Origin of the sequence: Deinococcus murrayi DSM 11303, from assembly GCF_000482805.1 — a bacterium.
GTDB lineage: Bacteria > Deinococcota > Deinococci > Deinococcales > Deinococcaceae > Deinococcus > Deinococcus murrayi.
Genome location: NZ_AXWT01000009.1, coordinates 1 through 109,567 on the forward strand (window position 1 = coordinate 1; position 109,567 = coordinate 109,567).

Annotated in this window: 107 protein-coding genes and 1 tRNA gene (1 of these 108 cut by a window edge); 37 read left to right on the forward strand and 71 right to left on the reverse strand. The window is 69.7% G+C overall.

Features of this window, described 5'->3' with window-relative positions; all coding sequences use genetic code 11:
- Positions 1–728 precede the first annotated feature (728 nt).
- Positions 729–1,787: an IS4 family transposase gene (locus H565_RS0101320; protein ID WP_027459448.1), complete on the reverse strand. Its 1,059-nt coding sequence runs from the start codon at positions 1,785–1,787 to the stop codon at positions 729–731.
- Between the two features lie 167 nt (positions 1,788–1,954).
- Between H565_RS0101320 and H565_RS0101325 the strand changes: the two genes are divergently transcribed.
- From H565_RS0101325 to pfkA, 4 genes are read left to right on the forward strand one after another with little or no spacing between them, the layout of a single operon-like run.
- Positions 1,955–2,395, forward strand: a complete 441-nt coding sequence (locus H565_RS0101325) for a hypothetical protein (protein ID WP_027459449.1) — start codon at positions 1,955–1,957, stop codon at positions 2,393–2,395.
- A gap of 45 nt (positions 2,396–2,440) precedes the next feature.
- Positions 2,441–2,668: a hypothetical protein gene (locus H565_RS13935; protein ID WP_034402275.1), complete on the forward strand. Its 228-nt coding sequence runs from the start codon at positions 2,441–2,443 to the stop codon at positions 2,666–2,668.
- Entirely contained in the window at positions 2,665–3,507 is an 843-nt protein-coding gene (rsmI, locus tag H565_RS0101335; RefSeq protein ID WP_027459450.1) for a 16S rRNA (cytidine(1402)-2'-O)-methyltransferase, read from the forward strand. Before H565_RS13935 ends, rsmI begins: the two co-directional genes overlap by 4 nt.
- Before the next feature lie 24 nt (positions 3,508–3,531).
- Positions 3,532–4,572 carry a 6-phosphofructokinase gene (gene pfkA, locus H565_RS0101340; protein ID WP_034402279.1) on the forward strand — a complete coding sequence of 347 codons (1,041 nt, stop codon included), beginning with the start codon at positions 3,532–3,534 and terminating at the stop codon, positions 4,570–4,572.
- Positions 4,573–4,668: 96 nt separating this feature from the next.
- On the opposite strand, the gene ftsZ is transcribed toward pfkA, so the two are convergent.
- The 15 genes from ftsZ to H565_RS0101415 form a co-directional block, all read right to left on the reverse strand.
- Positions 4,669–5,766 (reverse strand): cell division protein FtsZ, encoded by a 1,098-nt coding sequence (gene ftsZ / locus H565_RS0101345; RefSeq protein ID WP_027459452.1) that lies wholly within the window; start codon positions 5,764–5,766, stop codon positions 4,669–4,671.
- Positions 5,767–5,880: 114 nt separating this feature from the next.
- Positions 5,881–7,248, reverse strand: coding sequence for a cell division protein FtsA (ftsA, locus tag H565_RS0101350; RefSeq protein ID WP_027459453.1), 1,368 nt, complete (start codon positions 7,246–7,248; stop codon positions 5,881–5,883).
- The gene (locus H565_RS0101355) at positions 7,248–7,985 is read right to left on the reverse strand and encodes a cell division protein FtsQ/DivIB (RefSeq protein WP_027459454.1); all 738 of its coding nucleotides are present in this window, start codon (positions 7,983–7,985) and stop codon (positions 7,248–7,250) included. Before H565_RS0101355 ends, ftsA begins: the two co-directional genes overlap by 1 nt.
- A gap of 101 nt (positions 7,986–8,086) precedes the next feature.
- Positions 8,087–8,974 carry a UDP-N-acetylmuramate dehydrogenase gene (locus H565_RS0101360; RefSeq protein ID WP_027459455.1) on the reverse strand — a complete coding sequence of 296 codons (888 nt, stop codon included), beginning with the start codon at positions 8,972–8,974 and terminating at the stop codon, positions 8,087–8,089.
- Positions 8,962–10,374: a UDP-N-acetylmuramate--L-alanine ligase gene (gene murC, locus H565_RS0101365; protein WP_027459456.1), complete on the reverse strand. Its 1,413-nt coding sequence runs from the start codon at positions 10,372–10,374 to the stop codon at positions 8,962–8,964. The genes H565_RS0101360 and murC overlap by 13 nt, the downstream gene beginning before the upstream one ends.
- Positions 10,375–10,410: 36 nt before the next feature.
- The gene (gene murG / locus H565_RS0101370; protein ID WP_027459457.1) at positions 10,411–11,499 is read right to left on the reverse strand and encodes an undecaprenyldiphospho-muramoylpentapeptide beta-N-acetylglucosaminyltransferase; all 1,089 of its coding nucleotides are present in this window, start codon (positions 11,497–11,499) and stop codon (positions 10,411–10,413) included.
- A gap of 120 nt (positions 11,500–11,619) precedes the next feature.
- Positions 11,620–12,363 carry an AIM24 family protein gene (locus H565_RS0101375; RefSeq protein WP_027459458.1) on the reverse strand — a complete coding sequence of 248 codons (744 nt, stop codon included), beginning with the start codon at positions 12,361–12,363 and terminating at the stop codon, positions 11,620–11,622.
- A gap of 55 nt (positions 12,364–12,418) precedes the next feature.
- Positions 12,419–13,591 carry a pyridoxal phosphate-dependent aminotransferase gene (locus H565_RS0101380; RefSeq protein WP_027459459.1) on the reverse strand — a complete coding sequence of 391 codons (1,173 nt, stop codon included), beginning with the start codon at positions 13,589–13,591 and terminating at the stop codon, positions 12,419–12,421.
- A gap of 120 nt (positions 13,592–13,711) precedes the next feature.
- Positions 13,712–14,296 carry a response regulator transcription factor gene (locus H565_RS0101385; protein WP_027459460.1) on the reverse strand — a complete coding sequence of 195 codons (585 nt, stop codon included), beginning with the start codon at positions 14,294–14,296 and terminating at the stop codon, positions 13,712–13,714.
- Positions 14,293–15,285 (reverse strand): sensor histidine kinase, encoded by a 993-nt coding sequence (locus tag H565_RS0101390; RefSeq protein WP_027459461.1) that lies wholly within the window; start codon positions 15,283–15,285, stop codon positions 14,293–14,295. The genes H565_RS0101385 and H565_RS0101390 overlap by 4 nt, the downstream gene beginning before the upstream one ends.
- Positions 15,286–15,450: 165 nt before the next feature.
- Positions 15,451–16,407: an MBL fold metallo-hydrolase gene (locus H565_RS0101395; RefSeq protein WP_027459462.1), complete on the reverse strand. Its 957-nt coding sequence runs from the start codon at positions 16,405–16,407 to the stop codon at positions 15,451–15,453.
- 157 nt (positions 16,408–16,564) lie between these two features.
- Positions 16,565–18,460 (reverse strand): hypothetical protein, encoded by a 1,896-nt coding sequence (locus H565_RS0101400; RefSeq protein ID WP_027459463.1) that lies wholly within the window; start codon positions 18,458–18,460, stop codon positions 16,565–16,567.
- 200 nt (positions 18,461–18,660) lie between these two features.
- Complete coding sequence (gene lepA, locus H565_RS0101405; protein ID WP_027459464.1) at positions 18,661–20,466, reverse strand: translation elongation factor 4; 1,806 nt, start codon at positions 20,464–20,466, stop codon at positions 18,661–18,663.
- Between the two features lie 69 nt (positions 20,467–20,535).
- Positions 20,536–20,748 carry a hypothetical protein gene (locus H565_RS0101410; protein ID WP_027459465.1) on the reverse strand — a complete coding sequence of 71 codons (213 nt, stop codon included), beginning with the start codon at positions 20,746–20,748 and terminating at the stop codon, positions 20,536–20,538.
- A gap of 185 nt (positions 20,749–20,933) precedes the next feature.
- Entirely contained in the window at positions 20,934–21,575 is a 642-nt protein-coding gene (locus H565_RS0101415) for a ribonuclease HII (RefSeq protein WP_034408008.1), read from the reverse strand.
- Positions 21,576–21,654: 79 nt separating this feature from the next.
- On the opposite strand from H565_RS0101415, the gene H565_RS0101420 reads away from it, so the two are divergent.
- Positions 21,655–22,848 (forward strand): class I SAM-dependent methyltransferase, encoded by a 1,194-nt coding sequence (locus tag H565_RS0101420; protein ID WP_027459467.1) that lies wholly within the window; start codon positions 21,655–21,657, stop codon positions 22,846–22,848.
- On the opposite strand, the gene H565_RS0101425 is transcribed toward H565_RS0101420, so the two are convergent.
- From H565_RS0101425 to H565_RS0101435, 3 genes are all read right to left on the reverse strand, one after another.
- Positions 22,845–23,711, reverse strand: coding sequence for a DciA family protein (locus H565_RS0101425; protein ID WP_027459468.1), 867 nt, complete (start codon positions 23,709–23,711; stop codon positions 22,845–22,847). The genes H565_RS0101420 and H565_RS0101425 overlap by 4 nt on opposite strands.
- 99 nt (positions 23,712–23,810) lie before the next feature.
- Entirely contained in the window at positions 23,811–24,887 is a 1,077-nt protein-coding gene (gene recF, locus H565_RS0101430; protein ID WP_027459469.1) for a DNA replication/repair protein RecF, read from the reverse strand.
- 204 nt (positions 24,888–25,091) lie between these two features.
- Positions 25,092–26,087, reverse strand: coding sequence for a polyprenyl synthetase family protein (locus H565_RS0101435; RefSeq protein ID WP_027459470.1), 996 nt, complete (start codon positions 26,085–26,087; stop codon positions 25,092–25,094).
- 174 nt (positions 26,088–26,261) lie between these two features.
- On the opposite strand from H565_RS0101435, the gene H565_RS13940 reads away from it, so the two are divergent.
- Both H565_RS13940 and mqnB read left to right on the forward strand, forming a co-directional pair.
- Positions 26,262–26,999, forward strand: a complete 738-nt coding sequence (locus H565_RS13940; protein ID WP_034402311.1) for a TVP38/TMEM64 family protein — start codon at positions 26,262–26,264, stop codon at positions 26,997–26,999.
- A 54-nt stretch (positions 27,000–27,053) separates the two neighbouring features.
- Complete coding sequence (mqnB, locus tag H565_RS0101445; RefSeq protein WP_027459471.1) at positions 27,054–27,695, forward strand: futalosine hydrolase; 642 nt, start codon at positions 27,054–27,056, stop codon at positions 27,693–27,695.
- On the opposite strand, the gene H565_RS0101450 is transcribed toward mqnB, so the two are convergent.
- Entirely contained in the window at positions 27,685–28,110 is a 426-nt protein-coding gene (locus tag H565_RS0101450) for a hypothetical protein (RefSeq protein ID WP_027459472.1), read from the reverse strand. The genes mqnB and H565_RS0101450 overlap by 11 nt on opposite strands.
- Positions 28,111–28,294: 184 nt before the next feature.
- Between H565_RS0101450 and tdh the strand changes: the two genes are divergently transcribed.
- From tdh to H565_RS0101475, 5 genes are all read left to right on the forward strand, one after another.
- Positions 28,295–29,332, forward strand: a complete 1,038-nt coding sequence (gene tdh, locus H565_RS0101455) for an L-threonine 3-dehydrogenase (protein ID WP_027459473.1) — start codon at positions 28,295–28,297, stop codon at positions 29,330–29,332.
- Positions 29,333–29,413: 81 nt separating this feature from the next.
- The gene (dnaJ, locus tag H565_RS0101460) at positions 29,414–30,532 is read left to right on the forward strand and encodes a molecular chaperone DnaJ (protein ID WP_027459474.1); all 1,119 of its coding nucleotides are present in this window, start codon (positions 29,414–29,416) and stop codon (positions 30,530–30,532) included.
- 187 nt (positions 30,533–30,719) lie between these two features.
- Entirely contained in the window at positions 30,720–31,718 is a 999-nt protein-coding gene (locus H565_RS0101465; RefSeq protein ID WP_027459475.1) for a ribose-phosphate diphosphokinase, read from the forward strand.
- A 60-nt stretch (positions 31,719–31,778) separates the two neighbouring features.
- Positions 31,779–32,645: a VOC family protein gene (locus tag H565_RS0101470; protein WP_027459476.1), complete on the forward strand. Its 867-nt coding sequence runs from the start codon at positions 31,779–31,781 to the stop codon at positions 32,643–32,645.
- Between the two features lie 11 nt (positions 32,646–32,656).
- Positions 32,657–32,977 carry a non-heme iron oxygenase ferredoxin subunit gene (locus H565_RS0101475; protein WP_027459477.1) on the forward strand — a complete coding sequence of 107 codons (321 nt, stop codon included), beginning with the start codon at positions 32,657–32,659 and terminating at the stop codon, positions 32,975–32,977.
- A 6-nt stretch (positions 32,978–32,983) separates the two neighbouring features.
- Here the strand turns inward: H565_RS0101475 and H565_RS16520 are convergent, their stop codons facing one another.
- A complete protein-coding gene (locus H565_RS16520) occupies positions 32,984–33,154 on the reverse strand; it encodes a hypothetical protein (protein WP_169726642.1) in 171 nt (56 codons plus the stop codon).
- 29 nt (positions 33,155–33,183) lie between these two features.
- Complete coding sequence (locus H565_RS0101485) at positions 33,184–34,413, reverse strand: S8 family serine peptidase (RefSeq protein WP_027459478.1); 1,230 nt, start codon at positions 34,411–34,413, stop codon at positions 33,184–33,186.
- A gap of 58 nt (positions 34,414–34,471) precedes the next feature.
- On the opposite strand from H565_RS0101485, the gene H565_RS0101490 reads away from it, so the two are divergent.
- Both H565_RS0101490 and H565_RS0101495 read left to right on the forward strand, forming a co-directional pair.
- Positions 34,472–35,236, forward strand: a complete 765-nt coding sequence (locus H565_RS0101490) for an SDR family NAD(P)-dependent oxidoreductase (protein ID WP_027459479.1) — start codon at positions 34,472–34,474, stop codon at positions 35,234–35,236.
- A 70-nt stretch (positions 35,237–35,306) separates the two neighbouring features.
- Positions 35,307–36,419, forward strand: a complete 1,113-nt coding sequence (locus tag H565_RS0101495; protein ID WP_027459480.1) for an App1 family protein phosphatidate phosphatase — start codon at positions 35,307–35,309, stop codon at positions 36,417–36,419.
- Between the two features lie 70 nt (positions 36,420–36,489).
- Here H565_RS0101495 and rnr read toward each other — a convergent pair whose 3' ends face one another.
- The gene (gene rnr / locus H565_RS13945; RefSeq protein ID WP_245576143.1) at positions 36,490–40,278 is read right to left on the reverse strand and encodes a ribonuclease R; all 3,789 of its coding nucleotides are present in this window, start codon (positions 40,276–40,278) and stop codon (positions 36,490–36,492) included.
- Between the two features lie 216 nt (positions 40,279–40,494).
- Entirely contained in the window at positions 40,495–41,322 is an 828-nt protein-coding gene (locus tag H565_RS13950) for an exodeoxyribonuclease III (protein WP_051363356.1), read from the reverse strand.
- 54 nt (positions 41,323–41,376) lie between these two features.
- On the opposite strand from H565_RS13950, the gene H565_RS0101510 reads away from it, so the two are divergent.
- The gene (locus H565_RS0101510) at positions 41,377–41,685 is read left to right on the forward strand and encodes a hypothetical protein (RefSeq protein ID WP_027459481.1); all 309 of its coding nucleotides are present in this window, start codon (positions 41,377–41,379) and stop codon (positions 41,683–41,685) included.
- A 334-nt stretch (positions 41,686–42,019) separates the two neighbouring features.
- Positions 42,020–42,244: a hypothetical protein gene (locus H565_RS0101515; RefSeq protein ID WP_027459482.1), complete on the forward strand. Its 225-nt coding sequence runs from the start codon at positions 42,020–42,022 to the stop codon at positions 42,242–42,244.
- 135 nt (positions 42,245–42,379) lie between these two features.
- Here H565_RS0101515 and accC read toward each other — a convergent pair whose 3' ends face one another.
- From accC to efp, 3 genes are all read right to left on the reverse strand, one after another.
- A complete protein-coding gene (gene accC / locus H565_RS0101520) occupies positions 42,380–43,720 on the reverse strand; it encodes an acetyl-CoA carboxylase biotin carboxylase subunit (RefSeq protein WP_027459483.1) in 1,341 nt (446 codons plus the stop codon).
- Between the two features lie 182 nt (positions 43,721–43,902).
- Positions 43,903–44,430 carry an acetyl-CoA carboxylase biotin carboxyl carrier protein gene (gene accB / locus H565_RS0101525; protein ID WP_027459484.1) on the reverse strand — a complete coding sequence of 176 codons (528 nt, stop codon included), beginning with the start codon at positions 44,428–44,430 and terminating at the stop codon, positions 43,903–43,905.
- A 111-nt stretch (positions 44,431–44,541) separates the two neighbouring features.
- Positions 44,542–45,099 carry an elongation factor P gene (gene efp, locus H565_RS0101530; RefSeq protein ID WP_027459485.1) on the reverse strand — a complete coding sequence of 186 codons (558 nt, stop codon included), beginning with the start codon at positions 45,097–45,099 and terminating at the stop codon, positions 44,542–44,544.
- A 311-nt stretch (positions 45,100–45,410) separates the two neighbouring features.
- On the opposite strand from efp, the gene H565_RS0101535 reads away from it, so the two are divergent.
- Positions 45,411–46,115: a 50S ribosomal protein L25/general stress protein Ctc gene (locus tag H565_RS0101535; RefSeq protein ID WP_027459486.1), complete on the forward strand. Its 705-nt coding sequence runs from the start codon at positions 45,411–45,413 to the stop codon at positions 46,113–46,115.
- A gap of 50 nt (positions 46,116–46,165) precedes the next feature.
- Here H565_RS0101535 and H565_RS0101540 read toward each other — a convergent pair whose 3' ends face one another.
- On the reverse strand, positions 46,166–47,170 hold the full coding sequence (locus tag H565_RS0101540; RefSeq protein WP_034408011.1) for an aminopeptidase: 1,005 nt from the start codon (positions 47,168–47,170) through the stop codon (positions 46,166–46,168).
- A 49-nt stretch (positions 47,171–47,219) separates the two neighbouring features.
- Here H565_RS0101540 and H565_RS0101545 point away from each other — a divergent pair, with 49 nt between their 5' ends.
- A complete protein-coding gene (locus H565_RS0101545; protein WP_027459488.1) occupies positions 47,220–47,636 on the forward strand; it encodes a pyridoxamine 5'-phosphate oxidase family protein in 417 nt (138 codons plus the stop codon).
- 206 nt (positions 47,637–47,842) lie between these two features.
- Here H565_RS0101545 and sufD read toward each other — a convergent pair whose 3' ends face one another.
- The 4 genes from sufD to sufC form a co-directional block, all read right to left on the reverse strand.
- A complete protein-coding gene (gene sufD, locus H565_RS0101550) occupies positions 47,843–49,198 on the reverse strand; it encodes a Fe-S cluster assembly protein SufD (RefSeq protein WP_027459489.1) in 1,356 nt (451 codons plus the stop codon).
- Between the two features lie 23 nt (positions 49,199–49,221).
- On the reverse strand, positions 49,222–49,581 hold the full coding sequence (locus H565_RS0101555; protein WP_027459490.1) for a VOC family protein: 360 nt from the start codon (positions 49,579–49,581) through the stop codon (positions 49,222–49,224).
- 82 nt (positions 49,582–49,663) lie between these two features.
- Positions 49,664–51,067 carry a Fe-S cluster assembly protein SufB gene (gene sufB / locus H565_RS0101560; RefSeq protein ID WP_027459491.1) on the reverse strand — a complete coding sequence of 468 codons (1,404 nt, stop codon included), beginning with the start codon at positions 51,065–51,067 and terminating at the stop codon, positions 49,664–49,666.
- A gap of 44 nt (positions 51,068–51,111) precedes the next feature.
- Positions 51,112–51,882 (reverse strand): Fe-S cluster assembly ATPase SufC, encoded by a 771-nt coding sequence (gene sufC, locus H565_RS0101565; protein ID WP_027459492.1) that lies wholly within the window; start codon positions 51,880–51,882, stop codon positions 51,112–51,114.
- 196 nt (positions 51,883–52,078) lie between these two features.
- Between sufC and H565_RS13955 the strand changes: the two genes are divergently transcribed.
- The 4 genes from H565_RS13955 (at position 52,079) to H565_RS0101585 (ending at position 56,111) form a co-directional block, all read left to right on the forward strand.
- Positions 52,079–52,762, forward strand: coding sequence for a MotA/TolQ/ExbB proton channel family protein (locus H565_RS13955; RefSeq protein WP_034408013.1), 684 nt, complete (start codon positions 52,079–52,081; stop codon positions 52,760–52,762).
- A 139-nt stretch (positions 52,763–52,901) separates the two neighbouring features.
- Positions 52,902–53,312: an ExbD/TolR family protein gene (locus H565_RS0101575; RefSeq protein WP_027459493.1), complete on the forward strand. Its 411-nt coding sequence runs from the start codon at positions 52,902–52,904 to the stop codon at positions 53,310–53,312.
- 4 nt (positions 53,313–53,316) lie between these two features.
- Positions 53,317–55,365 carry a hypothetical protein gene (locus H565_RS0101580; protein WP_027459494.1) on the forward strand — a complete coding sequence of 683 codons (2,049 nt, stop codon included), beginning with the start codon at positions 53,317–53,319 and terminating at the stop codon, positions 55,363–55,365.
- 53 nt (positions 55,366–55,418) lie between these two features.
- On the forward strand, positions 55,419–56,111 hold the full coding sequence (locus H565_RS0101585; protein WP_027459495.1) for a hypothetical protein: 693 nt from the start codon (positions 55,419–55,421) through the stop codon (positions 56,109–56,111).
- Between the two features lie 88 nt (positions 56,112–56,199).
- Here the strand turns inward: H565_RS0101585 and H565_RS0101590 are convergent, their stop codons facing one another.
- A complete protein-coding gene (locus H565_RS0101590) occupies positions 56,200–58,110 on the reverse strand; it encodes an acetate--CoA ligase (RefSeq protein ID WP_027459496.1) in 1,911 nt (636 codons plus the stop codon).
- A 97-nt stretch (positions 58,111–58,207) separates the two neighbouring features.
- Between H565_RS0101590 and H565_RS0101595 the strand changes: the two genes are divergently transcribed.
- Positions 58,208–59,005: a type III pantothenate kinase gene (locus H565_RS0101595; protein ID WP_027459497.1), complete on the forward strand. Its 798-nt coding sequence runs from the start codon at positions 58,208–58,210 to the stop codon at positions 59,003–59,005.
- Between the two features lie 46 nt (positions 59,006–59,051).
- Positions 59,052–59,969, forward strand: a complete 918-nt coding sequence (locus H565_RS0101600) for a TroA family protein (RefSeq protein WP_027459498.1) — start codon at positions 59,052–59,054, stop codon at positions 59,967–59,969.
- A gap of 86 nt (positions 59,970–60,055) precedes the next feature.
- Here the strand turns inward: H565_RS0101600 and H565_RS0101605 are convergent, their stop codons facing one another.
- From H565_RS0101605 to H565_RS15590, 4 genes are all read right to left on the reverse strand, one after another.
- Entirely contained in the window at positions 60,056–61,057 is a 1,002-nt protein-coding gene (locus tag H565_RS0101605; protein ID WP_027459499.1) for an inorganic phosphate transporter, read from the reverse strand.
- A 20-nt stretch (positions 61,058–61,077) separates the two neighbouring features.
- Entirely contained in the window at positions 61,078–61,716 is a 639-nt protein-coding gene (locus H565_RS0101610) for a DUF47 domain-containing protein (RefSeq protein ID WP_027459500.1), read from the reverse strand.
- Positions 61,717–61,826: 110 nt separating this feature from the next.
- Positions 61,827–64,877, reverse strand: coding sequence for an alpha-amylase family glycosyl hydrolase (locus H565_RS0101615; protein WP_027459501.1), 3,051 nt, complete (start codon positions 64,875–64,877; stop codon positions 61,827–61,829).
- Between the two features lie 35 nt (positions 64,878–64,912).
- A complete protein-coding gene (locus tag H565_RS15590; RefSeq protein WP_051363357.1) occupies positions 64,913–66,001 on the reverse strand; it encodes a GGDEF domain-containing protein in 1,089 nt (362 codons plus the stop codon).
- A gap of 151 nt (positions 66,002–66,152) precedes the next feature.
- Here H565_RS15590 and H565_RS0101625 point away from each other — a divergent pair.
- Positions 66,153–66,229, forward strand: a tRNA-Ile gene (locus H565_RS0101625).
- Positions 66,230–66,334: 105 nt separating this feature from the next.
- Here H565_RS0101625 and lipA read toward each other — a convergent pair.
- Positions 66,335–67,336 (reverse strand): lipoyl synthase, encoded by a 1,002-nt coding sequence (gene lipA / locus H565_RS0101630; RefSeq protein WP_027459502.1) that lies wholly within the window; start codon positions 67,334–67,336, stop codon positions 66,335–66,337.
- Between the two features lie 3 nt (positions 67,337–67,339).
- Positions 67,340–68,053 carry a lipoyl(octanoyl) transferase LipB gene (gene lipB / locus H565_RS0101635; RefSeq protein WP_027459503.1) on the reverse strand — a complete coding sequence of 238 codons (714 nt, stop codon included), beginning with the start codon at positions 68,051–68,053 and terminating at the stop codon, positions 67,340–67,342.
- Positions 68,054–68,221: 168 nt separating this feature from the next.
- Here lipB and H565_RS0101640 point away from each other — a divergent pair, with 168 nt between their 5' ends.
- A complete protein-coding gene (locus H565_RS0101640) occupies positions 68,222–68,746 on the forward strand; it encodes a GNAT family N-acetyltransferase (RefSeq protein WP_027459504.1) in 525 nt (174 codons plus the stop codon).
- On the opposite strand, the gene H565_RS0101645 is transcribed toward H565_RS0101640, so the two are convergent.
- Positions 68,747–69,553 (reverse strand): hypothetical protein, encoded by an 807-nt coding sequence (locus H565_RS0101645; RefSeq protein ID WP_027459505.1) that lies wholly within the window; start codon positions 69,551–69,553, stop codon positions 68,747–68,749.
- A 218-nt stretch (positions 69,554–69,771) separates the two neighbouring features.
- Here H565_RS0101645 and rplS point away from each other — a divergent pair, with 218 nt between their 5' ends.
- Complete coding sequence (rplS, locus tag H565_RS0101650) at positions 69,772–70,248, forward strand: 50S ribosomal protein L19 (protein ID WP_027459506.1); 477 nt, start codon at positions 69,772–69,774, stop codon at positions 70,246–70,248.
- 90 nt (positions 70,249–70,338) lie between these two features.
- Positions 70,339–71,166: an HAD hydrolase family protein gene (locus tag H565_RS0101655; protein WP_027459507.1), complete on the forward strand. Its 828-nt coding sequence runs from the start codon at positions 70,339–70,341 to the stop codon at positions 71,164–71,166.
- Here the strand turns inward: H565_RS0101655 and H565_RS13965 are convergent.
- The 14 genes from H565_RS13965 to murF all read right to left on the reverse strand — a co-directional run bounded on the left by H565_RS13965 (position 71,087) and on the right by murF (position 85,785).
- Entirely contained in the window at positions 71,087–72,556 is a 1,470-nt protein-coding gene (locus tag H565_RS13965) for an ATP-binding cassette domain-containing protein (RefSeq protein ID WP_084542855.1), read from the reverse strand. The two genes, H565_RS0101655 and H565_RS13965, sit on opposite strands and share 80 nt — an antisense overlap.
- Positions 72,557–72,633: 77 nt before the next feature.
- Positions 72,634–73,026: a 30S ribosomal protein S9 gene (rpsI, locus tag H565_RS0101665; RefSeq protein WP_027459508.1), complete on the reverse strand. Its 393-nt coding sequence runs from the start codon at positions 73,024–73,026 to the stop codon at positions 72,634–72,636.
- A complete protein-coding gene (rplM, locus tag H565_RS0101670; RefSeq protein WP_027459509.1) occupies positions 73,026–73,451 on the reverse strand; it encodes a 50S ribosomal protein L13 in 426 nt (141 codons plus the stop codon). The genes rpsI and rplM overlap by 1 nt, the downstream gene beginning before the upstream one ends.
- A gap of 162 nt (positions 73,452–73,613) precedes the next feature.
- Complete coding sequence (gene aroQ / locus H565_RS0101675; protein ID WP_027459510.1) at positions 73,614–74,048, reverse strand: type II 3-dehydroquinate dehydratase; 435 nt, start codon at positions 74,046–74,048, stop codon at positions 73,614–73,616.
- Between the two features lie 146 nt (positions 74,049–74,194).
- Positions 74,195–75,262, reverse strand: coding sequence for a 3-dehydroquinate synthase (gene aroB, locus H565_RS0101680; RefSeq protein WP_027459511.1), 1,068 nt, complete (start codon positions 75,260–75,262; stop codon positions 74,195–74,197).
- Between the two features lies 1 nt (position 75,263).
- Complete coding sequence (locus H565_RS0101685; protein WP_152550624.1) at positions 75,264–75,962, reverse strand: shikimate kinase; 699 nt, start codon at positions 75,960–75,962, stop codon at positions 75,264–75,266.
- On the reverse strand, positions 75,946–77,094 hold the full coding sequence (gene aroC / locus H565_RS0101690) for a chorismate synthase (protein WP_027459513.1): 1,149 nt from the start codon (positions 77,092–77,094) through the stop codon (positions 75,946–75,948). Before aroC ends, H565_RS0101685 begins: the two co-directional genes overlap by 17 nt.
- 145 nt (positions 77,095–77,239) lie before the next feature.
- Entirely contained in the window at positions 77,240–79,417 is a 2,178-nt protein-coding gene (locus tag H565_RS0101695) for a type II secretion system protein GspD (protein ID WP_027459514.1), read from the reverse strand.
- Positions 79,414–80,919: a hypothetical protein gene (locus H565_RS16205; RefSeq protein WP_027459515.1), complete on the reverse strand. Its 1,506-nt coding sequence runs from the start codon at positions 80,917–80,919 to the stop codon at positions 79,414–79,416. The genes H565_RS0101695 and H565_RS16205 overlap by 4 nt, the downstream gene beginning before the upstream one ends.
- Entirely contained in the window at positions 80,916–81,569 is a 654-nt protein-coding gene (locus tag H565_RS0101705) for a type IV pilus inner membrane component PilO (RefSeq protein ID WP_051363358.1), read from the reverse strand. The genes H565_RS16205 and H565_RS0101705 overlap by 4 nt, the downstream gene beginning before the upstream one ends.
- Positions 81,562–82,284: a fimbrial assembly protein gene (locus H565_RS0101710; protein ID WP_027459517.1), complete on the reverse strand. Its 723-nt coding sequence runs from the start codon at positions 82,282–82,284 to the stop codon at positions 81,562–81,564. The genes H565_RS0101705 and H565_RS0101710 overlap by 8 nt, the downstream gene beginning before the upstream one ends.
- Positions 82,277–83,452 carry a type IV pilus assembly protein PilM gene (gene pilM, locus H565_RS0101715; RefSeq protein WP_027459518.1) on the reverse strand — a complete coding sequence of 392 codons (1,176 nt, stop codon included), beginning with the start codon at positions 83,450–83,452 and terminating at the stop codon, positions 82,277–82,279. The genes H565_RS0101710 and pilM overlap by 8 nt, the downstream gene beginning before the upstream one ends.
- 239 nt (positions 83,453–83,691) lie before the next feature.
- Positions 83,692–84,441 (reverse strand): hypothetical protein, encoded by a 750-nt coding sequence (locus H565_RS0101720; protein WP_027459519.1) that lies wholly within the window; start codon positions 84,439–84,441, stop codon positions 83,692–83,694.
- Between the two features lie 39 nt (positions 84,442–84,480).
- Positions 84,481–85,785 carry a UDP-N-acetylmuramoyl-tripeptide--D-alanyl-D-alanine ligase gene (murF, locus tag H565_RS0101725; RefSeq protein ID WP_027459520.1) on the reverse strand — a complete coding sequence of 435 codons (1,305 nt, stop codon included), beginning with the start codon at positions 85,783–85,785 and terminating at the stop codon, positions 84,481–84,483.
- 30 nt (positions 85,786–85,815) lie between these two features.
- Between murF and H565_RS0101730 the strand changes: the two genes are divergently transcribed.
- Positions 85,816–86,817, forward strand: a complete 1,002-nt coding sequence (locus H565_RS0101730) for an acetamidase/formamidase family protein (protein ID WP_027459521.1) — start codon at positions 85,816–85,818, stop codon at positions 86,815–86,817.
- Between the two features lies 1 nt (position 86,818).
- On the opposite strand, the gene H565_RS16525 is transcribed toward H565_RS0101730, so the two are convergent.
- The 3 genes from H565_RS16525 to H565_RS0101745 all read right to left on the reverse strand — a co-directional run bounded on the left by H565_RS16525 (position 86,819) and on the right by H565_RS0101745 (position 89,029).
- Entirely contained in the window at positions 86,819–86,992 is a 174-nt protein-coding gene (locus H565_RS16525) for a glycine zipper domain-containing protein (RefSeq protein ID WP_169726643.1), read from the reverse strand.
- Between the two features lie 95 nt (positions 86,993–87,087).
- Entirely contained in the window at positions 87,088–88,659 is a 1,572-nt protein-coding gene (locus H565_RS0101740; RefSeq protein WP_034408025.1) for a DAK2 domain-containing protein, read from the reverse strand.
- Between the two features lie 37 nt (positions 88,660–88,696).
- The gene (locus H565_RS0101745; RefSeq protein ID WP_027459523.1) at positions 88,697–89,029 is read right to left on the reverse strand and encodes an Asp23/Gls24 family envelope stress response protein; all 333 of its coding nucleotides are present in this window, start codon (positions 89,027–89,029) and stop codon (positions 88,697–88,699) included.
- Positions 89,030–89,086: 57 nt separating this feature from the next.
- Between H565_RS0101745 and H565_RS0101750 the strand changes: the two genes are divergently transcribed.
- Positions 89,087–90,430: a M17 family metallopeptidase gene (locus H565_RS0101750; RefSeq protein WP_027459524.1), complete on the forward strand. Its 1,344-nt coding sequence runs from the start codon at positions 89,087–89,089 to the stop codon at positions 90,428–90,430.
- A 35-nt stretch (positions 90,431–90,465) separates the two neighbouring features.
- On the opposite strand, the gene H565_RS0101755 is transcribed toward H565_RS0101750, so the two are convergent.
- Positions 90,466–91,383, reverse strand: a complete 918-nt coding sequence (locus H565_RS0101755; protein ID WP_027459525.1) for a DUF4032 domain-containing protein — start codon at positions 91,381–91,383, stop codon at positions 90,466–90,468.
- A 210-nt stretch (positions 91,384–91,593) separates the two neighbouring features.
- Between H565_RS0101755 and H565_RS0101760 the strand changes: the two genes are divergently transcribed.
- The 3 genes from H565_RS0101760 to H565_RS13970 are packed head-to-tail and all read left to right on the forward strand — an operon-like array spanning position 91,594 to position 93,472.
- Positions 91,594–92,190 (forward strand): sulfite oxidase-like oxidoreductase, encoded by a 597-nt coding sequence (locus tag H565_RS0101760; RefSeq protein ID WP_027459526.1) that lies wholly within the window; start codon positions 91,594–91,596, stop codon positions 92,188–92,190.
- The gene (locus tag H565_RS0101765) at positions 92,183–92,761 is read left to right on the forward strand and encodes a mismatch-specific DNA-glycosylase (protein WP_157468844.1); all 579 of its coding nucleotides are present in this window, start codon (positions 92,183–92,185) and stop codon (positions 92,759–92,761) included. Before H565_RS0101760 ends, H565_RS0101765 begins: the two co-directional genes overlap by 8 nt.
- 3 nt (positions 92,762–92,764) lie before the next feature.
- Positions 92,765–93,472, forward strand: coding sequence for a hypothetical protein (locus H565_RS13970; protein WP_051363359.1), 708 nt, complete (start codon positions 92,765–92,767; stop codon positions 93,470–93,472).
- A gap of 94 nt (positions 93,473–93,566) precedes the next feature.
- Here the strand turns inward: H565_RS13970 and H565_RS0101775 are convergent, their stop codons facing one another.
- The 3 genes from H565_RS0101775 to cysS all read right to left on the reverse strand — a co-directional run bounded on the left by H565_RS0101775 (position 93,567) and on the right by cysS (position 97,611).
- Complete coding sequence (locus tag H565_RS0101775; protein ID WP_027459528.1) at positions 93,567–95,081, reverse strand: glycine--tRNA ligase; 1,515 nt, start codon at positions 95,079–95,081, stop codon at positions 93,567–93,569.
- Positions 95,082–95,447: 366 nt separating this feature from the next.
- Positions 95,448–96,032 carry a YcjF family protein gene (locus tag H565_RS0101780; protein WP_027459529.1) on the reverse strand — a complete coding sequence of 195 codons (585 nt, stop codon included), beginning with the start codon at positions 96,030–96,032 and terminating at the stop codon, positions 95,448–95,450.
- 118 nt (positions 96,033–96,150) lie between these two features.
- Complete coding sequence (cysS, locus tag H565_RS0101785; RefSeq protein WP_027459530.1) at positions 96,151–97,611, reverse strand: cysteine--tRNA ligase; 1,461 nt, start codon at positions 97,609–97,611, stop codon at positions 96,151–96,153.
- Positions 97,612–97,844: 233 nt separating this feature from the next.
- Here cysS and H565_RS0101790 point away from each other — a divergent pair, with 233 nt between their 5' ends.
- Positions 97,845–98,960 carry an AI-2E family transporter gene (locus H565_RS0101790; RefSeq protein ID WP_027459531.1) on the forward strand — a complete coding sequence of 372 codons (1,116 nt, stop codon included), beginning with the start codon at positions 97,845–97,847 and terminating at the stop codon, positions 98,958–98,960.
- A gap of 105 nt (positions 98,961–99,065) precedes the next feature.
- On the opposite strand, the gene H565_RS0101795 is transcribed toward H565_RS0101790, so the two are convergent.
- The gene (locus H565_RS0101795) at positions 99,066–99,428 is read right to left on the reverse strand and encodes a VOC family protein (protein ID WP_027459532.1); all 363 of its coding nucleotides are present in this window, start codon (positions 99,426–99,428) and stop codon (positions 99,066–99,068) included.
- A gap of 31 nt (positions 99,429–99,459) precedes the next feature.
- Here H565_RS0101795 and H565_RS15595 point away from each other — a divergent pair, with 31 nt between their 5' ends.
- The 3 genes from H565_RS15595 (at position 99,460) to H565_RS0101810 (ending at position 102,049) form a co-directional block, all read left to right on the forward strand.
- A complete protein-coding gene (locus H565_RS15595; RefSeq protein WP_157468845.1) occupies positions 99,460–100,083 on the forward strand; it encodes an acetoacetate decarboxylase family protein in 624 nt (207 codons plus the stop codon).
- 119 nt (positions 100,084–100,202) lie between these two features.
- Positions 100,203–101,231, forward strand: coding sequence for an aldo/keto reductase (locus H565_RS0101805; RefSeq protein ID WP_027459533.1), 1,029 nt, complete (start codon positions 100,203–100,205; stop codon positions 101,229–101,231).
- A gap of 71 nt (positions 101,232–101,302) precedes the next feature.
- On the forward strand, positions 101,303–102,049 hold the full coding sequence (locus tag H565_RS0101810) for a chlorite dismutase family protein (RefSeq protein WP_027459534.1): 747 nt from the start codon (positions 101,303–101,305) through the stop codon (positions 102,047–102,049).
- Between the two features lie 52 nt (positions 102,050–102,101).
- Here the strand turns inward: H565_RS0101810 and H565_RS0101815 are convergent, their stop codons facing one another.
- From H565_RS0101815 to H565_RS0101855, 9 genes are all read right to left on the reverse strand, one after another.
- Positions 102,102–102,944 carry a hypothetical protein gene (locus H565_RS0101815; protein WP_027459535.1) on the reverse strand — a complete coding sequence of 281 codons (843 nt, stop codon included), beginning with the start codon at positions 102,942–102,944 and terminating at the stop codon, positions 102,102–102,104.
- Entirely contained in the window at positions 102,941–103,591 is a 651-nt protein-coding gene (locus H565_RS0101820; RefSeq protein WP_027459536.1) for a response regulator, read from the reverse strand. Before H565_RS0101820 ends, H565_RS0101815 begins: the two co-directional genes overlap by 4 nt.
- The gene (locus H565_RS0101825) at positions 103,588–104,637 is read right to left on the reverse strand and encodes a DUF4097 family beta strand repeat-containing protein (RefSeq protein ID WP_027459537.1); all 1,050 of its coding nucleotides are present in this window, start codon (positions 104,635–104,637) and stop codon (positions 103,588–103,590) included. The genes H565_RS0101820 and H565_RS0101825 overlap by 4 nt, the downstream gene beginning before the upstream one ends.
- Positions 104,634–106,331, reverse strand: a complete 1,698-nt coding sequence (locus H565_RS0101830; protein WP_027459538.1) for a sensor histidine kinase — start codon at positions 106,329–106,331, stop codon at positions 104,634–104,636. Before H565_RS0101830 ends, H565_RS0101825 begins: the two co-directional genes overlap by 4 nt.
- Positions 106,332–106,392: 61 nt before the next feature.
- Complete coding sequence (locus tag H565_RS0101835) at positions 106,393–107,841, reverse strand: M1 family metallopeptidase (RefSeq protein ID WP_034408031.1); 1,449 nt, start codon at positions 107,839–107,841, stop codon at positions 106,393–106,395.
- 101 nt (positions 107,842–107,942) lie between these two features.
- Positions 107,943–108,419, reverse strand: coding sequence for an NUDIX hydrolase (locus H565_RS0101840; RefSeq protein ID WP_027459540.1), 477 nt, complete (start codon positions 108,417–108,419; stop codon positions 107,943–107,945).
- A 53-nt stretch (positions 108,420–108,472) separates the two neighbouring features.
- Positions 108,473–108,880: an acyl-CoA thioesterase gene (locus H565_RS0101845; protein WP_027459541.1), complete on the reverse strand. Its 408-nt coding sequence runs from the start codon at positions 108,878–108,880 to the stop codon at positions 108,473–108,475.
- Entirely contained in the window at positions 108,877–109,164 is a 288-nt protein-coding gene (locus H565_RS0101850; RefSeq protein WP_027459542.1) for a ribosome-binding factor A, read from the reverse strand. Before H565_RS0101850 ends, H565_RS0101845 begins: the two co-directional genes overlap by 4 nt.
- A gap of 55 nt (positions 109,165–109,219) precedes the next feature.
- On the reverse strand, positions 109,220–109,567 hold the 3' end of the coding sequence (locus H565_RS0101855; RefSeq protein WP_027459543.1) for a phosphodiester glycosidase family protein. 984 nt of this gene lie beyond the right edge of the window; only the last 348 of its 1,332 coding nucleotides appear in the window; its start codon lies off the right edge, out of view — the gene reads right to left on this strand; it ends in the stop codon at positions 109,220–109,222.

The window sequence follows — 109,567 nt, forward strand, 5'->3', positions numbered from 1 at the left end:
TTCTCAAGTCTCCATCTGACTTTTGACCCCTAGAGAGTAATGATGTATACTTATTACGGAAAAACACGTTTTAAGTCTAAGAGACTGCACCAAATACGTGAGAGCAACCGCTACGTTGAGGAATGAAGACCAGTACACATACCTGAGCTTCTCCATCAGTAAAATATCCTAGAAACATTGTAAATTCGCCTAGTCATTATAAGGAGCTTATATGTCTTCAATAGGTATCCTAGCTACATATCTAATAGTTCAATTCTTATTGACTCTAATACATGAAATCGGACATGCTCTACCTATGATTTGGAGTAACTCCGGTAAAGCAAATATAAAGCTGGGATTACCGAAAAGTGGCAAACTATTTACATTAAATTTGGGTAGACTTACGCTAGAGGTTTATAGAACTTTTTTTTATTATGGTAGTTGTGATTACACAGGAACCCTGAAAATAAATCATCAATTCTGGATTACAGCGGGTGGGCCTTTGGCCTCACTAATAGTGTTCATAATGGGCGTAACGCTTTTATTAAAGTCTACAAATAGTTTTACATGGAATTTAGCGCAAGTAATAATGATACTAAGTTTAGTGCAACTAGTGTCGACATTATGGCCTATGCGTTACCCGTCATGGTGGCCAGGTTATGCAGGCTGGGAGAGCGATGGCGCACGGTTACTTAAACTTTGGCCGTTATTGCGAAGGCAATCACAAGAGTAATGTTTACAATGGCTCTCTAGGGGTCAAAAGTAGCGAGGAGGACGGGAAATGCCCGCTGAGCGCCACGTTGGGGCTTGCTGAGCAAGGCACGCAGGGCGTCGAGGCCACGCCTGAAGAGGCTTTTGGGCGGATAGCCGTGCCTGAGGCAGCGTGACGGGTCACGCTGCTGCTCGAATTCCCCCACCAGGCAACACCAGATGAAGGCCAGCGCGACCACGGCCAAGAGCGTGGAGACCCGAGCGGGATTGGTGAGGTGAGTGCTTTCGAGAAAGAAGCCCCTGGATTTCAGGGCTTGATGCATGTTCTCTGCGGTCCAGCGCAGGGCATAGCGCTTCAGAGCTTTTTCGGCGTGGCCCTGGTAGGCCAGAAAGAGGGTTTGGCCGAAGGCGTTCTGGCAGGCCAGAACGCGCAGGGTCACGCCGTAAACACGGACGGGCTTGTACCAGACCCGCAGTTCACCCGGCTGCAACTTCTTGAATCTGACCCAGATTGGGGATCCCTCGACCACGCTGTCCGCCTTCAGACGAATAACTGGCGAGATACTTAGGCGGCGCAGCGCGACGAACCAGTCCGCTCCGATGAACTCTCGGTCGGCGGTCAGGAACAACCGCTTGCCCTGGAGCAGGGGAAGCAGACGTTCGACCAAGGCAATGCGGGTCGCCATATTGCTGTTGCCCCCATGGGGCAACAGCGTCCAGACCAGCGGAAAACTGAAGGTCTGCCACCGCGCACTGAGCAGGAGGATGTTGAGGTCCTGCTGGCCGAGCTTCCAATTGGTCCGGTCGAGGACGAGCAGCAGGTGCTGCTCGTCTCGTAGGTGGGCTATGACGAAGCGGGCAACCAGCAGGTCGGGGAGTTTGAACTGCATGAAGCGCTTCAGGCGTTGATACACCGTGTCGTCCGAGCCGGGGAGGTCAACGATCTGGACGAGTTGGTACAGGACGACGCTGCGCGCCTGAATTACGGCCAGGATCAGAGCACTCAGGACGGTCAGCCGACGGGGATCGAGCGGGAAGTGCTGAGCGAGCAGGGCAGTGAGGCTAGACTGAGTAGGTCGGCTCCGGGTGTCTTTCATCGCAGAAAACACCGTACTGGAGCCGACGTCTCATGCCTTGACCTGACTTTTGACCCCTAGAGAGGGCCGGTAGCGTGTGGAGAAAAGAGGAAGGGGGAGACGTGCCGGGACGCTTCCCTCCTTCCTCGACAAGCCACAAGCCATACGCCACCCGCTATCCTCACCCCATGAACTACGCCGCGACCCTCGCCGTGTTGGTCGTGTTGGCGTTTTCCTTTCCGCTCATGGTGCGGCTGGGCACCGCCATCGGCCTTTCGGAGGCGTACAGCGCGGCCACGCTGGGCGCGCTCGTCACGCTGGCTCTGGCGACCTACCTCGTGCGCTGGCAGGTGGGGCGGCACCGGGTCACGCTGGAGCGCCTGGCCTCGGCGCGGGCGCAGGTGCTCGCCGACCCGGACAATCCCCGCGCCTACTTCGTGGGCGGCGAGCACCTGGGAGTGATTCTGCTCCGGTTGGGCCGCCGCCGAGAAGCCGCCGAGGTCATTGACCGGTATGCCCGGTTGGGGGGTGCCCGCGAGAGCGAAATCGTGGCGCTGCGCGAGGCCTTGTCAAGCGCCGAGCGCCGCCAGCGCCGCGCTCAGGGCCGCGAGGGGGGCCGGGAAGCGTGAGCCGTCCTGCCCTGCTCAGGGAAGACAAGCTCTAGAGTAAAAGCCATGAGGGCGTACAAGGGCATCGTGGAGGGCGGCGTTGTGGTGCTGGTCGGGGCGCGGTTGCCGGAAGGCACGGTCGTGACGGTCACGGTGGGCGAGGCCGAGCTGCTGCGTGCCCGCATCACCAGTGCGCTCACCCGCCGCCGGGTGCGGGTGCGCCTCAAGCCGCTGCCGGGCCTCGCCGCCGAGTCCGCCCTGCCAGGAGCTGCCCAGGGCGGGGGCGAGGATTGACCCCTGCGGACGCCGCTGCCCCCCGCCTGTGGCTGGTGCCCACCCCGGTCGGCAACCTCGGCGACCTCACCTTCCGAGCGGCCGAAGTGCTGCGCGGGGCGGATGCCGTGGCCTGCGAGGACACCCGCCGCACCGGGGCGCTGCTGACCCACCTGGGCATCAGCCGCCCCCTCGTGCGGCTCGACGCCCACACCATGCACCGCGCCCCCGCCGTGCTGGCCGCGCACCCCCGCCTCGCCTACGTCAGTGACGCAGGCACTCCCGGCATCAGCGACCCCGGCGCGGAACTCGTCCGGGCAGCGCTGGACGCCGGGATTGCGGTCGAGGTGCTGCCCGGCCCGACCGCCTTTGTCCCGGCCCTCGTCCTCTCTGGCCTGCCCACCGCCCGCTTCACCTTCGAGGGCTTTTTGCCCAGGGCGGGTCGCGAGCGCGCCGAGCGGCTCTCTGCCATCGCCGCCCGCCCGGAAACGACCGTGCTGTACGAGAGTCCGCACCGCCTGGCGGCGACCCTCGCCGACCTCGCCGCCGCCTGCGGCCCAGAGCGGGCAGCCAGCGTGACCCGCGAACTCTCCAAACGCTTTGAGGAAACGGCGCGGGGCACCCTCGGCGACCTCGCCGCGCACTTTGCCCAGGGGGTGCGGGGCGAACTCGTCGTGGTGGTGGCCGGACGCCCCCCCGGCAGCGTCCTGCCCGGCGAGGCTGCCCCTGACCCCGAAGCCCAGGCACGCGCCTGGGCCGCCGAGGGCCGCTCGGCCCGCGAAATCCGGTCGTTGCTGATGGCGGCAGGTTTGCGTAAAAATGACGCTTATGCGCTGGCCCTGCGGGTCACGTCGCCTTGAATCCCTTCGCCCCTGAGGTCTGTCATGTCTGAAGCGCCCCCTGTTTCCGTGTTTCCCTCCGACCTGCCGCACGCCGAGCCGCATGGCAATCCGGCGGGGGTTCGACGCGTCGCCGTCCTGACGAGCGGTGGTGACGCCCCCGGCATGAACGCCGCTATCCGCGCCGTCGTTCGCACGGCCACCCACCACGGCATCGAGGTGGTGGGGGTGCGCCGGGGCTTTTCCGGCCTGCACCGCGGCGACCTGCGCCTCATCGGCCCCCGCGACGTGGCGAACACCATCCAGCGCGGCGGCACGGTGCTGCTCACCGCCCGCAGCAAGACCTGGCGGACTCCGGAGGGCCGGGCGTTGGGGGCCGAGCACCTGCGCGAGTGGGGGGTCGATGGCCTGATTGTGATTGGTGGGGACGGGTCCTTTCGGGGAGGGCACCTCCTGCAAGAAGAGCACGGTATCCCAGTCGTTGGCGTACCCGGCACCATCGACAATGACCTCTACGGCACCGACCACACGATTGGATACTTCACGGCGGTCGAGACGGCCCTGGACGCCGTGGACAAGCTGCGCGATACCGGAGCCTCGCACGAACGCATCTTTGTGATTGAGGTGATGGGCCGCCACGCCGGACACATCGCCCTGGAGGTGGCGGTCGCGGGCGGGGCCGAAGAGGTCTTTATCCCCGAAGACCCCAAGCCCGCCAGCGGTGTCGTCCAGACGGTCAAGGAAAGCGTGGCCAAGGGCAAGGCCAGCTCCATCATCATCGTCGCGGAAGGGTATCCGGGCGGGGCGCAGGGAGTGGCCGACGCGATTGAGGCCGGAACCGGGCTGGAAACCCGCGTGAGCATCCTGGGCCACATCCAGCGCGGCGGCTCGCCCGTCAGCAGTGACCGGGTGCTCGCCAGCCGCCTGGGAGAAGCTGCCGTCTACGCCCTGATGGACGGTGCCTCCGGGGTGATGGTGGGCCGCATGAACGGCGAGATTGCCCACACGCCCCTGCGCGAAACCTGGGAGCGCCGCAAGGACGTCAGCCGCGACCTCTACCGCTGTGCGAAGACCCTGAGCGTGTAGCGGCCTGGCCGACTGCCGCAAGTCCCAACCCAAAGCAACTAGAGAGAAAGGGGGGCGACGCCATCGGCGCGTCGCCCCCCTTTCCGGCGTGCTCTCTCAGTCGCGTCCGACGTTGCGCAAGAACGCGGGGATGTCGTAGTCCTTGGGGTCGTAAGCGCTTCCGCCCTGACCGCGCACCGGGCGCACCAGGGTTTCTAGGCTGGAGCTGCGGCTTCCTGGCTTGCCCATGCCGATGCCGCCGGAGAGGGTCGTGGGGAAGGTGCCTTCTCCAAAGCCCGTCGCAATCACGGTGACGCGCACCTCGTCGCCCGCTGCCTCGTCGGGGGTGATGCCGAAGAGGATGTCGGGGTCTTCGAAGCCGGTCGCCTCGCGGATTTTTTCTACGATTTCGTTGGCGTCGGTCATGGAAAGGTCGTAGCCGCCCGTCACGTTGATGAGGATGCGGCGGGCACCCTCGATGCCGCGCTCCAAGAGCGGCGAGTGAATCGCGCTCATGGCCGCTTCCTCGGCGACCTTTTCGCCGCGGCCCGCGCCGATGCCCATCAGGACCGTGCCAGAGTTGGAGAGCATGTTGCGCACGTCCGCGAAATCGAGGTTGATCATGCCCTCGACGTTGATGACGTCGCTGATGCCCTTGACCCCGTAGTACAGCACCCGGTCGGCGATGAGAAAGGCCTCGCGGAAGCTGACCTTCTTGTCCACCGCCGTCAGGAGCTTCTCGTTGTTCACGACAATCATGCCGTCGACGCGCTCGGTGAGTTTGGCAATGCCTTCCTCGGCCACCCGCGCCCGCTTGGGTCCTTCGAACTTAAAGGGCCGGGTCACGATGGCGACCGTGAGAATCCCCATCTCGCGCGCGATTTCGGCCACCACCGGGGCCGAGCCGGTGCCGGTGCCGCCGCCCATCCCGGCGGTAATAAACAGCATGTCGGTGCCGTCGAGGTATTCCTTGATGCGCTCGCGGTCTTCCAGGGCCGCCTTTTCTCCGACTTCGGGGTCAGCGCCGGCCCCCAGGCCGCGGGTCAGGCGGTCGCCGAGCTGAATCCGCACCTCGGCGTGGCTTTTGGCCAGCACCTGCGCGTCGGTGTTGCCCGCCACGAACTCTACGCCCTCAAGTCCCGATTCAATCATGCGGTTGACGGCGTTATTGCCCGCCCCGCCCAAGCCAATCACGCGTATTCTGGCCGCTTGCATGGTGTCTCCTTCGGAAAGGGGCGCTGTTCCTTCCCCTCTCTGCTCTGTTCCGGGTAGCTTACCGTACCTGGCAGGTTGGCACGGCACAGGTGAGGCGCTTCCCCGGTGGGGGCGCTACATCCAGTCCTTGAAAAAGCTGCGCACTTTGGTCAGCAGGTTGCCGCCTTCCTTGCCCTTGTCCTTTTTGGGGGCGGGCTGGCTGGGGGCGGGGGTTGCCACGGTGACGGTGCCCGGTTCCTTGTCCTTTTTGGCGTCCGCGCTCGCTTTGGCCGGGGGCTGCGGCGGCGCGGGGGACGGTGCCGGTTCTTCCGGGCGCAACACCGACACCGGCACCTTGCCGTCTTGCCCGATGCCGTACAGCACCAGCCCGACGCTCCCCGCGTGCGCGGGACTGCTCACGATGTCCGTCAGGCCGCCGATGCCGCGCGGCTTGCCCACCCGCACGGGCAGCCGGAAGCGGTCGCGGGCAAGTTCGGGAATCCCGCGCAGGGCGCTGGCCCCGCCCGTCAGCACGACCCCTTGCGCGACGAGTTCGACCGGGCCAAGCGCTTGGTCAATCTCGTCACGGACCAGGCCAAAAATCTCGCTGAGGCGCGGCTTGATGATGTGCGACAGCTCAAAGGCGCTGATGGCGTGGGTGGAGCCGTTCGCGGTGGTGATTTCGAGGGTGAGGTCGGGGTCAGCGAGGTCGGGCAGGGCGGCCCCATAGCGGCGCTTGACGTTTTCGGCTTCCTCGTGCGGGAGCTTGAGAATCTGCGCGAGGTCAGCGGTCACGTGGTCCCCGCCGATGGGAATGCACGCCGAGTGCGCGAGGTTGCCGCGCTTAAAGACCCCCACATCGGTGGTGCCGCCCCCCATATCGATGACGACGACCGTCTGCGCTTGCTCCGCCGCCTCCAGGGTAGCGAGGCCCGACGCGAGGGCTTGCAACACGAAGCCTTCTACCTTCAGGCCCGCTTCCTGCACGCAGCGGCGCAGGTTCATCAGCGGCCCGGCGGTTCCGGCGACGATGTGAACGTCGACCTCCAGCCGCACCCCATGCATGCCCACCGGGTTTTTGATGCCCTCTTGCCCGTCTACGACGTATTCCTGCGGCAGGGTATGAATGACTTCGAGGTTGGGGTCGAGGGGCACGGCGCGGGCGTTTTCGATGGCGCGGTCGACGTCGGCCTGCGAAATCTGCTGGTGGCGGCGAATCGCCGCGAGGCCGTGGCTGGTGATGGCCTTGACGTGGTTTCCGGCCAGCGAGACAAAGACCGATGCCACCCGCACCCCGCTGACGCGTTCGGCAGCCTGCACCGACTGACGAATCGCCCCGGTCACCCGCTCCAGATTGACGACGGCGCCGCGCTTCATGCCCTCGCTGGGCACGCTGCCTTCGCCGATGATGTCGACGGAACCGTCATCGCCCACTTCACCGATAACGGTGGTGATTTTGGTGGTGCCGATGTCCAGCCCCACGATAATCGGGTTGTCCTTCATTACTGGACGCTCACCCCCCAGGGGTAGATGTAGATTTTTTGGTCAGGAAACTGCACGATGGCCTCAGCATACTTCAGCAGCGTGGCGAGGTCCCCGCTCCAGACCGTCGTGGTCGTTGTTGCCACCGTAAAGCCGCTGGGCGTATAGGCGACCGACTGCACATTGTACCGCCGCAGGGCGCGCGTCAGGGCGAGGGCCTCGGCGCGGCGGTCTGGCCCCCACCCGCTGAGCAGCGGCAGGCCAACCACGTTGCGAGCACCCGGCAAGACGGTGCCGTCTTCGGCGAGGGCCACGACGTCCCCGCTGGGCCGTTTCCAGCGCACAAAGGGCACCCGCTCGCGCACCTGCACGGTCACCGTGTCCGGAAAGCGCCGGGTCACCGTGGCCGCCTCAATCCAGGGACTGCGCGCTAACCCTGCGGCCCGCCAGCGCCCGTAGTACAGCCACCCGAACCCCGGCGTCAGCCCCGCGAGCTGCCGCACCTGCGCTTCGGAAAGCCGCTCGTGGCCCGTCACCGTCACCGTGCGGATGGGCAAGAGAAACCAGCTCGCCGCCAGTCCACCCAGCAGCACCAGCCCCCCCAGACTCCACCACAGCGGGCGCAGGTTGCGGGGGGGACGGGGAGGCGGCGGGGCGTTCGGTTCCGGCTCGTCCCCGGCGGGTTCGGGCGGCTCGGCGGCGACGGGTTCGGGCGGGGGGACCCGGCGGTTCCTGGGCCGGGGGTCGGGGTCGGTCATGGGGGTGATTGTAGCGGCCAGTGGTCCGCTTTCAGCTTTTGGCCATCAGCTATCCGCTTTCAGCAGGAGTCGCTCAATGCTGGCGGCTGGAAGCTGGCCGCTCACCCCAGCCCTTCGGGCCACAGCTCGTATTCCAGCTCCAGGGGCACGCCCACCCGCTCGCGGATGAGGCGCAAGAGGGCGAGCACGTCGGCGGCGGTCGCGCCCCCCAGGTTGACGATGAAGTTGGCGTGCTCCGGGGCAATCATGGCCTGACCGATGCGGGTGCCCTTCAGGCCCGCCTCGTCGATGAGTTGGCCCGCACCCTTGCCGCCGCCGGGGTTTTTGAAGGCGCAGCCGGGTGTCTTCATCTTGGGCTGTCCCTTGCGGGCTTGGTCAGCAAAGTCCATTCGCGCCAGGACCTCCTCTGGGGTGGAGGGACGCAGCCGCAGGCGCACGCGGGTCACGATGTGGCCACGGGGAATGCCGCTGTTGCGGTAGCCCCAGGCGAGGTCATCAGGGGTGACGTGGCGAGTGCCCCCCGGCGTCACGATTTCCAGGCTATGCAGGCCGTCGAAGGTCTCGCCGTAGCGGGTGCCCGCGTTCATCCACACCGCGCCGCCCACCTGCGCGGGGATACCCACCGTGCCTTCAAGGTTGCTCAGGCCCAGCTTCTGGAGCTTGCGAATCAATCCGGGGAGGGGCACCCCGCCGCCCACCCAGCCCGTCACGACCTGCCCCGGTGTGCTGAGCTGGGGGTCGGGGGCGAGGTCCGCTTGCGCGAGCGGCCCGGTGAGGCGGATGACCCGTTCGGGCACGCCCTCATCCGCGACGACGAGGTTGCTGCCCCCGCCCAGGATGCGGTAGGGGGCCTCCATCGCTTCGGCGAGCTGGGCATGGTCGGAAACGAACCAGACCTCCGCCTCGCCGCCCACGCCCAGGGTGGTGTAGCGGGCGAGGGGCTGGCGCTCGACCCTGGCCCCGGTGCGGCTGGGCTTCAGGATGGGCATGCCGGTTCTCCCGCCGCCAGCTCCCGCGAGAGCTTCCAGACGTCCCCGGCCCCCATCGTCACGATGAGGTCCCCCGCGCCCGCCGTCTCGCGCAGGTAACGCACGACCTCGGCGCGGTCGGGGAGGTAGCGCACGCCCGCGTGCCCGCCCTCGCGCATCCGGTCGCTGACGAGGGTGGCATGAATGCCGGGAATGGGCGGTTCGGAAGCCGCCGCAATGTCGAGGATGAGCACCTCGTCGGCGGGCATCAAGGCGTCGGCCAGCCGGGGCCAGGACTGCTGGGTGCGCAGGTAGCGGTGCGGCTGAAAGACCACCCGCACCCGCCGCCCGGTCTGCCGCGCCGCTTGCACCGCCGCTGCCACCTTGGTGGGGTTGTGCGCGTAGTCGTCGACGACGAGCGCCCCATTCAGTTCGCCCACCCGCTGCCAGCGCCGCCCTGGCCCCCGAAAGGCGGCGAGCGCGGCGGCAGCGGCCCGGAAGTCTCCACCGTAGAGGTCGGTCACCGCGAGGGCCGCGAGCGCGTTCAGCACGTTGTGGGTGCCCGGTAGCCCCACGCGGGCTTCTCCCAGCACCTCCCCCCGGCGGGCCACTGTAAAGAAGGTGCCCTCGGTATCGGGGCGCAGGTCCAGGGCGCGGTAGTCGGCTCCCTCTGCTTGACCGTAGCTCAGGCGCTCGGTGGCCCCGCCGCACAGCTCCGCCAGCCCCGGCCAGTCGGCGCAGTACAGCACCCGCTCCGACTGCCCCACGAACCGGGCAAAGGCGGCATGCTGCTCTTCGACCGTTTCCCAGTAGGTCGCCAGGTTGCCGCCCACGTGGTCATCTTCGGCGTTGGTGAACACCGCCGTCTGGCAGCTCAGGGCCGCGAAGCCCCGGTCAGACTCATCCACCTCCGCGACGAAAGGCCCCGTGCCCAGCCGGGCATTGGAGCCGAACTCCGGCACCATGCCGCCCACAAAGGCCGAGGGGTCCAGCCCCGCGCCCGCCAGCGCCACCGCAACCATAGCGGTCGTGGTGGTCTTGCCGTGGGTGCCGATGACGCCCACCGAGGGCGAGGCCGCGAGCAGTTCGCCCAGCAGCGCCATGCGGGGCCGCACTTCCACCCCGGTGGCGCGGGCGGCCAGCAGTTCGGGATGGTCCTTGGGCACCGCCTCGGATGCCACCAGCACGTCAACCCCCGCCACATGGGCGGCGTCGTGCCCGCAAGCGACCGGGATGCCGTCGCGGACCAGCCCCTCGGTCAACTCGGACGCCTGCTCGTCGCAGCCGCTGACCCGCACCCCCTTGGCCGCGAGCAGCCGCGCAAAGGCACTCACGCCGATGCCGCCGATACCCATCAGGTGGTAGTGGAGCGGACGGGAGGAAGAAGCGGGAGAGGGGATGGGGGAAGGGGGGTCAGTCATGGTGAAAGGGGAGGAAAGCGGGCACGCGGGCAGCCGTTAGCGGACGTGCCGCAGCACCAGGTCTGCTAGCCGCGCGGCGGCTCCGGCGGGCGAGCGCCCCAGGGCCGCTTCCCGCATCGCCGCCCGCGTGCCGGGCTGCGCACACTCTAGCACCGCCCCGCCGAGCTGCCCTTCGAGGTGCGCCTGCTCGACCAGCCGCCCCGCGCCCGCCGCTTCTACGCTGCGGGCGTTGTGGACCTGGTGGTTTTCTGCCGATTCGGGCAGCGGCACCATCACCAGCGGCACCCCGTGAAAGGCGGCCTCCGCCAGCGTGCCCGTGCCCGCCCGCGTGACCCCGAAGTCGGCGACCGACCAAGCCGCGACCGCGTCCACATAGGGAATGGGCTGGTACCAGGGCAGGTCCGCCACGCGGGGAGCCACCTCCTCCAGCCAGCGCGGGCCGGTGGAGTGCAGCACCTGCACGGGTTGGCCGTCCGGGGTGTGGCCCTCCGGCCCGAACGCCGCCCGCAGCACGTCCGGCACGCCGTTGTTCAGCGCCAGCGACCCCTGCGAGCCGCCCATCACGAGCACGGTGAGCGCCCCCTCCCGCAGCCCCAGCCGCGCGAGCGCCTCGGCGCGGGGCAGGCGTTCCTCGCGGACGGGCATCCCGACTTGGGTGGCCTTGTCGGGGCGGAGGCCCACGACCTGCGGGTACGCCGTGCCCACCGCCCGCGCCCGGCCCGCCGCGAGGCGCTGGGTCAGGCCCAGGCGGGCATTCTGCTCGTGCAAGACGGTGGGGACCCCCAGGCTCTGCGCGGCGAGCACGCCCGGCAGGCTGGCAAACCCCCCGTACCCGACCACCGCCCCCGGCTGCGCCCCGCGCAAAAAAGCCCGCGCCTGCGCCACCCCGCGGGCGGCCCGCCAGAGTTCGCGGGGGTCGGGGCGGCCCTGCCCGCTGCGGGCGAGCTTGCCCGCCTCCACCCCATAAAAGTCCAGGCCCGCGTCGGCGGCAAAGCGTTCCTCCATGCCGCCGCGCTGCCCCAGCAGCAGCGCTCGGTAGCCCCGGCTCAGCAGCTCCCGCGCCGTCGCCACCGCTGGGTAGATGTGCCCCCCGGTGCCGCCCGTCGCCATCACAATCAAGGTCATCCGGGGGAGTGTAGCGGGTGGGCGTGTGGCCCGTCGCCCGCGGCCTGTGGAGAAAAACAGGGAGACGCGAGGGACGTCTCCCGCCTTCTTCCACACGCCACGCGCTACACGCCACAAGCCTCAGTCAAACAGGTCCCCCAGGCTCTTCGCCCCGCCGCCTTCGCCGCCTAGCCCACCGTCAAACTCCTCGTAGGGCTGCACGACCACGAAGCCATCGCCCTGAAAGACCATCTGGTACGTTTCGCCGCCGCCGCGCCCGAACATGGAGCGCAGGTCGGTCGCCATGCGCAGCTGCGGCTGGAGGTTGCCGCTCCAGGCGACCGTCGCGTTGGGGTCGGTGAAAATCGGCTCTTGCGGGGTGACGCGCAGGGTGAGCGGCTTGCCGTGGCTGAGGATGGCGACCAGGCCGTGCCCCTGCACCCGCACGCTAAAGAGGCCGCCCGCCGCCATGCCCGCCGCCCGGCGCTGCATGGTGATGTCGTACTGCACGCTGTCCTCAAAGGCGAGCAGGTCATTGCCGTTCACGTTCAGGCTCTCGCCCGCCAGCCGCAGAATCTGAATCTCCTTGCCCTGGTCGGCGAGGTAGGCCACCCCCCGGCCCTCTATCTTGGCCAGCGGACTCATCTCCTGGCTGACCGCCCGCTTGAGCGCCTTCATCAGGCCACCCTCCAGGGTGCCCTCGCGCTTGAAGCTCAGGTTGCCCTTGTAGGCGACCATCGCGCCGAGCTTGCTCCAGACGCGGCCACTCACCCGCACCTCCAGCATCTTGCTGGATTCCAGCTCGAAGACCTCGCCGGGCCGGTCGCGCTCAGCGGTGTGGGCCAAGAAGTCGCGCAGACTGTAAGTGCCATCAGGATTGGTCATACGCCCAGGGTACGGGGCGAGGGTCGGGAGGGTTCCGGGCAGAAGCGCTCCGCCTTCAGGCCCTCGCCCTCAGGACCGCTTCGATGCGGCGCAGCGCTTCGCGCAGGGTGCCTGGCCCCACCGCGTAGCTCAGGCGCACCCGGCCCGGTGCCCCGAAGTCGGTGCCGGGCACGACCGCGACCCCGCCCCGCTCCAGCAGCAGGCGGCTCGCCTCCAGCTCGTCGGGGTGCAGGCGGGTGATGTCGGGCAGGACGTAAAAAGCGCCTTGCGGGGTGGGGGTCGTGAGGCCGAGCGCGTTCAGCCCCGCGACCAAGACGTCGCGCCGCTCGCGGTAGGCGGCCCGCGCTTCCGCCACGAAGCGGGCCGTCGCCGCGTGCTCGGTCAGGGCGGCGAGGGCGGCGTGTTGGGAGACGGTGCAGGCTCCGGTCGTGCTTTGCGATTGCAGGGCATTCATCGCCGCTATCCACTCGCGTGGCCCCCCCGCGTAGCCGATGCGCCAGCCTGTCATCGCGTAGGCCTTGCTCGCGCCGTTGACGGTGAGGGTGCGTTCCGGGGCAAAGCGGGCGGGACTGACATGCTCGGCCTCGTAGACCAAGTGCTCGTAAATCTCGTCCGAGAGCAGCCACAGCCCCCGCCGCCGAGCCAGGTCGGCGACCGCTTCTAGCACCGGGGCCGGGTACACCGCTCCCGTCGGGTTGCCGGGGCTGTTCAGCACCACCAGGCGCGTTCGCGGCGTGACCCGCGCCGCGAGGTCCTCCGGGTCGAGGACAAAGCCCGCCTCCGCCCGCGTGGGCACCGCAACGGGTACCGCCCCCATCAGCGCCACCATCTCCGGGTAGCTCACCCAGGAGGGGGCGGGGATAAGCACCTCGTCGCCGGGGTCCAGCAGCGCGAAGAGGGCGTTGAAGAGGGCTTGCTTGCCGCCGCTCGTGACCGTCACGGCGTCCGGCGGGTACTCCAGCCCGTTTTCGCGGGCAAACTTGGCGCTCACGGCCTCGCGCAGTTCCGGCAGGCCACTGACGGGCGTATAGCGGGTGTGCCCGGCCTCAATCGCGGCGATGCCCGCGGCCCTCACATGCGGCGGCGTCTCGAAATCCGGCTCCCCTACGCTAAGGCTCAGCACGTCCGCCCCCGCCCGGCGCAGCTCCAGCGCCCGTGAGGTGACCGCGACCGTCGCCGAGGGCTTCAGGCCGCGTGCCCGCGCCGAGAGGGAAAAGGCAGTGCCCATGCCCCAGGCTAGGGGCCGCAGCGGAGCCGGGAGCGTGGGCGGGCTAGAGGAGGATTGAGTTGGTCACCTGTCCCCTCTCCCGCCAGGGGAGAGGGGACAGGGCACTCCGTTCACCGTGGTTTACTGCAACAGGCCGATGCTGCGCGCCCGGCTGACCGCCTCGGTGCGGTCCCCGGCTTCGAGTTTCACGTACAGGCGGGCGAGGTGGTCCTTGACGGTGTCGGGGCTGACGCCGAGGTTCTTGGCGATTTCCTTGTTGGAATAGCCCTGGGCGAGGAGGGGCAGTACCTCCGACTCGCGGGGGGTGAGGCGGGGCACCTCAACCTGCGGCAGGCGGTCTATGTCGGGGTTGGCGACGATATCGCGCAGTTGCCGGGCGAGCGACTCTGGGTCTGTCTCCTTGCTGACGTAGCCGCGTGCTCCCGCAGCCCGCGCCGCCTGCACGATGGCGGGTTCGGCAAAGGTGGTAATGAGGATGCTCACGACGCTGGGGTGGGTCTGGCGCAGCCGCTCGCAGACCTCAATCCCGGTCAGGCCGGGCATCTTGACGTCGAGGAGGGCCGCGTCGGGTTCTAGGGTCCGGCAGGCGCCCAGGGCTTGCAGGCCGTCGGCGGCTTCTGCCACCACATCGAACCCTTGGTGCAGTAGCGCGTATTTCAGGCCCATGCGAAAGAGGGGGTGGTCGTCGGCAATCACGATTCTCAAGGGGTCACCTCCGGTAACAGCAGGCAGAACGTGGTGGGCAGGGGCGAGGTGTCGTCACGGCGGTACTCCAGCGCTCCGCCGTGCGCCTCCGCGACCCGGCGGGCGATAAAGAGTCCTAGGCCCGTCATTCCGGCGGCGTACTGCTGCCCGGCGATGGTGGTGGGCTGCGCGTTGAAGGGCTGGGCGAGTTCGGAGAGGGGCGCGCACAGGCCGGGGCCGTCGTCGCGGACTTCCAGCCCCTGCGGGGTCACGCGCAGCTCTACCCCCGTGCGGGCGTACCGCAGCGCGTTGGCCGCGAGGTTGGTGACCGCCCGCTCCAGCACGGCAGCGTCGGCGCGGGCGTGGCCCCTGCCGCTGGCCGTGAGGGTCAGGCCCCGCGCCCCCGCCTGGGGCGAGAGCCGCCGGGCCACCTCCGCGAGCAGGGCACCAAGGTCAGTGGGGCCGGGTGAGAGCTGCACCTCTTCGCGCTCGAAGCGGTGGGCGTCGGCCATCTGGGCAACCAGGGCGAGCAGCCGGGCGTTTTCGCGTTCCAGTTCGCCCGCGACCTCGCGGCGCTGCTCGGCGCTCAGGGCACCCTGGTCCAGCAACCGGGCGAGGTGTCCGGTGGCAATCAGCGGCGTCCGCAGGTCGTGCACCAGCGTCGCCATAAAGGCCCCCCGCCGCTCCTGCTCGGTGGCAAGCCGCCCCAGCAGTCCGGTAAAGGCCCGCCGCAAGGCCCGGATTTCTGCCGGGTCATCCGGGTGGGGCTGCGCGAAGCTGCCCGCGCCGACCTCGCCTTCGAGCCGCCGCAGCGGGCGCAGCAGCACCCCGCTGAGCAGGTACCCCACCCCCCCGCACAGCGCCGCAACCAGCGTGAGCCACAGCGCCAGCGCCGGGGCCGCGTTCGCGCCCGCTGCCCCGACGCTCAGCACCAGATTGGGCAGGAACGCGAGCAGAAAAATCACCAGGGTGAACTGTGCCCGCAGGGTGCCCGCCTGCCCCCACCCCACCCGGCGAGGGGCGACCCTTCCGGTGACCCCAAGGCCCCCTGGCCGGGTGACCTGCGCGTCTCCTGTGCTCACGGTCCAGAGTGTAAAAATCCCCCTCTGACAGAATCCCCACACCGGTCCTGCGCCCGTCAAGGCCCGCCCAGTGGAGGGAAGGAGAAAGAGACATTAGCGGCGGCGAGTGAGCAGCAGCGCCAGCGCCCCCAGCGCGAGGGTCGCCAGCACCCGTTGCCTGAGGGGGTCGGAGCCAGTCGGGGAGGCACCGACGGGCACTGGATGCTTCACGTACCAGCCCCGGCGAGGGCGTCCCAGTTCGTCGAAGTTGCGGGCCAGCCGCGTGAGGTCAGCGTCCATCTCCGGTCCCGACATGGGGTGGCCGTGCCCGGTGACCACCAGATGGGGGTGCAGCGCCGCGAGCTGCCGCACCGAATCCCGCGCCGCGTCCCAGTTGGGGGTGTAGTAGGCGGGCGGGCGGTGAATCAGGGTGGGGCGCAGTGTGAACGCGCCTGCTGCCGACTCCTGCCGGGTGGTCACAAACGCGTCTCCGGCAATCAGGGTGCGGTCTTCTTCTCGCCACAGCGAGACGTGCCCGGAGGTATGCCCCGGCGTGTGCAGCCAGCGCCACTGCGGAAGGTGCGGCACCTGGCCCTCTGGCGGCAATGGGCGCAGGGAGGGTCGGAAGTCGAAGGGGCCAGGCACAAACGCGGGCGAAAGCAAGCTGGTCGTGCCCCCCACCGTGGGGTCAGGAAAGGGGTAAGGAGCTTGTCCGGTGAGGTGCGGCAACTCCAGGGGGTGCGCGTAGACCGGGACGGACCAAGTGTTCAGCAGGTCGCGCAGCGCGCCTACGTGGTCGAGGTGTCCGTGCGTCAGCACGATGGCGACCGGTGGGCGGCCCGCATGGAACTCGCCCGCCGCGCGGCGAATCAGCCCTGCCGTGCCCGGCATCCCGGCGTCCAGCAGCACCCAGTCCTCACCGGGCAGACCCAGCAGGAAGACGTTGACCAGGGGCAGCCGCACCCGCACCACATCCGGGCGCAGGACCTGCGTGCCCCCAAAAGTCGAAATGGGCGGCGCAGGCGGGCGAATGCGGTTGAGGGCGGCGGAAGGCTCGTGGGAAGGGGGCATGGTCAAGGCTCCTTTCGGAAGGGGGCGGCGCGGACCTGTCCAGTCTCGCTTCCCGTCTCAGCTCATGGCCACGTGGTAAGGCTTAACCAACGCGGCCCAGGAGAGGGCCGGGCATCTTCCCAACAGGGGGGTGCCCGGCCCTCAGAAACGGAACGTCTCAGTTGCCGGTTGGCCCGACGTACTCGCCCCGCTCGTTAAAGTTCACGCCGCTGCCGGTGACCTTCAGGGTGACCTGGGCTTCCGGCGTGCTGCCCGCCCCCGTTCCCAGCGGGTGCACCTCGTAGCGAACCTCCTGCTCGACGCCCGCTCGCCCACCGGGGCGGCTGAGGTAGCTCCAGGTGCAGTCGGCGGTGAGCCGAACCGTCTTGCGCCCAATCTGACGCTCGCCCCGGAAGACCCGCACCTCGTAGCCTTCGCCGCTGCCGGTGCCGCCGAAGCGGAAGGGGGCACTCACCCGCTCGCCGTCGTCGAGGCTGAGGGTCAGGGGCTGGTCACAGGTGGCCCCAGCGGCTGCTCCCGACACCACCATCAGAGGGAGGCTCGCCACCCGCTGACCCGCCTCGTCGACCACCGTGTACTCGCGCTGGCCCGCCGCCGGGCCGGGCACGTCCACCGTCCAGCTGCCGTCGTCTCCCGCCTGGAAGGTGCCCACGCTCACACCGTCCTCGTAGAGCTGATAGGTCGCGCCGGGCTGGGCACCGCTGCCCCGCAGCTCGAAGCCCCTGGCGGGCACCTCGGCCCCGGAGGCGGGTTCCTCGATGGTGAGGTTGCCCGCGGCGGCAGCCCCGCTCGCATCGCCATTCGCGCCGAAGCTGTCGCTGCCCGCGTTGGCCTGGTCCGCCGCTACCACATTGAGGGGCAGGGTGGCGACTTCCTCGCCCGCCGCGTCCTCGACCGTGTAGGTTTGCTCGCCCAGGGGTGCGGCCTCATCCACCACGTCCACATTCCACAGGCCGTTTTCGCCCACCTCGATGGTGCCGACCTCGGTGCCCCCGCGCAGCACCCGGTAGGTTTCTCCCGCCGGACCGCTGCCGCGCATGTTAAAGCCCGTGACCGGCACGTCGGCCCCCTGGGGCGGCTGGGTGACCGCGAACTCGCCCTGGGACACGTCCCCGGCCCCCACCACCACCACCGGCAGCTCGCCGACCTGCTCGCCCGCCGCGTTCTGGAAGGTATAGAGCAGCTCGCCCGGCACGGCGGCCCCGTCGGCGACCTCGGCTTGCCAGGTGCCGTCCTCGCCCGCCGTAAAGGTGCCCAGGTCCTCGCCCCCGCGCCGAATGGTGTACGCCTCGCCGGGCGTGCCGGTGCCGCGAATGGTAAAGCCGCTCGCGGGCACTTCACCGCCGCGGGCGGGTTCGGTGACGGTAAAACCAGTGGCTGCTGTGCCCGTCTCGGTGGTCCCAGTCACGGCGGGGGTGGCCTGGCGGTTTTGGCCCAGCAGCCAGCAGCCCCCCAGCGCGAGCAGGGGAATGAGCAGCACCCACCAGGGAAAGCCCCGGCGGCGGGCGGTCGTCGCGACCGTCTGGGTGGTCGTGACGGGGGCGGGGGGTGGCGGCGGCGCGACGGGCCGGGCAGCGACGGGTTCACCAACCTCCTCGACCACCGTGGGCACCGCGCTCACCACGGCGGCGGTCGTTCCGCTGGCGGCGGCCACGTGGCCCAGGCGACCCAGCAGGAGCGGCAGCGTGAGGGTAAAGAGGGGCCGCAGGGATTCCGCGCTGAGGCCAGTGGCTGCCGCCGCCCGCTCCGCCGGACCCGCCGGGTTCAGGCCCGGCACGGCGGACGCCAGCAGGTCCCCGGCTCGGCGGTAGTTCTCGGCCTCACCGGGGTCGGTCAGGGCCGCGTCCAGCGTGGCGGGCGCGGGAATGGCCCCAGCCGCCTCTCGTAGCACATTGGCGTGCGTGCCCTGCGCGGCCCGTAACGCCTCTGCTTGCAGCGGCAGCCCCGCCTCCAGCGCCCGCCGGGTTTGGTCGGGGGTTAGCGCGGCGGCAGCGGCGAGGCGAGAGAGGCCGGGTTCGGCAAGAAACCAGGAGTGGGGGGTGGGGTCGGTCATCGGTGGGGGTCTCCTCTCAGGGATGGGGGGACTCATGAAGGCTGCCGTCCGTCATCTGGCTCGTCCGCCTTTGCCCCTTTCTTCTCCAGACCTTAAATGACCCCGCCCCCCTTTTTGGGTTCCTCTGGACAAAAGATGAAGGGGCGCTCTCATGCCACCCTTGCGCCCCAGCATTTCCTTTGGATTTCTTGGCGATGCCTTTATTCTTCGGTGCTCAGGACCGCCAAGAAAGCCTCTTGCGGTACCTCCACCGTGCCGATTTGCTTCATGCGGGCGCGGCCCTTTTTCTGTTTTTCCAGCAGCTTTTTCTTACGGCTAATATCGCCGCCGTAACACTTGGCGAGCACATCCTTGCGGTAGGCCTTGACGGTGGCACGGGCGATAATCTTGCCGCCGATGGTGGCCTGCACGGGCACTGGGAACATCTGCCGGGGAATCACTTCGGCCATCTTGTCTACGATTTTGCGGCCCAGCGAATAGGCCTTGTCCTCATGCACGATGACGGCGAGGGCGTCTACGACTTCGCCATTGACCAGGATGTCGACCTTGCGCAGCTCCCCCTCGCGGTAGCCGATTTGCTCGTAATCCATCGAGGCGTAGCCCCGCGAGATGGACTTCAGGCGGTCATGGAAGTCATAGAGAATCTCGGCAAAGGGCACCTCGTAAATCAGTTCGACCCGCTTGCCGACGTAGTTCATGGTGACCATCTGGCCCCGGCGCTCTTGCAGGAGCTGCATCACTGGCCCCACGTAGTCTTCGGGCAGCATGACCGAGAGCTTGATGTACGGCTCCTCGACAAGCTCGATGCGGTCGCGGGTGGGAAACTCGGCGGGGTTTTGGGTTTCGAACACCTCGCCGTTGGTCAGGGTGACCCGGTACACCACGGCGGGGGCCGTTGCAATCAGGTCGAGGTCAAACTCGCGCTCCAGCCGTTCTTGCACGATTTCGGCGTGCAAGAGGCCCAGGAAGCCGCAGCGAAAGCCGAAGCCCAGCGCCTCCGAGGTCTCCGGCTCAAAGGTAAAGGCCGCGTCGTTGAGCTTGAGCTTTTCCAGGGCGTCGCGCAGCTTGCGATAGTCCTCGGTGGAGGTGGGGTACAGGCCCGAAAACACCACCGGCTGCGCGGGCTTGAAGCCGGGGAAAGGTTCGGGGGTGGGGCGGCCCTTTTCGGTCAGGGTGTCGCCCACCTGCGCGTCGTGGATGTCCTTGATGCCCGCCGCGACCCAGCCCACCGTGCCCGCCGGAAGCGAGTCGCCCACGACCAGGCCCGGCGAAAAGGTGCCCAACTTGTCCACCTCGAAGGTCTTGCCCGTCGAGAAGAGCATGATGGCCTGCTTGGGGGTGAGGGTCCCCTCCAGGACCCGCACGAACAGGATGACGCCCTGATAGGCATCGTAAAAGGAGTCGAAAATCAGCGCCTTGAGCGGGGCCTGCGGGTCGCCGGAGGGCGGCGGGACGCGCTCCACGACCGCTTCCAGAATCTCGCCAATCCCCAGGCCCGCCTTGCCCGACGCAAAGATGGCTTCCTCGGCGGGAATGCCGATGACCTCTTCCAGCTCCTGCGCGGCCCCCTCCGGGTCGGCGGCGGGGAGGTCAATCTTGTTGACGACCGGGATGATTTCGAGGTTGTTGTCAATGGCGAGGTACGCGTTGACGATGGTCTGCGCTTCTACCCCCTGCGAAGCGTCCACGAGCAAGAGCACGCCCTCGCAGGCGGCGAGTGAGCGGCTGACCTCGTAGTTAAAGTCCACGTGTCCCGGCGTATCAATCAGGTTGAAGATGTACTCTTCGCCGTTCTCGCGGCGGTAGGTCAGGCGAATGGGCGTGGATTTGATGGTGATGCCGCGCTCGCGCTCCAGCTCCAGCGTGTCGAGGGTCTGGTCGCGCTTGTCGCGCTCGCTCATCGCGCCGAGCCGCTCGAGGATGCGGTCGGCCAACGTGGACTTGCCGTGGTCCACGTGGGCGATGATGGAAAAGTTGCGGATGTTGGCGGTCGGCCCTTCGGTCACGGGGAGCAGTGTACGGCACCGCCCCCACCAACTTTGTTCGGCGGGGCGTGCCGCAAGTTCGCTAGCAGCCTACGATTCGCGCCGGGCCTGGGCCGCCGCCCGGTTGGCCAGGATGAAAAAGGTCGGTGCCCACAGGCCCACAAAGATGCCGAAGCGCTCGCCGTGGGCGCGTTCCTCGGCACTCTTGCTCTGGCCGCCCTGCGAGGACCAGATGACGATCGACCCCAGGATAGAAGCGGCTCCGGCCAACGTGAGGAGTTGGGCAAGGTTGCGGTTTGACATCACAGTCCTCCCTGGCGGGGAAAATCCGTCGCGCCCCCGCCCCGGCCCCGGCCCCTGCGGCTCGCCCGCGGCCCGCTGCCGCCCGGCGATGCGCCGCGCCCGCGGCTCCCTGTCACTGTGCCCCGCCGCGCCGCTCGACTCTGCATGCTGGGCGACAACTCGGCCTGCTTCCCGCGTCCGCCCGCTCAGGGCAGCAGCCTGCCTTCCCTGTCTTCCCGCAGCAGCCGGGCAATCGGCGCGTACCCCCGCCGGTGCACCGCGCTGACCCCCAGCCGCTCCAGCGCGGCGCGGTGGCCCGGAGCGCCGTAGCCCTTGTGGGCCGCAAAGCCGTAGCCGGGGTGCGCGGCGTCGAGGTCCGCCATCACCCGGTCGCGCTCGGTCTTGGCGAGGAGGCTGGCGGCGGCGACCGAATAGCTCAGGGCGTCGGCTTTGGGGGGAGCCAGCAGCGGCAGGGGCGTGCGCAGGCGCAGGTAATCGGTCAGCAGGGCCTGCGGGGCCGGGTCCAGCCGCGCGAGTGCCCGCGCCGCTGCCGCGTGGGTGGCCCCCAGGATGTTCAGCCGCTCGATTTCCTCCGGCCAGGCGTGCTCGACCGCCCAGGCCACGGCCACCCGCCGGACCTCCGCCGCCAGCGCCTCCCGCCCCGCCGCCGTGAGCTGCTTGGAATCCCGAAACGGATACTCCTGCGCCGAGCCGGGCAGGATAACCGCCGCCACCGTCACTGGCCCCGCCCAGGCTCCCCGCCCCGCCTCATCCACCCCGGCCACCCGGAAATACCCGCGCCGCCAGTGCTCGCGCTCGAAGGACCAGTCGGGGGTGACGGGGGGCATGGGGGGCAAGCTATCAGCCGTCAGCCGTCAGCGGCCAGTTTCCAGCAGCGTTTGACCGAGGGCTGATAGCCTCATCCCCGTGACGCGCAAGCCCAGGCCCAAAGTTCGCCTCTCTCGTCCGGCTCGGCCCCCCGCCGAGGTGCCTGCCCAGGCCGAGGCCGGGGGCTATTTCGAGGTGCGCCCGGCGGTCTTGCCGCCCCGCTTGGAGGGGCTGCGTGCCCTGACCAAGCCCGGCGTGCGCGGCTTTCCAGGGGTAGACGACGCGCAGGCGCTCCTCGCGCAGGTGATGCGCAAAGACCGGGTGCGGGGGGACGTGCTCGACCTCGCGGCAGGGGGCGGGCTGCTGGGGTCGCTGCCCGGCGTGACCCTGCGGGCGGTGGAGGGGTCGGCCCCGGCGCTGGCGGCCTTGCGGGAAGCTGGACTGGACGCCCAAGCCGCCGCGCCCGGCGACGACCTGCGGGAGCGCTGGCCAGAGCGCCCGCGCACCGTGGGCCTGGTGCTTGCTGGAGACCGGGGCAACGCCTACGCCCTCGCGCAGGTGGCCTGGGCGCACGCCTGCACGCCCCCCGGCGGAACCCTCTATCTCGCCGGAGACCGTGACAAGGGCTACGACCGCTATGTCCGTGCCGCCGCCCAAGCCTTTGGCAGCGGCGAGACGGTCGCTCGCGACGGCGGGATGCGGGTAGCCCGGCTGGTGCGCCGCCCCGGTCCGACCCCGCCCCTCCCCGACCCGGAGGGGTACGCGCTGGGAGAGCTGCGGGTCGTGGGGTTGCCGGGGGTGTTCAGCGCCGCGAAGCTCGACCGGGCCACGGCCCTGCTCTTGGGCGTCCTGGAAGAGGTGGACCTCACCGGGCGGCGGGTGCTCGACCTGGGCTGCGGCACCGGGGTGCTGGGGGCGTGGGCGGCGCGGCGCGGCGCGGCGGTCACCCTGGCCGACGCCGACCTCCAGAGCGTGCGCAGCGCGCAGGCGACCCTTGCCGCAAACGGGCTGCCCGGCGAAGTCCTGCACAGCGACGTGGACGCGGGGCTGGGCGAGCGCACCTTTGACGCCGTGCTCACCAACCCGCCCTTTCACGTGGGACGCGGGGTCGTGCTCGACGTGGCCCGCGAGTTCATCGCGGCAGCGGGGCGGCGGCTGACGCCCGGCGGCACCCTCCTGCTCGTCGCCAACGAGCCGCTGCCCTATGAGGCGGCGCTGCGCACCCTCGGCCCGGTGCGCGAGCTGCGCCGCGAGGGGGGCTTCAAGGTCCTGGCGGTGACGCGGGGGGGCTAGGCGGGGCCGCGCCCGGCGTCCAGCACCGCCCGCACCCGTTCGGGCAGCAGGGCGCGGTCCGAGCGCGTGAGGGGGCGGCGGGGAGCGCGGCGCGTCAGGGCGACCCACAGCTCGGCCTGCTCGGTCAAAAACTCGCGGTATCCGGCCTCGCCGCCCCCGCGCACGCACTCCAGCGCGAGCAGCTCCAGTGTTTCGCCGAGCGCCGCGAGCGCGAGAAAACGGGCCGCGTCCGCGCCGCTGTGGCCCAAGCGGTCGGGCAGCGCGGCGAGGCGCTCTGGGTGACGTGTGAGCGAGCGGGCCGCCCGCTTGACGTTGGGGTCTTCCAGGGTCAGCGTGCAGGCCCGGCAGGGTTGCTCGCGGCTGGCTTCGCCGCACACCGGGCAGGGCCGCCAGCCCTGTTCCTCGCGCCAACGCCGCGCCCGCGTCACGGCCTCCGCCGCCCGCAGCGCCGCCCCGTGCAGCTCCCCCCCCACGTCCCGCACGAGCGCCCGCGCCCGCTCGCGGTCGGGCGCGGGCAGGGGCGCTGGGCGCGGCGCGTCGGGGGGCGGAGGCACTCGGCCCACGCCAAAGCGGATTTCCGTGACCTGCTCTTCGCCCAGCACCTCGTTCAGCCGCCGCAGGAAGTGGTGCCGCTGGAGGGTGAGGTGGTGCGCCGTTGCCGAGTCGCGGACTTCCACAAAGAGGGTGCCGCCCTGCTGCGACCGGGGCCGGGTCAGCCGGGCGATTTCTGGCCCAACGGCCTGCGGCCACAGCAGCAGCGCCCGCGCCCGCTGCACGCCCTTGGCCAGGCGGGCGCTGCCCAGCGTGGCCCCCATCAAGTCGGAGAGGCCCCGCGGACCACCGAGGCGGCGGGGGTTACTCATGGGTGTCTCCGGCACTGACAGTGGGAAGTGGGGAGGGGTCAGTGGTGTGGGGCCTCTTGGCTTTTGCCACTGCCCACAGCCTCCTTCCCACTGCCCGCCTCACGCCGTCACCTCCAGCGCTCCCGTCCCCACCGTGACCCCCTCGGCGGTGAAGCGCCCCGCGTGTGCCCGCAGGCTCAGGGCCGCGCCGGGGACGCGCTCGGTGCCGGTGACGATGGCTTGCGGCACGCTGGCGGCCAGCTCCAGTAAAAACGAGCGGCGGCCAGGGTCGAGTTCGGCGGAGAAGTCATCGATCAGGAGCACGGGCTTTTCGCCGAAGCGCTCGGCAAGCAGCTCCAGCTCGGCGCGGCGCAGGGCCAGCGCCACCGTGCGGCCCTCGCCCCGGCTGGCGTACTCGCTCGCGGGAAAGTCGCCCAGCCGCAGCACGAGGTCGTCGCGGTGCGGCCCGGTGACGGTGGCCCCCCGCGCGAGTTCCTCGGCCCGCTTGCCGCGCAGGTCAGCCCCGTAGGTTTCGGGGGCGGTCGATTCCTGCAGGCTGAGGCTCAGGGCCTTGCGGCTGCCAAGCGCGGCATTCGCCTCCGCCGCGAGTTCGGCCAGGCGGGTCAGCGCTCGGCGGCGAAAGAGCATGATGTCAGTGCCCAGCCCGACGAGCGCCTCGTCCCAGACGTGCATGGCCCAGTCTTCGCCCGCCCGCAGGGCCGCGTTGCGCTGCGAGACGGTGCGCTCGTAGCGGGCGAGCTGCTGGCGATAGCGGGCGCTGAGGCGCGAGAGCAGCGCGTCGAGATAGGCCCGCCGCCCCGCCGGAGGCCCGAACACCAGCTCGCTGTCTTCGGGGCGAATCCAGACCGCGCTGCCGCGGGGCAAGTCGCCCGTCCTCACCCGCACCCCATCGACCTTCAGAACCCGCCGCCCGCGCCCCAGCCCGACCTCCTGAAGGCTGAGGCTGCCGCCCTGCTGCACATCGGCCCGCACGTAGGCCTCGCGCTCGCCCGCACAAACGAGCTGCTCTAGGCGGGTGACGTCCGTCAGCCCGGTCAGGGCGAGATAGGCCGCCTCCAGGAGGTTGGTCTTGCCCGCCCCGTTCTCTCCGAATACGCCCGTGACCCCCGCCGGAAACCTCAGGGTGTCCGGCGCGAGGTTCCGGTAGTTCAGGGTGGAGAGCGCCGTGAGCTGCACTCCCCCAGTCTAGCGGGGAGGGGCCAGGGGGGCGGTGCCGCAGGCCGCAGTTGGTCGCAAAAGGGCCAGCTCCCCGCTGAGGTGCTGCGCGAGCGGCTGGAGGGCGCGTAGCCCGTGGTTTGTCGCTTGTGGAGGGCAGGGGCGGACGCTGGCGCTTTTCGCTCTACAAGCCACACGCCACCAGCCACAAGCCCCCTATGCCCCCTACGCCTCCCGCGTCGCCAGCCCCCGCAGCGTGCCGACCAGCTCGCGGGCGGCGGAGGGGTCGGGGGCCTGCGCGAGGGCCTCTTGCAGCAGGCTGAGGCCCTCATGCGCCTCAGCGTCGGCGCGGGCTTGGGCGTGCTCTACGCTGCCACTCTGCAGGAGCCAACGGTGAATCTGGGCGATGGCGGCGGGGTCCTTGTCGGGGCGGGGGAGGGCCATTTGCGCCAGAAAGAGTGCTCGCTGGTCAGCTGGGGCGGTCGCCAGCCAGTGCAGCACGATGAGGGTGCGCTTGCCCTCCAGCAGGTCGCCGCCTATCTCCTTGCCGTAGTGGGCCGCGTCGCCCCGCAGGTTGAGCACGTCATCCCGAATCTGAAAGGCCGCGCCGAGCCGGAGTCCGGCGGCGGTGAAGCGCTCGTCGGGGGTCTGTCCGGCGGCGAGCGCCCCCAGCCGCAGGGGGACGACCACGGTGTAGTGGGCGGTTTTGAGGCGCACCATCTCCAGATAGTCGGCTTCGGAAAGCGCCCATTCGCAGCGCTCGACCCAGCACAGGTCGAGGTGCTGGCCCTCGGCGGTGCGGTGCACCATCGCCAGGAACTCTTCCGGAGCGCCCCGCACGCCGCTGCGGTGCACGGCGGCCCACATGTAAGCGTGCAGGGCGTCGCCCGCGTTGAGGGCCAGTGGCACCCCGTGCAAACGGTGCAGGGCAGGTCGGCCCCGGCGCTCTTCAGAGTCGTCCTCGATGTCGTCATGAATGAGCACCCAGTTCTGAAACAGTTCCAGGGCCGCCGCGAGCCACTGCGCTCCCTCCCAGGCCGGAGTGCCGCTTCGCACCCCGTGCGCCCGCGCGGCGGCCAGCAGCAGCGCCGAGCGCAGGCCCTTGCCGCCGCGCTGCGGGTAGTCGCGCAGCAGCTCATAGAACTGGGCCAGCTCCGGGCGGGTCGCCCCTGGCGGCGAGGGCAGCAGCGACAGCACGCGGGTCAGCAGGTCAGGGTGCATCGGGAGGCAGCATAGCGGGACAGAAGTGAGGTCTCGCCTCCTATGAACTCCGATTGAGCAGAGCGAGGAGGAGAAAGGAGGGTTCCGGGCGTGGAGTGACCAAACCGGGGCTTTTCCGGTTTGGTCACGAAACAGACAGAACCCCTCCCCACCCGTCCCCTCTACACTGCCGCCATGACCTCCGCTTCTCCCTCGCCCCGCCGAGCGGCCTGGGCGCTGCGCTGGGGGCTGCCCGCCCTCCTCGTGCTGGGGTTGGCGGCGCTGGGGCTGACGCCGGAGGCACGGGCCTTTGTGGGCGAGGGCTGGGCGGCCCTGACCTCCCGCGACCCGGCGGTCACCCGCGCCTTTGTGCAGGAACTGGGCTGGGCCGGGCCGCTCGCGCTGCTCGCGGGGTTCGTCCTCCAAGCGGCGGTGCCCGTGCTGCCCGCCCTGGTCATGACGGCGGTGACGGCCCGCGCTTATGGTCCGGTCGAGGGCTTCGTGCTCGTTTACCTGGGCACCCTGCTGGGAGCCGCCGCCGGGTACGGCCTGGGCCGGGCGCTCGGTGACCCGCTGGTGCGGGCCTTGGCGGGCGAGCGGGCGCGGGCGGCGGCCCACACCTTTGCGGAGCGCTACGGCCTGCAAGGGGTGCTGCTGGTGCGCCTGATGCCCGTGCTCTCCGCCGACGTGCTCAACCTCGTCGCGGGGGCGGCGGGGATGGGCTTCCGGCCCTTTATGGTCGCTACCGCTGCCGGAGCCTTGCCTGTCACCGCGCTGGTGGTGTGGCTCAGCGGCTCGGCGGGGCGGCTGGCCTGGGGGCTGGGGCTGCTCTCGGCGCTGGTGGGGCTGGGCGTGCTGGGGCGCTGGTGGCTGGGGTGGCGGGCGCGGCAGCGGCGCGGGCGAGGGAAGAGCGCCGAGCACCCCGGCAGCTGAGAAGAAGGGGAGCAGGCTCGCCCGCGCTACCGTGGGGGGCATGGGGGTGTGGCCATGCGCGTCTTGATTGTTGTGGCGACCGCCGCCGAAGCGGCCCCACTCGCGGACCTTCCTGCCGACGTGGTCGTCAGTGGGGTCGGCCCGGTCGCGGCGGCGCTGGCGACGGCGTCGGCGCTGGGGCGGAGCGGGTACGACCTCGCCGTCAGCGCGGGGGTGGGCGGGGCCTATCCGGGCAGCGGCCTCACGCCCGGCGACCTCGCGGTCTCGTCCCGCATCGTGCAGGCCGACCTCGGCGCGTGGGACGGCCCCACCTTTCTGGGCCTCGGTGCGCTGGGGCTGTCGGTGCTGCCCGCGGGGGCACACGCCGGGGCCTTTGAGGTCTGGAAGGGGGCGCGGGCACTCGCCGCCCGGCTGGGGGCGGGGTACGGGCCAGCCCTCACCCTGAGCACGGTGACAGGCAGCCGGGAAGGGGCGCAGGCCCTCGTCGCCCGCTACCCCGGCGCGCTCACCGAGGGGATGGAGGGGGCGGGGGTGGCCCACGCTGCCCTCCTCGCCGGTGTTCCCGCGCTGGAGCTGCGCGGCGTGAGCAACCCCGTCGGCCCCCGCGACCGGGCCGCGTGGCGTTTGCCCGCCGCCCTTGCGGCAGTCCGCCGGGGGCTAGAGGGGCTGCTGACAGGTCCTGGAGTTAGCTGCTGAGCGGGGCTGCCCCCGCCGCCGTGCCGGGAAACTGGATGGCCACGCTCACCACGGTTCCCGGCGGGGTCTGGGGGTCAATGTTCAGCCACTGGCTCGCCAAGACTGGGGGGGAAGGTTGCGGGTCGATGGCCCGCAGCAGCACCCGCCCCTGCGAGGGCACGAACACGCACCAGCCGTCCGCCGCTTCGCGAAAGGCGCGCACCGGGAGGATGCTTTGCAGGGTCACGTCGTCGGGGGTGGCCCAGTATTCGGCCAGCACGAGGGCGTGCTCGCGCCCGTAGTCGTCGGGGTTGAGGTCGAGTTGAATCTCGACCGTGTCGGGCCGCTCCGGCACGAGGTTCGTCCAGCCCGGCACGACATTGCGGCCACTCTGGGTGCTGCGAAACTGCTGCGGGGGGGTCAGGGGCTGGCTCATACGGGCAGGCTAGCGCGGCGGAGCACCCCGCTGCACCCAGGACCGAGCAGTATCCTGCGGGGGTTGTTTGGCGGCTTCGTCTCCCGTCTTTCCTTTCTCTCCGAGTCTTTCCGAGCGTTTCTCCGAGGACCCCCCTGCCATGACTGCTTCCGCCCCAGCGCCAACGCCCACCCTCCCCACCACCATGAAGGCCCTCAGCAAGCAGGAAGCCCGCGAGGGGCTGTGGATGGTGGAGGCCCCGGTGCCCACCCCCGGCCCCAACGACCTGCTGATTCGCATCAAGCAAAGTTCCATCTGTGGCACGGACGTCCACATCTACAAGTGGGACGAGTGGGCGCAGCGCACGATTCCCGTGCCCATGATTGTGGGTCACGAGTATGTGGGTGTGGTGGTCGCCATGGGGTCCGAGGTGCGCGGCTTCGCCATCGGCGACCGGGTCAGCGGCGAGGGACACGTCACCTGCGGGCACTGCCGCAACTGCCGCGCCGGGCGGCGGCACCTTTGCCGCAACACGCTGGGGGTGGGCGTCAACCGCCCCGGCTCCTTTGCCGAGTACCTCGTGCTGCCCGCTTTCAACGCCTTCAAGCTGCCGGACGACATTCCCGACGAGATGGCCGCCATCTTTGACCCCTTCGGCAACGCGGTCCACACCGCGCTCTCCTTTGACCTTGTGGGTGAGGACGTGCTGATTACGGGGGCGGGGCCTATCGGCGTGATGGCCGCCGCCGTCGCTCGGCACGTAGGGGCGCGGAATGTCGTCGTGACCGACGTCAATGACTACCGCCTGGACCTCGCCCGCCGCATGGGGGCTACCCGCGCCGTGAATGTCGCCAAAGAAGACCTCTGGGCGGTCGCCCAAGCCGAACTCGGCATGACGGAGGGCTTTGACGTCGGCCTGGAAATGAGCGGCTCTGGGGCGGCCCTGGCCCAGATGGTGGGGGTCATGAACCACGGCGGCAAGGTCGCCATCCTGGGGATTCCGGCGGGCCGGGTCGACATCGACTGGAACGCCGTCATCTTCAAGATGCTGACCCTGAAGGGCATCTATGGCCGCGAGATGTTCGAGACGTGGTACAAGATGACCGCCCTTATCCAGTCGGGCCTCGACCTCACGCCCATCCTGACCCACCGCTTTCCCATTGACGACTTTCAGCGGGGCTTTGATGCCATGCTGAGCGGACAAAGTGGCAAGGTCCTCCTCGACTGGGAAGCGGGGCGGTAGGCCGGGCACGCCTACTTTTCTTGAGTGGGGTCGTGTTAACCTGGCGTCGGAGGTCGGGTGCAGGCCCGGCAAAACGACATCATGGACTATTACGAGTTGCTGGGCGTGTCGCGGGACGCGAGCGCCGACGAAATCAAGAGCCGTTACCGCAAGCTGGCCCTGAAGTTCCACCCCGACCGCAACAAGGAACCGGGTGCCGCCGAGCAGTTCGCCAAGATTAACGAGGCCTATGCGGTTCTCTCGGACCCGGAGAAACGGGCGCACTACGACCGCTTCGGCTCGGCTCCGGGGGCGGGGATGCCCGGCGGGGACCCCTTTGGCGGGATGGGCTTTGACCCGATGGACATCTTCGAGCAGCTCTTTGGCGGCCTGAGCGGGGCGCGGGGGGGCCGCCGGGGTCCAGCCCGTGGCGATGACATCGAGGTCGAGGCGCGCGTCACCCTGGAGCAGGCCCGCGCGGGCGAAGAGATTGAGGTCGAGGTGGACCGTCTGACGGTCTGTGAGCACTGCCAGGGCCGCCGCAGCGAACCCGGCGGGCAGCCGCCCAAAACCTGCGCGACCTGCGGCGGCGTGGGCGCGGTGCGGGCGCAGGCGCGAACCATCTTCGGGGTGGTGGAAACCCAGCAGCCCTGCCCGACCTGCCGGGGCGAGGGTCAGACGATTGTGGACCCCTGCACGGTCTGCAAGGGGCGCGGCCACACACTGAAGACCGAGCAGGTGTCCGTCAAGCTCCCCCCCGGCATCGACGAGGGCTACCGCATTCGGGTGGCCGGGCGCGGGCACCACGGACCGGGCGGGAACGGCGACCTGTACGTGCATATCGAAATGCAGCCCCACCCGGAGCTGCGGCGCGAGCAGGAGCACCTGATTTACACGGCACCCATCGGCTTTGCCAAGGCCGTGCTGGGCGGCGAAATCACCGTGCCCACCCTCGACGGCCCGCAGACGGTGGAGGTCAAGCCGGGCACCGGACACGGCGAGTTGCACCGCCTGCGCGGGCGGGGAATGCCCCGGCTCCAGGGGTCGGGTGTGGGCGACCTGATTGTCGAGTATCAGCTCACCGTGCCTAAGCCCTCGCAGCTCAGCCCGGAAGCGAAAGAAGCCCTGCACGCCTATGCTCGCGCGGTCGGCGACGAGGTGAGCGAGCACAAAGAAGGCTTGCTCGGCAAGGTGGGCAAGCTGTTCGGGCGCGGCGACTGAAGGCGTTGCTGAGAAGCGGGGGAGCAGAACAGGGGAGGTGTTCCCGCCAGGGGAACGGTGCCTGCTCCTGCCCGCCCCCTGCGCGAAGGTATCAGGGGCGGGTATGCTGCTGTGCGGCCCGCGCCCCGCGGCGACACATCCTAGCCCCTTGCACCCCCCCCGCTGCCGTCCCCGGAGGTCCCCCACTGTGACTGTCTCTCAAAGTCCTCTCGCCAAGCGCCTCACCCAAAGCCGCCGCCAGCCGCTGCTGGTTTTTTCTGGCCAAAGCAACCGCCCCCTGGCCCAAGCGATTTGCGACAACCTGGGGGTGCCCCTGGGCAAAAGCAAAACTGAGAAGTTCACCAATGACAATCTGATTGTGCATTACGAGCAGTCTCTGCGCGAGGGCGACGTGTTTATCGTGCAGAGCTTTTCGACCCCGGTCAGCGACGCCATCATGGAGCTGATGCTGATGATTGACGCCGCCAAGAGCGCCTCGGCGGGCCGGGTCACGGCGGTCATTCCGTACTACTCGTACTCGCGCAGCGACAAAAAAGACAGCCCGCGCATCTCCATCGCGGGCCGCCTGATGGCCGACCTGCTGCAAGCGGCGGGGGCTGACCGGGTGCTCACCATGACCCTGCACGCCCCGCAGGTGCACGGCTTTTTCAAGATTCCGGTGGACCACCTCTCGGCGGACGTCGTCCTCAGCGAGCACTTCAAAAAGTGCGTGTCGAATGCCCACGAGGGGGTGGTGCTGGCCCCCGACGCGGGCAGCATCAAGCGGGCTTCGCAAATCGCCCGCCGCCTGGATTCGGGCCTCGCCATGATTGACAAAGAGCGCCTCTCAGACACCGAGGTGAGGCCCCGCGCCCTCATCGGGGACGTGGAAGGCAAGACCGTCTTTATCGTGGACGACGAGATTAGCACCGCCGGAAGCCTCGTCGAGACGGTGAACGTGGCCCGCAGCATGGGGGCCAAGGACGTCTATGTCGCCGTCACCCACGGCGTGTACACCGGTCCGGCCATCCAGCGCATTGCCGCCCTCGACGTCACCCAGGTCGCGAGCACGAACACGGTGCTTGTTCCCGAAGAGAAGATTCGCGCCGCCAACGGCAAGCTCGCCGTCCTCGACGTGGCTCCCCTCTTTGCGAACGCCATCGCCAACATCCACACGGGCGAGAGCGTCAGCACGCTGTTCTCCTGACAAACGAGCCTCAAAAAGCCAAGCGGTTGAAAAAATAAAGCATCAGGGCTAGACTTGGGCATGACCCACCCTGCTGCTCTGGACTTTTCCGCCTGGCCCCAGTTGGGCGCGGTGACCCTGTTGGTCCGCGACCTGCCGCGCCTGACCGCCTTTTACGCGGAAGTGCTGGGGCTGGCGGTGCTGCGCCAGAACAGAGAAGAAGCCGCACTGGGTGTGGGCGAGGCCGAATGGCTGCGGCTGCGAAGCCGCCCCGACCTGCCTGCGCCGGAGCCGCGGCGACCAGGACTCTTTCACGCGGCCTTGTTGCTGCCGGACCGCGCCGCGTTGGGAAGCTGGGTGCGGCACGCGTCGGCGCTGGGGGTCCGGTTGGGGGCGGGCGACCACCTGGTCAGCGAAGCCCTCTACCTGACGGACCCGGAGGGCAACGGGGTGGAGGTCTACCGCGACCGCCCCCGCGAGGAGTGGAGCTGGGCGGGCGGACAGGTCCGCATGGACACCCTGCCGCTGGACCTGCCCGGCTTGCTCGCGGTGGGCGAGGCCGCCGGGCCGTTTCGTGGGGCCGCGCCCGGCACCCGGCTGGGCCACGTGCATCTGCGGGTGGGGGACGCGGCGCGGGCTGCCCGTTTCTACGCGCAGGCGCTGGACCTGCACCCGGTTGCCGAGTGGCGCGGGGCCGCGTTTCTCTCGTGGGGGGGGTATCACCATCACTTCGGCCTCAACGAGTGGGAGACCCGTGGGGCGGGCCGTCCGCTGGCCCCCGCTACCGGACTGGGTGAGGTCGAGATCCTCGTTCCTGACCTCGCCCCCGCGCGGGCGCGGCTCGCGGCGTTGGGTGTTCCCGCTGCGGAAGAAGCCGGGGCGCTCGCCTTCGCCGACCCCTGGGGCCTGCGCCTGATCCTCCGTGCCTCTCCCGCTGCGGGCGGCTAGACTCCGGGGCGATGAGCGAGGGAACAGAACGGGTGCGGGTGGGCCGAGAAGCCGAGTTGCCGGAGGGCAGCCAGACCGAGGTGACGGTGGGCGGCCAGAGCGTGGTGGTCGTCCGCTACGAGGGCGAGTTTTACGCCCTACGCAACAACTGCACCCACAAGGATTTTCCCCTGCTCGGCGGCGAGGTGAGTGATGGGCGCATCACCTGCACCAAGCATGGGGCCAAGTTTGAGCTGGCGACGGGGAAGGCAAAAGCGCTGCCCGCCGTCAAGCCCGTGAGGATTTACCGCACGGTGCGCGAGGCGGGCGAAGTGTTCGTTGAGGCGCTGTGAAGGGAGCTAGCGCCCGCCCCTGGTAAGCCGCCACAGGGTGTAGGCGTTGTTCAAAAACAGCAGGCCACACAGCAGCGCGAAGATGGTCTCGCCGCGCTGAAAGAAGCGAATCCCCAGGATGCCCCAGCCGCACATCAGCGCGACGACCAGCCAGATGCGCCAAGCGGGAGCATTCACAGGGTCCTCCAGGTCAGCATGGCCCTAGCCTAGCGCACCCCGCCGGGGCGAAGCGTCCCACTTGGCGCGGGGGCGGGGGCCAGGACAGACCGGACCGCCGCTTCCGCGTTCAGCAGTCCCGCACCGCAACTGCGCTGCGGGTCGGGGTCGCAGCGCCCACCCGGAAAGGGGGTGGCCGTGCGGAGCAGCAGGTCACGCACCTGCGCGGGCGTCAAGGTGGGCTTGAGGCCAAACAGCAGGCTCGCGACTCCCGCCACGTGCGGGGCGGCGAGGCTGGTGCCGTCCGGGGTGCGCTCGCCGCCCGGCCCACTCACGCTGCTCGCCAGGATGCCTCGCCCCCGCTCGCCTCCAGGCGCGGCCAGGGCCACGCTGCGCCCCCAGTTGGCATAGCCAGGGCGCTGGCCTCCCTCCGACACGCTCGTCACGGTCAGGACGTTCCGGCACCCCGCGGGCGAGTACCCACTCGCGTCGGCCCCGTCGTTGGCGGCCCCCGCGACGACCAGTGCCCCCCGCGCCGTCACCGCGTCCACGGCGGCCTGAATGCGGGCGTCGCAGCCGCTCAGCGGGATGAAGTCCGCGTACAGGCTGAGGTTGAGCACCCGCGCCGGGTTGGGGTTGGTGGGCACCCCCGCGACCGCCAGACCCGCCGCCCAGCGCAGCCCGTCGGCGAGGTCTTGCGGGTCGATAAGGCCGTCTTGACCGGCCACCCGCACCTGCACGATGCGGGCGCGGGGGTTGATGCCGGCCATGCCGCGCCCGTCGTGTGCCGCTCCAATCAGGTTGCCGATCACCTCGGCGTGATAGGCATACTCACCCACCCCACTGCCGTCGGGGTCGCGCCCGTCCCTGTCCCCGGCCCGCGCCGGGTCCGACACGAAGTCGTAGCCCTTGAGCAGCCGCCCGGCGAGTTCGGGCGTGCTGACAAAGCCGGTGTCGAGCACGGCCACCGTGACCGGAGCGCCCCGGCCCGTGCCCGCCAGCTGTGCCCACGCCCCCGGCATCCCCACCGCCGTCAGGTTCCACTGCCGCGGGAAGAGAGGGTCAGGGGGGCGGTAGGTGGCCGGGGTGGGGGAGGGGCGGGGGGGTGGCGCGGGCACGGCGTCGAGCGGCAGCAGCGGCGCGGGGGGCTGCGGGCGCGGCGGCTCCGGCTGAAGTTCGGGCAGGGCGGGCAGCGCAGGCAGCGGCACGAGGCGCGGCGCGGCGAGGGCCGAAGCCCCCAGCAGGCCAGCGCAGAGGAGAAGGGCGCGGGTCCGGTTCATCCCGGCAGTCTGGCGGCTGAGGCTGACGGGCGGCTGAGGACCGCCTACCATGCGGGGCATGACCCCCCAGACTGTCCTCCTGACCGGGGCTTCCAGCGGCATCGGCCTCGCTACCGCCGAAGCGCTCGCGGCGCGGGGCCACCGCCTCGTTCTCGCCGCCCGCCGCGCCGAGAGCCTCGCGGCCCTGGCCCGCCGCCTCGACCCCTCCGGCTCGCGGGTGCTCGCCGTGCCCACCGACGTGACCGTGGACACCGAGCGCCGGGCGCTGCTGGCGGCGGCGGAAGCGCAGTTCGGCCCGGTAGACGTGCTCATCAACAACGCGGGCGTGACGGTCGAGCGCGGCTGGTGGTGGGACGACCCCGACCCCCTGCGGGTGCTGCGGGTCAACCTCGAAGCTCCTATCGAACTCACCCGGTTGGTGCTGCCCGCCATGCGGGCGCGGGGCCGGGGCCACATCGTCAACATCGGCTCGGTGGCGGGGCGGGCGGCCACCAACGGCATGTATTCGGCGAGCAAGTTCGGCCTGCGCGGGTTTTCGCTGGGGCTGCGGCGCGAGCTGCGGGGCAGCGGCGTTACGGTCAGCCTGATTGCCCCCGGCTTTGTCCGCAGCGAGATGACGGCCTCGGCCCGCCTCCCCATGCCCGGCCCGGAGATTGTGGCGCGGGCTGTGGCGGACGTGCTGGAGCACCCCCGGCGCGAGGTCATTGTGCCGCGCGTGTACGCGCTCCTTGCCGCCCTCGACCACTTTTTCCCTGCGCTGGGAGACCGGATATCGGGGCTGCTCATTCGGCGGCGCTATGACCACCGGGAGGGGGAGCAGTAGTCCACCCCAAGCTTCCCTTCAGGCCCCGGCGGGCCAAGCGGGGCGGCCACCCCCGTACACTGACCCCGACATGAGTGTCGCCAAGACAGCCAAGACAGCCTTCAAAAGGGCGCTGCCGCTGCTGGAGCGCGGCCTGCTGGCCCTTGACCACGCGGTGAGCGGATACGTGCAGCCCCGGCGGGCGCGGGGCAATCTCATCTTGCAGCCCTATGTGGGGTGGGGCACCCCGCAAACGGTGGAACTGCAAGGGCGGGTGCTGCTGCCCCGCACCCTGGCCCCGGCCCGCAAGGGGGACCCCCGCTGGCGCAACTTCCGCAACGTGCTGCGGCGGCTGCTCTCGCGGGAGGTGGGTGGGGTACCCGTGACGGGCACCCTGGGCGGGGCCGTCGCGAGCGACGTGAGCGGCAGCGACGGTTACTTCACTCTGGTCTTTGCCCCCCCGCCCGGCGCAGAGCCGTTCGCCCCCGGTTGGCACGAGGCGGAGCTGCAGATTGAAGGCCGCGAGGGCCGCACTCGCGCCCGCGTGCAAGTCGTCTCGGAGGCCCGCTTCGGCATCATCAGCGACCTTGACGACACCGTGATTCAGTCGGACGTGACCAGCCTGCCGCGCATGCTGATGACCGCCCTGACCGGAAACGCTCGCACCCGCCTCCCCTTTCCCGGCGTGGGGGCGCTCTACCGGGCGCTCACCCGCGAGGGCGAGGCCCGCAACCCCATCTTTTACGTCTCCAGCAGCCCCTGGAACTTCTTCGACCTGCTGTGGCAGTTCCTCGACTACCGCCGCATACCGCTGGGGCCGATGTTCCTGCGCAACTGGGGCTTCGACCTGCTGGCCGGGCATGGGGGCTACAAGCATGGAGTCATCGAGCGTCTCTTTGAGCGGTATCCCGACCTGAAGTTCGTGCTTATCGGGGACAGCGGTGAGAAAGACCCCGAAATCTATGCCGAGGTCGTGCACCGTCACCCTGACCGGGTGCTCGCCGTATACATCCGCGACGTGACGGAAGCCAGCCGCGATGAGGGTGTCCTGAAGCTGCGCGAGGAGGTTCGCAAGGCCGGAGTGGACCTCGTGCTTGCTGCCGACAGCCTCAACGCCGCCAGCCACGCGATGAGCATGGGTCTGATTACACCGGGCGAGTTCCGCAGCGTGCTGACGAGCGTGGCGCGGACGTACGAGACGTAAGGGAGGGCAGCCGCCAGCCAAGACAGCGGACCGGGGGAAAACCTCCGGTCCGCTGGCCTATCGCCTGGGCCTAGCTCTGGGTGCCGCTTCCGCCCCGGCGGCCCCGGCGGCGGCGGCGGCGGTGGCCGTCTCCGCCCCCCCCGCCCGCTCCCGCGTCGCCCTGCGGGGCCTGAGGCTGGCCAGCGCGGGCGGCCCCGCTGCGGGCGCTGCTGGAGCGACCGTTGAGGTCGCGGACGGCCCCACGGTCGCTCGCGCCACGGGTGTACGCGCCGCGGCCCCCGCTGCGGTCGCCGGGGCGTCCGTCGGCCCCGAAGCGGCGGCCTCCGTCGCCGTGGCCCCCCTCGTCGGGCGGGAGGTTTTCCACGGTCCAGTCTCCGAAGTACATCCGCTGCACGGTGATGTTTACCGGGCGCAGGTGCTCATTGCGCGGGCGCTCCAGAGTGATGACCCGGCGGCCCCCGCGTCCGCCGCTTTGCCCGCCCTGATGGCCCCCGGCAGAGCGCCCGCCGCCGCTGCCGCCACTCGCCCCCCGGCCCTCGCGCCCGCCCTGCGGGCCTCCCCGCGTGGGGCGGGGGGCCGGAGCGGCGGGCTGGGGGTCGTCCAGGGTGAACTTGCGCGGCGCGGAGGTGCTCACCGTTTGCAGCTTCTCGCGTTTCTCGGCCTCGCGGTCCTCGCGGCGGCGAGCGCGTGGGCGAATGGGGTTGCCTTCCATATCGGTCTCCTGGGTGAAATCGATTTGCCGGGCCAGGGGGTTGACCTGGCTGATGGTCACGGTGATGGGGTCGCCGAGGCGGAAAATGCGCCCGTTCGAGCGGCCCCGCAGCATCTGTGCGTCTTCAAGGTAGATGTAGTAGTCGTCGTCGAGGTGCGAGATGTGCAGCTTGCCCTCCACGCCGTTTTCCAGGGCGACAAAGAGGCCACTGGCGACCACCCCCGACACGTGGCCGGGGAAGCTCTCGCCGAGGTGCTCCTGCGCCCACTTGGCCTGGTAGTACTTCGTCAGGTCGCGCTCGGCTTCCGCTGCCGCCCGCTCGCGCTCGGAGGTGTGCTCGCCCATCCCCGGCAGCCGGGCACGCAGTTCGTTTGCCGCCCGGCTGTTCGCCCGCAGCTCGCCCGTCAGCATCCCCTTGAGGACCCGGTGCACGAGCAGGTCCGGGTAACGGCGAATGGGCGAGGTGAAGTGCAGGTACTCGTCAAAGGCGAGGCCAAAGTGCCCCAAGTTCTCGCCCGCGTACTTGGCCTGCTGCATCGAGCGCAGCAGCAGCGTGTTGACCACGCTCTCGCGTCCGGTGCCGCGCACGCCCTTGAGGACCGCCTGGTACGCCTGTGGGGTGGGTTCCCCACCGGGGAAAGACAGGCCCAGCCGCGCCAGCGCGTTCGTCGCCTCCTGGAACTTCTGGAGGGTGGGTTCCTCGTGGATGCGAAAGAGGGCCGGAATCTCGCGTTGCAGCAGCTCGTGGGCCACCACCTTGTTGGCGAGGAGCATCAGGTCCTCGATCATCCCCCGCGCCGTTTCCTCGCGGATGGGAATCAGCTCCATGCGTCCGCCCGGCCCCACATCCACCTTGACCTCGCGCAGCTTGAAGTCCAGCGAGCCTTCGCGCAGGCGCTTTTGGCGCAGCTTGCTCGTCATCTTGAGCAGCAGGTGGAGGTCACCTTCGAGGTGCCGGGCGTGTTCGGGCAGGGTGGCGGTCGCCTCCGAGTAGGCCTGCACCTCGTCGTAGGTGAGCCGCGCTTTGGAATTGATGACCGAGGGCGCGAGCTGCACCCTCAGGATGTCGCCCTCCGCCGAGAGTTCGACGAGCGCCGTCAGGGTGAGGCGGTCTTCAAAGGGCACCAGGCTGCACACCCCGTTGGAGAGGTGTTCGGGCAGCATGGGCAGCACCCGGCCCGGCAGATACACACTGGTGGCGCGGGCGTAGGCTTCTTTGTCCAGCGGGCTGCCCTCGGTCACGTAGTGGCTGACGTCCGCGATATGGATGCCGACCACAAAGGTGCCCTCCGGCGTGGGCTGGATGTGAATGGCGTCGTCGAAGTCCTTGGCGTCGCGTCCATCGACCGTAAAGATGTTGAACTCGCGCAGGTCGAGCCGTCCCACAAGTGCTTCGGGCGGAATCTGGGTGGGGATGGCATTCGCCTGCTCCAGCACGTCCGCCGGGAACTCGCCGCGCAGCCCGTACTTGACGATGACGGCCTCAGTTTCGGTGGCGGGGTCGTCTTGCTCGCCGAGCACGCGGGTGACTTGCCCAAAGACCTCGTCTTCTCCGGTCTGTTCGGGCCAGTACAGCTCGGCCACGACCCTTGCGCCGCTGTGCAACTCCTCAATCCCCTGCGGCAGCAGCAGGATGCGGTGCCGGGCGCGGTGGTCGTCGGGCTTGAGGATGGGGTGGCCCTTGCTGAACTCCAGCGTGCCCACGAGCTGCTTATAGGCCCGCTGCACGATGCGGACCACCGATGCCCGCGGGTTGCCGTCCCCGCGCTGGCCCCGGCGGGGGCCGCCCCCGCGCCCGCCGTCGCCCCGGCCCTCCATCCGCACGAACACGATGTCGCCGTTCCAAGCCTCCAGGGTGTGTTCAGGGGCAACATAGAAGTCCTCGCCGCCGCTGTCCGGCACCACGAAGCCGAAGCCCGCCGCCGACGCCTGAAAGCGGCCCCGCACGAGGTTCATCGCTTCGGGGAGGCCGTAGGTCCGCTTGCGGGTGCGAATCACGGTGCCGCTGCGGGTCAGGTCGTCCAGCAGCGCTTCGAGGTCGCGCCAGCCCCCCAAGCGGTCGAGCATCTGGCGGGTAAAGGTGCGTTCCAGGTCGCGCACGTGGATGGGCCGCCCCACCTTGCGCAGTTGCGCCACCACCAGGCTGCGGGCAGGGTCATCGGGCGCTTCGGCGGTCGCCTCGGCGCGGCCCTCGTCCTCCTCCCCGTCTGGGGTCCCGTGCGGGAGGTCCACGAGGGGTTCAGGCGTATCGGCTTGCCCGTCGCCCGCCAGGGTCAGCACCGGGGCGGGCGCTTCCCCCGCGGGTTGGGGGGTCGCCGCCGCCTCCACCGCCACGGATTCCACGCCGCCCAGCACCGCATTCAGCGGAGTCTCGGCGGGGTCGGGTTCGGGGGTCGCCGCCGCCCCGGCTCTCGCCCGGCGTCCGCGCCGAGGCTTGGGCACCTCCAGCAACACGGGGTCGGTCGGCTCGCTCGCCACGGTTGGCCGCACGTTTGGCGAGGGGGCGGCAGAGCCGAGGTCGTCGGGGGTGCTCGCCTTGCGGCGGCTGCGGCGCGGCTTCGCGGGGGTTGCCGCGGGTTCGGTGGATTCAGCGGTGGGTTCGGGGGCTGGTGCCGCCGCTGGCACTGCCGTTTTCTTCGCGCTCCGCGTGCGGCTCTGGCGAGCGGGCTTGGCGGGGGCCGGGTCTTCCGGCTCGGTCGGGGTCGGCGCAGCGGTCAGCGCTTCTGGCTCGGTTTCAGCCGCGGGGGCCGGGGCCGCCGCCCGCTTGCCCCGGCGGGGCTTGGGGGCGGCGGCTACGTCGGGAGTCGGCGCTGCCAGCGCCGCGGGAGCTGCGGAGTCTGGCGCAGTGGCCGTTTCTCCAGCCGCTTCTCCGGCCTGTTGAGCTGCTTTTGTCCGCGCCGAGCGGCCCCGGCGGGGTTGGGGGGGCGGCGGGGTCTCCGTGTCCTCCGCCGCAGGGGGGTCTTGAGGGGCTGCCTGTTCCGGGGACGCTGCTGCGGCCACCTTGGCCGAGCGTCCGCGCCGGGGGCGGGCCGGGGATGGGGGCTGCGCCGCCGCAGGGGTGGGCAGCTCGGCGGCATTGGTCTGTTCTTCGGAGGCGGTGCGCTGCGGCTCGCCGGGCACCACGCGCTCCTTGTTTGCTCTGGGCATTCCTCACCTATCAGGACGCGCCCGTGGGACTCTATATGGAGGTCGGTCGCCGGGCAGGGCCGCGTGCAGCGGGGCAGGCGGCAGCCCGAAAGCGGCACTCTCGCCCAGGGGCAGGGGGTCTCACGCTTGTCGCGGGTCGCGCCCGGCTCTCCCACCTGCCGCAGCAGTGCCCGGAGGCGGGGGGCAGGGGCGCAGTCCTATGACCCGGCAGCGCACTCAGTCTATCACGCGGGAGCAGCGGGGCGGCGGCGCTTGCCCGTTACGTTGGGTATCCCGCTCGACCCAGCCCGTCAGGGGGGCGTGGTCGCTGAGGCGGGCGGCGCGGTCGGCGGCCACCCCCCGAACCTCAGTCCCCGCGGCGAGGAGGTAATCGATGCGCCAGCCCACGTCGTTGGCGTAGGCTTGACCCCGGTTGCTCCACCAGGTGTACTCGGCCCGCTCGCCCAGGGCAGCGCGGTGCGTGTCGGTCAGGCCCGCGGCGAGGTGGGCGGTCATCCAGGCGCGTTCGTGGGGCAAAAAGCCGCTGTTGCCGCGATTTCCCCGCCAGTTTTTGAGGTCGAGTTCGCGGTGCGCCACGTTGTAATCGCCGCCGATAATGACCGGAAGGCCCTGCGCGAGCGTCTGCACCGTCCAGGTGTGGTAGTCGGCCAGCACCCGGTCCTTGAAGCTCTGCCGCTGGGGGCCAGAGCTGCCGCTGGGCAGGTACACGCTGGCAAATCGCACCCCGCCCACCACCGCGCTGAGAACCCGGCCCTCGGCGTCCATCTCCGGGTGACCCATGCCGGGGCGTACGTCTTCCAGCGGAAACTTGCTCAGGATGGCCACCCCGCTGTAGCCGGGCTTCCGCGCCGGAAACCACGCGCTGGCGTACCCCAGGGCTGCGAACAGCTCCGGCATGGGGTCAGCGCGGACCTCTTGCAGCAGCAGCACGTCGGGGGCCTCGCGGGTGAGCCACCCCTCCAGGCCCTTTCTCAGGGCGCTGCGTATCCCATTGACGTTGAGGGTAGTCACCTTGAGGGGGGCGGGCAGCGGGGCGGGGCGCATCGGCGCGGAGGATAACGGATGACGGAGCCTACGGTCGGGTACCCTGGGGGCAGTATGGTCGAGATCAAGTTCCGCAACGAGCAGGATGGCCGCGAGTTCGAGCTGACCCACCCCCGCGCCGCCCGCGTGCTGGAAGACGTGCGGGCCTGGGCCGAGAAGAATGAGTTCGCGCATGTCACCTTCTGGCGCGACGCCGCCGACGAAGAGCGGCTGTGGGTGCAGCTTGGTGACGACCGCCTGAATTACTGGATTCCGGTCAGCACCTTCACCGAGGGCCGTCATGAGGCGGTCGAGATGCAACTCGACTACGCCCGCGGTGCTCAGCGCCGCAGCGCCGCTGGATACGAGCGCTTCGATAAGTGAGGCCAGCTGGCGCTGATTCCTGAGCGTTTGCCAAGCAACGCGAGGGGAAAAGCAACACGGGCTGGCCCTTCACGACCCTCCCAAAGGGACGACCAGCGGAACGCCCCATGCCGTAGAACCGTTCCTCGCCCTAGACCTCGTTCTGCTGCGTGAAGGGGCCAGCGACCGCCCGGCCCCTGCGCAGAGTATTTAAGCCCTCCTGTTGAAGGCTCCACGGAACGTTTAAAACGTGGTGCCTTCTACGTTTTGGGAGGAAAGGCCGGGCGAGAGTTGGGCCGTGCTTCGGGGCAGGGTTCCCCGCTCCGAGAGTCTTACTCGAAAGGCAGGTCCCACGATGAAACTGTCCAACCTGATGTACGTGCTCGGCTTTGTTTCGATGGCGATGTCCGCTGGCTCCTTTACTGCTGGCAAAGCAGAGGGCGGTGCGGGCGATAAAGAAGGCGAAGAAAAGCAGCGGAGCGGCCTTTTCGTGGGCTTCTGGCCCCCCACGTTCTTCATCCTCGGCAAAATCATCGAGGACCGCGAGAACCGCAACAAGAACATCCTCACCGGCGAGTGAGCTGGCTTGTTTAACAGATAGACCACAGCGTTTCAAACGAGTACTGTTTTGGCCCTCTCCCCTCGTAGGAGAGGGCCTTGCGCAGCAAAGAGTGAGGGGCGCAGATTCAATCCGCGCCCTCTGGACCGTCTTTTTCTAACGCAGTTCCATGCGCGTTTTTAAGAAGTTGGTCATCACCGCGCCGCGCTTGTAAAACGGATTGTCCATAATCTTGATGTAAAGCGGAATGGTGGTCTTGGGGCCGTGAATCACGGTCTCTTCGAGTGCCCGCTTCATGCGGCTGATGGCCTGCTCGCGAGTGTCATGGTGGACAATCAGCTTGCCAATCAGCGAGTCGTAGTGGGGCGGAATCACGTAGCCTGCGTAGGCGTGACTGTCGACCCGCACGCCGGGGCCGCCCGCAAAGTGCACGTCGTCGATTTTGCCCGCTGCCGGACGAAAATCCTTGTCGGGGTCTTCGGCGTTGATGCGGCACTCGATGGCGTGGCCGCGCAGCTGCACGTCCTCCTGCCGAAGGGGCAGGCCCTCGCCCGCCGCGATTTGCAGTTGGAGGCGCACGAAGTCGAGGCCTGAAATCATCTCTGAGACGCAGTGCTCGACCTGGATGCGAGTGTTCATCTCCATGAAGTAGTAGTTGCCGTCCCGGTCGACGATGAACTCCAGCGTGCCCGCCCCTGCGTAGTTCACGTGCCGGGCGAGGCGCACTCCCGCGTCCAGAATCTCCTGCCGCAGCGATTGGGGCAGGGTCGAGGGCGCTTCCTCAATCAGTTTCTGGTTGCGGCGCTGAATAGAACAGTCGCGCTCGCCGATGTGGATGACGTGGCCCTGGCCGTCGCCCATGACCTGCACCTCGACGTGCCGGAACTCCTCCAAGAACTTCTCCATGATGATGGCGGGGTCGCCGAAGTACAGCCGCGCTTCCTCCTGCGCTTGTCCAAAGGCCGAGCGCAGCTCTTCTTGGGTCCGCACGACTTTCTGTCCGCGCCCGCCGCCCCCCGCACTGGCCTTGAGCAGCACCGGGTAGCCAATCTGCTTGGCGGCCAGGAGCGCGGCGTCGACGTCCTCCAGCACGCCCGTTCCCGGCACGACGGGCACCCGGCTTTGCGCGGCGATGTCGCGCCCGCCCGCTTTGCTGCCGAGCGCCCGCATGGATTCCGGCGTCGGACCGATAAACACCAACCCGTGCTCGCGGCACATCTCCGCAAAGTCGGGGTTTTCAGCCATAAAGCCGTAACCGGGGTGAATCGCCTCGGCCCCGGTCATCAGCGCCGCCGAGAGGATATTGGGAATGTTGAGGTACGAGGCGTTGCTGGCGGGCGGCCCCACACACACCGACTCGTCGGCCAGCAGCACGGGCAGGCTCTTCTCGTCGGCGGTAGAATACACCACCACCGTCTTAATGCCCATCTCCCGCGCCGTGCGAATGACGCGTAGGGCGATTTCGCCGCGATTGGCGATTAGGATTTTTTTGAACACAGCTCTCGGCCCTCAGCTTTCATACGTCCTCCGCTAGAAAGGTAGACCTGTAACCCTTGCAGCCGAGCGGAGTGAGAAGGAGAACAAAGGGTTCTGGGCATGGCGTGAACAAAGCAGCGCTTTTGCGATGTGGTCACGAAACAGCCGGAACTCCTTTCAGCCTTTAGCCCTCAGCGGACGGCTCACTCGATGATGAACAGCGTCTGTCCGTACTCCACCGGCTCGGCGTTTTTCACCAGAATCTCGCGCACCACGCCGCCCGTCTCGGCCTCAATCTCGTTCATCAGCTTCATCGCTTCGATAATGCACAGCACCTGTCCGGGCTGCACCGTGTCGCCCACCTTGACGTAAGGGGGCGCGTCGGGGCTGCTCGCCGCGTAGAAGGTGCCCACGATGGGAGCCTTGACGGGGGTTCCGGCAGAAGCGGGCTTGGCCGGGGGGGCCGCCGCTGCGGGCGGCTCGGCAGGAGTGCTCTCAGGAGTGACGGGGGCCGGAGCCGGAGCTTCTGCGGGCGCGGGGGCTGCGCTGCTCGCGGCGGGCGGCGGGAAGCTGGGCGCGGGGAGAGTGGGAGCCGGGGCCGGGGCCGCCATGCCCGCCACCTGCGGGCCACGCTTGAGGTCAAGGGCGAAGCTGCCGGTCGTCAGGCTGAACTCGCGCACATCCGCTGCCTTGAGGGCGTCGAGAATCTTTTTCAGGTCATCTGGGTTCATGGCTCCTCCGGAAAGGGCAAGAAGGCGTATGGGGGGTGAACTGAACCGAGTCTAACGGCCAAAGGAAACGCCGCCCCCAGACCAGGGAGGCGGCGTTCCGGAAAGGGGGCATCAGGCGCGGCTGAGGTATTGGCCCGTGCGGGTGTCGACCTTCACGTCGGTGCCCTGCTCGACAAAGAGGGGCACCTGCACGACCGCGCCCGTCTCCAGGGTGGCGGGCTTGGTGCCGCCAGAGACGGTGTCGCCGCGCACGCCGGGGTCAGTTTGGACGATTTTGAGAATGACCTGGTTGGGCAGCGTGATGCTCAGGGGCTTTTCGCCGTACATCGCCACCTCAACCTCGGTGTTTTCCTTCATGAACTTGGCGGCGTCGCCAACGAGCGAGGGAGGCAGGTGCACCTGGTCATAGGTGTCTAAGTCCATGAACACGAAGTCCGAGCCGTCCTTGTACAGGAACTGCATCTTCTTGCCCTCGACGTAGATGTCCTGGAGCTTTTCACCGCTGTTAAAGGTGCGGTCCACGATGGAGCCGGTTTCCATATTGCGGAACTTGGTGACCACCTTGGCCCCGCCGCGTCCCATCTTGAGGTGGGAGTATTCCAGGCATTCCCACAGCCCGCCGTCCATCTCCACTTTGGTGCCATTGCGCAGTTCCGTCACGCTAATCATAGGTCTGTTCTCCTCGTTTCCGGCCCTGCCGGGAGGGCGCGGGCCGTGCTGGGGTCTTGTGCCGCTTGGTGCCGCTTGGATTGGGCCGGGGCGCTCCTCTTCGGTCTGCCAGGGGCCGCTCGGCAACAGGCCAGATTCTAGCAGAGCGGTGGGGGGCAGGGCCGAGCGCTCCGGAGCCCCCCGTTTCCGCCCCCCTTCCGGTTTGCTACACTGCCAGGGTTGCATGGCCCCCGCCCCCACCCTGGGCACCTTGAGCCGGGACGCGGAGCGGGTGAGGCGGCCACTGCGGACCCCCGGAGGAAACACCCATCATGGAACTGAGAGCCATTCCCCGCACCAGCCAGCAGAAGCTGGCCCCTGGCATGATTCCCGCCGTCGCCTACAACAAGGAGAAGAACGTCTCCTTTGCCATCGAGCGCCGGGCCTTTGACCGCGCCTTCCGGCAGCAGGGCACCACGGGCCTCTTTGACATCGTTCTGGAAGGCGGCGAGACCTTCCCGGCCCTGGTCAAGGCCGTTCAGATGGACAAGCGCCGCCGTGAGGCCATTCACGCCGACTTCTACCTGGTGACCTACGGCGAGCCGGTGCAGGTCAGCGTGCCCGTGCACACCACGGGCCGCAGCCAGGGCGAGGTCATGGGCGGTCTGGTCGACATCGTGGTGCATAGCCTCGACGTTATCGCCCCTGGCCCGCGCCGCATTCCGCAAGAAATCACTGTGGACGTCACCGCCCTGAACATCGGTGACCACGTGACCGCCGGGCAGATTCGCCTCCCCGAAGGCGTCAAGCTCGCTGTGGACGAAGACCTCGTGGTCATCAGCGTGCTGCCGCCCCGCCTCACCGCCGAGGAGCTGGAAGCCGAGACCCAGGCTGCTCAAGTCGCCGGGCTGGTCGCCGCGGGCGAACTCTCCGAGGAGGCTGCCGCCGCCGTGCTGGAGGGCGACGCCAGCATTGAAGAGGTCAAGGCCGAGGCCAGCGAGACTGCCGAGGGCAACAGCGAAACCAACCAGGGCTGAGCTGCCCCGCTCGTCCAAGCTGGGATTCCCCCGTGGGGTCCCAGCTTTTTTTAGGGTGTTTGCCCCCGTAAGCACCCCGCCCGCTCTGCCTGGGGCCGCTCGCCGCAAGCCCGTGCCAGTGCGTAAAAGGCGGGAAGGTCGCCGCCGACCCGTGTCAGCGCCGCCCTGAAGTCGGGCACCAGCGCGGCGTACGCCGCGACCGACGCGAGGGCCGCGTTGTTGACCCCGGCGGCGAACCAAGCGTCGTAGCCCGTGTAGCCGCCCCAGCTCGCCTTTAGCGCCGCGTAGCGCTCCTGCAAGTCGGAGAGCACCGCCGCCTTGCGCGTTCGCATCTCTTCCGGCGCGAGGGGCTGCGCGTAGAGGGTCTGCAACTCTGCCCGCGTCTCCAGCAGCAGGGCCTCGAACGCCTCTGCCCGCTTCCGCGCTCTCCGGTCGGCCTCCGCCAGTTCGGGCGTGCCGCGAGCCGCAAGCCACCGCCGCCAGCCTTCCTCCTCGACCGTGGTGGCAAACGACTCGTTGTAGACGGTATCGCCGGGCACGTACACGGCGGGATGGGCGAGTTCGTGAATCACGGTGCGAATCAGCGTGGGGTCGGGATAGGCCAGCGTGCTGTAGGCGGTCACCCCGCTCACCCGCACGTCCTCGCCCGCTGCTCGCCGCGCTTGCGCGTAGGCCCGTGCAGAGGCCTCCCGGAAATACCCCCGGTAGCCCACGCACCCAGCCACCGGAAAGCAGGAGGTCAGCAGCTCTACCCCAAACTCTGGCGCTCGAAACACGTTCCAGACGACCAAAGGGCGGCCTACGTCCACGAAGTTGCGGTAGGCTCCTCGGTCAGGCAGGCCCAACTCCCTGAGCGCAAAGGTCCGGACCTCCTCCACCAGCGCCAGCTTGCGCCGGGTTTCCGGTGGGGTCGTGGGGTCCGCTCTCACCTCGGCCACAGGCCGCGCCCGCCCCAGCAGGTCGAGCTGACCTTGCGCCGCCTGCGCCAGATACTGAATCTCGCCGCAGCCGCTCAGGACCAGCATGAGGCCACCCCCCACCCCCCAGGCTTTCATGAGCGCAGTCTAGAGGTCGGCAGGAAGGAGGCAAGCGCTACCATGCCCCATGACCTCTGCGAAGATGCAAGGGTTGGCGGCCAAGATGCGCGGCATGGACCTCTGCTTGCTGACCACCGTGAGCAGCCACGGGCGGCTGGCCTCGCGTCCCATGAGCAACAATGGTGAGGTCGAGTACGACGGCACCTCCTATTTTTTTACCTGGGCCAACTCGCGTATGGTGCGGGATATCCAGGCCAATAAACACGTGCAGCTCGGTTTTCGCGCCGAGAAGGGCTTCCTGTTCGTGGCCGTGCAAGGCGAGGCCCGCGTCCTGACCGACCGCCGGGTCATGAAAGACCATTGGCACGAGGAGTTGCGGCAGTGGTTTGGGGACGGCCTGGAGACTGAAGGGCTGGTCATGCTCGTCGTGGATGCCAAGCGCATCCAGTGGTGGGGCGAGGAAGACGGCACCATCGAGCTGTGAAGCGGGGCGAGGAGCATCCCTGTGAGAACATGGAACCCTGGGCCGCCCAGAAGAAACGACCCCGCGGCGGCGCAGAGACGTCTTGCGCGGGTCTCGTTGGGGGAGAGGGACCCTGTCTGAGCCGGGCAACGACCCCCCCGGCCACAAACCAGCGGTCAGCCCCCTTCCCGGTAGCTGACCGCTGACGGCTGACGGTTGGGCAGCCTCTAGGCCGCCCCCACCTTCTCCGCGATGATGCCCTCGATGTACTTCACGACGCTGGCCAGCGGCACCCGCGAGAGCACATCTTCGAGGAAGGCCGTGACCAGCATCTTCTCGGCGAGTTCCTGGCGAATGCCCCGCGAACGCAGGAAGAACAAAGCTTCTGGGTTGACCGGGCCGGTGGTCGAGCCGTGCGAGCAGCGCACGTCGTTGGCATTGATTTCGAGCTGGGGCACCGAGAAGTTCTGCGCTTCGCTGGAGAGCATCAGCGTGCGGTGCTTCTGATAAGCATCGGTCTTCTGGGCACCCAGGTCGACCTTAATCATGCCGGAAAAGACGCCTACCGACTGGTCGGCGTTGACGCCCTTGTACAGCAGGTCCGAATGCGCGTGCGGGGCGGCGTGGTGCTGGAGGGTGTAGTGGTCAAAGTGCTGGTCCCCGCTTGCGAAGTACAGCGCCAGCATCTCCGAGTCGCTGCCCGGCCCACGCAGGTAGCTTTGCATCTCGGTGCGGCTCAGGGTGCCACCCATCGTGACGACGAGGCTGTTGAGGGTGGCGTCCCGCTCCACGTCGCCGCGCTGACGCTGGATGTGGGTCACCCCCTTGCCCCAGTTCTGCACGGAGACGTACCGCAGGCGAGCCCCCGCCTTCACCACCAGCTCGACCGCGCCGATGGCGTAGGTGCCGGGCAGTTCTTCTGAGTCCTGCTCGTCGATAAAGGTGACCTGGCTGTTCTCCTCGGCGACCACCAGCGTGCGAGTGGCGGTGTAAGTGCCCGCCTCGCTCATGACCCGGAAGGAACCGAGGGGCAGCTCGACCTCTACCCCACGCGGCACGTACACAAAGGCCCCATTTGTCCACAGGGCCGCCGCCAGCGCCGAAAACTTGCCCTCGCTGGGGTCGGGCGACTTGCTGGGGGTGGTGCCGGGCGCGGCGATGGTGGTGTCGTCGGGCACCTCCGCCGGGACCACGCTGTAGAGGTAGCGCTGCACCAGGTCGGCGTGCTGCTCTGCCGCCGTCTTGAGGTCAGTGAAAATCACGCCCTTCTCGCGCAACTCCTGGGGCAGCTCGGTCGCGTAGACCACGTCCGGGCCGTCGAGCACGAGGTATGCGCCCACATCGGTGCTGTTCAGGCGCTTTTGCACGCTTTTGGGCAGTGCGGAGGTATCAGTCACGCGCTCCCGCTTGGGGTGGGGGCGCAACTCGCCGAAGTCCACGTCCACGCGGGTGTACTTCCAGGCTTCGACGCTCTCGTTGGGCACTTCCAGTTGATTGAAGAGGTCAAGCGATTCGCGACGCTTGGCGAGCAGCCAGTCGGGTCCGCCGTATTCGGTGAGTGGGTCAGTGAAGGGTTGGGTCATAGAACCTCCAAACAGGAAAAAGGTCAGCCCAAAAAGGACTCGACCTCGATCACAACGCCAAAGGGCGCGTTGAAATAAAAGGTCAGCCGCCCATGGTTCTCATGGGGCGCAGGGATTTCAAAACCGCCCTCGGTGAGCTGGCGGTAAATCTCGTGGACTTGCTCCGGAGTGTCCTGCAAGAAGCCGATGTGAAAGACCTTGGGGTACTGCGGGTCCTTCACCCGGAACAGGGAGAGCAGCGCTCCTACGTCGTCCCGGAGGAAGGCCATCTGCTCGTTCAGGGGCATACCGTCCCCCGCAGGCACCAGCCCGAAATAGCGCCCGAAGAGGTCCACCGCTTGCGGCACGTCGGTCACGCCGAGGTTGATGTGGTTGAGTTTCATGGCGCGGCTCCGGAAGGAGGGAAGGGGACAGGGGAGGCCCCTACGCCGGACGAAACCGGAACGCAGGGGCGGGGGGTGCGGCTCAGCCCACCGAGCCTTCCATCTCCAGCTCAATCAGGCGGTTGAGTTCCACCGCATATTCCAGCGGCAGCTCTTTGGCAATCGGCTCGATAAAGCCGCGCACGATGAGGCCCGCCGCCTCGTCCTCCGAAAGCCCCCGGCTCTGGAGATACAGAATCTGCTCGTCGTTAATCTTGGAGACGGTCGCCTCGTGGCCCACGCTGGCGTCTTTTTCCTCAATCTCGATGTAGGGGTAGGTGTCTGTGCGGGCTTCCTCGTCGAGCAGCAGGGCGTCACACTCGACGTTGGTCTTGCTGCCCCGCGCCCCCTCGTAAATCTTGACCAGGCCCCGGTAAGAAGAGCGGCCCGAATCCTTGGAGATGGACTTGGACACGATGGAGCCGCTGGTGTTGGGCGCGAAGTGCACAATCTTGGCCCCGGCATCCTGGTGCTGGCCGCGCCCCGCCATGGCGATGGAGAGCACCTCGCCGCGAGCACCTTCCTCCAGCAGGTAGCAGGCGGGGTACTTCATGGTGACCTTGCTGCCGAGGTTGCCGTCTACCCACTCCATCACGCCGTTTTTGTACACGGCGGCCCGCTGGGTGACGAGGTTGTAGACGTTGTGCGACCAGTTCTGGATGGTTGAGTAGCGGAAGCGGGCACCTTCCTTGACGACAATCTCGATGACGCCAGAGTGGAAGGAGTCACTCGCGTAGGTGGGCGCGGTGCAGCCTTCGATGTAGTGGGCCTGCGCCCCCTCGTCCACGATGATAAGGGTCCGCTCGAACTGGCCGCTCGACTCCGCATTGATGCGGAAGTAGGTCTGCAAGGGGATATCCACCTTCACGCCCTTGGGCACATACACAAAGGAGCCGCCCGACCACACGGCGGAGTTGATGGCCGCGAACTTGTTGTCTTCCGGCGGGATGACGGTGGCAAAGTGCTCGCGGAAGAGGTCGGGATACTGCTTGAGGCCGTCCTCGATGGAGAGAAAGACGACGCCGAGCTTTTCCCACTCTTCTTTGAGGTTGTGGTAGACCATCTCGCTCTCGTACTGGGCACCGACGCCCGCGAGCGCCGCCCGCTCGGCTTCGGGGATGCCGAGGCGCTCGAAGGTTTGCTTCACGTCCTCCGGCACATCGTCCCAGGAACGGGCGTTGTAGCCCTCCGGCTTGATGTAGTAATAGATTTCGTCGAAGTTCAGGCCCGACAGGTCCGCGCCCCAGGTGGGCAGGGGCTTAGAGAGGAAGATGTCGAGCGCCTTGAGGCGGAAGTCGAGCATCCACTGCGGCTCGTCCTTCGCCTTCGAAATCATCTCGACGACTTCGCGGCTCAGGCCCTTGGGGGCCTTGACGGCGTAGCGCTCCGGATTGCTCCAGCCGTACTCGTACTGCGCGTTAATGCTGGCAACTTCAGGGTTGGTCATGGTGAGGCTCCTTGAGAGCAGAGAGCGCAGAAAAAAGGCCCGGCTCAGTCGCCCGCGGCGGCGAGCTGCTTGACCCAGTCGTAGCCTTCGGTGTCGAGCTTCTGCGCGAGTTCGGGGCCGCCCGACTGCACGACGCGGCCATTGACGATGATGTGCACCTTGTCCGGCACGATGTAGTTCAGCAGGCGCTGGTAGTGGGTGATGATGAGGCCGCCGAGATTGGGGCCGCGCAGCGAGTTCACGCCCTTAGCGACGACCTTCAGGGCGTCCACGTCGAGACCAGAGTCGGTCTCGTCCATGATGATGTAGTTCGGCTCCAGCATCAGCATCTGGAGGATTTCGTTGCGCTTTTTCTCGCCGCCCGAAAAGCCCTCGTTGAGGTAGCGCTCGACGATGCTCTCATCCCATTCCAGCGTCTTGAGGGCGTTCGTCAGCTTGCCGTAAAACTCGCTGAAGCTCACCTCCTCGCCTTCCGGCTTGCGGGCCTGCATGGCCAGGCGCAGGAAGTTGGCGATGGTCACGCCGGGAATCTCCACCGGGTACTGGAACGCCAGAAAAACGCCGAGGCGAGCACGCTCGTCGGGTTCCATCTCCAGGATGCTCACACCGTCCACAAGCACTTCGCCTTCGGTCACGGTGTATTCGGGGTCGCCCACAATCACCTTGGCGAGGGTGCTTTTGCCGTTGCCGTTCGGCCCCATGATGGCGTGCAGCTCGCCGCGGGGCACGACAAGGTTCACGCCCTTCAAGATGGGCTGGTCGCCCACAGCGGCATGAAGGTTGCGGATTTCCAGTTGGTGAGGCTGTTCGGTCATGGAAGCTCCTTTGGGGGTCATTCTTCTTGAGAATGATTCCTAGTTGTGGGCGCATTCTACCGATTGCCCGCCGTAAAGTCGAGTGAGTTGGTGCGGATTGGCCGGGCATGCCCTCCGGGCAGCGGACAGCAGCGGATGAGGGCCGGGTCAGTGTTTTTCACGCTTGCCACGTTTCGGCGTGCTACCCGTGAGGACCATGAACGTTGTCGAACTTCTGCGGGCCGCTGGCCCCCTGCTGTGGGTGCTCGCCGCGCTGTCCGTGTATGTCGTCTACACGGCGGCGGTGCGGGCGCAGACGCTCTCGCGCCTGGGGCGCGACCCCGCCGCCCTCATCGAGCGGGCGCGGGCGATTACCGCCGAGAGTGGTCCAGCGGCGGCGCTCGCAGAGGTCGACCGCGCGGCCCACCCCGGTTCGGCGGCTCAGGTGCTGCGGGCGGGGCTGGGCCGCGCCGACCGTGGCCCAGAAGCGGCGCAGGCCGCGATGAACTCGGCCCTGCTCGCCGAAGACGCCCGGCTGTACGCGGGTCTCTCGGCGCTGGGCACTGCCGCGCAGGTCGCGCCCCTGCTGGGCCTGCTGGGCACCGTGATGGGGATGGTGCGTTCCTTTTTGGTCTTTTCGCAAACGGCGGCCCCCACGCCCACGCAGCTCGCCACGGGCATCAGCGAGGCCCTCATTAACACGGCGGCGGGGCTGGTCGTGGCGGTGATGGCCTACGTGGCCCGCAATGCGCTGCGGGCCAAGGCCGACCGCATCGCCACCGCCGCCGAGCGGGTGCGCGAGGAGGTCCCGGCGTGGCTCACGGGCCGGGGGCGCAGGGCTGCGGTGCCGGAAGTGGCGCTGACCTTTGACGCCGTTCCGGCGGTAGGGGCCACGCGGTGAGGCGGGTTCCGAGGGCACCCCGAACCCCGACCGCAGGGCCTCGCAGGGCTGCGCAGCAGCCTGGGAATGGTGACGCATTCCGGGAGAGAGAGAAACGTGCGGTGATGTCCCCACTGTTCAGGAAGCGGACGGAATCGGTATGAGGCGGCGCTTTCGCGAGGGGAGCGAAGGCGAGGTCACCTTCGACTTCGCCCCAATGGTCGATATCGTGCTGCTGCTGCTGATTTTCTTCTTCCTGACGAGCAGCTTGGGAGCGCGGCAAAATGCCCTGCCCCTTGACCTGCCGCGGGCCAGCGAGACGGTGCAGGAGACGCCGGAGTTGCCCATCGTGAGTGTGGACCGCGCCGGAAAGATTTTCCTGAATGGCCAGGAAACCACGCTGACCCGGCTGGGCGGGCGGCTCGCGCCGCTGGTCGAGGCGTCGGGCGGGCTGGTGGGCCTGCGGGCCGACGAGCGCGGCAACTACGGGACGGTGGTGCGGGTGATGGACGAGATTAAGAAAGCCGGGGGCGAGCGGCTCGCGCTGGGCACCCGCACCCCGGAGGAGTGACCCCATGACCACCCTGCCGGGCCTGCCTCCCTCCGCTCCCTCCCCAGAGCGCCGCGACCACCTGCGGGCGGCGGGCGTGACGCTGCTGCTGCACGGGGGGCTGCTGCTGGGACTGCTGGCGCTGCGGCCTGAGCTGCCCCTCGCCGCCGACCACCCCCCTGACCCCGACCGCGCCCCGCTGGAGGTGGTGGCGCTGGCCCCGCCGCCAACCCCCACCGCGACCCTGACTCCCCCCACCCGCCCCGCGATACCTGCCGCTCGGCCAGCCGTGACCCCGGCCCCACGGACAGAGCCGCAGCCAGAGCCGCAGCCGCCGCAGGAGGCAGCAGTCCCCCCAACCGCACCCGTGCCCCCGGCCCCTGCGCCCATCGTGGTGGAACCGCCCCCACCCCCGGCCCCAGAGGTGCCCCCCACGCCCCAGCGGACGCCCGCTCCCGCCGCGACCGCCGCCACGCCAGCGGTGCGCCGCCCCAGCGCTCCGGCGGCTCCCGCGGCGGCGAGCACCCCCGCCCCCAGCCGTCCGGCGAGCGGGGCGGTGGGCGCGGCGGTTCCCGCGCGGGGCAGCGCCGGAGCACCCGCGCCCGCCGCTGCCCCGCAGGAACTCGCCCCCGAACCCTCTGCCGGAGCGCCGAGCGGCTCTGGGCTGTTCGTGCCGGAGGCGGAGGCCCCCAGCCAGGCCACTCCCCTCGACGAGGTGCCCGCCGCGTCGGAGGTCCCGGCGTCTGCTGAGACGGTTGCCAGCCTGCCCCGCCGCGAGGACGCCGCCCCGGCCACCGCCGAAGAAGCAGCGGCCCCAGCACGCGGCGCGGCCCCCGATAGCGAGGACCCCGCGCCCGCCCGTGGAGGTGGGGAAGCCTTTGCTGAGGCGGGCGGCGAGAGCGTCCCGGCACGCGGCAGCCAGGGCACCCCAGCCGTGGGGGAGACGGCAGAAGCCCCCCGCGCTGCCGCCCGCGCCCCGCAGGGGGTGACCCCCGACACCCCCCTCGCCCCCCGCGGCACCCAGGCCTCCGGCACCCCCGAAGCCGTCGCCGGGCGCGAGGGCACCGTGAGCCGGACGCCGCCGGAGACCGCTCCCGACGCGCCCCGCACGTCCCGTCCGGCGGCGGGAACGGCGGACGAGGAAACGGCCCCCGTGGCCTCCCCCCGTGCCGGAGCCTCGGCCCCCGCGCCCGCCCCGGCGGAGGCGGCGGGAGGTCGGGGGGCGGCGACCCCTCCCGCTCCAGCCCCCGCCGAGGCCAGCACGCCCACCCGTGGGACGGCGGGTGGGAGCGCGGCCACGGCTCCGGTGGCCGAGAGCACCCGCCCCGGTCCGTCCTCCGGCACCCCCGCTGGGACCGGCGAGAGCACGGCCAGCCCCACCCCCCGTGCGGGTGGGGCGGCCACGGCCCCAGCTCCTGCCGCCCCCAGCGACACCCCCCGCGCCTCCAGCGGCGGTGGGTCTAGGGGCGGCTCCAGCACTTCCCCCGACCCTGGCCCTGCTGCCGGGCGCGGGGGGGCGGGTGACGCGGCGAGCGGCCCCGGTGGGGAAGGTACGGCCCCCACCGCCGGACGACCGGGCGGGAGCGGTGCGGGCGGCTCTGCGGGAACCGGAGAAGCCCCCGGACGCGGCGGGAGCGTCAGCCCCGCTGGGGGGGGCGCGGGCGGGGGCGAGGCGGCCCGCGCTGGGGGCGGTGGGGGCGCGGGGGCCGGCACCGAGACCCGGCCCCTCGCCTGTACGGTCGTCGTGGACGTGCGCGGGCTGGGCCGCTTCGATCGCGACATGACCAGCTACGTCTACGACGAGGCGGGCACCCAGCTCTGGCCCGACGCGGCCCTGGTGCGTGGGGTGTCCTCTCAGCTCGTCAACGAGGGCAACCTGCACACCTACGCGACCTCCGAAGGGCAGCTCAGCGCCTTTCCGAATGTCACCCGCGTGCGGGCCGCCCGCGTGCAGGCCCCCCGCATCGCTCCCAACGCGGCAATCCGCACGGACGCTGTCCTGAGTGCCGCTGCCGCTGCCCAGTTCCGCTCGGCGGGGGCGGCCTGCCGGGTCGTGTACCTGAAAGACGCTTGAGTCTTGTCCGGCAGGTCAGCCTCCCGTCATTTCCCTTTGTTATGAGGTTCACTATGCGCAACCTTGCTTTCGTTTCGCTTGCCGCGCTGCTCTCCGCCCCGGCCCTCGCTTGGGTGCCCAAGCTGGAGGAGACGACCGCCAAGAACGTCATCGACGGCGCGTATGGCCGCCGCGACCCAGTGCCCACCTACCAGACGATTGACCTGACCGTCAAAGACGGCCAGTTTGTCGCCGGGGCGGGAGCGGTGAGGGCCTTTGATGGTGGCGACAAGTGCGTCGCCGACTGGCTCGCCGCGCCGACCGACTTCAGCCGGGGCAGCCGCCCCCTGAGCGTCACCGCGAGCGGGCAAGCCGACCAGCTCTACTTCCAAGCAGTCGAGGCCCGCGACAACTTCAAGAACCTCAGCGTGGCCGAAGCGCTGGGGGCGGACCTCGCCGGAAAGCGGCTCGCCGACGGCCTGCTGCGGGTGGATGTGCAGGTTCGCGGCCTGCCCACCCAAAAGGCGCGGGACGCCTACCTCGTGCGGCTGCGGGGGGCGGACGGCAAGCTGCTGGCCCCGGCTCGGCGCTCCTTTGTCAACGACTGGAAGCAGGAGGGCAGCACCTGGACGGGCACCCTGGTGTACTACTTTGAGCCGCTCAAGGCGGGGTTGAATGCCTCGGACAAAGCCGAGCTGCTGCTGCGGACCGAAGCCGACACGAACTGCGCCTACAGCGTGACCCTGGACCTGGGCAGCTTCCAGTAAAGGGAGAGGGTCAAAGTCAGAGCAGGGCAGAGGGGGCCAAAGCTCCCGGTCCTCTGCCCTTTGCTTTTCCGGCCCACGCGCCTGCTGTTCAGCCCGCGGCGATCCTCTCCCGCACCACCCCGATGGCGTCGGGGTTTTCCAGGCTGGTCAGGTCGCCCTGCACGTTGCCCGTGACGAGGAGGTCACGCAGGAGGCGGCGCATGATTTTGCCGCTGCGGGTGCGGGGCACCGTGGGCGTGACGATGACGCGGGCGGGACGGGCAATGGGGCCGACCCCGCGCACGATGGCGTCTACGAGTTCCGCTTCCAGCGTCCTGCCGAGCTGGGCATCCCCGCGGGGAACGACGAACGCGACGGGCACGGCTCCCTTCACGTCGTCGGGTTGGGCCACTACGGCGGCCTCGCTGACCGCAGGGTGGGTAATCAGGGCGGCTTCCAGCTCCATCGTGCCGATGCGGTGCCCGGCGACATTCATCACGTCGTCCAGGCGACCCGTCACCCACAACTGCCCGTCGGGGTCGAGCAGCGCAGCGTCCGAGGCGGCGTATGCACCCGGAAAGTCCGAGAGGTACGTCTGCACGTACCGTTCATGGTCGCCCCACACCGTGCGGGCGAGGCAGGGGAACGGCTCGGTAAGGGTCAGCACCCCCAGTTCCCCAGGGGCCGCCTCCGTCCCGTCGTCCCGCACCACGCGGGCGCGGTAGCCGGGGAGGGGATGCCCGCAACTGCCGGGGCGGGTGGGCGTGAGGCCGACCATGCTGCTGGACCAGGCGGTACCCGTCTCGGTCTGCCCGTAAGTGTTGTTCACGAAGATGCGGCCCTCGCCCAGTTTCCCGCGGGTCCAGTGCCACGTTTCCGGGTCGAGCGGCTCACCGACCAGAGCAATCAGTTCTAGGCGGCTCAGGTCATGCCCAGCCAGGGGCGCGTCCCCGGCGCGGCGCAGCATCCGCAGGGCGGTGGGGGCCGTGAAGACCTTGTTCACCCCGTACCGTTCGATGATGTCGTACGGTCGGGCGGGGGTGGGCGTGTCGATGCTGCCCTCGTAGATGACATGGGTCGCCCCGTGCGCGAGGCCCCCCACGAGCGCGAAGATGGGAAAGGTCAGCCAGCCCACGTCCGCCGTGCACCAATACACGTCCCCCGGAAGCAAGTTCAGCGCCCATTTCACGTTCGCGTACGCGCCCGCCAGGAAGCCGAGGCCCGCGTGGACGAGGCCCTTGGGTTTGGAGGTCGTGCCCGACGTGTAGATGATGAACCCCGGCTCGTTCGCCTCCAGGGGGGTGGGCGGGGCGGGGCGCGGGGTCCCCTGCATCAGCGCGTGGAAGTCGTGTTCACCTGCCCGCAGCGGGAAATCTGGGTCCACCCGGCGGGCAACAATAATGTGCCCGATGTCCAGGCCCGTCATCGCTTCGTCGAGGGTGGCCTTGAGGGGCACGCTGCGGCCTCGGCGCAGGGTGGCGTCCGTGCAGACCACGACCTTGGGGCGGGCGTCCTCCAGCCGGTCGCGCACCGCCTGGGCACTGAAGCCCGCGAAGATGACCGAGTAGATGGCCCCGATGCGGTAGCAAGCATGAATGGCGATGAACGCCTCCGGGACGTTCCCCAGGTAAATCGCCACCCGGTCGCCCTTCTCCACGCCCAGGTCCTCCAGGGCGGCAGCAAAGCGGGCCGCAGCGTCCGTCAGTTCCCCGTACGTCCACGTCTCCCGCAGGCCGTCCTCCCGCTCGTACCGCAGGGCGACTCGGTCGGGGGGATGGCGGTCCAGGCAGTTCACGCTGACATTCCCCAGCGCACCGGGGTAGTAGCGGAAGTCTCCCAGGCTGCCCTCCAGCGCCACGCCCGGCGGCACGTCCCAGGTGAGTTCCTGGGCGATTTCCAGCCAGTACGCCTGCGGGTCGAGGGCGAGCAGCCGGGCGGCCTCCTCCTGCGAGACAGGGGCGGCGGCCTTCAGGGGGTCAGTAGGCGGCACGAGCGGGTGCTCCAGCAACGACTTTTCCACAGGGAAACCTCCAGCGGAACGGTGACTTGTGCGGTGAATGGTGTGTGGCCGCACCCTAGCGTGTTCGGGTGCGGGATACCAGCCGTACAATCCCTCCGTGCCCGCCTCCTTTCCCCTCCTGGCCGTGGACATCGGCAACACCAGCACCGTGCTGGGCCTCTCTGACGAGAGCCTCACCCTGACGCATACCTGGCGGGTCCGCACCAACCGCGACCATCTCCCCGATGACCTCGCCCTGCAACTTCAGGGCCTCCTGACGCTCGCGGGGGCCGCCCCGCCCCGCTCCGCTGTGCTCAGCAGCGTGGCCCCGCCGCTGGGCCAGAACTACGCGCTGGCGCTGCGGCGGCATTTCCGGGTCGAGGCCTTCGAGGTCAGCGCCGAGAACCTCCCCGACGTGAGGGTCGAACTCGACCAGCCCGGCGCGGTGGGGGCCGACCGCCTCGCCAACCTGTTCGGGGCCGAGCGGTACCTCGGCGGGCACGACTACGCGGTCGTCGTGGACTTTGGGACCTCCACCAACTTCGATGTCATCGGGCGGGGGCGGCGCTTCCTGGGGGGCGTGCTCGCGACCGGAGCGCAGCTCAGCGCCGACGCCCTCTTTGCGCGGGCGGCCAAGCTGCCGCGCATCACCTTAGAGGCCCCGCGCACCGCCATCGGCAAAAGCACCACCCACGCCCTGCAAGCGGGCCTCGTCTTCGGCTATGCCGAGATGGTGGACGGCCTCTTGCGCCGCATCCGCGCCGAGCTGCCGGGGCCTGCCGTCGCGGTCGCCACGGGCGGCTTCTCGCGCACGGTGGAGGGCTTGTGCCGCGAGATCGACCACTATGACGAGACGCTCACCCTGCGCGGCCTGCTGGAGCTGTGGGCCAGCCGTCCGGGGGCGCACGCCCGGTAGCCTGCTCCCTGGCCCTGACCACCCTCGCCCCGCTACCCTGCCGGGCATGACCCCTCCCGTCTCCCGGCCTCTTCGCCGCATCGTCAGCTTGCTGCCCAGCGCCACCGACTTGCTGCTCAGCCTGGGCGCGGGCGAACGGCTGGTGGGCGTGAGCCACTCCTGCGACCATCCCGCCGTCCGCGGCCTCCCGGTCCTGACCCGCTCCATCGTCGACAGTGGCGCGCCCCAGGCCGAGATAGACCGGGCCGTGAGCGAGGCGGTGCGTGAGGGCCGCGCCCTTTACCAGGTCGATGGGCCTCTGCTGGAGCGCCTGCGCCCCGACCTCGTCGTCACCCAGGGGGTGTGCGAGGTCTGCGCGGTGACCCCCAGCACGGTCGAGGCAGCGGTGCAATATCTGCCGGGCTGCCTGCCCGCCGAGCAGGTTCTGAGCTTGGAGGGCCGGAGTGTAGGGGGCATCCTGGAAGACCTGCGCGCGCTCGCGGTGGCGGCGGGCCTTCCGGAACGCGGCGCAGCGCTCGTCGCCGAGGCAAGGGCGGCGTGGGAGGCCGTGCAGCCCGTCCCGCATGCGCCCCGCGTGCTCACCCTGGAGTGGGTGGACCCGCCCTTTTTCGGCGGTCACTGGGTACCCGAACAGGTCGAGCGGGCGGGCGGCGTGAACGTGCTGGGCACCCCAGGAGCCGAGTCAGGCCGCACGACCTGGGCCGAAGCGCTGGCCCTCGCCCCACAGGTCATCGTCGTGATGTGCTGCGGGTACGGCCTCGCCCACAACGAGACCTTTGCCCGCTCCCTGCTGGAGCGCCCCGAACTTGCCGCCCAGCCAGAGACCGAAGTCTGGGCGGTGGACGCGAACGCCCTCTTTAGCCGCCCCAGCCTCGGCGTGGTGCGCGGGGCGCAGGTGCTGGCCGAGCTGCTGCGCGGCCAGGCTTGCCCTGGCGAGAGCGTGTGCGTGCGCCCCAGTCCTTGAACCTCGCCCGGCAGGGTCTGCGCACGGCGGCCCCCCACCAAAAGGCCGGGAGAGTGACGGTCTCTCCCGGCCTTTTGGTGAGGGGGTTAAATCCCCAGCGTCAGCAGCATCACCTTGTGAATGACCCAGCCCAAGGCGATACACACCGGAATGGTGAACACCCATGCTTGCACGATACGCCCGGCGACCTGCCATTTGACCTTGCGAAAGCCCTTGGTGGTGCCCACACCCATGATGGAAGAGGAGATGGTGTGGGTGGTGCTGACCGGAATGCCGAGGTGGGTGGCGCTCACGATGATGGCGGCGGCGCTGGCCTCTGCGACAAAGCCGTCGACGGGCTTGAGGTCCACGACCTTAAACCCCATCGTCTTGATGATGCGCCAGCCACCCATCGCTGTGCCCAGGCCCATCGCCAGCGCTGCCGAAAGGATAATCCACAGCGGCACCTCGCTGACCTGAGTGCCCAGGTACGCGCTGAGGGCAAAGGTCATGATGCCCATCGCCTTTTGCGCGTCGTTGCCGCCGTGCGAAAAGGCCATGAACGCCGCCGAGCCGATTTGCAGCCAGCGGAAGGTGCGTGTCACCGTGCGGGGGCGCATCCAGCGCAGCACCAGCCACGAGAGCACCCCCATCAGCAAGATGGGCACGAGAAAGCCCAGCGCCGGGCTGCTCACGAGACCCGTCAGCGTCTTTTGCACGCCCTTGGGAATGATGATGCCCCACCCGCCCGCCGCGACCCCCGCTCCTACCAGGCTGAAGATGAGGGCGTGGCTGGAGCTGCTCGGCAACCCTTTCCACCAGGTAAAGAGGTTCCAGAGGATGGCACTCAGCAGCGCCGCTCCGGTCAGGCCTAGGGTGGCGAACTGCTGCGGCACGATGTCGGTGGCGATGGTCTTGGCGACCGCCGTGCCCGCGAGCGCCCCCACCACATTGAGAATGGCCGCCATGGCGATGGCCTGCGGGGGCGTGAGCACTTTGGTGGCGACCGAGGTGGCGATGGCGTTGGCGGTGTCGTGAAAGCCGTTGATGAAGTCAAAGGCAAGCGCAAGTGCGATGATGATGACAAAGCCGAGCAGCGCGGTTTCCATGAAACGTGCGGCTCCCCGGCTCAGGCGTTCTTGAGCAGGATGCTCTCGACCGTCTTGGCCACCCGCTGGGCCTGGTCGGACGCGTCCTCAATGAGGTCGACGATTTCGCCGCCGCGCATCGCCCGAATCAAGCCGGGAACGTCATGGACCCCCACGTACAGTTCGCGCTGCACCTGGTCACTGATGAGGTCGCCCTCGTCTTCCAGCGCCCGGATTTTCTGCGCGAGCGCAGCCAGTTCGCGCACGCGGCCCTTGCTCTCGATGAGGGGCATCCCCTGCGCGAGCAGCGCACACTGCCCTTCGACCACCCGTGCGAGCTGCGCCATCTGTGGCAGCGGCTTTTCCACCCCGTAGAGACTGAGCTTGCGGGCGGCGTCCTCCAGGCTATCGACGAGGTCGTCGAGTTCGTGATTGAGCGCGATGATGTCCTCGCGGTCAAAGGGCACGATAAAGGACTCGGCCAGCAGGTTGGTCACCTCGCGGCTGATGCGGTCGCCCTCATGTTCAAGGTCGCGGATGCGGTTCACCTTCGCCTCGACGTCGGTGTAGTTCTCCAGCAGCTCGACAAGCGCCTGCGCCGTCACGTGCGCATTGCGGGCCGCCTCAGCGAACTTGGCGCTGAACTGCGGATTTTTGGGCATGAACTTAGACAAAACCATGACAATCTCCCCGATTCTCTGCTCTTTTGTCAGCTCTGTGTCAGCCGAGCTGGGCCGTGAAGAGGGGAAGCCCCTCGCGGGAGGCTTCCCCCTTGCCGAGAAGTCTACCCTCAGCGCACCGTGACCGGGGCCGTGAAAGTCGCCCGGCGCTGCTCGGCTTCTGTGCCGATGGTGTTCGCACCGCTCGGCGTGCTGTCTGGGCCAGGGATGAGGTCGCCCGCCCCGTAGCCGGGACCGCCGAAAATGCCGCCGACCACGTTCACGCCCGCCGCCGGAGGACCGCTTAGGCCCAAGCTGCGCCAGGGAATCGCCAGCTCGACGGTCTGGGCGGGCAGGGTGCCGGACGTGGCGACGGTATAGCCGCTGGCCGCGACCTCTGGGGTGGTGGTGTCACTCGTGACCAACCGGACCTGCGCTCCCTCACTGCCGTAGCGGGCGACAAAGGCGTCTGCGCCGCCCATGCCCCCGCTGAACGTCGCCGCCTGCCGCCACGCCTCGAAGCGGTCAGCCTGCGCCGCGCCGCCCTCCCGGTAGTCCAGGTAGAGAATCGCGCTGTTGCCCGACACCCGGTAGGTGTAGGCGAGATAGAGGAAGTCCGCATCGCTGTCGGCCCGTAGGGTGAGCCAGTTGTTGTCCGGCCCGAAAACCCCCTCTCCAGGACTCTGCACGCTGACCTTGGGCGCTGCCCAGTCGCTCAGGTTGCCGTCGATGCGATACTTGCCGACCTGTGGCCCCGCGGCCCCGGCCCGCGCCAGCGCGAAGTCTACGTCCGTGGCCGGGGCGGTGGCCTGCTGGGTTGCCTCCGCGTAGCCTTCCGCCGTCGCCTTGAGGGTCTGCGCCCCTGCCGGAACAAAGAGGGTGTACGACCCGTCCGGGAAAGTCAGGGCGTAGTTCACCTTCGGGTCAGCGGAGGTGGCTTCGACCAGCGCGCCTTCCAGCGCCTGCCCCGCGCCCGTCACCCGGCCCTCGACCGTGGCCCCCGGCACCGGGCGGGTGATGAAGTCGTAGGTCCCGCTGTAGGTGTTCCCCGCCGTGCCCACCACGTAAGAGCGGTCGGGCTGGTCAGGTCCCTCGTAACCGCTGTTTTTGGCGCGGGGATGGTCATTGCCGAACTTGAACTTCACCTCGCGGAAAAGGGGCAGCTCGATGTCGGTTTTCCAAACCCCACGCGACACCTGGGTCATGGGGTACTCGACCTGCCGCCCGGTGTCAAAGCGCCGCAGCTCGACCGGGCCGTTGCCCTGGCTGCGGGCGTCCACCGTGAAGGTGACCCGAACCGTGTTGCTCGCGCTCGGCGTGGCGGTAGCGGTCACGCCCCGGCTCTCGGCCCCCTGCGCGTCTACCGTGACCACCCGGAAAGTGGTCTGCTGGTCGTTGGCCAGGCCGCGCACCAGAAAGCTGGTCTGCTCGCGCGAGAGCGGGGCGAAGTTCAGCAGCCGCTCGGAGCCGCCCCCCGTGCGGGCGTAGACCCGGTAGCCCGTGACGGCGGGGTCGCTGGGAGCGCTCCAGCGCAGTTCGGCGGCCCCGTCCCCGGCCCGTGCGGTGACGCCGCTCACCTCAGGAAGGCGGGGATTGACGGTGCCCGCGCTGCCCGGCGTGCCCGCCACCGCAAGCAGCGTGCGGGGAGGCAGGGTGCCGAGAAGCCGCCCGCCCTCGACCCGCAGGTTGGTGGAACGCCCGGTAATCTCCGTCAGCGCCCCCGCCCCGAAGGTGCCCAGCAGCGGCAAGCCGCCCCCTGGGAGCGTGGCGAGGTCCAGGGGGGTGTCCCCGTTGTTTAGCAGCGCCACGACGGGCCGCTCTCCGGCAAGGACCCGGCGGTAGGCGAGGAGGGGAGCGCCCCCACCCGGTCGCCACAGCTCCTGCTGAGCACCGTGCGTGAGGGCTGGGTAGCGCTGCCGGGCAGCCGCCAGGGCACCCAGGCGCTCGTCGAGGGTGCTGCCCGCCAGCGCCGCGAAGTTCATGTCCTCGCGGTTGCCTTGCCCCGCCGGATGGTCATAGGGGTCCCCCAAGCCCGGCTGCGCGATTTCAGTGCCCTGGTACACGCTCGGCGTCCCCCGCGAGGTGTAGATGAGGCTGAGGGCGAGGTCGAGCCGCTCCGCCGCCTGTGCCGCTGTGCCGCCCCGCTCGGTGACCTCACGGACAAAACGGCGCACGTCGTGGTTATCCACGAAGGTGGTCAACCGGGTGGGGTCGCGGTAGACGCCGTCTTGCGCAAACACGTCCGCTACTCGCCCTAGGTCACCGTCCGCGCTGGAGAGCTGATCTTTGATGGCGAAATACAGCGCGAAGTCAAAGACACTCGGCGCGCCCAGTTCATTCATAAAGTGGGCCAGCCGCGCCGGATTCCCGTCGAAGACCTCGCCCACCGACCACAGTCGGCGGGGGTCGCCCGCGCCGCCCGCCGCGAAAAACTGCCGCCAGTAGCTGTCCGGCACGTGCTTCATGGTGTCAATGCGCAGTCCGTCGATGCCCGTCTCGCGCTGCCAGTAGCGCACGAAGTCGTTGAGATAACGGGTCACTTCGGGCACCTCCTGCCGGAAGTCGGGCAGCCCGGCGAGGCACTGGGTCACGTCGTCTTGGCCGCACTGCGCCCCGGTGCGGAACCAGTCCGGCTTCTCGGCGACCAGCTTCGCCCCGTAGCCCGCGTGGTTCACCACGATGTCCTGCACAATCTTGAGGCCGTGGCGGTGGGCGGTTTGCACCAGGTCCTTGTAGTCCTCCAGAGTTCCAAAGTGGGGGTCGACCCTGAAGAAATCCTCGGCCCAGTAGCCGTGGTAGCCCGCGAAAGGTCGGCCCCGGTGCGGCCCCGACCCCGTCTCGATGGCGGGCACTTGCAGCACGACCGGACTGATCCAAATCGCCGTGAAGCCCATCCGCTTGAAGTAGCCTTCCTCAATCTTGGCCTTGAGGCCCGCAAAGTCGCCGCCATGCCAAGCGAGCGGGTTGGTCCGGTCAGCGCGGTCCCCGGCGTTGCGGTTCGGCCCGTTGTCATTGGCGGGGTTGCCGTTCTGGAAGCGGTCCGTCATTGCGAAATAAATCGCGTCATCGCGCCAATCGGTGTCTGGAGCGTGGCGGGGACCGTTCAGGGTGCCGCAGGCCGCCAGGGTGAGGGTGAGGGCTGCCAGGGCGCTGGCGCGCCCCACCTTTTGCAAGGGATTCATGTGTCCTGTATTGGAAGCGCTCAGGCCCGGCGCTGTCAACGTGTGTCGCTCGCCACCTCCACCCGGTGCCCGCCCCCCGCCTGCGCATCCCGCAGGGTGGCCTCGGCGCGGGCGAGGGCGTCAGTTCCGCTGCCCACGGCGAGGCCCACGCTCACGGTGACCACCCGTCCGGCCAGGGGCCGCGAGGCCACCCGCAGCCGCAGCCGCTCGGCCACCACCCGCACCGCGACGGGGTCGGTTGCGGAAAGGAGGACGGCGAAGGTGCCCTCCCCCAAGCAGGCGACCGGGTCGCCGGAGCGGGTCGCGGCGGCCAGCGTGCGGGCCAGGTGTGCCCGCACCGTCTGCACCAAGACGGCTCCGCCTTCCCGCTCCAGTTCGGGCAGGTGGTCTACGCCCACGACCGCCACGGCCACCGGGCGTCGCAGTGCCCGCAAGCGCCGCTCCAGCGGTCGCCGCAGCGGAAGGCCCGTCAGCGGGTCAGCCTCGTGGGGGGGGAGGTCAGGCCAGGGGCCAGGGTTGCCCTTGGGACGGGCCAGCGTGCTCTCCTGCCCCCAAAGGACCAAGCCGCCCACCAGCAGCAGCTGCGCGAGCAGGGCGAGGCTGAGTTCCTCGCCGTCCGTGCCGGCCATCCCCCGGAGGCCGTACAGCGCCCCCATGACCCCGGTGGCCCCCAGGGCGCTGCGGGCCACCACCCGCCCCAGGCGGTGACCCAGCACCCACCCCGACGCGAGCAGGCCCAGCACGAACCACGGCAGCAGCAGCCCCAGCAGCGCTGGCCCGCCCCCCGCCAGGTGCGGCGCGAATAACCCCAGGCCCAGCCGCCCCAGCAAAAAGCTCCAGCCCCCCAGCAGCAGCAGCTGGTCGAGGACCCCCACCGGGCAACGCGGCAGGGCCGAGAGCACCAGCGCAACGACGAGCACGGCGGCCAGTCCCCCCCACAGCGCCGCCAGCACCGGATGCAGCGGCCAGACAACGGCCAGGCCCACGGCAAGAGCGAGGAGCACCAGTGGGAGGACCCACTGGTAGGCCGTGCGGCGGGCTTCGGCGGTGCGGCTGAACGGCCCTGCCCCGGAGCCTCCCACAGAGACGGCCAGGTCGGGCACAGGCAGCAGACAGTCGCGCATACCTCTGTAGAGAAGCATGAGCGCTCTCACGGCATCCTGACACCGGGCCACCCCCCGGCGGGGGCATGGGCCGGGCACCGCCCCGTTGACACCCCGCACAGGCGCTGCTACACTCACTCCCGCTTGTCCACCGTGCGGACAGGGCAAACAAACGGGAGTAGCTCAGCTGGTTAGAGCGCACGCCTGATAAGCGTGAGGTCGGCGGTTCAAGTCCGCCCTTCCGTACCAAGCGGGACATAGGGGTCACCCTGTGTCCCTTTTTCTTTTCCCTGGCCCGCCGACAAAAGGGCGGGGGCCATTTTTCTATGGCCCCCGCCCTCTGCTGGCTGTCCTTCAAAGCAGGCTGAGCTGCTCCTGACCTTCGAGGTGCGCGAGATGGTCGGGCAGGTCCGTGGGGCGGTCCATCACGATTTGCTCGGCCTTGTAAGAAGAGCGCACGAGCGGGCCAGAGACGACCTCCAGGAAGCCAAAGCCCAGCGCTTCTTGGCGGATTTCCTCAAATTCGGCGGGGGAGACGTAGCGCTCGACAGGGAGGTGGTGCATGGTCGGGCGCAGGTACTGCCCAAAGGTCAGCACGTCGACTCCAGCGGCGCGGCAGTCGGCCATGGTCTCGCGCAGCTCTTCGCGGGTCTCGCCCAGGCCCAGCATGATGCTCGTCTTGGTAATCACGTCCGGGCGGCGCTCCTTGGCATGCTGGAGGACCCCCAGCGTCCGCTCGTAGCCCGCGCGGATGTCGCGCACCGGGTGGGTCAGGCGGCGCACGGTTTCCAGGTTCTGGGCGTAGGTATCCACGCCGCTCTCCAGCACGAGGTCGACGCAGTGCGGGTTGCCGCCAAAGTCGGGCGTCAGGGCCTCCACCCGCGTCTCTGGGTTGAGCCTCTTGATGGCCTGCACCGTCTTGGCGAAGTGGTACGCCCCGCCGTCGGGCAGGTCGTCGCGGTCCACCGAAGTCAGCACGACGTACTTCAGGCCCATCAGGCGCACCGATTCGGCCACCTGCATGGGTTCATCGAGGTCGAGCTTGCCCATGGGGTTTCCGGTGTCCACCGCGCAAAAGCGGCAGGCCCGCGTGCAGACGTGCCCCATCAGCATGAAGGTGGCGGTGCCCCGGCTCCAGCACTCGCCGATGTTGGGGCACATCGCCTCCTCGCAAACGGTGTGCAGGCGGTGCTCCTTGACGATTTTGCGGACCTCGCCGTACACCGGCCCGGTCGGGATGGTCACCTTCAGCCACTCCGGCTTCTTTTCGCGCACCGGCACTGCATCCTTGCGGTAGATACCGTTCTTGATGAACTTCACTTCGCGGTCTTGCCCCGCGTTGCCCTGCTGGGTCATGTCTCAGCCTCCTGCCGCCGCCGTGGGCAGCGTCCAGTCATAGGTCTCAAAGGTGGTGTGAAAGGCCCGCGTGAGGGCTGCCTTGGCCGCGCCCAGGTCAGCCACGCGGCTTAGGCCCCGGCGCTCGTACTCCTGGGCCACGCTGGTCATGTGCGTGCCTTGCAGGCCGCAGGGCACGATGAGGTCAAAGTGCTGCAAGTTGGTCGTGACGTTGAGCGCCAGCCCGTGCAGGGCCACCCCGCGCTGCACTGCCACTCCGAAGGAAGCAATCTTTTGCTCGTACACCCGGCCATTGACCTCGCGGGGTTCCATGTACACCCCCGCGTAGCCGGGATTGGGCCGGGCGTCCGGCAGCCCCAGCTCCCCCAGCGCCGCGATGGTCGCTCTCTCCAGCAGCCGCAGAAAGTCGGCCACCCGGCGGCCCACCGGAAAAATGGCGTAGGCCACAAGCTGGCCTGGGCCGTGGTAGGTCACGTCGCCGCCGCGCTCGACTTCCAGCACCTCGATGCCCTGCGCGGCGAGGTACTCCCGCGTCACGACGATGTTGCGGCCCTCCCGCGCCCCCCGGCCCAGGGTCAGTACGGGCGGGTGCTCCACGAGCAGGAGCTGGGGCTGCCCGCCCGCCGCGACCTGCGCGTGGGCCTGATGCTGCACGTCCCACGCCTCACGGTAGGGAAGCCGCCCCAGGTCCACCGTCTCAAACGCCGCCTCTCTCACGCGCCCGATTGTACGCGCCGGGGCGCTGCTCGTTCGGGGCGGGGAGTGCAATCCACCCCGTTATTGTCCAGTCTGGATGGTCAGTGCCCGCAGCTGGGCTGGAAGGCCGGGCGCACTCAGCCAGGTGGCAGAGGCGTGGAGGGTGCCGGAGCCGCTAGCCTCTGCCCCATGCCCGAACTCGTTCTCCCGTCCCAGAGGTACCAGGAGAGCTTTCTCGCTGCCGTGCGCGAAGCCCAGGCAGACGGCAGTGGCCTGGGCGAGACCCTGACCTGGGACGTGGCCGCGCTGGAGGCGGACTTCCCCGCCTTCCTGGAGTCGCTGCGCCGCTTCGAGCCGGGCCGTGAGCTGCCGGAAGGCTATGTCCACTCTGAGGCTCTGTGGCTGGTCGACGGCGAAGAGTACCTGGGCCGCGTCTCCATCCGCCACACCCTGAACGAGCGGCTGCGCGAGTTCGGTGGGCACATCGGCTACGAGGTGCGGCCCTCGGCGCGGCGGCGGGGGTACGCGACCCTGGCCCTGCGGCTGGCGCTGAAGCGGGCGCGTGAGTTGGGCCTGGAGCGTGTCCTGGTGACCTGTGACGCAGACAACCTCGGCTCGCGGCGGGTGATCGAGGCCAATGGTGGGGTGCTGGAATACGAGGGAAGGGTGCCGGGGCATCCGGTTCCGCTGCGGCGCTCCTGGATCACCCTCTGATTACTTCTGGGCAGAAGTGTCGCCGTCCGGCTGGAGCGCTTCGGCCTTTTGCTGGGCGGTCTGGGCCAGGGCTTCGAGCACCTCCGCCTGCTGTTCGGGGGGGGCGCTCGCCTCGGCGACCTTGTCCAGCGCCGCTTCCGCGATGCGCTCCAGTGCACCGAGTTGCCCCTCGCCCGCCGCGTCGAGTTCGCCAATGCGCTCCACAATCTGCTCGCCCGCTTCGGCAAGCAAGCTGGCCTCTTGGTCGGCACTCAGGGCCTGAATCGCCTCGACCCTGGCTTGATGCTCGGCGCTGAGGCGCTCCAGCCGCCCGACCTGCTCCAGGGTGTCGGCTTGGGCGCGGGCCGCCTCGATGATGGTGTTCAGCGCCTTCAGCTGGGCCTGCACCCGGTCATGAATCCGCCGCAGCGACTGCACGCTGACCTCGCTCATGGGGGTGCGGGCCACCTCCTCCAATGCCTGACAGATGAGGCCGTCGAGGGCCGCCGCCGCCGTGATTTGCTCCTCGCCGCTTTGCACGATTTCGGCCAGCGCCTGGGCATGGCCTTGGCGCTGCTCGTTCCCGGCGGCGAGGGGCAGGCTCCGCAGTTGCTCGGTGGTCACCTGCACGACCTGCCGCAGCGCGTCGGTGGCGGCCAGCCCCTCTTGCCCGGCGCGGATAATCTGCTCCAGGGTGCTCGTCTGTGCCCAGCCCGCCGCGCCGACGTGCTCTCTGGCCCGCACCTCGGCGAGCCGCCGCCGCTGACGGCTCACTGCCTGCTGCGCTCCGGCGAGGACCGTCTCTCTGGTGGTTGGCGAATCGCTCACCGATCCAGGATATGGCTTCATCGAGCCTTCACCGTGACTTGGCTTAGATAGGTCAGCTTTCCCCTTGAGCTGCGCCCCTCGCGCCGCGTATACTCCTCAGGTTCAGCCCCGCGTGAGCGCGGGAGCGTACAGACCAAGAACGTCTCTGCCCGTGCCGGTGTGCTGGGAAACGCTGTGCCGGGAAGTGGGGCGGTCCGCTGGCAAAGGAGTGGTGACACATGCAGAGTCAGGTCAAAGTCAATCGCGGCGCGATCCTGCGCTCGGTCGAGCAGGCGCACATCAAGACGGACCACCCGGAGTTTCAGCCCGGCGATACCGTGCGCGTCGAGACGAAGGTCGTCGAAGGCAACCGCACCCGCAACCAGGCCTTTGAGGGCGTGGTTATCGCCATCAACGGCACGGGCAGCCGCAAGAGCTTCACGGTCCGCAAGATTTCTTTCGGCGAGGGTGTCGAACGCGTCTTCCCCTTCAGTAGCCCTCTCGTCGCCAAGGTGACGGTCCTGGAGCGCGGCAAGGTGCGCCGCGCCAAGCTGTATTACCTGCGTGAACTGCGTGGCAAGGCGGCCCGCATCAAGAGCGACCGCAGCCGCGTGATGAAAGACGCCGCCCGCAGCCAGCAGGCCAAGGCCGCCCCTGCCGAGACGGCCACCGAAGCGCAGAGCGACTTCACCCCGGTCGAGACGCTGGGCGAATAAGCCCCGCCCCTCGCCGAGCCGCTCGCTCCCCCTCGCCGGGAGTGGGCGGCTTGGGGGTTATTGGTGCTCCCACTTGCTAGCCTCTTTTCCGTGACGCGCCCGCCCGAACGCCCCCGGCCCCGCCGCTTGCCCCTGCTGCTTGCCTTTGATCTCGACGGCACCCTGATTCCGGACCTGGGCCGCGAGGTGCCCGCCGCGACCGTCCGGGCGCTCGCGCGGCTGCGGGGGCTGGGGGCGCGGGTGGCGGTGATTACCGGGCGGGACGCCGCCCCGCCGCAGGTGCTGGAGGCCGCGCAGCCCGATGCCGTGGCGACCAACAACGGGGGCCGGGTCGAGTTGCAGGGCGAGCTGCACCGCGAGGCCCGCTTCAGCGAGGACGAACTCGCCGCCGTCCTCGCGCACGAGCTGGAGGAAGCCCGCGTGGTCGTCTTTCGGCCCAGCGGTCTCTATGCCGAACTGCCGCCCGGCCATGCCCCCGAAGCCTGGATGGTCGAGCGCGGCGTGCGGCCCCTGGCGCAGGCCCCAGCGGGCGAACCCACCCTGAAGGTGGGCTTCTACCATCCCGGCGTGGCCGACTTTGCGGCCCGGCTGCGGGTGTCGCACCCCCACCTCGTCCTCACCGGGGCGCAGCCGCCCTACTCCGAGTTCCTGACGGTGACCCCGGCGGGGGCGCACAAGGGCGCGGCCCTCACCCTGATTGCGCAGGGGCTGGGGGTCGAGCTGGAGCGCACGGTCGTCTTTGGCGACAGTGACAACGACGTGGCGATGCTCGAAATCGCCGGGTACGCGGTGCAGGTGGGCCATCTGCCGCTGCTCGCTCCCCACGCCGACGACCGGGTCAGCGGGCCGCAGGCGCTGGGGCCTTACCTGGAGGAGCTGGCGGACCGGCTGGAGGCGGCAGAGGCCCCAGCCACCTGACCCGCCCCTCCGCCAGCTCCAGGCCGTGGGTGAGGCCCGGCAGTGCGTCGCCCTCCCGGTGGGCGACCACCAGCAGGTGGGTGCCCGCCCGCACGAGGTCCGGCAGCAGGGCCAAGAACCGGGCGCGGGCATCGGCATCTACGAAGTCCAGCCCCTCGTCCAGAATCAGCAACCGGGGTTGGTGGGCCACCGCCCGCGCGAGCAGGAGCCGCCGCAGTTGCCCCTGCGAGAGCGTGTCGGCGGGGCGCTCCAGCAACTCCGTCACGCCAAGCTGTCCGGCGAGGGCCTCTACCCGCGCCGCCTGCTCCGGGGTGAGGTCCGGCGCGAAGCCCTCAGTCCCGCCCCACGCGCTGCCGATGACCTCGCGGCCCGTCCAGCCCCGGCGCTGGCGCACGCTGGTCTCGGCGGAAACCAGCCCCACCGTGCGGCGGCGCTCGGTGAGGAGGTCGCGGGCGAGAAAGGGCCGTTCCACCCGCCCCCCCAGGGCCGCGGACAACTCCCCGGCAATCAGCCGCGCCAGCGTGCTCTTGCCGCTGCCGTTCTCGCCCGTCACCCGCCAGTGCTCGCCCGCCCGCCAGGTCCAGGACAGCGGTCCCAGCGCCCGCCGCCCATTGCGGTAGACCTCTACGTTTCGCAACCGCACGAGGTCGCCCGCGCCGGGGGGCCGGGGCAGCGGCGGGGGTGAGGGGAGGGCCAGGGCAGTGTCCCCGGCCCCCCGCACCGTCCCCCCCTCCACCCGCAGCCGTCGCCAGGGCAGGGCGGGCGCTTCCTCTGGGCGGTGGGTGGCGAGGACCACCGCGACGCCCGCCCCGTGCACCTCGCGCAGCACCTCCCCCAGCTCGGCCCGTGCCCCAGCACTCAGCCCATCGGTGAACTCGTCGAGCAGGAGGGCGGCGGGCCGGGGCATCAGCGCCCGCGCCAGGCCCACCCGCCGCCGCTGCCCGTGGCTGAGGGTGCGGACGTCGCGGTCCAGCAGGGGCCACACGCCCGTCAGCGCGGCCACTTCGGTAAGCCGAGCCTCGGCGGGTGGCGTGGGCGTCCACAGCCGCAGCGAGTTCCCCTCGGACCCGGCGAGCAGCACGTCGCGCACCGTCTGAAGCCAGTCGCGGGTCAGGTAAAAAGCTTCGGCATCCGGCCCCACCACCGCGAGGGTCTGCCGCGCCCGCACCGCCGAGCGCCGTTCCTGGCCGTCCAGCCGGTAGACCCGCTCGCCCGCTGCCGGGGCCACCTCCCCCGCAAGCAGCCGCAGCAGGGTGGTCTTGCCGCCGCCGTTTGGCCCCTCCAGCCGCAGCGCCTCGCCGGGCCACAGCGAAAGGGTCACGTCCCGCAGCGGCGTTCCCCCGCCCACCCGCACGGTGACGGCCCGCAGCTCTATCAGGGGAAGGCTCATCGGGGAGGAGTCTAGAACACCCACGCAAAAAAGCCCCCCTTCGCGGCGGAAGGGGGACTCTGGGAAGCGCGTCCGAATCAGCGCTTGCTGAACTGGGGGGCGCGGCGGGCCTTTTTGAGGCCGTACTTCTTGCGCTCGACCTCGCGGGGGTCGCGGGTCAGCAAGCCCTTGGGCTTCATCTGGGCGCGGAAGTCGGGGTTGACCTTCAGCAGGGCGCGGGCGATGCCAAGCTTGATGGCGTCCGCCTGACCGCTGGGGCCGCCGCCCGTCACGGTGATGTAGGCGTCGTAGCGCCCGGCGGTGCCCGTCTCGCGGAAGGCTTGCAGGGCGTGCACGGCGCGCAGCAGCCCGCGGAAGTAGGTCTGGAACTCCTTGCCGTTGACGATAATCTTGCCTTCGCCCGCACGCAGGAAGACGCGGGCAACAGCGGCCTTGCGGCGGCCCGTACCGTAGAACTGTTCAGTAGCCATTAGCGGACCTCAATCTTCTGGGGCTTCTGGGCGGCGTGGGGGTGCGTCTCACCCGCGTAGACCTTCAGGCGGCCATGCATCGCGCGGCCCTGGCGGCCCTTGGGCAGCATGCCAAACACGGCGTGCTCGATGACGCGCTCCGGGTGCTTCTTCAGCGCCTCGCGGGCGGTTTCGGTCTTCAGGCCGCCCTGGTAGCCGGTGTAGCGGGTGTACACCTTGCCGTCGAGCTTGCCGCCCGTCAGCACGACCTGCGCGGCGTTGAGCACAACCACGAAGTCGCCCTGAATCATGTTGGGCGTGAAGTCGGGGCGGTGCTTGCCGCGAATGCGGCTGGCAATCAGGGTAGCGAGGCGGCCCAGGGGCACGCCCGCGGCGTCCACCACGACCCAGTTCTGCTCGTCGTTCTTGGGAATGAAGGTTTTCACCGTGAAACTCCGTGTGAGGGGATTTGGCGGCGACACGCCCCGCGCTGGCCGGGGGAAAAGCGCGTGCGTGTCCGGGTGCCTCCCGGTCGTTTCGGCCCTACCAAGCGCGAAACACTAAAGGTGAGGGTATCAGAGGGCAGGGGTGGGGGGCAAGGGTGGGATTCAGGGGGCCTCGCCCTCCAGCAGCGCCTCCATCGCCAAGCGGTAGCCCAAAAACCCCAGCCCGCTGATTTTGCCCCGGCACACCGCCGCCGTGACCGAGCGGTGGCGGAACTCCTCGCGGGCGTCGACGTTGGAGATGTGCACCTCGACCACCGGGAGGCGCTGCCCGGCGATGGCGTCGCGCAGGGCGTAGGAATAATGCGTCAGCGCCCCCGGATTCAGCACGATGCCGGAAAAACCGTGCTCCTCGGCGTCCTGAATCCACTCCAGCAGTTGACCCTCGTAGTTGCTCTGGCGGCAGGTGACGGCGGTGCCCAGCTCCGCGCCCCAGCCCTCGCACAGCCGTTCGAGGTCTTCGAGCGTCTGGGACCCGTACACGTCCGGCTCGCGCAGGCCGAGGCAGTTCAGATTCGGGCCGTTGAGGACGAGAATCATGGGGGCAGCGTAACAGGGGGAGGGGCCGGTGGGCAGTGGGAAGTGGGAAGTGGAGGGTCAGGCGGTTGGGCTGTTCCCGTTTTGGGGGCGGGGCCTGTCACCCTGAGCGCCGCGAAGGGTCCCAGGACGCCAGGAGGGGAGACGCTTCACCCTTCTCCACTGACCACTCCCCACTCCCCACTGACCTCCTCCTGCCACCGCGCAAACTGCCGGCGCAGCACGTCCTCCGGCACCCGCCCCAGATACGGCTGCCCCAGCTCCCGCAGCAGCACGAAGCGCACGCCCCCCGCGTCGGCCTTTTTGTCGCGGGCCATGTAGGGCCACAGGTCGTCAAAGGTGAGGTTGGGCAGGGGCGCGGGCCGCTGCCAGCGCAAGAAGGCCAGCGTGTGCCCGGTGAGGTCGGCCCCGCCCAGCGCGAGGCTGAGCCGCGCCGCGTAGTGCATTCCGTAGGCCACCGCCTCGCCGTGGGGAATGGCGTGGTGGGTGTGGGCCTCCAGCGCGTGCGCGAGCGTGTGCCCGAAGTTGAGGTGGGCGCGCTCGCCCTGCTCGGTGGGGTCGCGGCGGACCACCCCCGCCTTCACGGCGATGGCGTCGGCCAGCGTCTCCTCCAGCCCCGTTCCGCCGGGCCGGAACTCCGGCGAGAGTACGCGGGGCAGCAGGGAGGGGTCGGCAATCAGGCCGTGCTTGTAGGCCTCGGCGGCCCCTTCGCGAAAAACGGCGGGCGGCAGGGTCCTCAGCGTGTCCACGTCGCACCACACCGCACCGGGCGGATGAAAGGCCCCCACCAGGTTCTTGCCTTCGGGGAGGTTCACGCCCGTCTTGCCGCCGACCGCCGCGTCGACCATCCCCAGCAGGGTGGTCGGCAGGGCATAAAAGGCCACCCCGCGCAGGTAGGTCGCCGCGACGAAGCCCGCGAGGTCGGTCGCCGCGCCGCCCCCCAGCCCGACGACCGCCCCGTCACGGGGGAGGTTCGCCGCCGCCAGCCGCGAGAGCACGTCCGCATAGACCGCCAGCGTCTTGCACCCGTCGCGCGGGGGCACGCTCACGGTGACGGCAGGGGAGAGGGCCGCCCGCGCCGTCTTCACGAAGGCGGGCGGCAGGTCGGCAGGGTGAATCAGGGCGACGTGGCGCTGCGGAAGCCGCACTCGCCCCAGCAGGCCCGCCCCCACAGTGACCGCGGAGGGAGGCTCGCCCCCGACTTCAATCCGGCGCATGCTAGTCGGACGCCCGCTCTGCGAGGGGTCCGGGTTCCTCCCAGGCGGCCTTCGCGTCGGCCCAGGCCCACAGGCGGTCGATGATTTCTTCCACGATTTCTTCGGCGGGACGGCCATCGCTGTGGACATGGATGGTGCCCTGGCGGTAGTGCGGTTCGCGCTCGGTCATTAGGGTGCGGATGCGCGAGAGGGGGTCGGGGGTTCGCAGCAGGGGCCGCTCGGAATGGCGGGTGCGCTGGTAGACCGTCTCCGGACTGGCCCACAGCACCACGACCGGGCCGCGCTCCAGCAGCCTGCGGCGGTTGGCCTCGTGGATAAAGGTCCCCCCGCCCAGGCTCACGACCGCGTGGTCGAGCCGGGTCACCCGCTCGACGACCTCCGCCTCGCAAGCGCGGAAGTAACCTTCCCCCTCCTGCTCGAACACCTCCGGAATGCTCTTGCCGACCACGCGGGAAATCAGCTTATCGGTGTCCACAAAGTGTAGGGCGAGCGCCCGCGAGAGTTCCCACCCCACGCGGCTTTTGCCGGTGCCCATAAAGCCCGCCAGCGCCACCCACGTGACGGGACGCTCGATCAGGCCGAACCCGTTCATGCCCGGCAGTCTAGGGCAAGTCACCCGCCGGGACCGGATAGGGAGAACCTTTAGGCGGGGGGCGTGTCGCGTGTGGCCCGTGGAGGGGTCTTCAGTATCCCCGCGCATAGGCCCGCGCCGCTTGCAAGCGCTCCTGAAGTTCGGGCAGGGTGTCGCCGCCAAACTTTTCGAGCATCGCGTCGGCCAGAACCCAGCCCACCACGCACTGAAGGATGACCCCGGCGGCGGGCACGGCGGTCGTGTCGCTGCGCTCGCGGGCGGCGTCGGCAGCCTCGTGGGTCACCACGTTCACGGTGGGCAGCGGTTTCATCAGGGTGGCGATGGGCTTCATGGCGACGCGCACGATGAGTTCCTCGCCGTTCGTCATCCCCGCTTCGAGGCCGCCCGCTGCGTTGGTGTCGCGGGCGTAGGTGCCCTCCCGGTAGTAGACCGGGTCGTGCACGCCGCTGCCGGGCCGCGCCGCGTTCTCAAAGGCCCGCCCGATTTCCACTCCCTTCATCGCCTGCACGCTGAGGCAGGCCTGCGCAATGCGCCCGTCGAGCTTGCGGTCCCAGTGCACGTAGCTTCCCAGCCCCACCGGGAGACCCCGGAAGCGCACCTCCAGGATGCCGCCCAGGGTGTCGCCGTCCTTTTTCGCCCGGTCAATCCGTTCGCGCATCTGCGCCGCCGCGTCCGGGTCGGGGGTGCGCAGGTCGGAAGCTTCAATCGCCTCCAAGGCGTCCCACGAGAAGGGCTGCTGCGTCTCGATACCGCCCAGGCTGGCGACGTAGTTCGCCCCCTCTACGCCGAGTTCCGCGAGCAGCTTCAGCGCCACCGCCCCCACCGCCACCCGCGCCGCCGTCTCCCGCGCCGAGGCCCGCTCCAGGACGTCGCGCAGGTCCTTGTGACGGTACTTGATGCCGCCCGTCAGGTCGGCGTGGCCGGGGCGGGCGTCGGTGAGGGCCTTCTTGCGCGGCTCGCCGCCCGGCTCCGGCGACATGATGTCCACCCAGTTGCGGTGGTCGCGGTTTTCAATCACCAGCGTGACCGGGGCACCCGTCGTGCGGCCCGCCCGCACCCCGCTGAGAAGCTGCGCCTCGTCCGTCTCGATGACCATGCGCCGCCCGCGCCCGTAGCCCCCCTGCCGCCGCCGCAGCCAGGGGTCAATGTCGGCCTTGCCCAGCGGGAGCTGCGCGGGCAGCCCCTCGATGATGGCCGTCAGTTGCGGCCCGTGCGACTCCCCGGCGGTGAGGTACCTCATGGGGACTCCGGGGCGGGGATGAGGGAAGCAGGCGCAGGCGCAGGCATGCCCGGACTCTAGCGCCGGGGGGCCAGGCTGCGCCGTGCCCTGCCCAAACAAACACGCCCCCCGGAAAGGGAGGGCGCGTGCAGGGAGGGGGCGCGGGCTATTTGACGACAGTCCCGGTGATGATGACGAGCAGCTGGGTCTGCGAGCGGTCGGTGCGCTGCTGGCTGAAGGCCGCGCCGATGACCGGGATGCTGCTCAGCAGGGGCACCCCGTTCGTGGTGCGCGACTCGGTAGTCCCCAGCAGGCCGCTCATCAGGACGGTCTGCCCGCTCTTGAAGGTGATGGTGCTCTGGGCTTCGGAGTTGGTGAAGTTCAGCAGGTTGGGCACCTCGGTCGTGGGCAGCGCCCCCGCGAGGCTGTTGACCTGCCCGCGCACCCGCAGGGTAATGGTGCCGTCGGGCGCGACCTGCGGGTCAAAGAAGTCGAGGTTGAGGCCGTAATCGATTTGCTTTTCGATGTTGCCGCTGTTGGACGGGATGTTGATTTCCAGCCGCCCGCCACTCTTGATGGAAGCCGCCGCGTTCGCCGAGGCATTTTGCGAGTTCGTTCCGGTCCCCAAGGAGCGCTGCCCGCTTTGCATGGAGATGTTGCCGTCATAGACGCGCTTGGTCAAGCCCTGCGTCTCCAGCGCTTGCAGGGTGGGGAAGATGTTGAAGCCCACCAGGCTCCGGGTGGGGTCAAAGGTGGCCCCCAGCCCGCTGCCGCCCACGCTCACATTGAAGCCCCCGAAGTTGACCTTCCAATCCATGCCGAGCGTTCGGGCTGCCGTCTCGTTAATTTCTTGGATGCGGACCTGCACGTTAATCTGCGGCACAACCTGGTCGAGTTGGGGAATCAGTTCGGCCACCTGCGCGACCTGCGAAGGCGTGCCGCGCACAATCAGGGTGTTCGTGCGGCGGTCGGCCACAATACTCAACTCTGGAATCAGAGCATTGGTCGTCTCGTTCCCACTGGCTTGGCCTTGTGTTGCAACGCCGTTATTAGAATTTGTGAGGGCACCCGGTTGTGCTGGTAGGGTCACGGTAGTTGAGTCGCGGGTTGCGATGCTAGGGGTGACAACCGTTTTGGTCGATGTAACGTCAGTAGCGGCTTTGCCAAGTAGGGTCGCTTTGACCTCTTCAGCAGGTGCATTCACGAGCTGGAAGACACGCTGTACTGTCTCAGCTACAGGCGGTGCCGGGCGGTCGACTTGCCCCAGCAGCGCGAGGGCCGCGTCGAGTTGCGTAGGCGGTCCGGTGAGGACCAGTTGTCCGGTCTGGCCCACGGGCGTGACCTTGAGGCCAGTAAACTGCGCCCCCAGCAGGGCCACGATGTCGGCTTGCTGGCCCTTGACGGCATAGACCCGCTGGGCGGTGGGCGCTTCGGCGGGGGCGGGGGCGGGGGCGCGGTCGACCTGCGCCAGCAGCGCGAGGGCTGCTTCCAGGCGGTTTTGTGGTCCGGTGATGACGATTTGCCCGGTTTGGCCCACGGCGGTCGCCCGCAGTTCGGGGAACTGGGCCGCGAGCAGGGCAGTCACGTCGGCGCTCTGACCCTGCACGGTGTAGATGCGCTGCACGGTGGGCGGCTCGGCGGGGGTGGCACGCACATTGGCGGGCTGCGCGGCCACGATGTCCGCGAGCAGGCGCTCGACCTGCGCTACCTCCTGATTGGTGCCGCGAATGATGATGCTGTTGGAGGCCGTCTCCGCGATGATGCGCAGGGTGGGCGAGTCGAGGACGATTTCCTCGCGGGTCTCCTCACGGGTGCTGGTTCCCGCGCCCTGGGCGGACGTGCTCTGGCTCACGGCTTTCAGGCTGCCGAATGACAGCTTGAGCTGCCGCTCGACCAGGGGCGCACTCAGGGCAGCGGGCAGGCGCACGATTTTCTGTACCGGGCGGGCCGTCACCCGCAAAACGGGCTTGCCGCCGACCCGCAGCGTCTCGTAGCTCAGGCCATAGAGGTCGAGGACCAGCGGCCAGACCTCGTTAAAGGGCTTGTTGACCACGCTGTAGGTGATAAGAGGCCGCGTCGCCGTACCCGTGCCCGCACCACTCGTGCTGTTGGCCTGCAAGATGGCCTCAACGCCGGGTTCCAACAGAATCTCGTACCCGGCGCTTTTGGCGAGGGCCAGCAGCATGGCCGTGAGGTCGCTGCCCGCCCGCCGCAGGTCAAAGGTGACGGCGGCGCTCGAAAGCTGGCGGTCGGGCGTGCCCGCAGGCGTGGCAGGAACGGGGGCGGCAGGCTGCGCGGCGGCCATGCCGAGCGCGGCGGTCAGGAGCAGAACGTATCTCTTCATGGCTCACCTGGGTCGCGGGAGAGGTCAGGAGTGGGGGCGGCGAGGGCCAGTGGGGGGCGGGGGTCCGCCGGGGAGTCGGTTTGCGCGGCGTCAAACTCGGTGATGACGGCGAGGTCACCCCACACGGGGAGGGTGTCGGCGGGCTGCCGGACGATGACGATGGGCCGGGACTCGTGCAGGCCTGTGGGCGAGGCCTCTTCTTCCTGGCCCGCTGCGCCGAGGTCCAGCGTCTCGCCGCCGAGTTCGAGGGTCACGCCAGAAGCGCGGACCTCGCGGACCACCGCATCCGAATCGGGCAGGGTCTGCCCCTGCGAGACCACCACGTAGCCGTCTTTCGAGCGGAAGATGGCGGTGTTCACCGGTCCCAGCACGGCGGCGTCAAAGGCCAGCGCGCGGGTTTGCACCAGGGTCACCAGCGGGCTGGCCGTGCCGGTACCCGCTTCCCCCTCCAGCCCCAACTGGGTGACGGGCTGCGGGAGGGCAGGTGCGGGTACCGCCACACCCGCCGGGGCCGGAAGGGCCGTGCTCGGAAGCGTGCTCAGGCCGCTGGCCACGGGGTCACGCGGCACGCTGACGCCCGCGACGGGAGCCGGGGCCGGACGGGGCGCTGCGGGCACCGTCCCGGTGACGCGCCCCGTGCTTCCTCCAGCGGGCCGCGACGCTGCCGGAGCCGCCGGCGAAGGAGAGGTCGCCGCGCTGGAACGGCGCGTGCGTGGGGTCGAAGCCGTGGGCGGGGGGGTCACGGACGGGGCGGTCACGGATGGGGAAGGTACGGGGGCGGGCCGGGTCACGCTGACGCCGCCCGCACCCGGCAGGGTGGGGGTGGGCAGCGCCCCGGCGGGCCGGGCGGCGGGAGCAGGGGTCGCCGGGGCGGACCCGCCGGAGGCTGGCGCCGCGCTGCTCCCCCCGGTGACTCCCCTGGTGGCCTGCGGGCGGCTGCCCGGCAGGGGCGCGAGGGCCAGGGCACCGCCGCCGCCGCCGCTGGGGATGGGGGCGGGGTCGCTCGCCGGGGCCGTGCCCGTGTCCGCAGGGGCCGACGCCACCGGGGATGCGGGTGCGCTGCCATTGCCGCTGGCTTCCAGGGTCAGGGGTCGGAAGGGGTTGCGGCCCGGCAGCGCGGCGAGGGGGATGTCGGGATTGATGCCGCCCGGCGTGGGGACGGCGTCCGCAGGGTCCGCCTCCTCCGGGGCGTCGCCACTGCCGAAGGCGGGAATCTGGGGGACTTCCAGTTCGTCACCCCGCTCAACGGGCGCGGGGGCCGCCGGGTCCTCCGCCGTGCTGGGGGCAGCGGCCACGCCCGCGCTGGGGTCGCCCTCGCCCCCGGCGGGCGGGTCGCTCGTGGGGGTAGGGGCGGGCGCCTCCGCCAGGGCTGCCGCTTCGCGGTTCGAGGTCCAGACGAACCAGCCCCCCAAGAGGGCGAGCAGCAGCAGCAACGCGAGCACCAGCCGCATCTCGCGCGAGAGCAGGGGAGGCTTGCCGATTTCGGTGGGTCGGGAGGTCACTGGGCACCTCCTGCGGCGGGGGCTTCGGGCGCTTCCGCCGCCGTGCCGGAGGCGGCAGCGGCGCTGGGGTCATAGGTGTAGACGGTGAGGTTCAGCGTGCCCTCCAGGGCGGGGTCATACGAGGTGGCGGCGGGCATTTGCAGGCCCACGCCGCTTACGGTCGTAAAGCGGTTCATGGTCTCTAGGCTCCGCAGCGCCCGGAACACGGCGGCGTATTGCCCCTGCACGCCCAGGTTCAGGCCGATGGGCCGCACGCCCCCCGGCAGCCCCTCGCCGGGCGCACTCTGCACGGTAAAGGTGCTCAGCTCGGCCCCCGCCGCCGTCACGTTGCGCCGCACCTCGTCGAGGACCGTGCCGAACTGCGCGGTGGGGGGCAGCGCCCGCAGGAACTGGTCGCGCTCTTCCCGCAGGCGGGCGACGGTCTCGCGCAGTTCCGGAAGCGCCCGCTGGGCCGCGCGGTAGCGGTCTGCCGTCAGGCGAGTGGTTTCCAGCTCGCCCTCCAGCAGGGTGATTTCCTGCATGCGGGCCTGATAGCGCCCGAAGTACCAGGCCGTCAGCAGCAGGGCGCTCCCGGCCAGCGCCAGCAGGAAGAGGGTCCGCGGAGTCAGCCCGGACAGAGCGCCGGACAGGGAAAAAGAAGGCTTAGCCATGGCCGCCTCCGCGGCGGTCCTCGCCGCCGCTCACCGGGTCGGCGGGCGGGGCTTCGGGAGCCGGGGTGCCCTCCGGGGCGGGAGCCGGAGCCGCCGCGTCCGCTGGAGTCGCGGGCGGCTCGCCGACCAAGCCCACCGAGGCCGTGAAGGTATAGAGGTCGGAGTCTCCCTCCCGCTGCACGCCCCGGAAGTTGACCGCGAAGCTGGGGCTGTTCTCGAAAGCGTTCAGGAAGTTCACCACCGACTGCTGACTGCGGGCCGTACCCGACAGGTCGAACTCGCGCACGACGTTCTTGCCCGCATAAACGCCCGTTTGCTGGAGGTTGCCCAGCGCGGCAGCGTCCAGGGGCCTGACCGTCATGGACGTCAGGGCCACCCCGCCCCCGCTGGGCAGTTGGGCGGAAAACGCCGCGAGGTCGTTGGTCCAGTAGGTCTTGTTGCTGCGCAGCTGCTGGGCGACTGCCGTCACGCCCTCCAGGGTGCGCTGCTCGGCGACCAGCCCGTCGTATTCGGTCTTGGCCCCCTGCAAGGCGGCAATCTCGCCCTGCAACTGCGCCTGTTCGTCGCGCAGCGCCCCCAGGCGGCCCCCCACGCGGGCTTCTCCCAGCGCGACCAGCAGCAGGCTGAGACCCAGCACGGCGGCAGTCCCGTACTTCCAAGCGTCGGGGCGGGTGCTGCGGCGCTGCTCGCGTGGGAGCAGGTTGATTTCAACCATGCGGCACTCCCCTCAGGGCCAGGCCCAGCGGCACCGTGAACTCGGCGGCGTGTCCCTGGAGATAGCCGGGGTCGACCCCCGCCGCGCTCGTGTCCACCGACAACCAGGGGTTGGCGACGTCCACCCGGAAGCCCAAGGCGTCGCTGATGGCCTGCTCTAGGCCACGCAGCTTGGCCCCACCCCCCGCGATAAAGGTCCGGTCGATCACCACGTCGCCCGACTGTACCCGGTAAAACTCCAGCGAGCGCCGCACCTCGGTCACCAGGTCGGCCAGGACGGGCCGGATGACCTCGAAGATGCGGGCGGGGCTGTACTGCTCGCGGGCAAGGTCAAAGTTGAGCAGGTCCTCTTCGGCCTCGGTGGGGGTCGACGCCATCGCGTAGCCCAGCTTGATTTCCTCGGCAGCCCCGAAGTCGAGGTCGAAGGCCTTTTGCAGCGCAGTCGTGAAATCGTCGGCGGCCACCGCGATGTTGCGGGCCATCAGGATGCGGTCGCCGCGCACCAGGCTGATGACGCTGCTGCTCGCGCCGATTTCCAGCACCAGCGCGACCTCGCTGTGCTCGGTGTAGTTCTTGCCCATCAGGGTGGTCTTGTTCAGGTGCTCACCCAGCAGGTTGCCGCGCAACGCCCGCAACGCCGCGAAGCTCTTGAGGTCCACGACCACGGGTTCCAAGCCCGCGAGCCGCAGCACCTCGACCTGCCGAGCGACCGCCTCGCTGGGGGCCGCCGCGATGACCGCTTCCATCTGGCCGTCTTCCGGAATCTGCGCGGGGTCGTCGAGGAGGTCGTAGTCGAGGTTGACCTCGTCGATGGGGTAGGGGATGTAGCGCTCGGCCTCCCACTTGATCGCCTCGTCGAGGTCCCCGCGCTCCATGCGCGGCACCAGGATGTTGCGCGTCACCGCAGACCCGTTGGGCACGGCGGTGACGGCGTGGCGAGCGGTAATCCCGTGTGCGGCGAGCAGGCCGCGCAGCTCGGTCGCGACCACCTGCGGGTCGGCCACCAGCCCGTCGCGCATGCTGCCGATGGGCGTGGGGGTCATGACCGCGTGCTGTAGGGCAGGGGGGGCACCGGGCCGCAGCGCCACCACCTTGATGGCGCTCGTTCCGATTTCCACCCCGATGGCCGCTGGGCGTGGTCGAGTAAGGCGTTGGAGCAGGCTTGACATTCTCCCTCCAGGGGCGGGGCGGATTTAAGGCTTCTCACCGAACTCGGTCCAGGAGACGTGGGGGGAGCGCGGCCCCGTCAGGCCGGGCGTCCCGCCATGCTCAAGCCGAGGACGTTGCCCATGCAACCACCCCCCCCGTCACCGAACTCTGACAAGCTCTTAAGCCCGTTGGGGGCGACATTCCGGGCGCTTCCCCCAAACCATGAAGGACGTGCCCTGCCGGGGAGGGCAGGCGCGGGTTAGCGGCGCAGCGGCTCCAGCCCCAGCCCATAGACCCGCACGGTCCCGCCGGGCGAGACGGTCACCACGTCCCCCCCGACCAGCCCCACCCGCCCCGGCGGATGCGGCACGCTGGCCAGCACCCGCCCGGAGGCGTCCAGCCGCTCGAGCGCCCCCCCCGTGAGCTGGAAGCGGTCCACCCGTGTGACGGCGGTCGGCACGGTGAAGGTAGCGGCCCCGGTCGGCGCAGCGGCAAGGAAGGGCAGCGGGCTGACCTCTACCACCGCCCCGTCCGCCACCCGGCGCAGGGTTCCGGCGACGAGAGCGTAATCCTCACCGTCGCCGCCGGTCACGACTGCCGTGGGCGCTCCGGCCACCCCCCGCGCGGGCTGTCCCCCGTAGGTCACCGCCGTGCCGTCCTCGCGGTAGGCGCGGGTGCCGGAGAGGGCCACCACCCGCCCCACCGGCACCGAGCGGGCCGCCCGGTCGAGCGTGAGCACGGTTCCCGCGCCGGGCAGCGCGGCCCAGGCGTCGCCGTCGTTCCAGGCCACCGCGACCGCCGGACCGGGCAGGCGGGGACAGGTCACCCGGTAGGAGGGGGCGCGGGCGACGCAGGCGCGGCCCCCCTCCACCCAGGCCACCCCGTCGGGAGAGAAGGCCGCGTCGAAGGCGGGCACCGTCAGGGTGGGGCGGGTGGCAGTGCCGGAGGTGGAGGCAGGGGCACAGGCGGCGAGGAACAGCAGGGGGCTGAGGCAAAGGAGGGGGCGCATGGGGCTATTGTTCCGCGCCGGGGGCCGGGAGAGGAGCGGTCAGCTCTCCGCCAGGGCTTCTCGCGCTTCCAGCAGCGCCCTTACCACCACGTCCAGGCCCACGCCCTCCCGCGCCCGCTGCTCCGGCGTCCAGGAGATGCCCCGGCTGGCCTTGACGAGCACGACGTCGCCGTCGCGCACCTCGGCGAGCAGGTCGGCCAGCAGCTCCGGCACGGTGGCGTAGGCGCGGTCGCCCAGCTCGGCGGCAAAGGCCCCCACCCCGTAGGTCAGGTCGGCCCGCTGCCGGGCGTAGGCACCGACCCCCGCGTGCAGTTCGCGCTCGGTTTCGCCCAGTTCCAGCATTCGCCCCAGCACGCTGAGGCGGCGGCCCCCGAAGGTGGCCAGGGCGTCCAGTGCGGCGGTCACGGCGAGGGGTGAGGCATTGTAGGCGTCGTCAATCACGGTGTAGCGGCCCGGATGCACCCGGAAGCGGCCCCCCGGCACCGTCACCCCGGCGAGGCGGGCGGCGGCCTCCGCGAGGGGCACTCCCGCTTCTGCGGCGAGCGCCAGCCCCAGCACCGCCGCTTCCGCCTGCACCCGCGAGGCGAGGGGGAGGGTGACAGGCACCCCCTGGAAGCGGAAGCTCGCCCCCTCCGGGGTGACCACCAGCCCTTCCCCGGCGTGGGTAACCCCCACCCCGAAGCCGTAGGTCGGGGTGCGGGGAAACCAGGGAGCGGCCTGCTCGCTCACCAGGCCCCGCCGCCCTTGCAGAATCACGCCCTTCTCGCGGGCGACCCCCTCCAGGCTGCCGAGCTGCTCCAGGTGCGCCGCGCCGATGGCGGTCACCACCCCCACATCGGGCCGCACGAGGTCCACCAGCTCGGCCATCTCGCCCACGCGGTCGATGCCCATCTCGACGACCAGGGGCCGCCCGCCTCGCCCATGCTCGATGAGAAAGCAGGCGATGGCGGGCAGGGTGTTGTACACGGGCATGTACGCCGCGTCCAGCGCCGCCGCCGCGTAGCTTTTGGCGGTGGTCTTGCCCACGCTCCCGGTGATGCCGACCACCAGCGGACTGTGCGCCCGCTCCGCCCGCGCCCAGGCGAAGAGGGCTTCCCGCGCACCGTTCCCATCCAGGCTGGGCACCCGGACCGCCCCCGGCACGTCGAGGTCGGTCAGGATGAAGGGCGCTCCCGCCGCTCGCGCCGAGTCCACGAAGCGGTTGCCGTGCATCCTCTCGCCGGGGAGGGCGACAAAGGCGACGTCGGGGCCAGCCTCACGCGAGTCCCAGGTCAGGCGCTGAGCGGGGCGGGCCTCCGGATGGACGGCAGCCGCAAAAGGGAGGGGACCGTGCGGGTCGAGCATGGGCGGAGGATACCTGTACCGTGGGGGCGCATGACCCACCACCACCTCGGCACCGGCCACATCCATACCGTCTGGGACCGCGCCCTCTCCCCGGCCCTGAGCGTGCGCCCCGGCGATACGGTCACCTTTGACACGCTCGACGCCTCGGACGGCGGGGTCGCGCGGCGGGCGGCGCTGGGGGACGCCTCCGGCCCGGCGGAGCTGCTCGCGCTCGCGGCGGCGGACGCCCACGGGCCGCGCCCCGGCCCCCGTGGGCACCCGCTCACCGGCCCCGTCTTCGTGGAGGGGGCCGAGCCGGGGGACGCCCTGCGGGTGGAGGTGCTGGAGGTCCGCACCGCCGCCTGGGGCTGGACCGGGTGCCGCCCCGACGGCATCGGCCTGCTGGACGCCGCGCTGGGGGCCGAGGGCCTCACGCCCTACACCCACCTCTGGGACCTGCGGGCGGGCGACCACGCCGAGTTCCTGCCGGGCATCCGGGTGCCCCTCGCTCCTTTTCCCGGTGTGCTGGGCGTGGCACCGGGCGAGCCGGGGCCGCACCCCACCGCGCCGCCCCGCCGGGTGGGCGGGAACATGGACATCCGGCAGCTCGTGGCGGGCAGCACCCTCTGGCTCCCGGTTGAGGTGCTGGGAGCGCTGTTCTCGGCAGGCGACCTGCACGCCGCGCAGGGGGACGGCGAGCTGTCGGGCACCGGCATCGAGTGTGCAGGGCAGGTCACCCTGCGCTTCGGCCTGGAGCGGGGCGCGGACCTGGCCACCCCAGAGTTCGTCACCCCCACCCACGGCGGAAGCAGCCGCCGCTGGCACGCCACCACCGGCCACCATCCCGACCTGATGGAAGCGGCTCGCCTCGCCCTGCGCCCCCTGCTGCGTCGGCTTCAGGACCGGGGGCTGACGTTGGAGCAGGCCTACGTGCTGTCGAGCGCGTGCGTGGACCTGAGAATCAGCCAGGTCGTGGACGCGCCGAACTACACGGTGAGTGCCTTCCTGCCGCTGGATATCTTCGGGGAGGGAGAAGGGAGAGCTGTGGGGTAGGTCAGCTCTTCTTGCGCCCCCGCTCGATGGCTGCCCCCAGCGTCAGCCCGAACATCATCCCCAGGGGAAGGCTGAGCGCCAGGTGCCCCGTTGCGGCCCCCAACGCCGTCCCCACCCCAATCCCGATGGCGAGGCCCGCCCCGATTCCCGGCTTCGCGTTCTTGCGCGGCTTCATGCCCCAGCGTGCGCCCTTTGCGTTTCAACGGCATGAGAAACAGTGGCGAAGGGCCGGGAACAATGCCCCGGCCCCTCCACTCTGCTCCCGCCCGCCTACTCCAGGGTCACCAGATAGTCATACAGGTCCGGCCCGCCCGTGTGCACCTCGACTTCGGCCAGCGGGAAGGCGTGGCGGAGGCGCTCCGCGAGGGCTTCCAGGCTTTCGGGGGTGCTCTGCGGCCCGCCGAACACCGTGATGACCTCCTGGCCCTCGTAGCTGCGGTTCAGCAGATGCAGCACGCTGTCTTCGGGGGTGCCGCCCGATTGCACGAGTTCGTCGTCTCGCAGCCCAATCACGTCGCCCTCGGCAATCTCCAGGGTCTCGCCTTCCTTCGTCGTGATGGTCGTCGAGCGGCTCGCGCGGGTCACCTCGAAGGTGGTCACGTGGCTCGCCGCTTCCGTCATCGCGTTCCGCAGGCTCTCGGCGTCGCTGTCGGGCTGGAAGGCGAGGGCGGCCCCGATGCCCTGCCCCAGCGTGCGGGTGGGCACGACGACGGCGCGGCCCTCCATCAGTTCGGTCGCCTTTTCAGCGGCCATCAGGACGTTCTTGTTGTTGGGAAGGATAAGGACCTTCTCGGCGCTCACCGAGCGCACCGCGTCCACGATGTCCTGCACGCTGGGGTTGGCGGTCTGCCCGCCCGACACGATGCGGGCACCCAGCGAGCGGAACAGCTTGACGAGGCCGTATCCGCTCGCCACGGCGACGAGACCGGAGGGCGGCACCTCCTCCTCGGCGCGGGCTGCCGCCCCCGCCATGCCCAGAATCTCGGTGTGCTGCTCGGACATGTCCTCGACCTTGGTCTTGAGCATCCGCCCGTAGCGGCCCACCGTCGCCAGCAGCGCGTCGGGTTCGTTGGTGTGGATGTGGCCCTTGACGTAGCCCTCTGCGCCCACGACGAGCAGGCTGTCTCCGAAGGGCGACACCAGTTCGCGGATTTCCTCGATGGGCTTGGTCGCCTCCGACATCAGGAACTCGGTGCAGTAGCCGAACTCCTCGGTTTCGAACTGCTCGCCCGCGTAGCTCGTGACTTCGGGGGCCTCCGGCAGCGCGTCGCCGCGCAGGGCCGCGAGCATCCCCTGCACCACGTACAGGTAGCCCTGCCCGCCGGAGTCGATGACGCCCGCCTGCTTGAGGGCCGGAAGCATCTCCGGCGTCTGGTCGAGGAGGCGTTGGCCTTCAAAGAGTGCTCCCTCCAGCACCGCGTCCACCGTGTCGCGCTCGCGGGGGGCGTTCGCGCCGTCGGCCACGCCCCGCGCGACGGTGAGGATGGTGCCCTCGACGGGCTTCATCACGGCCCCGTACCCGGCCTTTTGCGCGGCGCGGAAGGCCTGGGCGAGGGTGGCGGCGTCCACGGCCTGCACCCCGCGCACCGTCTCTGCGAAGCCCTTGAGGAGCTGCGACAGAATCACGCCAGAGTTGCCCCGCGCTCCCAGCAGCGCCCCATAGCTGATGGCGCGGGCGACCGAAGCCATGCTCGACTCGTCGCAGGTGTCGAGTTCGCGCCGCACCGATTGCAGGGTGAGGTGCATGTTGGTGCCCGTGTCGCCGTCGGGAACCGGGTAGACGTTCAGCGCGTTGACCTGCTCGCGGTACACGCCCAGCCAGTCGGTCGCCACCCGCAGCATCCGGGCGAGGTCGGCAGGGGCGAGGGAAGGGGTGTGCTCAGGCACGCTGCACCCCCACCGCGTGGATGCGCGTGGCCTTGAGTTCGATGCCCGCCTGGGTCCGCACAAGGTGCTCGACCCTTTCTTTGATGTTCTGGGCAACGGTGGGGATGTTGACCCCGTAGGCGAGCACGACGTAGAGGTCGGCGGCGTAGTCGGTGCCCTCGCGGGTCACCACGACGCCCTCGCGGGCGTTGGCGCGGCCCAGCACGCGCGAGAGGCCTTCCTTGAGGTTGGCCGGGGCCATGCCCACCACGCCCGGCACCTCGTGCGCGGTCAGCCCGATGAGGGAAGCGAGCGCCCCCTCGGTGATTTGAATGGAACCAGTCACAGTGAGGGGCAGTATACGGCGGGGGGCATCCTCCCGGCCCGTGCTCTACTGGGGGCCATGCAACTCGTGACCGGACCGCTGGAGGGGGCGCAGGCCGCTGACCTGACGCTGACGTTCGTGACGCCGGAGGCCGCGGAGCAGCTCCGCGCCGCCCGTGCCCTGAAGCCGGGCAAGGTCGCCCTGCTCTCGCGCGGCGAGGCGGGGGACGTGGCCGCCGCCCTGACCCCGGAGGACCCGGCCCAGGCCCGCGAGGTGGGCGCGGCCTTCGTGAAGCTGGCGACCGACCTCGGTGCCCGCACGCTCGCGGTGGAGGCGACCGAGTACGGGGACGCGCTCGCCCTCGCGGCCCTCACCGCCGGAAGCAAGGATGCCCGCTACCGAGCGGAGGCTCGCCCCGGCCCGGCCTCCCTGACTGTGTCTGGCCTCGCGGACCCGGCGCGGCTGGGGGCCTTCGCCGCGGGGGTGCAGTTCGCCCGCGACCTGGTGAACGCGCCCGCCAACGTCCTCAACCCCGTCACCTTGGCCCGCGAGGCCCGCCGCCTGGAGGAGCACGGGGCCGACGTGGACATCTGGGACAGCGCCGAAATCGAGGCGCGGGGGATGGGCCTGCTTGCCGCCGTCGCCGCCGGGAGTGCGGCGGGGCCGCGCCTGATTCGGGTGACCCTCCCCGCGCGGGGGGAGGTCACGCGGGTGGTCGCCCTCGTCGGCAAGGGGGTCACCTTCGACACGGGCGGCTATTCCCTCAAGCCCGCGCAGGGGATGTACCCCATGAAAAACGACATGGGCGGCGCGGCCACCGTTCTGGGCGCGATGCGGGTGCTCGCGGGCTTGCGCGAACGCCTCCCTGAAGGCCTGGAGGTCCGCGCTTACGTCCCCGCCGCCGAGAACATGGTCGGCCCCCACGCCATGCGCCCCGGCGACATCTACCGCGCCGCGAACGGCAAGACGGTCGAGGTCGTGAACACCGACGCGGAGGGCCGCCTCATCCTGGCGGACGCCCTCGCGGTCGCCTGCGACGAGGGAGCCACCGAGGTGGTGGACGTAGCGACCCTGACCGGGGCCAAGATGGTTGCACTGGGAGCCGACATCGCGGGCCTCTTCTCCAATGACGCGGGCCTCTCTGCCCGGCTGAAGGCGAGTGCCGAAGCGGCGGGCGAATACGTCTGGGAGCTGCCCCTGCACGCGCCGTACCTCAAAGCCTTCCAGAAGGAGACGCTCGCCGACCTGCGCAACTCCGACCTCGTGCCCCAGGGGGGCAGCATCAAGGCGGCCCTCTTCCTACAGGAGTTCGTCACCCGGCCCTGGGCACACCTCGATATCGCGGGCAACGCCCAGAAAGACGGCGAAGCGACCGGGTGGGGCGTGGGGACGCTGGTGGAGTACGTGCTGGGCGGCGCGTAGCGTGTGGCTGGTGGCGCGTAGAGGCAAAGCGCGCTCTACGCGCCTCCCTGCCAGCGCAGCCGCAGCCGCTGCCCCAGTCGGCGGTAGAGGGGCGGGGCGTGATGCTCCCCGAAGTCGCGGGTGGCTTCCTCGCTGCCGACGTCGTGGCCGTACTTCTCGGTCAGAAAGTAGCGGTGGTCCATAATCCACAGGTAGAGGTCCGCCTCGGTGCGGCCCGGAAAGCGGCTCATCACATCGTGCTTGTCCAGGTTCTCGACCACCCGGCTGTAGAGGCGGTAGTACCAACTGCGGACCGCCTCCTCCCAAGACACCGGGGGCAGCCCCTCCCGCTCCGGTTTGCGGTCAAGGAAGTACTGCCGGGTGCGGATGTGCTCCAGCAGGCGGTCGTAGCGTCCCGGCGTCGTAAAGAGAATCTCGCGGTGGCCTGGCACCACCTCGTTTAACCGCGTTTCGCGCAGGAAACGGGCGTATTCCCCCTTGATGATGAGGTCGCGGAGGGTGTCGTCCTCGTCGGGGGGCACGGTCACCTGAAGCTCGATGACGTGGGCGTCGATGTACTTCTGTCCCTGCCGCCGCGCTACCGAGACGCGGTGGTTGCCGTCCTTGACGAAGTACAGCTCGCCCACCTTGTACACCTGGATGGGCGGCAACTCTTTGCCCTGAAGCTGTGCCGCCCGCACCCCAATCCAGCGCTCGTCGAGGTGGCGCTCGCGGGGGAGGTAATGGCGGTCGAACTCGCGGTAGCGGTCGACCGAGCCGGCGATCTGCTCGACCGGAATCGCTTGCACCCCCAGCGAATGCTCGCCCTGGGGGGCGAGGTGCCGCACCCAGTCAAAGGGCAACAGGTCCCCCCGCTCGCGCCGCAAGATGGCGAGCAGGTCGTGCAAGTGGGCGGCCCGGCGGGCACGTTCCACCTCGTGCCGGGCACGGATTTTCGGGTCGTGGTCGGTCATGGCTCTCTCCGCCTCTTCGGGAGCGGGGGCCTCGCGGCCTGCCTTCGTGCGCCGCCTCCAGCTGGCCCCTCTTTGGTGTCCAGCGTACACCTCCTCGGTCAGACGAATGTCTGCCCGGCACAGCCAGCCACCTGCGGGGTGTGGGCGGTTCGGGCGAGAAAGGTGCCCGCGCCCATAGCCTCGCCCGGCGCTGCGGGGTGAAATGCGGTCATGCTCGGCAAGTTTTTTAAGAAGCCCGCGGACGACCTGGGAGGCCGCGTCCCCCCCGGCCAGACGCTGACCACCCGCTTTCCGGTGCTGACCTACGGCCCCACGCCCCGCTACTCCCCGGAAGAGGTCGTCGTGCGCGTCTTCGGCCTGGCCGAGGAGCAGACCTTCACCTGGGCCGACCTGCTGGCGCTGCCGCAGACCACCCTCACCTATGACATCCACTGCGTGACCCACTGGAGCAAGCTTGATACCACCTGGACGGGCGTGCGGGTCGTGGACCTGATGAGGCACCTTCAGCTCAGGCCCGGCGCGACCCACGTCATGCAGCACTCGGTGGGCGGGTACACCACCAACCTGTCTCTGGAGGACTTTACTCGGCCCGAAAACCTGCTGGCCCACACCTTCGACGGCGAGCCGCTGACGCCAGAGCACGGCGGCCCGCTGCGGCTCGTCGTGCCGCACCTGTACTTTTGGAAGAGCGCCAAGTGGCTGACCGGCCTGGAGTTCATGGACAGCGACCGCCCCGGCTTCTGGGAGCGCAACGGGTACCACATGCGCGGCGACCCCTTCGCCGAGGAGCGCTATGACGATGATTGAGCTGTCAGCCGTCCGCGCTCAGCCGTCCGCGGGGGAGGGCTATCTCGTTCCCGACGTGCTCGAGGAAGGGCTGACGCTGGTGCTCGTCGGCACGGCCCCCAGCCGCATCAGCGCCCGCGCGAAGGCGTACTATGCCAACCCGGAGAACAAGTTCTGGCGGGTGCTCGCGGGGGTCGGCCTGACGCCCCGACAACTCGCCCCGCGCGAGTACGCAGAGCTGCCGGAGTACGGCCTCGGCCTGACCGACGTGGCGAAGCGGCACAGCGGGGTAGACGCGGCCCTTCCCGCTGAGGCGTGGGCACCCGATGAACTGCGGGAGAAGATTCGGCGCTACCGCCCCCGCCTCGTCGCCTTTACCTCCAAGCGCGGCGCTGCCGAGACGCTGGGCCTGCCCACCGGAAAGCTGCCCTACGGCCCGCAGCCCCTCCCGCTGGAGGGGGCCGAAGTCTGGGTGCTGCCCTCGACGAGTCCGCTGGGCCACACCCATTTCCGGCTGGAGCCGTGGCGAGCGCTCGCGGACCGGGTGCGGGAGCTGCGGGGGAACCGCGAAGCCCCCCACCCCGTACCCTGAGCCATGTCGGCGCATCTTCCCCCCCGTCCCCCCCGTCCCGGCGACGACGCCTGGGCAGCAGCCCCGCGCCCGGCGCTGCCCCGTCCCACCTTGCCGCCCGACCTGGGCCGCCGCGCCAAGGGCCTGACCTGGTTGGCTGTGCAAAGCGTGCTGGGCTTTGTCGCCGTGCTGGGGCTGCTGCTGCTGTTTGGCCTCCTGCTCGCGCTGGGCTGGGACCCGGCGGGGTGGCTGATTGGCGTGACCCTCATCCTGGCCTTCCTGGGCGTGGCCCGCACCTTCTTCCAGGGCCGCCGCTTGCTGTCCCCCGCGCCCGAAGTGCCGCTCGCGCAGGCCACTCCCGACGACGACGAGGCCCGGCTGCTGCGGCTGCTGCGCTCCGGCGAGCGTGCCTTACCCCCGGCGGCCCGGCCCGCCTTCCACGCCGCGATCATCGCCACCCGCGACGCCCTGCGCCTGACCGCCGGCGATGAGACGCTGAGCCGCGACGCCTTCGATGCGCGGCAGGCCGCTCGCGAGGACCTCCCCGCCCTGCTCCAAACCTACCGAGCGGCCCCGCATGCCCCCGATGCCGAACGCCTCCTCGTCTCGCAACTTGACCTGATTGGCCGCCGCATGGGCGAGGTCGTCCACGAGCGCCGGGGCCAGCACACCCGCACGCTGGAGGCGCAGCGGCGGTATCTGGAGAGCAAGTACGGGGCGGGGGAGCAGTAAACAGCTTCCAGCCGCCAGCGGCCAGCTCCCGGCCTCACAAGCTCTCGCTCTCGCTTTGTTCCTGCTGGCGGCTGGCGGCTGGAAGCTGACCGCTTTACCGCAGCCGCTCCCGAATCCAGTTCGCCAGCTCGCTGATATTGACGCGCTCTTGCCCCAGCGTGTCGCGGTCACGGACGGTCACGGTGTCGGTGAGAGCTGGGTCCTCGCCCTTGCCGATGGTGTCGAAGTCCACGGTCACGCAGTAGGGGGTGCCCACCTCGTCGTGGCGGCGGTAGGCCTTGCCGATGTTGCCGGAGTCCTCGTACAGCACCCGGCCCAGGCCCAGGCTCTGGAGCTTGGCCTTGATGGCTTTGGCAACGCTCGTGATTTCCTCGCGGTTGCGGGCGAGCGGAATCACGGCCACCTTGATGGGCGCGAGGTGGGGCTTCAGTTTCAGGACAATCCGCTCCGAGCCGTTTTCCAGCGTCTCCTTGGTATAGGCCTCGGCCAGCACGGCCAGCATCGCCCGGTCAACTCCGGCGGACGGCTCGATGACAAAGGGCACGACGGGCTTGTTCGTCTCCGGGTGCGGGATGGTCAGCTTGGCCACCGAGTCGTGGTTCTCGTCCACGCGGGCCTGAATGCCGAGTTCGGCCTGCGCTTTGGTGTGCGAGCCGAGGTCAAAGTCGGTGCGGTTGGCGATGCCCTCGATTTCCTCGAAGCCCAGGGTGGGGTAGTCGTACATCAGGTCGTAGGTGCGCTTGGAGTAGTGGGCGAGGTCCTCTTTGGGCACGTCCAGCACCTGGATTTTCTCGCGGGGCACCCCCTGGTCTTCCCACCACTTCAGGCGGCGCTCCAGCCAGTGCTCGTGCCACTGTTCGTCGGTGCCGGGCACGCAGAAGAACTCGATTTCCATCTGCTCCAGCTCGCGCACCCGGAAGATGAAGTTGCGCGGCGTAATCTCGTTGCGAAACGCCTTGCCAATCTGCGCGATGCCAAAGGGAAGGCGGCGGGAGGTCGAGTCCACCACGTTCTTAAAGTTGGTGAAGATGCCCTGCGCGGTTTCGGGCCGCAGGTAGCCGTAAGAGTCTTCATCGGCGATCGGACCGATGGTTGTCTTGAACATCATGTTAAAGGGGCGCGGCTCGGTCCAGTCGCCCACCTCGCCGGAGAAGGGGTCGCGCACCCCGGCATCCTTGAGCGCTTGCGACGCCTGCGCGGGGTTCGCGTTCAGGGCGGCCACGAGTTCCGCAAAGTTCGCGGCGTCCGTACCCATCAGCTCGGCCAGCTTGGCCTGCACGTCCGCCTTTTGGTCTTTGACGAGGTGGTCGAGGCGGTAGCGCTTGCCATTTTTCTTGTTGTCGACCATCGGGTCGGAGAAGGTGGCCTCGTGGCCAGAGTGCCGCAGCACCAGCCGGTGCATGATGATAGAAGCGTCGAGGCCCTCCATGTCATCGCGCTCATAAACATTGGTGCGCCACCAGGCGGCCTTGATGTTGTTCTTCAGCTCGACGCCAAGCGGGCCATAGTCATAAAATCCTTGCAAGCCGCCGTAAATCTCACTTCCCTGAAAGATGAAGCCGCGGCGCTTGCACAAAGAGACGAGTTCTTCCATCGAGGTTGCGGGCATAAAGGCTCCTTCGGAGGGTTTAAGAGTCAAAGGGTCTATGGAACGGCAGCATGGGTGTTCTTAAGCTCCAGGACCCTCGACCCTGAGACCCCCACAACGAAACGTCCCCAGACGGACGTTTCGCCGCCTGGGGACGCAGGGCTGTGCTGCGCGGTTCCACCCCAGTTCCCGCCACCGCGGTCTGCGGCCAGGGCGGGCACTTTTGCCGTGTTGTTCGCTCCCCGCCGCCCTTCGCGGGCCGCTGCCTGTCCGGCTCTCACCGTCCCGGACTCGCTCAGAGGCGCTCTTTCCCGCTACTCCTGCGGATCAACGCTGGGGCAAGTGTGGCGCAGGCGGGGCGAAGGGGTCAAGGGGGGGGAGGGAGGGTCAGTTGAGGTCCCGGCGGCTCCCGCCCTGCTCTTTGCCCTTTTCCTCGGCGCGGCGGCGCAGCTCGGAGGCGAGGTCAGAGAAGTCCTGCGGACTGGGGAGCACCCGGCGGCTTTGCGCCTTGGCTTCCTGAAAGACGCGCACCTGCTCCTGCCGGGAGGGGGGCAATCCGGCCCGCTTGCGCTCGAAGTACTGCTGGGCAAGCCGCCCCAGCGCGAAGGTCCAGCCGTACACGGCGGGCGCGGTGATAAGGCCGCCAATCACGGGGAGGGCCATCTTGGCAACCCCGCGCATGATTTGCCGGGCGACGAGGCCGTAGGCGACGGTGACCCCCAGCTCCTGCGCGATTTCGCGCGAGCGCTCTGGGGTGATGTCGAAGCCGTAAATCTTGCCGATGTGCAGCACCATCTTGGCCTGCAGGGGCGTAATCAGCAGGATGTCCGCAAAGGGCACCGGTTCGACCGCCACCGCCCCCGACAGCAGCGCCGCACTCTTGATAACCTCCTCGGCATTTTCCTCCTCGGAGAGGTCGGGGTCCACATCGAAGTTGAAGTTGTCGAGCACCTGCCGCACCAGGGGAAGCATGGGGGCAGTGTAGCGGGGGAAAGCGGGGAGCAGTCAGCTTTTGGCCGTCAGCCCTCGGCCATCAGCTCTAACACATTCGCTGAAGCGGGAGCATTCCGGGCTGAAAGCTGACCGCTTCTTACCTGCGCCAGCGCGGGCCATCCTTGGTGTCCTCTACGGTCACGCCGACGCGGGTGAGGGTATCGCGCAAGCGGTCGGCTTCGGCGTACTGCTTTTGCAGACGGTAGTTCTGCCGGGCCTCCAGCACGAGGTCCATCAGCGCGCTCACGACTTCGCGGTCGTCTGGCCCTGCGGTGCCGCCTTCCGCGAACAGCCCCAGCACGTTGCCGCCGAGCTGACGGTAGGCGTCGCGGGCGGCTTCCAGGGCCGGGCGGCCCACCTCGCCGCTCAGGGCTGCGTTCACGTCGGTCGTCAGGCCAAAAAGGGCCGCGACCGCACGGGGGGTGTTGAAGTCGTCGCGCATGGCCTGCTCGAACTCCTGAACGTGGGCGGCGACCTTTTCCCGCAGGGCCGGGTCATCGCGCTCCGGGGCAGTCGGCAAGCGGCGCTCGACCTCGTGCAGCGCTTCGGTGAGGCGGCGGTAGCCCCCCTGGGCGCTCTGGAAGGCTTCTTCCGAGAACTCGGTCACCGAGCGGTAGTGGCTCGACACCAGCAGGAAGCGCACCACCATCGGGTCATGCTGCGAGAGCACGTCCGCAATCGTCGTGAAGTTGCCCTTGCTCTTGGACATCTTCTCGCCGCCGATGGTAAGCATGTTGTTGTGCATCCAGTAACGGGCAAAGGCGTGCCCGGCGGCCTCCGCCTGCGCGATTTCGGCCTCGTGGTGCGGAAACTGGAGGTCTAGCCCACCGCCGTGGATGTCGAAGCCCTCGCCGAGGTATTTGAGGCTCATCGCGCTGCACTCGATGTGCCACCCCGGAAAGCCCACCCCCCAGGGCGAGTCCCAGCGCATCAGGTGGCCCGGCTCGGCCCGCTTCCACAGGGCAAAGTCACGGGGGTCGCGCTTTTCCTCGCGCACGGCTTCGCGCGTTCCTTCGGCCTGTTCGTCGAGCTTGCGGCCCGACAGCTTGCCGTACTCCGGCCAACTTCTCACGTCGAAGTAGACGCTGCCGTTCACCTCATAGGCGTGGCCGCGCGCTATCAGCTCCTCGATGAGCTTGATTTGCTCCGGAATGTGCCCGGTGGCGCGGGGGTTGATGCTGGGCTTGAGGACATTGAGGGCGTCCATGTCGCGCACGAAAGACCAGAAGTACTTGTCGGCCACCTCCATCGGTTCGAGGCGCTCCAGCCGGGCGCGGGCTTGGAGTTTGTCCTCGCCTTCGTCGGCGTCGCCCTGCAGGTGGCCCACATCGGTCACGTTGGTCACGTAGCGCACCTGGTACCCGAAGTGCAGGAGGGTCCGGCGAATCACGTCAAAGGCGACTTCCTTTTTCGCGTGGCCCAGGTGCGCGTCTGAATACACGGTGGGGCCGCACAGGTACATGCCCACCCGGCCCGGCGTGCTCGGCACGAAGCGGACCTTACGGCCTTGCAGGGTGTCGTACAAGAAAATATCGGGGTCAGGGGTGCGTGCGCTCATCGGAACTCCTGGGAACGAGAGAAACCAGCAAAAAGGCCGCGCCGACTCCGCCAGGGGCAGGGGGCGCGGCAGGGGACGTGTCGCTCAAGCCGCGGGGGAGAGACAACACGGGAACATGGGACCACTGTAGCAGACGGGGGGCACCCTCACCCGGCCCCGCACTCGGCGCAGGCACCGGGTGAACCTTTGTTTCTCTGGGGGGACAGGCGACCTCCTTCCGTATCATGCCGGATGTGATTTCGCCCCCCAAGCCGCCCACCGCTTTCGAATACGCCTGGCGCAGTCCCTGGGTTCGCCTGCTGGTCTTTGGGCTGGCCTTTTATCTCCTCTACCGCCTGCTGGGAGAGGTCCGCACCATCGTCTGGAACGTGCTCATCGCCTTTTTGATTGCTTATCTCGCCAATCCGCTGCTGACCTGGCTGGAGCGCGGGCGGGTGTCGCGGGGGCTGGGGGTCTTTTTCGTGCTGCTGTTGTTCGTGGCGATTTTCGCCCTGGCGGGGGCGCTGCTCGTGACCGTTTCGGCGCAGCTGATTGACCTGCTGGCCCGCTTGCCGGACCAAATCGGGCAACTGGGGGCGGTGCTCGACCGCCTGTTCGGATGGTTGGGGGACCGGGGCATCGGCAACCTCGCGGATGCCCGTGAGCGCATCACGGAAGCGGTGCAAACCTACGTCGAGAACATCGGGGACAACCTGATTCCCATCCTGCAAAATGCCCTGAACTCGACCGGGACGGTCTTTCGGCAGCTCGTCTCTCTCGGCGGCATCGTCGGGCAAATCATCATCATTCTGCTGCTCAGTGTCTACCTGATGCTGGACTACAGCCGGGTGAATGCCTCGCTGCTGCGGGCCTTTCCGCGCCCCTGGCAGCCGCGGGTGCTGGAGCTGAGCGGGTTGGTCGGCACGGCGGTGGGGGGCTACGTGCGCGGCCAACTCGTGATTGCCACCTTCATCGGGGTGTTCGTGTGGCTGGGCCTGACCCTGCTGGGGATTCCCAGCGCCGCCGCCATCGGCTTTTTGGCCGGGGCCTTTAACATCGTGCCCTACCTCGGCCCGGTGATTGGGGCCACGCCCGCGCTGCTGCTCGCGCTGCCGCTGGGCTGGGTCAAGATGCTGCTCGTCGTCGTCGTATTCGTTCTCGCCAACCAAATCGAGAGCAACGTCCTCAGCCCCTATGTCCTGGGCCGCACCACCGACCTGCATCCGGTGACCGTGCTCGTGGCTATCCTGGTGGGTGCTTCTCTGATGGGCTTCAGCGGCGCTCTGCTCGCCGTACCCCTCGTCGCGCTTGGCAAGCTGCTGCTGGACAAGTACTACTATCCGAGCCGGGTGTATACGGAGGGGCCGTAGGGGGCGTGTGGCCCGTGGCTGGTGGCTTGTAGAGGGTGGAGGAAGGGGGGAGACGTTCCGCGCGTCTCCCCCCTTCTCTTTTCTCCACAGGCTACGGGCCACACGCTACAAGCCCCCCTCCAACAACTCCACCTGCCGCCCGTCCGGGTCGAGCACAAAGGCCATGTCGCGCCCGCCGGGGCTGGGCTGGAGGTCGCGGGTGACCGTCACCCCGGCAGCCCGCAACTCTGGCAGCAGCGAGCGGAGGCCGGGGACGTGCAGGGCGACGTGTTCGGCCCAGTGCCCGTGCGGGGTCGGCACCTCGCCCGGAATCTCGAAAAACTGGAGGCGGCCTTCCCCCAGCCGCAGCACGCCCCGGCGAAAGCCCTCAGCGGTGGTCAGGTTCTTCTCGACCGCGCCGCCCAGCCGCTCGTAAAAGGCGAGGGTGGCCGCGAGGTCCCGCGTCAGGAAGGAAACGTGCTTGAGCATCGGAACAGAGGCTAGCGCGTACCCTGGCCCCATGCCCCCGCCCCCCTGGACCCTCACCGGACGCGGAGTCGTCGCGCTGACGCCCCGCGGCGTGCTGATGCTGGTGCGCTACGCGACCTCCCCGGTCGGCCCCTACGACGAGCTGCTGTGGGCTGCTCCCTCCCGCACCCCCGCCGGGTGGCGGCCCCAGGTGCGCTCCATCGTGGTGAGCACCCGCGAAAGCGTCGTGTGGGGGCGGCGCAACTGGGGGATTCCCAAGCGCCTGGCCCGCTTTGCCTGGGTGGGTGGCGAGCGGGCCGTAGAGGTGCGGGTGACTGCCTCGGACGGCACGGAGGTCGCCCGCCTGGGGTACGAGGTTGGCTCCTGGCGGGTGCCCGTCACCACCAGCCTTCTGCCCTCGCCCCTGCGAACCCTCGCGCAACCGGGGCTGGACGGCGCGGGCGGTTGGCTGCTGACCACGCTGGAGGCCACCGGGCACGTCACCCCGGCTCGGCTGGCGGTGGGTCACCTGCGGGGGCTGCTGCCCGCGCCGCCGCACGCCCACCCGCTCCTGGCCGTGGGTGTGCCGGAGTTCCGGCTGCGGTTTCCGGCTCCTGACCGGAGAGCCACAGGCACAAAAAAGCCGCCTTTTCGGGCGGTGATAGAAAAAGGATAGCGCGGGATACGGTATGCGTCAACCGCATCCAAGCGCCCTGGTCGGCGCTTCCCTTCCCCTCCGCCTGACCGCCCGTTCGGGGTGCATTGTCCCTCCGGCGGGGTGGAATAGTAGGCCCCATGGAGTACCGCAAGCTGCTGGGTACCGACCTCACCGTCAGTGCGGTGGGCTTCGGGGTGTGGACCGTGGGAACGACCTGGTGGGGGGTCAAAGACGAGGAGATGGCCGCCTCGCTCTTGCGCCGCGCCTATGACCTCGGAGTCACCTTTTTTGACAACGCCGACACCTACGCGTCGGGCCGCGCCGAGGAGATTCAGCGCCGGGCGCTGGGGGACGTGCGTGACCGCATCGTCATCGGCACGAAGTTCGGCTACGACATCTACAACCACCCCGAACGTCCGGGGCAGCAGGAGCGCCCGCACGACTGGACGCCCGCGTATCTCCGCCGGGCGCTGGAAGGCAGCCTCAAGCGGCTGGGCACCGACTACATCGACTACTACCAGCTCCACAACTGCCGCCTCGACGCGATTCGCCGCGACGACCTGTGGGCCGAGCTGGAGAAGCTGAGGGTCGAAGGCCTGATTCGCGCTTACGGCACCGCGCTGGGTCCGGCCCTCAACGAGCGGCAGATTGAGGAGGGCATCGCGTCCATCCGCGAGCGCCGCGCCCCCACCCAAATCATCTACAACCTGCTCGAACAGGTGCTCGGCGAGCAGATTTTGCCCGTCGCGGAGGCTGAGGGCGTGGGCGTGATGGCCCGCGTGCCGCACGCCTCCGGGCTGCTGGAGGGGTACATGACCCTCGACACCCAGTTTGAACCCGGCGACCACCGCAACTGGCGCATGACGACGAACGCCCGCCGCAAGGCCTGGATGGAAGACGGCCTGAACAAGGTCGCGCAGCTCCAGGAGGAAGTCGTCGAGGGTCGGGGCCGCACGATTGGGCAGCTCGCCCTTCAGTTCGCGCTGCGGTCGCCCGCGATGGCGAGCGTGCTGCCCAACATCTACGACGAGAAGGGCCTAGAGGAATACGTGCAGACCTTTGCCGCCGCGCCCCTGACGGACGCCGAGTACGACCGCATCCAGACCCTCTACCGCGAGAACTTCGGCCTGACCCACGACCTGCGCGGTCAGGAGGTCGTGCAATGAGTGGCGAGCGGCCCGCCGCCAGCGACCAGGTGCCCGCCGCAGCGGGAGGCCGTCCCGGTGGCCGCCCGAAGATGATGGTGGACCTCGACCCCAGCGGGCAGGTCACGGGGCGAGCGCCCGACCGCGAGCAGCGCCAGTTCCTGAACTACGCCTTTTACAAGCTCGACCCCGCCTTCCGCCGCCTCCCCGAAGCCGAGCGCGAGGAGATGAAGGCCGAGTTTCTCGCCGCCGCGGGGGGCTGGGTCACGGACGCGCCCGCCGAGGCAGGCCACATCCAGCGCACCTATTCGCTCGTTGGCGTGCGCGGGGACGTGGACTTCATGCTGTGGCGCATCGCCTTTGACGTGCGCGACTTTCAAGAAGCGCAGGCCCGCCTCAACCGCACCCGGCTGATGGGCTACCTCACCCAGCCCTATCACTTCATCTCCATGAACAAGCGCAGCCAGTACGTCAACCGCATCGAGGGCAGCGGGCACGGGCTGGAAATCCTGCCGGGGCAGGGCAAGTTCCTGTTTATCTACCCCTTCGTCAAGACGCGGGCCTGGTACGACCTCACCCCGCACTCGCGCCAGGGCATGATGGACGAGCACATCTATGCGTCCGGCCCCTTCAAGGGCGTTCGCATCAACACGAGTTACTCCTACGGCATCGACGACCAGGAGTTCGTGGTGTCCTTTGACTCGGACTACCCGCAGGAGTTCGTGGACCTCGTGCACCGGCTGCGCTACACCGAGGCGAGCAACTACACCCTTCAGGACACGCCGATGTTCACCTGCGTGAAAAAGGAGTTGAGCGAGGTGCTCGCGGACCTGGGCTGAGGCTCAGGCGGGCAGCGGGGGGGCAGGGGGCGCGGGTGTGCGGCCCCCTGCCTCAGCGTTTGGGGAAGAGAGCGGCCCCCACCCCGTATCCCAGCACCGGCGGCAGGGCGCACAGCAGGATGGAGACTTCCAGCGGCACCCCGCTCAGTAGCCCGGTCCCGAACCCGAACAGCCCCAGCGTCACCGCCAGTCCCAGGCACAGGCCCCAGAAGGCGGCGAGGCGGGGCTGCACGATGCCGTCGCGGGCGGCCCGCCCCCGCAGCACGGGCAGCACGACGAGGGTGGGGGAGAGGGAGACCGCGAGTTGCCCGGCAGAGGTCACGAAGACAGCCACCAGCAGGCCGGGCAGCCCCGCCTCGCTCACCAGCCCGGCTTCTCCCAGCCGCACAAAGGGCTGCGCCGCCACCACCAGCGCGGCCAGCGCCGGAGCGAGCAGCGGCCACAGCCAGGGCGTGAGCGGGGGCCGGGGCCGGGCGTCCTCCAGCGCGGCGGGGGAGGGGGGCAGGCCGCGCCGACGTTCGGCCAGCCGCCCCAGCCCCGCTCCCAAGAGAAAGGCCGGGCCGAGGGGAAACATCCAGCCCAGCATCCCGTACATTCCCATCCCGATATTCGCGTCCCGGTTGACCTCCGGGTGCAGTAGGGCGACGCTGGCCCACACCGACGCGAGCGCCGCCCCGACCCCTCCCCAGGCCGCCGCCACGGAATGCCGCCGCCCCAGCCCCAGCGCGAGGGCCGCCATCACGCCGACCGGGGCGAGCAGCAGGGGTGCGGAACTCGCCAGGCTCCACCACTGCGGCCCCTCCAGTGAGACGGCGCGGAGCACCCCCGCGACGACCCCCAGCCCCGCGAGGCCCAGCATCCACAGGGGCAGGGGCAGGTCGGGTGCCCGCCTCATCCCTCCTCCAACTTCGCCAGCCCGTGCCGCAGCGCGTACAGGGCGGCCTGGGTGCGGCTTTCCAGGCCCAGCTTGCTCAGGAGGCGGCTCACGTGCGTCTTCACGGTCGCCTCGGTGACCTTCTGGTCGGCGGCGATGTCGCGGTTGGAGTAGCCCCGCGCGATGAGTTGCAGCACGATGACCTCCTTGGGGGTCAGGCTCTCGCGCATCTCCGGCGAGCGGAAGTCCCGGACCAGCCGCCGGGCCGCTTCGGGGTGCAGCCGCACCTCGCCCCGTGCGGCGGCGTGGATGGCTTCGGCGAGCGTGTCGGAGGAAGCGTCCTTGAGCAGGTAGCTCGTCGCCCCGGCGTCAATCGCGCCGTTGACCTTGTGTTCCTCCAGGGTGCTTGTCAGGGCGATCACCTCCGTATCGGGCAGGGTGCGCCGCAGGGCGCGGGTGGCCTGGAGGCCGTCCATCACGGGCATCATCAGGTCCATCACGACCACGTCGGGGCGCAGGCGCTCGGCTTCGGCGAGGGCTTCTTCGCCGTTGGCGGCCTCGCCCACCACCTCGATGAGGGGGTCGAGGCCCAGAAAGAGCCGCAGCCCCTGCCGAACGACGGCGTGGTCGTCGACCAGCAGGACGCGGACGGGGCGGGGGTCGGTCATGGGATGTCTCCTTCTTCGGGCAGGCGGCGGACGAGGCGCAAGCGGGGCGCTTCGACCCGCAGGTCGAGGTCGGGGTCGGTCAGGGCGGCGGGGTCGGTGGCGGCCACGTTCCCCCGCCGCAGCAGGTCGCCGGGCGGGTCGAGCCACTCGCCCCCCACCAGCCGCACGCGGGCGGAGGTGTCGGGCGGGAGGCTGAGGCGCACCTCGCCGGAGGTCGTCCGCAGCGTGAGGGTGCCCGCCGCCCCATCGGGCAGCCGCAGGGCGAGGTCGCCGGAGGTCGAGGTGACGGTCCCGGCCTCCCCCCGCGGCAGCTCGCCCGTCACGTCGCCGCTCTGCGTGCTGACGGTCAGCCGCCTCGCCCGCGCCTCCCCCAGCCGCAGGGTGACCGGGCCGCTGCCGGTGCTCACGCTCAGGGTGGGTGCTCGCCATGCGGCGGGGGCGCGGAGGGTGACCGCCCCGCTCGCCGTCGCCAGGGTGAGGGGGCCACTCTCCAGCGCGGGCAGGGTCGCGGTGAGGGCACCGGAGTGGGTGCGGGCGGTCAGCTCGCGCACCTGCAGGGCGTGCAGGTCCAGCCGCAGCTCGCCGCTCGCGGTCCCCGCCTCCAGGCGCAGGGGCACCCCCCGCGAGAGCTGCACGTCGAGGCGGTGCGGGACCGGGTGGGGGTTCAGGTTCACGACCCCCTCGCCCAGCGGGGCCACGTTCAGCCGCACGCTCACCCGCAGTCGCCCGCCCTCCCGCGAGGTCTGCACCCGCAGGGGGTTGCGCTCGCGGTGGGTGGCCCGCCCGGTCAGCGCCTCCCGCCCCGGCCACGGCAACCCCGCCACCCCCAGGGCGGTGCGGTCGCCCGCGAGCTGCACGCCAAGCGCCGTGGCCCCCGCCAGCGGCACCGAGAGCGGCGTCTCGCGCACGTTCAGGCCGGGGGCAGGCGTGACCCGCCAGCCCGCCCAGGTCAGCGCCCCCCCCGCCGCGACCAGCCCCAGCCCCAGCGCGATGCGGGCGAGCACCGGGCTGAGGGGCCGCGCCGGGGGGCGGGTGGGGGTGCTCACGCTCCCGCCTCCGTCGCCTCCGGGGGGGCAGTGGGCAGGGTCAGGGTGACGGTCGTGCCCGCGCCGGGCCTGCTGTGCACCCTCAGCTCGCCCCCCGCCTCCCGCGCCCGCTCGCGCATGGAGCGCTGGCCCAGGGTGCCGCCGGGGGGAGCGGCGGGGTCAAAGCCGCGCCCGTCGTCGCGCACCGTGAGCCGCACCGCGTTCCCTTCCTCCCGCAGCGAGAGCCGCACCTCGCGGGCGCGGGCGTGCTTGACGACGTTGTGCAGGGCTTCTTGCGCGACCCGGTAGGCGGCGGCCTGGGCGTGCGGGGTGAGGGCGGGTTCCTGAGGCATCTCCGTATGGACGGTCAGGCCGTGCCGCGCTTCCAGGGCGTGCGCGGTCAGCGCGAGGGCCGCGACCAACCCGCCTTCCTCCAGGGCGTCGGGGCGCAGGCTAAAGAGGAGGGCCTTCATCTCGGAGACGCCCCCTTCGGCGAGCCGGATGGTGTAGTCCAGGCTCTCGCGGGCGCGGGCGGGGTCGCGCTCCAGGGTGGCGAGGGCGGTCTTGGCCCCCAGGGTGATGCCGTAGAGGGCCTGCGCCACGCTGTCGTGCAGCTCGCGGGCCAGCCGCGCCCGCTCCAGTTCGCCGCCGCGCTCGCCCGCCCGCCGGATGAGTTCGGCGGCGTGCAGGGCCGTGCCCGCGTGGTCCGCGATGGAGAGCAAAAAGGCGAGTTCGTCCGCGCCGGGGCGGGTGCCGGGGGCGTAGGTGGCCCGCAGCGTTCCCCCGTCTTGCCCGCCCGCCACCACCGGCAGGGTGGCCAGCGTGCCCCCGCCGGGCAGGGGCCGCACGTCCGCTCCGCCGGGCGGGGGCAGCGGGCCAGGGCCGTGCAGGGCGGGGTCATCCGGGCCGCTCCGGGTTCGCAGGGTACCGTCGGGGGCCGTTAGCGCCACCGCTGCCGCCGTACTCGCCGCCCGCGCCTGCCCCGCGAGGTCGGCCAGGGTCGCGCCCAGGTCGTCCCCCAGCGCCACCCGCCCGGCGGCCCGGCGCAGCGCCACGACCTCCCGCCGAGCACTCGCCCCGTCGGGCGGCACCGAGAGCAGCGCAAAGGCCAGCCACGCCCACACCCGCCCCAGCAGGTTAAGCACCCCGCCCGTCACCAGGAGGCCCCCCGCCCCCGCGAGCACCAGCCCCGCCACGCCGGGAGCCGCGAGGGTCACCTCTCCGCCCCCCCAGCTCACCGGGAGGGGACCCGCCGCCCACCACGGGGCCGTCAGCCCCAGCACCGAGGCCGTCAGCAGCACCCCCAGCACCGCCCAGCACAGCGCCGCGAGCGGCAGTTGCAGGAGGTGAAACATCAGCGCCCGGTAGGTCGCCCCGTCTGCGAGGGTGGCCCGCAGCCAGCCCGCCGCCCCGCCTGCCGGGGGAGGCGGCGCGGGGGCGAAGTGCAGCCCCAGCAGCCGCGCCAGCCCCCGCTGCACCTCCGCCAGCCCCGGCACCAGCCACAGGGTCCCCAGCAGCAGCCCGGCCCCCACGAGAAGGGGCAGCGTCACCACCCCGGCGAGCACGCCCCCCAGCAGCAGCCCGGCCCCCAGCGCTCCCAACGGCAGCGCGAGCGCCACATACAGCGCGGTGCGGTAGGTCTGCGCGTCCCGCAGGTCGGCCAGGGGGCCGGGCGGGGCGGGGGGCCAGGCGGCGCGGGTCATCCGCCTCATCATGCCCCCAGGCTAGGGGGTGGGGGAGGGGGGAAGCGTCCGCCCAAAGGGGGAGGGGAAGAGGTCAGCGCCGCACGGGCAAGGGCGGCAGCGCCCGCTCCTCCACCCAGCGCCGCACTGCGCCTTCTGCCCCCGCGCCCGCCCGCTCGCGCACGAAGGCGAGGAAAGCCGGGGTGCTCACCGTGCCCGGCCCCGCCGAGAAGCGGGTCACGTAGGCCCGCAGGAAGTCGCGGAAGGCGGCGTCCCCGATCTCGGCCCGCAGCGCGTGGAAGGTGAGCGCCCCGCGCTGGTAGGTCGTGAGGTCGAACAGCTCTCCGGTCCGGGTCGCCGCGAGGGGCCGGGTGCCCGCGCGGGTCAGGTTGGCGTGCCAGCGGGCGGCGTAGGCCTGCCCGTCCCCGCCGAGGTGCTCGGTCCACAGCAGCTCGGCGTAGGCGGCCAGCGCCTCCGAGAGCCACACGTCGGGCCACTGGGCGGGCGTGACCGCGTTGCCGAACCACTGGTGGGCGAGTTCGTGGACGGCCACCCGCTCGGTGCTCATGTTCAGCGGCAGAGTGGACAGGGTCGCCGTCTCCAGCGCGGGCAGCCGGGGGGTGACCACCGCCACCCCGTAGGCCGCAAAGGGGTACGGCCCGAACCACTCCGCGAGGACCCGCAGCGCCTCGTCGGTGCGCCCGAAGGCTTCCCGCACCGTGCCGGGCGTCTCCGGCGGGAAGTAGTCGCGCCGCGCCACCGCCCGCCCCCCCACGCCGACGGGCACGGCGGCCCCGTCTACCCGCTCGAAGCGGTCCACGAAGACCCCCAGCGCATAGGTCGGGATGGGTTCGCGCTGCGTGAAGGTGAAGGTGCTCGTCCCCCCCGCGTCCACCCTTCCGGCCTCCACCCCACTCGCCGCTGCGACGTACCCGCGCGGCACGGTCACCCGCGTCGTGAAGGTCGCCTTGTCGGAGGGGTGGTCGTTCGACGGCAGGAAGGTGTGCGTGCCGTTCGGCTCGCTCAGGAGGAAGGTCGTCCCCGCTCGCCCGTCCCCGGCGGGGACTGCCTGCCAGCCCAGCAAGAGCGGCGTGGGAAAGTCGGGGTCCGCCCGCTCGCCGGGCGTGCCCGCGTACTCCACCGTCAGCCGAGCCGCCGTGCCGGGCCGCAGCGGGGCGGGGGGCGTGACCGTGAGCTTGGCGGCCCGCTCGTCCACCCGGAAGGGCACCGCCCGGTCATTCCAGCGCACCGCCGTCACCCCCGGCCCCAGGAAGTCCAGCCGCACCTGCGCGAGGGGCCGCGTGCTCGCCAGCGTCAGCGTGACCACCCCGCGCACCGCTCGCGTGCCCGGCTCGCTGACGGTAAGGTGCAGGTCATAGTGCCGCACGTCCAGCCCCGCCTGCCCCAGCCCCGGAAAGAGGGGGTCGCGCAGCGTCTCGGTGAGGGCGGCGGGGGCACGCGGCGCGGGCTGCGCGGGCACCGGGGTCGCCGTGAGCAGCCCCAGCGCGAGCAGGGCGAGGAGGAAGGAAAAAGGGCGGCGCATGGCCCAGGCTAGAGCCTGCGGGGGAGGGGCAGGGGTGGCGGGGGTTGCAGAAGCCCGCCCTCTGAGTGGGGTGCTGGCCGCTGGCCGCCGGAAGCTGGCGGCTAAATCGGGTAGTACGCCCGCGCTTCTCCCCTCAGGAAGTCGCGGGTGGGCACCCAGACGAGCGGATTGCGCTCCTCGCACTCTGGGGGCGGGCCGTAACGGATGAGCGCCTCCACCTGCGCGAAGGGGACCCACTTGACGCCCACAACTTCCGGGTCGGTGGGGTCGAGGTCGCCGTGGTAGGCGGCAGTAAAGCGGGCAAAGTTGGCGTAGCACTCGTGGCGGGTGCCGCGCAGCATCTCGCCTTCGAGCAGGCTGACAAAGCGCAGGTCGGTGACCGTGAGGCCCGTCTCGACCGCCACCTGCCGCACGGCGGCGTCCGCGAGGCTCTCGCCGGGAAGCGCCTTGCCACCGGGCAGGCCGTAAAAAATGCTGCCGTCGTCCATGCGCTCTTCGACGAGCAGCAGCTCCTCACCCCGCACCAGGTAGACATGCGCGGCGCGTTTGATGGGCAGGGTGCGCGACAGGTGGCTCATTGGAAAAGAGTGTAGCAACCTGCGGCCAGCTTCCAGCAGCCAGCGGTGAGGGGTCAGTGCTCCGCCGTCAGCAGGGCCAGCACGTCGGCGGGGAGGCGAGCGGGGCGGTAGGTTTTGTCGGTGGCGATGTGGCGGGTTTCGCCCGTCGCCAGCAGGGTCTCCTGGTGCCGCAACTCGTAGCGAAAGGTCAGCGTCCGCGACCGCACTTCACCCACCCGCGTCAGCAGGGTGAGTTCCTCGTCGTAGCGGGCAGCGCGGCGGTATTCCACGTTCAGGCCGGAGAGCATCAGGTAGTACCCCCGCGCCTCGACCTCGGCGTAGGGCAGCCCCAGCGCCCGCATCAGGTCGCTGCGGCCCACCTCGAACCACACCGGGTAGGTGGCGTGGTGGGCCACCCCCATCGCGTCCGTCTCGGCGTAGCGCACCCGGATGACGGTGCGGGTTTCAAAGGGGGCGCTCACCGCCGCCCCTTTGCCGCGTCGTAGAACTCCAGTTGGGGGGTGCGGCGCATCCGGACCTGCGCGGCGACCTCGCGCTGGAGGTGCCCCCGCGCCCGGCCCAGGGCCTCCAGCAGCTCAGGCATGTCGGCCCCCATCGCGCTGACATACACGCGGGCGAGGCCGTAGTCAGGGGTCACGGTCACCCGCTCGACCGTCACGATGAGGGGCACGCGGGGGTCACGCAGCTCCGCGATGGCGGACGACAGGACGCGGGTGAGCTGGGCCTGCACCTGGGCGGGCTTCATGGATGCACCTGGAGGGAAAAGAAAAGCGCGGACATGGGGGCATGGTAAGGGCTGCTCACCGGGCATACCGCCGCCCCCCGTACCCGGTAAACACCCCGATGCCGTAGGACACGCTGCGCACACTCTCCAGCACCGCCGCGCCGTTCCAGGCCAGCCCCGCGCTGCTGCCGCCGTCGAGCAGCAGGGCGTCCCTCACCCCCAAGCGGGCCATCACCCGGCCCATCTCGGTGGTCGTCAGCCGGGCGTGGGTCGTCACGAACACCAGGTCGCGGTTGCTCACCAGCCCCACCGCGCTGCGGGCCGCCCGCCCGAAAAGGGCCGGGTCCCGAAAGGCGCTGGAGTACTGCCGGGTGACCTGTCCATCCTTCAGGATGCGCGGCCCCGCCGCCACTACCGTTTCCAT

Excerpts from the sequence above, each read along its gene's own strand:
- H565_RS0101320 (WP_027459448.1), bottom strand. The coding sequence starts at position 1,787 with ATGAAAGACACCCGGAGCCGACCTACTCAGTCTAGCCTCACTGCCCTG.
- H565_RS0101325 (WP_027459449.1), top strand. The coding sequence starts at position 1,955 with ATGAACTACGCCGCGACCCTCGCCGTGTTGGTCGTGTTGGCGTTTTCC.
- H565_RS13935 (WP_034402275.1), top strand. The coding sequence starts at position 2,441 with ATGAGGGCGTACAAGGGCATCGTGGAGGGCGGCGTTGTGGTGCTGGTC.
- pfkA (WP_034402279.1), top strand. The coding sequence starts at position 3,532 with ATGTCTGAAGCGCCCCCTGTTTCCGTGTTTCCCTCCGACCTGCCGCAC.
- ftsZ (WP_027459452.1), bottom strand. The coding sequence starts at position 5,766 with ATGCAAGCGGCCAGAATACGCGTGATTGGCTTGGGCGGGGCGGGCAAT.
- ftsA (WP_027459453.1), bottom strand. The coding sequence starts at position 7,248 with ATGAAGGACAACCCGATTATCGTGGGGCTGGACATCGGCACCACCAAA.
- H565_RS0101355 (WP_027459454.1), bottom strand. The coding sequence starts at position 7,985 with ATGACCGACCCCGACCCCCGGCCCAGGAACCGCCGGGTCCCCCCGCCC.
- H565_RS0101360 (WP_027459455.1), bottom strand. The coding sequence starts at position 8,974 with ATGCCCATCCTGAAGCCCAGCCGCACCGGGGCCAGGGTCGAGCGCCAG.
- murC (WP_027459456.1), bottom strand. The coding sequence starts at position 10,374 with ATGACTGACCCCCCTTCCCCCATCCCCTCTCCCGCTTCTTCCTCCCGT.
- murG (WP_027459457.1), bottom strand. The coding sequence starts at position 11,499 with ATGACCTTGATTGTGATGGCGACGGGCGGCACCGGGGGGCACATCTAC.
- H565_RS0101375 (WP_027459458.1), bottom strand. The coding sequence starts at position 12,363 with ATGACCAATCCTGATGGCACTTACAGTCTGCGCGACTTCTTGGCCCAC.
- H565_RS0101380 (WP_027459459.1), bottom strand. The coding sequence starts at position 13,591 with ATGGGCACTGCCTTTTCCCTCTCGGCGCGGGCACGCGGCCTGAAGCCC.
- H565_RS0101395 (WP_027459462.1), bottom strand. The coding sequence starts at position 16,407 with ATGCCCCCTTCCCACGAGCCTTCCGCCGCCCTCAACCGCATTCGCCCG.
- H565_RS0101400 (WP_027459463.1), bottom strand. The coding sequence starts at position 18,460 with ATGACCGACCCCACCCCCCACTCCTGGTTTCTTGCCGAACCCGGCCTC.
- H565_RS0101410 (WP_027459465.1), bottom strand. The coding sequence starts at position 20,748 with ATGTCAAACCGCAACCTTGCCCAACTCCTCACGTTGGCCGGAGCCGCT.
- H565_RS0101415 (WP_034408008.1), bottom strand. The coding sequence starts at position 21,575 with ATGCCCCCCGTCACCCCCGACTGGTCCTTCGAGCGCGAGCACTGGCGG.
- H565_RS0101425 (WP_027459468.1), bottom strand. The coding sequence starts at position 23,711 with ATGAGTAACCCCCGCCGCCTCGGTGGTCCGCGGGGCCTCTCCGACTTG.
- H565_RS0101435 (WP_027459470.1), bottom strand. The coding sequence starts at position 26,087 with ATGCACCCTGACCTGCTGACCCGCGTGCTGTCGCTGCTGCCCTCGCCG.
- H565_RS13940 (WP_034402311.1), top strand. The coding sequence starts at position 26,262 with ATGACCTCCGCTTCTCCCTCGCCCCGCCGAGCGGCCTGGGCGCTGCGC.
- mqnB (WP_027459471.1), top strand. The coding sequence starts at position 27,054 with ATGCGCGTCTTGATTGTTGTGGCGACCGCCGCCGAAGCGGCCCCACTC.
- H565_RS0101450 (WP_027459472.1), bottom strand. The coding sequence starts at position 28,110 with ATGAGCCAGCCCCTGACCCCCCCGCAGCAGTTTCGCAGCACCCAGAGT.
- tdh (WP_027459473.1), top strand. The coding sequence starts at position 28,295 with ATGAAGGCCCTCAGCAAGCAGGAAGCCCGCGAGGGGCTGTGGATGGTG.
- dnaJ (WP_027459474.1), top strand. The coding sequence starts at position 29,414 with ATGGACTATTACGAGTTGCTGGGCGTGTCGCGGGACGCGAGCGCCGAC.
- H565_RS0101470 (WP_027459476.1), top strand. The coding sequence starts at position 31,779 with ATGACCCACCCTGCTGCTCTGGACTTTTCCGCCTGGCCCCAGTTGGGC.
- H565_RS0101475 (WP_027459477.1), top strand. The coding sequence starts at position 32,657 with ATGAGCGAGGGAACAGAACGGGTGCGGGTGGGCCGAGAAGCCGAGTTG.
- H565_RS0101485 (WP_027459478.1), bottom strand. The coding sequence starts at position 34,413 with ATGAACCGGACCCGCGCCCTTCTCCTCTGCGCTGGCCTGCTGGGGGCT.
- H565_RS0101490 (WP_027459479.1), top strand. The coding sequence starts at position 34,472 with ATGACCCCCCAGACTGTCCTCCTGACCGGGGCTTCCAGCGGCATCGGC.
- H565_RS0101495 (WP_027459480.1), top strand. The coding sequence starts at position 35,307 with ATGAGTGTCGCCAAGACAGCCAAGACAGCCTTCAAAAGGGCGCTGCCG.
- rnr (WP_245576143.1), bottom strand. The coding sequence starts at position 40,278 with ATGCCCAGAGCAAACAAGGAGCGCGTGGTGCCCGGCGAGCCGCAGCGC.
- H565_RS13950 (WP_051363356.1), bottom strand. The coding sequence starts at position 41,322 with ATGCGCCCCGCCCCGCTGCCCGCCCCCCTCAAGGTGACTACCCTCAAC.
- H565_RS0101510 (WP_027459481.1), top strand. The coding sequence starts at position 41,377 with ATGGTCGAGATCAAGTTCCGCAACGAGCAGGATGGCCGCGAGTTCGAG.
- H565_RS0101515 (WP_027459482.1), top strand. The coding sequence starts at position 42,020 with ATGAAACTGTCCAACCTGATGTACGTGCTCGGCTTTGTTTCGATGGCG.
- accB (WP_027459484.1), bottom strand. The coding sequence starts at position 44,430 with ATGAACCCAGATGACCTGAAAAAGATTCTCGACGCCCTCAAGGCAGCG.
- efp (WP_027459485.1), bottom strand. The coding sequence starts at position 45,099 with ATGATTAGCGTGACGGAACTGCGCAATGGCACCAAAGTGGAGATGGAC.
- H565_RS0101535 (WP_027459486.1), top strand. The coding sequence starts at position 45,411 with ATGGAACTGAGAGCCATTCCCCGCACCAGCCAGCAGAAGCTGGCCCCT.
- H565_RS0101540 (WP_034408011.1), bottom strand. The coding sequence starts at position 47,170 with ATGAAAGCCTGGGGGGTGGGGGGTGGCCTCATGCTGGTCCTGAGCGGC.
- H565_RS0101545 (WP_027459488.1), top strand. The coding sequence starts at position 47,220 with ATGACCTCTGCGAAGATGCAAGGGTTGGCGGCCAAGATGCGCGGCATG.
- sufD (WP_027459489.1), bottom strand. The coding sequence starts at position 49,198 with ATGACCCAACCCTTCACTGACCCACTCACCGAATACGGCGGACCCGAC.
- H565_RS0101555 (WP_027459490.1), bottom strand. The coding sequence starts at position 49,581 with ATGAAACTCAACCACATCAACCTCGGCGTGACCGACGTGCCGCAAGCG.
- sufB (WP_027459491.1), bottom strand. The coding sequence starts at position 51,067 with ATGACCAACCCTGAAGTTGCCAGCATTAACGCGCAGTACGAGTACGGC.
- sufC (WP_027459492.1), bottom strand. The coding sequence starts at position 51,882 with ATGACCGAACAGCCTCACCAACTGGAAATCCGCAACCTTCATGCCGCT.
- H565_RS13955 (WP_034408013.1), top strand. The coding sequence starts at position 52,079 with ATGAACGTTGTCGAACTTCTGCGGGCCGCTGGCCCCCTGCTGTGGGTG.
- H565_RS0101575 (WP_027459493.1), top strand. The coding sequence starts at position 52,902 with ATGAGGCGGCGCTTTCGCGAGGGGAGCGAAGGCGAGGTCACCTTCGAC.
- H565_RS0101580 (WP_027459494.1), top strand. The coding sequence starts at position 53,317 with ATGACCACCCTGCCGGGCCTGCCTCCCTCCGCTCCCTCCCCAGAGCGC.
- H565_RS0101585 (WP_027459495.1), top strand. The coding sequence starts at position 55,419 with ATGCGCAACCTTGCTTTCGTTTCGCTTGCCGCGCTGCTCTCCGCCCCG.
- H565_RS0101600 (WP_027459498.1), top strand. The coding sequence starts at position 59,052 with ATGACCCCTCCCGTCTCCCGGCCTCTTCGCCGCATCGTCAGCTTGCTG.
- H565_RS0101605 (WP_027459499.1), bottom strand. The coding sequence starts at position 61,057 with ATGGAAACCGCGCTGCTCGGCTTTGTCATCATCATCGCACTTGCGCTT.
- H565_RS0101610 (WP_027459500.1), bottom strand. The coding sequence starts at position 61,716 with ATGGTTTTGTCTAAGTTCATGCCCAAAAATCCGCAGTTCAGCGCCAAG.
- H565_RS0101615 (WP_027459501.1), bottom strand. The coding sequence starts at position 64,877 with ATGAATCCCTTGCAAAAGGTGGGGCGCGCCAGCGCCCTGGCAGCCCTC.
- H565_RS15590 (WP_051363357.1), bottom strand. The coding sequence starts at position 66,001 with ATGCGCGACTGTCTGCTGCCTGTGCCCGACCTGGCCGTCTCTGTGGGA.
- lipA (WP_027459502.1), bottom strand. The coding sequence starts at position 67,336 with ATGACCCAGCAGGGCAACGCGGGGCAAGACCGCGAAGTGAAGTTCATC.
- H565_RS0101640 (WP_027459504.1), top strand. The coding sequence starts at position 68,222 with ATGCCCGAACTCGTTCTCCCGTCCCAGAGGTACCAGGAGAGCTTTCTC.
- rplS (WP_027459506.1), top strand. The coding sequence starts at position 69,772 with ATGCAGAGTCAGGTCAAAGTCAATCGCGGCGCGATCCTGCGCTCGGTC.
- H565_RS13965 (WP_084542855.1), bottom strand. The coding sequence starts at position 72,556 with ATGAGCCTTCCCCTGATAGAGCTGCGGGCCGTCACCGTGCGGGTGGGC.
- rpsI (WP_027459508.1), bottom strand. The coding sequence starts at position 73,026 with ATGGCTACTGAACAGTTCTACGGTACGGGCCGCCGCAAGGCCGCTGTT.
- aroQ (WP_027459510.1), bottom strand. The coding sequence starts at position 74,048 with ATGATTCTCGTCCTCAACGGCCCGAATCTGAACTGCCTCGGCCTGCGC.
- aroB (WP_027459511.1), bottom strand. The coding sequence starts at position 75,262 with ATGCGCCGGATTGAAGTCGGGGGCGAGCCTCCCTCCGCGGTCACTGTG.
- H565_RS0101685 (WP_152550624.1), bottom strand. The coding sequence starts at position 75,962 with ATGCGCGGGGATACTGAAGACCCCTCCACGGGCCACACGCGACACGCC.
- aroC (WP_027459513.1), bottom strand. The coding sequence starts at position 77,094 with ATGAGGTACCTCACCGCCGGGGAGTCGCACGGGCCGCAACTGACGGCC.
- H565_RS0101695 (WP_027459514.1), bottom strand. The coding sequence starts at position 79,417 with ATGAAGAGATACGTTCTGCTCCTGACCGCCGCGCTCGGCATGGCCGCC.
- H565_RS0101705 (WP_051363358.1), bottom strand. The coding sequence starts at position 81,569 with ATGGCTAAGCCTTCTTTTTCCCTGTCCGGCGCTCTGTCCGGGCTGACT.
- H565_RS0101710 (WP_027459517.1), bottom strand. The coding sequence starts at position 82,284 with ATGGTTGAAATCAACCTGCTCCCACGCGAGCAGCGCCGCAGCACCCGC.
- pilM (WP_027459518.1), bottom strand. The coding sequence starts at position 83,452 with ATGTCAAGCCTGCTCCAACGCCTTACTCGACCACGCCCAGCGGCCATC.
- H565_RS0101720 (WP_027459519.1), bottom strand. The coding sequence starts at position 84,441 with ATGCGCCCCCTCCTTTGCCTCAGCCCCCTGCTGTTCCTCGCCGCCTGT.
- murF (WP_027459520.1), bottom strand. The coding sequence starts at position 85,785 with ATGCTCGACCCGCACGGTCCCCTCCCTTTTGCGGCTGCCGTCCATCCG.
- H565_RS0101730 (WP_027459521.1), top strand. The coding sequence starts at position 85,816 with ATGACCCACCACCACCTCGGCACCGGCCACATCCATACCGTCTGGGAC.
- H565_RS16525 (WP_169726643.1), bottom strand. The coding sequence starts at position 86,992 with ATGAAGCCGCGCAAGAACGCGAAGCCGGGAATCGGGGCGGGCCTCGCC.
- H565_RS0101740 (WP_034408025.1), bottom strand. The coding sequence starts at position 88,659 with ATGCTGCGGGTGGCGACCGACTGGCTGGGCGTGTACCGCGAGCAGGTC.
- H565_RS0101750 (WP_027459524.1), top strand. The coding sequence starts at position 89,087 with ATGCAACTCGTGACCGGACCGCTGGAGGGGGCGCAGGCCGCTGACCTG.
- H565_RS0101755 (WP_027459525.1), bottom strand. The coding sequence starts at position 91,383 with ATGACCGACCACGACCCGAAAATCCGTGCCCGGCACGAGGTGGAACGT.
- H565_RS0101760 (WP_027459526.1), top strand. The coding sequence starts at position 91,594 with ATGCTCGGCAAGTTTTTTAAGAAGCCCGCGGACGACCTGGGAGGCCGC.
- H565_RS0101765 (WP_157468844.1), top strand. The coding sequence starts at position 92,183 with ATGATTGAGCTGTCAGCCGTCCGCGCTCAGCCGTCCGCGGGGGAGGGC.
- H565_RS13970 (WP_051363359.1), top strand. The coding sequence starts at position 92,765 with ATGTCGGCGCATCTTCCCCCCCGTCCCCCCCGTCCCGGCGACGACGCC.
- H565_RS0101775 (WP_027459528.1), bottom strand. The coding sequence starts at position 95,081 with ATGCCCGCAACCTCGATGGAAGAACTCGTCTCTTTGTGCAAGCGCCGC.
- H565_RS0101780 (WP_027459529.1), bottom strand. The coding sequence starts at position 96,032 with ATGCTTCCCCTGGTGCGGCAGGTGCTCGACAACTTCAACTTCGATGTG.
- cysS (WP_027459530.1), bottom strand. The coding sequence starts at position 97,611 with ATGAGCGCACGCACCCCTGACCCCGATATTTTCTTGTACGACACCCTG.
- H565_RS0101795 (WP_027459532.1), bottom strand. The coding sequence starts at position 99,428 with ATGCTCAAGCACGTTTCCTTCCTGACGCGGGACCTCGCGGCCACCCTC.
- H565_RS15595 (WP_157468845.1), top strand. The coding sequence starts at position 99,460 with ATGCCCCCGCCCCCCTGGACCCTCACCGGACGCGGAGTCGTCGCGCTG.
- H565_RS0101805 (WP_027459533.1), top strand. The coding sequence starts at position 100,203 with ATGGAGTACCGCAAGCTGCTGGGTACCGACCTCACCGTCAGTGCGGTG.
- H565_RS0101810 (WP_027459534.1), top strand. The coding sequence starts at position 101,303 with ATGATGGTGGACCTCGACCCCAGCGGGCAGGTCACGGGGCGAGCGCCC.
- H565_RS0101815 (WP_027459535.1), bottom strand. The coding sequence starts at position 102,944 with ATGAGGCGGGCACCCGACCTGCCCCTGCCCCTGTGGATGCTGGGCCTC.
- H565_RS0101820 (WP_027459536.1), bottom strand. The coding sequence starts at position 103,591 with ATGACCGACCCCCGCCCCGTCCGCGTCCTGCTGGTCGACGACCACGCC.
- H565_RS0101830 (WP_027459538.1), bottom strand. The coding sequence starts at position 106,331 with ATGATGAGGCGGATGACCCGCGCCGCCTGGCCCCCCGCCCCGCCCGGC.
- H565_RS0101835 (WP_034408031.1), bottom strand. The coding sequence starts at position 107,841 with ATGCGCCGCCCTTTTTCCTTCCTCCTCGCCCTGCTCGCGCTGGGGCTG.
- H565_RS0101840 (WP_027459540.1), bottom strand. The coding sequence starts at position 108,419 with ATGAGCCACCTGTCGCGCACCCTGCCCATCAAACGCGCCGCGCATGTC.
- H565_RS0101850 (WP_027459542.1), bottom strand. The coding sequence starts at position 109,164 with ATGAAGCCCGCCCAGGTGCAGGCCCAGCTCACCCGCGTCCTGTCGTCC.